The organism is Amycolatopsis sp. lyj-108 (assembly GCF_046549005.1).
GTDB lineage: Bacteria > Actinomycetota > Actinomycetes > Mycobacteriales > Pseudonocardiaceae > Amycolatopsis.
In genome coordinates this window covers 335,950-451,292 of the sequence record NZ_JAJPWQ010000005.1, presented here as the reverse complement: position 1 = coordinate 451,292, position 115,343 = coordinate 335,950, and the positions used below count along the sequence as shown (strand labels likewise).

Sequence of the window (115,343 nt, the reverse complement as noted above, 5' to 3'; positions counted from 1 at the left end):
CCACGTGGTGATCGCGCTCGTCGGCGCCGGTGACCCAGGCGGTGCCGTCGACGACGCGCGGGTCGAGCAGGTAGCGGACGCCGTTGTCCTTCAGCGCCTTCGGGCCGATGTAGCCCTTGACGAGGAAGGGGTTCTTGGCGAAGTCGGCCTCCGTGAGCAGCTCGAACTCGGCGGGCTCAAGCGACGCTTCGAGGCGCTTCGTGTCGACCTCGCGGTCGCCGGGGAGGCCGATGGCCAGCAGCTCCCACTCCTTCGCGCCCGGCTGGCGGGTCTTCACCAGGACGTTCTTGAGCGTGTCCGCGGCGGTGAAGGTGCGGCCGAGGCCGGCGTTGTTCAGGAACGCGACGAGCGACTCGATGGTCGGGGTGTCCGGCGTGTGGTGGACCTTCGCCTCGGGCAGGCCCTCGACCGGCTTCGCCTCGGGAGCGGGCGTGGTGACCGCTTCGACGTTGGCCGCGTAACCCGATTCGGTGCTGCGGACGTAGGTGTCCTCACCCGTCGCGGCGACGGCGAGGAACTCCTCGGAGGCCGAGCCGCCCATCGCGCCGGAGGTCGCCTTCACGACGACGTACTCGATGCCGAGACGGTCGAACAGCTTCGTGTACGCCTGGCGGTGCAGCTCGTACGACTTCGTCAGGCCCTCGTCGTCGAGGTCGAAGGAGTAGGAGTCCTTCATGACGAACTCGCGGCCGCGGAGGATGCCGGCCCGGGGACGCGCCTCGTCGCGGTACTTGGTCTGGATTTGGTACAGGACGACGGGATAGTCCTTGTACGAGTTGTATTCACCCTTCACGGTGAGCGCGAAGAGCTCTTCGTGCGTCGGGCCGAGGAGATAGTCGGCGCCCTTGCGGTCCTTGAGACGGAAGAGGGCGTCGCCGTACTCGGTCCAACGGCCGGTGGCCTCGTAAGGCTCCTTCGGCAGCAGCGCGGGGAACTGGATCTCCTGCGCGCCGATGGCGTTCATCTCTTCACGGACGACGTTCTCGATGCGGCGCAGCACCCGCAGGCCCAGCGGCAGCCAGGAGTAGCCGCCCGGGGCGACCCGGCGGACGTAGCCGGCGCGTACCAGGAGCCGGTGGCTCGGTACCTCGGCGTCCGCCGGATCCTCACGCAGGGTGCGAAGGAACAACGACGACATCCTGGTGATCACTTCTGGGCTCCTCGCTGGAATTACGTGCTGAGACGTTCTGGGCAGCGTAGTCACCCCGCCCAGGGGCGGTTCAACCGGTTATCGCGGGCGCCCGGTTTTGTCGGTGGTCTCCGCTAGCTTGCCGCCATGGGTATCGAGCTGGGCATGATCACGATCGACTGCGCGGATCCGCGCGGGCTCGCGGCGTTCTGGACGAAGGCGCTCGGCGTGGAAGTGGATCAGGACTACGACGGCGAGTTCCTGATCCTGCACCCCAAGGTGGAGAACGGGCCCGTGCTCGCGTTCCAGCGCGTGCCGGAGCCGCGGACTGGCAAGAACCGGGTCCATCTGGACTTCGGTACGGACGACATGGAGAAGGAGGTGGGCCGCCTGACCGGACTGGGCGCGAAGAAGCTGGACAAGAAGGAGATGCCGGGCCTCGCCTGGACGGTGCTGGCCGATCCCGTCGGCAACGAATTCTGCGTGGCCACCCACGAGGGCTGAGGCGGGCCGCGATGGTCAGAATGGCGGCATGACGGAGCGAGCCATCCTGCCCTGGACCGACATCGAGCTGCCCGAAGGTCTGAGCGCGCGGTTCTACGACGGTACGGGCCCGCTGCCGGGCGAAGGCCTCGATGGCGTCGAGGTGTACGTGCTGCCGTACGACACCGGCATGGAGCCGGCGAAGCTGATCGCCGGGCTTCCGTCGCTGAAGCTCGTGCAGTCGTTGTCGGCCGGGGTGGAGAAGCTGATCCCGCTGGTGCCGGCGGGGGTGCGGCTCGCCAACGGCCGCGGTCTGCACGACCTCAGTGTGGCCGAGCACGCGCTGGCACTGATCCACGCGTCGCAGCGGGATCTGCCGCGCTGGTTCACGCAGCAGGCGACGGCGTCGTGGGAGCGCGAACACACGCGCTCGCTGGCCGACAGCCGGGTGCTACTGGTCGGGTACGGCTCGATCGGCCAGGCCATCGAGCGGCAACTGCTCGCGGCCGAAGCGGTCGTGACCAGGGTGGCGAGCACGGCCCGCCCGGCGGACCAGGTGCACGGCGTCGGCGAACTGGCGGAACTACTGCAGTCCGCCGACATCGTGGTCCTGATCCTGCCCGAAACACCCGCGACGGTGGGCTTGTTCGGCGCCGCGGAACTCGCCGCGCTGCCGGACGGCGCCCTGGTGGTGAACGTCGGAAGGGGCTCGGCGATCGACACCGAGGCGCTCACCGCCGAGACCGTCTCCGGACGCTTGCGTGCCGCGCTGGACGTCGTCGACCCCGAGCCGCTGCCCGCCGGACATCCACTGTGGACCGCGCCGGGAGTGATCATCACGCCGCATATCGCGGGCGGGTCCGCGTCGTTCTACCCGCGCGCGAAGCGGCTGGTCGCCGAGCAGTTACGCCGGTACGCCGCCGGCGAAGAGCCACTGAACCTCGTGAGCGGTAAGGACGGTTGTTGAGGGGTGACGCAAGGTGGCGTGGTCGGTGAGGTGGGCACTACTGCCAGTGCGTCCGGTAGGCGAGCCAGTCGCGCATCGCCGCGGCGAGACGGCGCTGCGCCGCGCGGACCCCTGTCGTCGCGGGCGGTTCCGGTAGCCGGCTCGCGCGTTCGGCGTGCCCCGCCAGGGCGACACCGAACGCGGTGACCGCCCAGACCGGGACGCCGGTGAGCACGGGGCGCCGCCGGAGCAGGCGGTCGACGTCGGCGGGCTCGTGTCCGGCGTCGAGCAGATACGGGACGAGCGCGACCAGATCGAGCCAGCCCGCGCCCCTCGCCGGGTAACGCCAATTGGTGACGAGCACCCTGCCCGATCCGGTCCGCACCAGGTACTCGGGCTGGATGTCGTTGTGCAGCAACGTGTCCCCTGCCGACCAGGGATGCCAGGACGTCTCCAGCTGGACGAGCCTGTCGAGGTTGCGGACGGCCCAGCCGTCGAGGTCGTCCGGCGGTTCCTTCGCCAGTTCGTGCCAGCCGCGCAGGAGTGGGCCGAGATCGTCGAGCGCGTCCGGGACGTCGGGCAGCGGGCACGGCGTGAGCGTGCGGCCGAGGGTGCCGAAGGTGGCCAGGACAGCGGAGAGATCCGGCGATCCCGGGCGCAGATTCGGCCTGGTGCCGTCGAAGTCGGCGAACGCGAGCACCAGCCAGTTACCGTCCACAAAGGACAGCAGCTTCGGCGTGGGTGCATCCGGGGGAAGCCGTCGCGCGATGGCGGCCTCCGTGCGGTACCCGCCCGCTCGTGGACTGTCCGCAGGGATCGCCTTCAGGAAGACCCAGCGATGACCGCGGTCGAGTTCGAGCCTCGCGGCGACACCGCCGTCGAATTCCGGGGTCTGCCACAACGAACGGCGGACCGCCGAACCGAGCTCACGCTCCACGGCGTCACGCGTCGCCGACGGCAGGTCATGCCAGCCGAGCCGTGCGGAAACCGGCAACGCCTTACCACCCCCACCGATCTCTTCGAGAAGATCGACTGTACCGAAATCCACCCTTTCGGGTGACAACCGGTCAGGTCGGGATGGGCTTCACGTACCCGCCCCAACGTTGGAACTCGGTGAACCCGACTCGCTCGTAGACCCCGAGGGCACGGTGGGTGTTGTCCTGGTCGACGTTGAGCGAGGCCCGCTGGAAACCCTGGGCTTTTGCCTGGACGAGCGCATGCCCGAGCAGCGCGCCGGCGATACCGCGTCCGCGAAGGCTCGCGTCGGTCGCGACGTGACTGACATACAGGTCCTTCACGCCCGTGGCGGCCTCGTCGGAGGCGAAGAAGACACTCAGCACCATCGCGACCACGCGATCGCGCTCCGGGCTCAGCAGCAGGAACGACAGGTCCGGCTGGAAGTCCTTCGCGCCGACGACCAGATGACGCCACGCTTGCGGGGACTGCTCCGTGCTCCCCCAGTGGTCCGCGAACGTCTCGTTGCGGGACCGCAGGGTGAGGGCCTCGTACTTGTCCTCGTACGTGACGAGCGGGAACTCTTCGGGCAGCGGTTTGACCGGCGGGATCGAGCCCAGGTCGGCTCGCATGTCGACGAACCACCGGGCGTGCTCGTACCCGGCGCCCGAGAGGACGTCGATGAGCCATCGCTGCTTGGTGCTGGCCGCGGCGTGGAGTTCCAGCGGCACGTCCGGGTGGGACGTCGCGTGGAGCTTCTTGCCCGCCTCCTCGAACCAGCCGGTGAGGTGCGCGGCGATCGCCGCGTCGCGGTACGCGGGGTGGACGAGGGTCTCGACCCGCATCATGTGCACCGGATCCGCCGCGTCACGCTTCCGGAGCAGACCGTAGGCGACCAGGGTGTCGCCGTCCCAGGCGCTGGTGGACGCCGTCGGCAGGTCGACGGTCGGCGTACCGATCTCTTCGGCGAGGTCCTCCGCGCTGTAGTGCTCCTCGATCGGCTCGACACGCTCCGCCTCGGCGAAGGTCTCGGCCAGTCGCGGCATGTCGTCCAAGGTCAGCGGGCGCCAGGTCAGGCTCATGCGGTCGAGGCTAAGCCCGCGCCTCGGGGTGACGCACTCCATTTAGTTACGCTTCCGTGGTGCTCGTGCTCCTGCCCCCTTCCGAAACCAAGGCCGCCGGCGGCACCGGCGCGCCACTGGACCTCGGCGCCCTGTCGTTCCCGGAACTGAATCCGACCCGGGCGAAGCTGGCCGACGCGCTGGCCGAACTGGCGGGCGACGTCCCGGCCAGTGTCGCCGCGCTCGGGATCACGCCGCGGCAGGCCGACGAGGTCACCCGCAACGCCGAGCTGTGGACCTCGCCCACGATGCCCGCGCTGCGCCGCTACACCGGCGTCCTCTACGACGCGCTCGACGTGAAGTCCTTCACCAAGGCGACGCTGGCGAAGGCCGAGAAGCGTCTCGCCGTCGCTTCGGCGCTGTTCGGGGTGGTCGCGGCGACCGACCCGATCCCCGCGTACCGGCTTTCCGGCGGGAACGCGCTGCCGTCGCTCGGCACCGTCCGCAGCGTGTGGAAGCCGGTCCTCGAACCGGTGCTCCAGGGGATCGAGGGGCTCGTCGTCGACCTGCGTTCCGGGACCTACTCGGCGCTGGCGAAGCTCCGCCCGGACGCGGTGACCGTGCGCGTCGTGACCGAGGACGCGAAGGGCAACCGGACCACGGTGAGCCATTTCAACAAGGCCTACAAGGGACGGCTGGCCGCGGAGCTGGTGAAATCACGCAGCGAACCGTCCACTGTGGAACAGCTGATGCGGGTGCTGTCGAAGGCGGGCCTCGACGTCGAGCGCACCGGGGAGCACAGTGTGGAGCTGCTCACCGGGGACGCGGTGCATTAGTTCCGTACCCCTACGGGCTCCTTCCTCGGTTGTTCCGCCAGGTGCACATGCGGAAAGTGATTTCCAGCCACCTGGAAAGGAACCACCGTGAACAGAAGACAACGGCTACTGGGGATCGCCACCGCCACCCTCGGTTGCCTTTCGGTCCTCCTGCCCGCGCCCGCGGCCGCCGCGAACCTGCCCGCCGTCACCCCGACGGATCAGGCGGTCGTCCCCGGTGGACTGCACACGAACTCCATCGGCGGCACCCCGGCCTCGGTCAAGGACCACCCCTTCATCATCGCGGGCCTGCGCGAAGGCGGGACGCGTCCGCAGGGCCAGACGTGCACCGGTTCGGTCGTCGCGCCGCGCAAGATCCTGATCGCCGCGCACTGCAAGGACGCGGCGGGGGCGAAGTCCTTCCTCTACGGGCTGGACGATCTCAACGCCGGTGGCGGAACGCGGATCGGCGTCGTCAGCTACGAAAAGCACCCGAAGTACGTCAACTTCGACCAGGGCTACGACGTCGCGGTGGTCACCACCGACGCCGACATCCCGGTGCCCGGTGGGCAATACGCGAAGGTCGCGACCTCGGCCGACACGGAGCTGCACAAGCCGGGCAAGTCCGGACTCGGGCTCGGCTACGGCAAAAAGGACCACAACGACGACACCCGCAACGTCGAACTGCACAAGTTCACCCTGCCGATCGTCCAGGGCAGCAACTGCAGCGGCGTCGGCGCGGGCTTCAAAGACGCCACGATGATCTGCAGCGGCTACAACGACGGCCGCGTCACGATCCTGCCGGGCGACAGCGGCGGGCCGCTGATCGTGGACGGCACGGTCGTCGGCGTCGCGTCGTGGAGCCGCAGCGACTTCAAGTGGTACAGCGTGTACGGCAGGCTCAACAACGAAATGGGTGACTGGGTCAAGCAGCAGATCGGTGAGCCGCAGAACCCGGAGAAGTTCTCGCTCGGGGTGACGCCGTCGGCGCTCAAGGTCGAGCCGGGCAAGTACATTTCGGCCACGGTGACCAGCAAGCCCGGCAAGAACGGCGCGGAGAAGGTCGACCTCAGCGCTTCGGGACTTCCCGACGGCGCGACGGCCACGTTCCAGCCCACGTCCATCACCTCGGGTGATTCGGCGAAGGTGACCTTCGAGGTTCCCGCCGGGACGGCCGAAAAGGACTACGCCGTCACGATCTCGGGCAAGGGCACCACCGACACCGCGACCACGAACCTGACGCTGACCGTCGGCAACGGCGGGCCCCAGCCCGGTGAGCTCAAGGTCGGCCTGAGCCCGACCAGCGGGACTTCGCAGCCCGGCTTCTTCAGCAACGTCACGGTTTCCGCCACCGGCGGTACGGGCGCGATCACGTTGTCGGCGTCCGGACAGGGACTGCCGTTCGCACCGTTCTTCAACCCGAAGACGATCTCGAGCGGCGGCAGTTCGACCATGCAGGTGGTCGCGCCGTTCCAGCGTGGCACGTACCCGGTGACCGTCACCGCGACGGACTCGGCGGGCAAGACCTCCACGGCGACCTACACCCTCACGGTCCAGTAGCGAAACAAGTCCGGGAAGGCCTCCTTGAGGGACTCTGGGTCCCTCAAGGAGGCCTTCACGGACTTCAGGACCGAGAAAGCACCGCCATGGCGGCATTGTGCCCGGGGATGCCGGAGACACCGCCGCCCCGCACGGCCCCGGCACCGCAGAGCAGCACCCGGTCGTGCGCGGTTTCGACGCCCCAAAGTCCCACGTGAGCGGCATCGGCGGCGTACGGCCACGACAGATCGCGGTGGAAGATGTGTCCCGCGGGCAGCCCCAGTTCGGCTTCGAGGTCCAGCGGCGTCTTCGCCTCGATGCACAACCTGCCGTCCGGCGAACGCAGCACGCAGTCCTCGATCGGCTCGGCCAGCACACTGTCCAAAGAGGACAGCGTCGCCCGCAACGCCTTGTCGCGCGCGGCATCGTTGCGCCCCTCGAAGAGCCGCGCGGGCATGTGCAGCCCGAACAGCGTCAGCGTCTGCACTCCGGCGGCCTGTTCTGCCTGGCCCAGAATCGACGGGTCGGTCAGCGAATGGCAGTAGATCTCGCACGGCGGCAGCGACGGGATCCGGCCCGCGGCGGCCTCGGCGTGAGCCGTCGCCAGCTGCTCGTAACCCTCGTTGACATGGAACGTGCCGCCGAACGCCTCACGCGGGTCGACGCCCGGATCCCGCAGCCGCGGCAGCCGTGACAGCACCATGTTCACCTTGAGCTGCGCACCTTCCGGCGTCTCCGGCGGCTCCTCCCCCAGCAGCCGCGCGAGCACTCGCGGCGCGACGTTCGACAGCACGTGCCCGCCGCGCACGGTGAGTTCGTCGTCGCCGAGCCGGTAACGCACCGATCCGCCGGGATCGATGGACAGCACCTCCGCGCCGGTCACCAGCCGCGCGCCCGCCGTCCGCGCGGCCGACGCGAGCGCCCCGGTCACCGCGCCCATCCCGCCCACCGGCACGTCCCAGTCGCCGGTTTCATTGCCGATCACGTGGTAGAGCAGGCACAGATTCTGCCGGAAGTCACCGGAGCCGGCGAAGGTGCCGATCAGCGCGTCGGTCAGGACGACGCCGCGAACGGTGTCGTCGCCGAACATCCCGGTGAGCGTTTCCGAGATCGGCCGTTCGAACAGCGCGTCCCATGCCTCCCGCTCGATGCCCGAGCGCAGTTCCTCCCTGGACACCAACGGTTCGGTCAGGGTGGGGAACGTCCGTTCCGCGACCTGGGCCGTCATCGCGTAGAACCGCCGCCACGCTTCGAAGTCCTTTGTGGACCCGGTGAGCGCGGAGAACGACGCCGCCGTACGGCCGTCGTCGCCCGTGTCGACAAGGAGACCGCCGTCGCCGACGGGTGTGTACGACGACATCCGCCGCCGCCGGAGCTCGAGCCCCAGCCCGAGGTCCGCGATGATCTTGCGCGGCAGCAGGCTCACCAGATACGAGTACCGCGACAGCCGGACGTCGACGCCGGGGAAGGCACGGAAGGAGACCGCCGCCCCGCCGACCTCGTCCCGGCGTTCCAGCACCAGCACCGAACGGCCTGCCCTGGCCAGATAGGCCGCCGCCACCAGGCCGTTGTGGCCGCCACCGACGATCACGGCGTCAAAGGACTCCATACAAGCCTCCCAGCGAAAACGACAGTGCGCCGCGGTCATCGTGACCGCGGCGCACCGCCGTTCGCAAGGACTCAGAAGGTGATGGAGAAGCCTTCGATCGTCCCGCTGTCGAACCGGTGGACGTCACGGACCCGCAGTTTCCAGGTCCCGTTCGCCGGTTCGGAGGAGGCGTTCACCGTGTACGACGTGTGCACGCCGGTCGCCTCGCTCGTCCCTCCCGCCTGCTTGAGGCCGAACACCGCACCGCTCGGCCCGATCAGGTCTATCGCCAGGTCACCGGTGTAGGTGTGCGCGATGTCGACCTTGACCGGCAGCGTCGCCGACGCCTTGCCGTCGCAGCCGTCCTGCGTCACCGAACTGGTCACCGCGTCACCCGCGTCCGGAATGGACACCGGTGTCGTGTTGGACTTGACCCCACACGTCGGCGTGGGGCCACCTCCGCCGATGAACGACACGTTCAGCAGCTTGTTCACCGTCCCGCTCGGCAGGCCCTTGAGCACGCCGTCCGAGGAGTTGTTCACCAGCGCGTCCCGCGTCTGCTGCGCGGTGGCACCGGAATTCGCGGCGAGGTACAGCGCCGCCGCCCCGGCCACGTGCGGCGTGGCCATCGACGTCCCGCTCATGTTCGCCGAACCACCGTTGGACGTGGACAGCGACGTGATGTTGCTGCCAGGGGCGAAGATGTCCACGCATGAACTGTGGTTGGAGAACGAGGACTTGTTGTCACTCTGGTCCGAGGCGCCGACCGTGATCGCCTCGGGGATCCGCGCGGGGCTGACGTTGCAGGCGTTCTGGTTCTCGTTGCCCGCCGCCACCACGTAGACGAAGCCCGCCGCGATGGACTTCTTGATGACGTCGTCGCCGAGCCCGACCTGGTCCATCCGCAGGCTCAGGTTCGCCACCGCCGGTTTGGTGCCGTTCGCGGTCAGCCATTCCGCCGCGTCCACGATGGCGGAGTCGGGACCGTTGCCCGAACAGTCGTTGCCCAGCACCTTCAGCCCGACGAGCTTGACCTTCTTCGCGACGCCGTAGGTCTTGCTGCCGATGGTGCCAGCGGTGTGACTGCCGTGCCCGTTGCAGTCCTTCCCGTTGCCGCCCACGAAGTCCTTGCCGATGGACGCGCGCCCCTCGTACTCCGGGTTCTCCGGGTTGATCCCGGTGTCGAGGTCGTACGCCGTGACGCCCTCGCCCGTGTTCGGGTAGGTGAAGCTCTTGTCCAGTGGCAGGTTCTTCTGGTCGACGCGGTCGAGGCCCCAGGTCGGGTTGGCCTGCGTGCCGACGGCACGCGCGGTGCCGTCCTGGTAGACCGCCTTGACCGCCGGGTCGGCCGCGAGCCTGCGGGCCTGCTGCTCGGACATCCCCTTCACCGAGAACCCGCGCAACACGTTCTTGTACGCCGACCGGACCTCGCCGCCGTAGCGGCCGGTCAGCGCGGCCGAAGACTGCTCGACCGCCATCGTGCCGACATCGTGGAGTTCCACGATGTACTGCTCGCCGTAGTGCTGCTTCGCCTGCACGACAACGCCTTCCGCCTCCGCGGCGAGGGCGTTGCCCGCGGCGAGCGCGGCCAGCGCGGTGACCGCGACGGCCACCACACCGGCCCGCACGCCGCGCCGCATCAGAGACCCGCCACGTTCAGCAGCTTGTTGGTCGAACCGGTGCCCGGGCTCTTGACGACGCCGCTGGTGGCGGCGTTGGCGAGACCGGAGGCGACGGCGGCCGGGGTGGCCGACGGGTTCGAGGTCAGGTAGATCGCGGCCGCGCCGGCGACATGCGGCGTCGCCATCGAGGTACCGCTCATCTGCTGGGTGCCGCCACCGTTGCGCAAGGAGGTGATGCTGGTGCCCGGCGCGAAGATGTCGGTGCAGCCGCCGTAGTTCGAGAACGTCGACCGGCGGTCGTCGCTCTGGGTGGCGTTGACGGTGATGGCCTCACGGACGCGGGCCGGGCTGGTGGAGCAGGCGTCCGTGTTGGAGTTGCCGGAGGCCACCGTGTTCGTGATGCCCGCGGACACGGCGCGGCGTACGGCGGCGTCGACACCGGAGTCGGCAGGGCCACCGAGGCTCATGGTGAGCACCGACGGGCCCTTGGCGTTCTTCACGACCCAGTCGATCCCGCTGATGATCTGCGAGTACTGGCCGCTGCCCTGGCAGTTCAGCACGCGGACCGCGACGATCTTGGCGCCCTTGGCGACGCCGTAGGTGGCGCTGCCGACCGTGCCGGCGACGTGCGTGCCGTGGCCCTGGCAGTCGCGGGCGTCGCTGTCGTTGTCGATGAAGTCGTACCCGCTCGTCGCGCGGCCGCCGAATTCGGTCTGGCGGTAGTCGACACCGGTGTCGAGGACGTAGACCGTCGCCCCGGCACCGTCGTTCGGGTAGGTGTACTTCCTGTCCAGCGGCAGGTTCTTCTGGTCGATCCGGTCGAGGCCCCAGGTCGGGTTGGTCTGGGTGCCGGTCATATGCGCGACCGCGTCCTGCTGGACGAAGTCGACGTTCGGGTCTGCGGCGAGCCGTTTGGCCTGCGCCTCGGTCATCTTCGCCGAGAAGCCGTTCAGCGCGGCAGTGTAGGTCGCCTTCACCTGGCCGCCGTACTTGGCCGCGAGGCCGGCGTCGCCGCTCTTCAGCGACACGATGTACCCATCAGTGACGGCTCCCGGCACACCGGCGCCGCGGATCTGTCCCTCGGCGGCCGTGGCCGATCCGGCGAAGGCCAGCGAGGCCGTCACACAGGCCCCGGCGAGTACCGCACCCGCGATCCGGTGACGTCGAAGTTCTCCACGCATTTCCTGAGCTCCGTTCACTCGAACAGGTGGTTCGCGCCGGCAGGATTCCAGGCCGGCGCCGTGACGTGTAGTCACGCTGCACTCACTTTCGGGTGGCGGGACCTGCGCGAACAAGCGAGGCAACGGTCCGTAGGACTACGTATCTAATAGGGAAACCCGCCGTCCCTACGAAAGTTCCGTGACGGTCCGAGTGGGTTCCGTGATCACTAAGCAGGCGCTTAAGCTGCGTTCACTCGAACGGTGTGGTTCGTGAAGCGGGGGTGACCCGGCATGGTGATCGGTGACTGCCGACGCAGGACGAGTTCGCCGGTGCTCGTCGGCCGTGAGACGGAACTGAGCGAGCTCCTCGACGGCGCGATGCGCTCGCCGTCGGTGCTCATGCTCGAAGGTGAAGCGGGCGTGGGCAAGACCCGGCTCGCCGGCGAACTGCTGGCGCGTCCGGAACTGGCCGGACGGCCGGTGCTCACCGGAATCTGCCAGCCGCTGCGCGAGCCCTTCCCGTATGGCGTGCTCTTCGACGCGCTGAAGGATGTCCGCCCCGCGCGCGACCTCAACCCGGTGACCGGTGTCCTCGCGCCCTACCTGCCGGAACTCGCGGGCTTCCTGCCCCAGCCGCCGCCGAGGCTCGGCGATCCGCGAGCCGAGCGACACCGGCTTTTCCGCGCCGTCCGGGAACTGCTCGGTTCGCTGGGCCCGCACGTCCTGCTCATCGAAGACCTGCACTGGGCGGACGACGGTTCCCGGCGACTGCTGCGATTCCTGATGACCGACCCGCCAACGGGACTGACCCTCGTGCTCACATACCGGCGCGAAGAGACGCCCGGCGGCATCCCGCTCGGCAGCGCCTACCGGCCGGCTCCCGGCACGGCGCACGCGCTCGTCGCCCTTCGCCCGCTGGACCGCGACGGCGTCCAGTCACTGGTGTCGGCCCTGCTCGGCGAGGCGAACGTCTCGGCAGAGTTCGCCACGCGGCTGCACGAGCGGACCGCCGGGATCCCGTTCGTGGTCGAGGAGATCGTGCACGCGATCGGTGACGCCGAGGCCGCGGTCCACGCCGACGGCGCGACCGTGCGGCGTCTGCTCGACACGGTCGAGGTCCCGGCGTTGCTGAGAGAGGCGACGGTCGAACGCCTTGTGGCGCTGCCGTCGGCCGCCCGGCGGATCACCGAGGCCGCCGCCGTCCTCGGCACACCGTCCACTTCGGACCTGCTGACCGCCGCGGCCGCGCTCACCCCCGAACGAGCCCGCCGCGCGCTCGTCCTCGCGCTCGAACGCAATGTCCTGGTCGAGACCGGTGAAGGCACGTACGACTTCCGGCACGCGTTCGCCAGGCAAGCCGTCTACCGCACCATCCCCGGCCCTGACCGCCAAGAGCTGCACCGGCGGGCCGCGCGGCTGTTGCGCGACCGCCTTCCGCAGTCGCTGGTGCGGCTCGCCGAACACTGCCGCAAGGCGGGCGACCGGGCCGGCGCGCTGAAGTACGGCGAAGCGGCCGCCGATCAGGCATCGACGGTGGGTGATCTCGCCACCGCGACGGATCTGCTCCGCACCCTGCTCGACGAACCGGGTCTGCAACCGTCCGATGTGGACAGACTGGCGGTCAAGTTCAGTTCGGTGGCGTGCAACGGCCTCGCCCAGACCGAAGTCGTCCCGGCGCTCGAGCGGCTGCTCACCGATGGCAGGCTGTCCGGACGGCTGAGCGGCGAGGTCCGGCTGGGGCTCGGACTCCTGCTGGTGCGCCAGGCGGGCGGGCTGGAGGCGGCGAGGACCGAGATCGAGATCGCCGTCAACGACCTCGCCGAACGGCCCGACCTGGCCGGACGCGGGATGGGCGTCCTCGCCCAGCCGTGGGTCGGCGCGACCCCGCTGCGGGAGCACCGGCGCTGGATGGACCGGGTGGACGAGCTCATCGAGCGGGCCACGGACCGGCGGCTGCGGATCATCCTGCTGGCCAACAACACGGCGTCGCGGCTGCACATCGGGGACGCGCGCGGCTGGGACATGCTGGACCGGGCGCCCACCAGCGTCGGGTCCGCCGACGAACAGCGGCATCTGGCGCGGCTGCACTGCAACAGCGCCGACGCCTGCGCCTGGACCGGCCACCACCGGCGGGCGAAGAGCCTGCTGCGCAGCGGAATGCAGCTGGCCGCCGACTGCGGGGCGCCGTATGTGGTCAGCACCGCCCGCGCGACGGCCGTCCACACCGACTGGCTCACCGGGAACTGGGACGGGCTCGCCGAACGGGCGGGCGCGCTGATCGACGAGTACCGCGACCTCCTGCCGGTGACCAGCGAACTGTGCCTGGTGCTCGGCCTGCTCGCCGCCGCCCGCGGCGAATGGGACGAGGCAGCCGTCCGGTTCGCCGGCACCGCGGCGGACCAGCCGGAGAACGCGTTCACCCCGGTCGCGATCGCCGCGCACGCCGGGATGGCGGGCATGCTGCTCGCGCAGGACCTCGGCGAGGCCGCCGTCACGCAGGCTGAAAAGGGACTGGAACTCTTGCGCGCCAAGGGTGTCTGGGCCTGGGGTGCCGATCTGCTGATGGCCGCCGTCGACGCGTACTGCGCCACCGGGCGCGACGCCGAGGCGCAGGCGCTGACCGACGAGTTCGAACGCGAGATCGGCGACCTCGACGCGCCGTCGACCTGGGCCGCGCTGGCCGCGAACCGCGGGCTCATCGCGGCGTCCCGTGGTGACCACGCGGAGGCGATCGAGGCCTTCGAGCAGGCACGGAGCCGATTCGAAGCCCTCCCCGCGCCGTATCACGCGGCGCTGATCGCCGAACGGGCCACGCGATGCCGCCTGGCCCGCACCGAGGACGTCGCCGAAACGTTCGCGGCACTCGCCGAGACCTTCGACCACCTCGGCGCCACCCGGGACGCCGCCCGCTGCCGCCACGCCTTCCGGTCCACCGGTGCGGTCGCCCCGTCGCGACGCGGCCGCCGGGGCTACGGCGACGAACTGTCCCCGCGCGAGCGTGACGTCGCCCGCCTGCTCGCCGCCGGGCATACCAACCGGGAGATCGCCGAAGTGCTGTTCCTGTCCCGGCGCACGGTGGAACAGCACGTCGCGAGCGTCTTGCGGAAGCTGAAGGTCCGGTCGCGGAGCGAGCTGGCGGGGCTGCGGTCGGCGTAGGCGCGGTCGCCCGCCTGAAGTACATGAAGGACCCCTTCCTGTACCTAGGCGCAAGGAAGGGGTCCTTCATGTACTGGGGAAGGCGCTCACCGCCGGAGCGCCCGGTAGCGCTTGAGCAGGGCGGTGATCCTCGAGGGATCAGCGGAGCCGTTCAGCTCGGCGAGCAAGTCGTCGGGGCACAGCTCGTAGTGGTCACCCCACCAGCGCCGCGCCTTGGTGTCCCAGATCCGGTACCCGCCGGGCACACCCCTCGCCACGTACCGCCGCTTCGCCAACCAACCCTCCCCCGATCGCCACCAGGATCGCACCGGACGGCAACCGGGTTTCGGGACTCTCCGAATAATTCGGTTGCGGGCGCGACACAGCGTCCGCGATGATCGTGCGCGATCCGGCAGGGAGCCGGTGGATGCGACTGGGAGGTGCCTCGTGCTGATGACTGTCCGGGGCCTTTGCCGCCCCCATCCACTCGCCCCTCGCGGCTGAGCCACGACGCTCGCCCGGTGGGGCATCCCTGACTAGGAGAACCCACCAGTGCGCAAGCACGATCTCGAAGAAGAAACCTACGACCGTCCGAGCCGCACCCGTCGTCGCCGCTTCGACGACGAACCGGCACCCGCTCGCGGCGGACGGCTCACCGAAGCCGAACGCGTCCGGCTCGCCCGGCTGCGCGAGGACGCCTACACCGAGACCGACATCCCCGACGGCGCCGATCGTTGGAGCACCTGGGGAGAAGCGGAGCACGGGCCGCTTCCGCGACCCGACTGGGTGATCACCGAACTGGCGGCGGTGGACACCGAGCTCGGCATCCTCAAAACCGGCAAGGAGGCGGACGTCCACCTCGTCCGGCGCAACCTGCCGGGCACCGAGGGCACCGTGCTCGCGGCCAAGCGGTATCGCAGTGGCGAGCACCGGTTGTTCCACCGCGACGCCGGATACCTCGAAGGCAGGCGGATGCGGCGGTCGCGGGAGATGCGGGCCATGGAGTCGCGCAGCAGCTTCGGCCGCAACCTCATCGCCGAACAGTGGGCGGTGGCCGAATTCGGCGCGCTGAGCAAGCTGTGGGCGGTCGGTGCGCCGGTGCCGTACCCGGTGCAGCGTGACGGCACCGAACTGCTGCTGGAATTCCTCGGCGACGGCGAGACGGCGGCGCCCCGCCTGGCACAGGTCCGGCCGGAGCCCGAACAGTTGCGGGAACTGTGGTTCCAGACGGCGGCGATGCTGGAACTGCTGGCGTCGCAGGGGCTCGCGCACGGCGACCTCTCGGCGTACAACCTGCTGGTCGACCGGGACCGGATCATGGTGATCGACCTGCCGCAGGTGGTCGACATCGTGGCCAATCCCGGCGGGCTCGAGTTCCTCGCGCGGGACGTGCGCAACATCGCCACGTGGTTCCACTCGCGGGGGCTGCCGGAGCGGCTCACGGCCGTCCCGGAGCTGATCGAGGAACTGCGGGAGATCGCCGGTCTCCGCTGACCGTCCACAATGTCTTGAAAGGGTCGTTCCTGACACAGCACGTCAGGAACGACCCTTTCAAGACACGCCGGGAGAAGCCGTCGTGGAGACCCTGCCCACAATCGGTCCCTCCAATTGGGAGGCCGGATAACGGTCCGGTACAGTAGTGCTAGACCGCAACCGGCGGCGTGGATGAGTGGTGTCCGTCGCCTCCAAAGCCAACCGAATGGCTCGCGGTATCCGTATCAACCAATTGGCGCGCGGTGTCATGCAGACGCGGTGTGCCGGGTTCGTCCCTGTGAACGCCCATCTGTGCACACCATCTTGCCTGCCTGCGTGCGGGCAGCCCCGGGCCTCCTTGCGACGTGCCACGTCCGAGAGGCATTTGTGACAGTCACGTTCAACTCCGGCCACTCTTCACCGTCGGCCCGGCAGCACCGCAAGCCGCGCACCCGCCCCGCGGGTGACTCGATGCTGCACAACGACGCCGTCGAGAGTGTCAAGGCCACCACCTGGGCGGAGCTCGGGCTTCCCGAGCCGCTGCTGCGGGCACTGGCCGACGCCGGTATCACCACCCCGTTCCCGATCCAGTCGGCGACCATCCCCGACGCGCTCGCCGGCCGCGACGTGCTGGGCCGCGCCCAGACCGGTTCCGGCAAGACCCTGGCCTTCGGCCTCGCGATGCTGACCCGGCTCAACGGCGGCCGCGCCCGTCCGAAGCACCCGCGTGCGCTGATCCTGGTCCCGACCCGCGAGCTGGCCATGCAGGTCGCCGACTCGCTGACCCCGCTGGCCAAGTCCCTCGGCCTGTGGTGCCGCACCGCCGTCGGCGGCATGGCCTTCACCCGTCAGGCCGACGCGCTTTCCCGCGGCGTCGACCTGCTGATCGCCACCCCCGGCCGGCTGTCGGACCACGTCCGCCAGGGCACCGCGTCGCTGTCGGACTGCAACTTCATCGCGCTCGACGAAGCCGACCAGATGGCCGACATGGGCTTCATGCCGCAGGTTCGCGAGATCCTCGACCTGACCCCGCGTGACGGCCAGCGCCTGCTGTTCTCCGCCACCCTCGACGGTGACGTCGACCGCCTGGTCCGCGCGTACCTGACCAACCCGGTCACGCACTCGGTCGCCCCGTCGACCGCCAGCGTCACCACCATGGATCACCACGTGCTCCAGGTGTCGCACCAGGACAAGCAGGACGTCATCACCGAGATCGGCGCCCGCGAGGGCCGCACGATCATGTTCGTCCGCACCAAGCACCACGTGGACCGCCTCACCGAGCGCCTGCGCGAAAAGGGCGTCCACGCGGCCGCACTGCACGGCGGCAAGACCCAGGGCCAGCGCAACCGGGTCCTCGCGGACTTCAAGGAAGGCTTCGCCCCGGTCCTCGTCGCCACGGACGTCGCCGCGCGCGGTATCCACGTCGACGACATCTCGCTGGTGCTGCACGTCGACCCGGCCGCCGACCACAAGGACTACCTGCACCGCGCGGGCCGCACCGCGCGCGCCGGGGCGTCCGGTGTCGTGGTCACGCTGGTCACCCACGACCAGCGCCGCATGGTGCGCCGGATGACCGACCGCGCCGGTGTCCGCGCCGAGCAGGCCACGGTCCGCCCCGGCGACGCCGAGCTCATCCGCATCACCGGTGCGCAGCAGCCCAGCGGCGAGCCGGTCATCGAGCGTCGTCGTGAATCCCCGCGTCGTGGCGGTGGCCGCGGCTACGGTGGCGGCGACCGCGGTGGCTACCAGGGCTCCCGCGAGGGTCACCGCGAAGGCGGCCGTCCCGGCGGCTTCCGCGGCCGCCCGCGTCGTACCGAGTCCGGTGGCGGCAGCGGCCGTCCGCAGCGTCCGGGCGGGCGCCCGCGTCGCAGCTTCGACAGCTGACGTAACTGAAGCCGGTTCCTCCGGCGGCTAGTGCCATGAAAGGTCCTTTCCTTGCGAAATTTGCAAGGAAAGGACCTTTCATTGCGTTCGCTGTGGGGACCACCACGCCCGCCGCCGAACGGTGGATGGGAGACTGCGGGACGTGACTTCTCCCGGCCCCGCTCACCAGAACCTCCCGCCCGACCAGGTCTTCGACTGGCTCGACGTGGAGGCGGAGAAGCGGGCCGAGGCCGGGCTGGTGCGCAAGCTGCGCATCCGGCAGGCGCAGGAACCGGAGCTGGACCTCGCGGGCAACGACTATCTCGGGCTCGCCAGGGACAAGCGCGTCGCCGGTGCGGCGGCGGCGGCCGCGCTGCGCTGGGGCGCCGGCGCGACGGGCTCCCGGCTCGTCTCCGGCACCACCGAGGTCCACGCCGAACTCGAGCAGGACCTCGCCCGCTTCTGCGGCGCGCAGGCGGCGCTGGTCTTCTCGTCGGGTTTCACCGCGAACCTCGGCGCCGTCACGGCCCTGTCGGGCGCGGATTCCGCGATCGTGACGGACAAGTACATCCACGCCTCGCTGATCGAGGGCTGCCGCCTGTCCCGCTCGGACATCGCCGCCGTCGCGCACAGTGACCCGAACGCCTTCAAGCACGCGCTGGCGACCCGCCGCAAACCGCGCGCGCTCGTCGTCACCGATTCCGTCTTCTCCGTCGACGGTGACATCGCCCCGCTGGAGCAGCTTGCCGGTGTTTGCCGGGAGCACGGCGCTTCGCTGCTCATCGACGACGCGCACGGTTTCGGTGTCCTCGGCGAGGGCGGCCGCGGGGCCGTCCACGCGGCGGGCCTCTCCGGCGCGCCGGACGTCGTCACCACCATCACGCTGTCGAAATCCCTTGGGGCACAAGGCGGAGCGGTGCTCGGGCCGCGTCGCGTGATCAAGCATCTGGTGGACACGGCGCGCAGCTTCATCTTCGACACCGGCCTCGCGCCCGCCAGTGCCGCCGCCGCACTGGCCGCGCTCAACGCGTTGAAGGCCGAGCCGGAGCTGGCCACGAAGGTGACCGAGGCCGCCGGAAACCTTGCGATGCAACTGAAATCGGCGGGTTTCCGGGTCAGCCCCCCGGACGCCGCGGTGATCTCGGTGCAGGCACCGTCACCGGAATCGGCAGTCGCTTGGGCGGCCGCTTGCGCCGATCAGGGGGTGCGGGTCGGTTGCTTCCGCCCGCCGTCCGTGCCCGACGGCATCTCCCGCCTGCGCCTGACCGCGCGGGCCGACCTCACCGAGGCCGATGTGGACCGCGCGGTCGGGGTGATCACAGCCGCTGCGCCTCCCGGCGCCACATCGTGAGGTGCGGGATCCCGTCTTCGAGGAACTCGTCGCCTTCGACGACGAAGCCGTACTTGGCGTAGAAGTCCTTCGCGTACGTCTGCGCGTCGAGGACGCACGGCGCGTCCCCGATCCCCGCGAGCGCGGTCTCCATCAGCCGTCCCGCGAGTCCCTTGCCGCGTGAGCGGACCGCCGTGCACACCCGGCCGATGCGGAAGGTTCCGCCGGCGTCCTGCAACACGCGCAGATACGAGTCGACGGCGACCGAACCGCCGATCCAGAGGTGCCGGGTGCCGGGCAGGAGGTCGCGTCCGTCGATCTCGTGATAGGCGCAGTCCTGCTCGACGACGAACACGTCCACGCGCAGGCGGAGGATGCCGTGCAGCTGTGCGGCCGTGATCTCGTCACCGGCGACGGACAGCGGGAACGACGTGGTCTCGGTGATCGGGGTGTCGGTACTCACGCCCACTTGTTAGCACATCAGGCGTGAAGAAGGCACCGATCAGCCGATCAGGCCGCGGTTGTTCTGCTGCGAGATCTCGTTCGCGAAGTGCGAGACACGGGTGTAGACGCCCGGTTTACCGGCCTTCGCGCAGCCTTCGCCGAACGACACGATCCCGATCAGGGTGTCGCCCACCATCAGCGGTCCGCCCGAATCGCCCTGGCAGGCGTCGATCCCGCCTTCGGGGTAACCGGCGCACACCATGTCGCTCGGGTCGTAGCCCGAGTACGCGGTGCGGCAGGTCTTGTCGCTGACCACCGGGACGACCGCGCTGCGCAGGTAGTCCGACCGCGCGCCACCGTCGGCGACCCGGCCCCAACCGAGCACTGTGGCCTTCGTGCCTTCGCTGTACAGGTCGGCGTTGCCGTTGTCCGCGACCTTCGCGGGCCGGTACGGCAGCTGACCGCTGACCGTCATCACCGCGATGTCGTCGCCCTTGCCCGGATCGCCGCTGTAGTCGGGGCTGACCCAGACCCGCGAAACACGCAGCTCCACGCCGTCCCGCGAGCGCTTGTCCTCGCGTCCGGCGACCACCCGGACATCGGAACGCTTGACCGCGACCGCGCAGTGCGCCGCCGTCGCGACCGTCGTGGAGCTGACGATCACCGCGCCGCAGTACTGGTTGCCGCTGCGATCGGCCAGGTACACCGCGTACGGGTACTGGGAGACCGAAGCCTTGCCGCCGCCGACGATCCTCGGCTGCGCGGCCTTGTCCGGGCCGCTCACCGCGCTGTCGTCCGCCGACGCGCTGTTGACCGCGACCGGGACCATCACGGCCGTCGCGAGGACCGCTCCGACAGCGAGCAGCAGGGTGCGACGTGACTTCTTGGGCATGTTCTGTCCCTTCACCGGGGCGTACGTACGGTCAGACCCTGGGAAGTCATTCGACTCCAGCGCGTACACGAGCGATCGCGAATACCCTAATCGGAGAAAGCCCGATGTGGTGTCACTGAAACGGGTGGACCTGTGCTCACCGAGCGCATCTGTCACGCTGGCCCTCGTGCGGGCTACGGCGATCATTCTGGCGGCTACGGCCTTCTGATCTTCTCGTGTTCGAGCCCGGCCGTCACCAGTGGTCCGGCACAAAACCCTTCGGCGGCAACGACTCCGAGCACACCCGCGCCGTCACCAGTACCCGCCTGGCGGGTCGGGGCGACGCCGCTTCCCTTGCGCGGTGACGGTTTCGGGCAGCTCCTCCCGTGCTGACCGACCGTTCCCTGCCGACCACCGACCCCGTTCCGCAGGCGAACTGCGGTATCTCACGCTCTCGTTCTGGGGTTCGACGCCGCGCGCACACCGGGGAAATGCTCGTGAACGCTTCGGTGGCGGATGCGCTTCAGCGCTGACGGGCGTTGAGCCGGGAACAACCGGCCTTCGTGACAAGTTGGCTAGAGTCGGAACCACCCGCTCCCGCCGCAAAGGAAGACAGCGTGCCCCACTACGACCTGGTGATCGTCGGTACCGGATCGGGCAACTCGATCCTCGACCCGCGTTTCGCGGACTGGAACACGGCGATCGTGGAGAAGGGCACGTTCGGTGGCACCTGCCTGAACGTGGGCTGCATCCCGACGAAGATGTTCGTGCACGCCGCCAATGTCGCGGCCACCCCCGCTTCGTCGTCGAAGTTCGGCGTCGACGAAGAGCTGACCGGGGTCCGCTGGCGCGACGTGCGCGACCGGATCTTCGGCCGGATCGACCCGATCGCCGCCGGTGGACGCGAGTACCGCGTCGAGCACGAGGACAACAAGAACGTCACCGTGTACGAGGGCGAAGGCCGCTTCACCGGGCACAAGGAGCTGCGGGTCAGCTACCCCGACGGCCGCCCCTCGGAAACGATCACCGCCGACAAGTTCGTGCTCGCCGCCGGCGGGCGCCCGGTGATCCCGGACGTCCCCGGTCTCGCCGAAACCGGCTACCACACCTCCGACACGGTGATGCGGCTCGACGAACTCCCGTCGAGCATCGTGATCCTCGGCGGCGGCTACATCGCGGCCGAGTTCGCGCACGTCTTCGCCTCGTTCGGGGTGAACGTGACCGTGGTCAACCGGTCCGGCGCGCTGCTGCGGTCCGAGGACGACGACATCAGCGCCCGGTTCACCGAACTGGCCGCGCAGCGGTTCGACGTCCGGCTCGACCGGAAGACCGTCCGCGCGCGCAAAACCGCGTCGGGCGTCGCTCTGGACCTCGAAGGCCCGGAAGGCGCCGAGACCGTCGAGGCCGACGTGCTGCTGGTCGCCACCGGCCGCAAGCCGAACTCCGACCTCCTCGACGTCGCCGCCACCGGGGTGACCACCGGCGAGCGCGGGCACGTCGTGGTCGACGAGTACCAGCAGACCGCGGTCGACGGGATCTACGCGCTCGGCGACCTCTCGTCGGTGTTCGAGCTGAAGCACGTCGCGAACCACGAGCAGCGCGTCGTGCAGCACAACCTGCTGCACCCGGACGAGCGGATCGAGGCCGACCACCGGTTCGTCCCGCACGCGGTGTTCACCTCGCCGCAGGTCGCGTCCGTCGGGCTGACCGAACGCGAGGCCCGCGAGCGCGGCGTCTCGTACGTGACGTCGCACCAGGACTACGCGGGCATCGCCTACGGCTGGGCGATGGAGGACACCACCGGTTTCGCGAAGCTGCTCGCCGACCCGGCCACCGGGCAGCTGCTCGGCGCGCACATCATCGGCCCGCAGTCGTCGTCGGTGATCCAGCCGCTGATCCAGGCGATGAGCTTCGGCCTGGACGCGAAGAGCATGGCGCGCGGGCAGTACTGGATCCACCCGGCGATGCCGGAACTGGTCGAGAACGCGCTGCTGAACCTTCCGCTGGACTGACCCTCCGGCGCAATTAGTCACCTACTTGCGAGGTTCCCTGGCGCAAGTAGGTGACTAATTGCGGGGGTTCAGACGACGCGGTCGCAGTTGCGGGCCCCGTTGCGTGCCGCGAGCGCGCTCACCGCGTTCATCTCGGCGTCCGAGGCGCCCATCAAGGCGGGCGAGCGGGCTCCGTCCTGCTGGAACCGCTCCCCCGCCTCGACGTACCGGCGGATCGCCACCAGGAAGTCCTCCCGCGCGGATGCCGCCCCTCCAGGCACCGCGCGGACCCCTGTCGCCCCCTTGAGGACGTCCTTGGCGTCGTCCACCTTCGTCGCGACGTAGTGCTGCCACTTGCGCAGCTCCGTCGCGACGTCCCTCTCCGGGTCCGGCCAGTAGCGCTGGATCGCCGCCCTGCTGTCCTTCCCCACCTGCACGCACACCCGGTCCACGGCGCGGTAGAACTCGTGCGGCGAAACCACCGCTTCGGGCCGTTGCGGCGCCAAAGCGACACACACCGCGGCGAAACACGCCAGGGCCGCCCCGTACGCCGTTCCCTCCACCACGCCGACCCCCAGAACCGAGTTTTTGAACAGGTTCAACTCGCTCAGGTTATGGCTCCGCCCCTGATGGGGTCAAGAAGTTTTTTGAACGCGTTCAGACGAAGCGACGGCGACCGGCGAGGGCGCCGAAGGTCATCTGCGCGGCGAAGACCACGAGCATCATGATCCAGGGCACGGTCCAGGCATGGGTGAGATCGTGGAGCAGCCCGAAGAGGAACGGCCCGACGGCCGCCATCAGGTAGCCGATGCCCTGCGCCATCCCCGACAGCCGCGCGGTGTCCTCGCCGGAGCGCGCCCGCAAAGCGATCACCGTGAGCGCGAGCGAGAAGACGCTCATCCCGAGCCCGATGAGGAGGCACCACAGCAAGGGCGAGGCGGCGGGCGCGACCATCATGCCGACCATGCCGATGAAGCCGGGGACACCCAGCCCGACGATCCACGGGCTCTGGCTCTTGTGCCGCGCGGCCATCGGCGCCACCACGAGACTGATCGGGACGGCGATGAGCGAGATCAACCCGAGCAGCAGCCCGGAATCACCCTTGCCCACCCCCGCGTCGATCATCACCTCCGGCAGCCAGCCCATCACGACGTAGGCCAAAAAGGCCTGAGTGCCGAAGAAAAGGGTGACCATCCACGCAAGGGGGCTCCGCAGCAGCGATCGCCCGCTACCCTGCTTGCCTGCCTCCGGAACGGGCACCCGCCCCGCGCCGCGGGCTGCGAGAATCCAGACGAGCAGTGCGAGCACCGCCAGCACCGACCAGGCGCCCAGACCTTGACGCCACCCGCCGAACGCGCTCTCCAAGGGAGGGGTGAGCGCGGACCCCAGGGCGCCCCCGCCCTGCAGAGCGGCGGTGTACACGCCGGTCATCATGCCAACACGCGCCGGGAAGGAGTCCTTGATGACGACTGGGATCAGCACGTTCGCCAAGGCGATTCCCGCCGTGGCGACCAGTGTTCCGCCGAGCACGACGTACGGTCCGTCGAGCACTCGCAGCACCAGGCCGACGCCCAGCACCGACAGCGCGGCCGCGATGGCGGCGCCGATGCCGAACCGGCGGGCCAGCGCGGGCGCGGCGAATCCGGCGGCGGCGAAGCACAGGCCGGGGAGCGTGGTGAGCACGCCTGCCCAGGTCGCCGTGGCACCGAGGTCGTCGCGCATCTCGCCGAGGATCGGGCCGACGCTGGTGATCGCCGGGCGCAGGTTGAGGGCCACCAGGATCACCGCGACACCCAGCAGGACGCCGCCGGTGATCACCCCCGGCCGCCACTCCGTTTCGATCGAGCCTTCGAGTTCAAGACTTTCGTCGTACGGGGAAACGGATTCTCGAGAGTCGACACGCACGTCGGCTAGTATCACATACATAGGATGATTGGATGAAGGGACAACGCTGTGCCATTGGCCACCACGCGCCGTGCCGGCCTGGTCGATCAGGTCATCGAGCAGCTGCGTGACGCCGTCACGCAGGGAGAATGGCCTATCGGTCAGCGGATTCCGACCGAACCGGAGCTGGCAGGACAGCTCGGCGTCGGGCGCAACACCGTCCGCGAGGCTGTTCGCGCGCTCGCGCACACGGGACTGCTCGAGGTCCGGCAGGGCGACGGAACCTACGTGAGGGCGACGAGCGAGGTTTCGGGCGCCATCCGGCGGTTGTGCGGTTCGGAACTGCGCGAGGTGCTGCAGGTGCGGCGCATCCTCGAAGTCGAGGGAGCCCGGCTCGCGGCCGTGTCACGGACCGACGAGGAAGTCGCCGAGCTTCGCTCCCTGCTCGACCGCCGCAACGCCGAGCTCCGTCAGGGCCATTGGGAGGATTTCGCCCGCCTCGACGCGGAATTCCACTTCGCCGTCGTCCAAAGTGGACATAACACCCTGCTCACCGAGATGTACCGCGGGCTCACCGAAGTGATAACCGCCAGCGTGGCCGCGACGTCGAACGTGACGCCGGGAGGCGAGTACCTGCCGGAGATAGGGCACGAAGGGCTCGCCGAGGCCATCGCCGACGGCGACGCGGACCGGGCCGCCAGCGAGGCGTGCGGTTTCCTGGACGAACTCCTGGCCAGGGTGGAGCAGGACGAGAGCTGAAGGGGACTTTCCCCGCAGGAATCCAGGCCTGGGCGCGCAGCGCCTCCGTTGAGGGCGGCGGCGGGGGCATGGATGGAGAGCTGAAAGGGCCCTTCACCGCATCGCATGCGGTGAAGGGCCCTTTCAGCCCACGTCAGGGCAGGGTCAGGATTTCGGAGCCGTCTTCGGTCACCACGAGGGTGTGCTCGAACTGGGCCGTCCACTTCTTGTCCTTGGTGGTGACGGTCCAGTCGTCGGCCCAGATGTCGTAGTCGATGGTGCCGAGGGTGATCATCGGCTCGATCGTGAAGGTCATGCCCTGCTCGATGACCGTGTCGACCGACGGTTCCTCGTAGTGCAGGACGGTCGGCGCGGTGTGGAACGCCGGGCCGACACCGTGGCCGGTGAAGTCGCGGACGACGCCGTAGCCGAACCGCTTCGCGTACGCCTCGATGACGCGGCCGATGACGTTGAGCTGCCTGCCGGGGCGGACGGCCTTGATGGCGCGCATCGTCGCCTCGCGCGTGCGCTCGACCAGCAGCCGCGCCTCCTCCGAGACGTCACCCGCCATGAAGGTCGCGTTCGTGTCGCCGTGGACGCCGCCGATGAACGCGGTGACGTCGATGTTGCAGATGTCGCCGTCCTCGATCACCGTCGAGTCCGGGATGCCGTGGCAGATCACCTCGTTGAGCGAGGTGCAGCACGACTTCGGGAAGGCGCGATAGCCGAGGGTCGACGGGTACGCGTGGTTGTCCAGCAGGAACTCGTGGATCACCTTGTCGATGTCGTCGGTGGTCGCGCCGGGTTTGACGGCCTTGCCGCCCTCCTCGAGCGCCTGCGCCGCGATCCGGCCCGCGACGCGCATCGCCTCGATCACCTCGGGCGTGCGGACCCCGTTGCCCGTGTCGCGTTTCGGCGCCGGCCGGTCGACGTACTCGGGACGGGCGATGCCGGCGGGGACGAGTCGCCTCGGCGTCTGGACGCCGGGCTTCAAGGGGGATCGAACGGACATGAGCCCAGCCTACGACCTGACGGCTAGCCGAGTCCCGCCAGGAAGCGCTGGGCGGCCTCGACCGCGGGTTTGGACGTTCCCGCGTCGGTGGTGAGCACCGCGAAGGCCAGATCCCCGGTGTAGCCGACGAACCAGCCGTGCGAACGCGTCCCGTCGCCGAACTGGGCCGTCCCGGTCTTGCCCCGCACGTCCGGCAAGGGTTTGAGCAGTGTCGCGGTGCCATCGGTGACGACCTCGCGCATCATCCCGCGCAGCGCGTCGAGCACCTCCGGCCGGATCGGTTCGCCGAGCCCGGACGACGTCGCGGCCATCCCCCGCACCAGCGTCGGCACCGGCACCTTCCCGGACTGGACCGTCGCGGTGGCGACGGCCAGCCCGAACGGGCTCGTCACGACGGTCCCCTGACCGAAACCGTTCTCCGCCCGCTGTGCGACGGTGTTCGCCGGCGGTACCGAGCCGGTGATCGTGGTCAGGCCTGGGATCACGAAGTCGGCGCCGACGCCGAGGTCTCGTGCGGCGTCGGTCAGTGCTGCGGGCGGCAGATCGGTCGAGAGTTTCGCGAAGGTCGTGTTGCAGGACTTGGCGAACGCCGTGGACAGCGGGACGACACCGAGGGCGAACTTGCCCTCGTTCGGCACCGTCCGGTTCTCGAAGGTGGCCGTTCCGGGACAGTCGACGGGGCTGTCTGCCCGCACCGAACCCGCGGACAGCGCGGCGACGGCGGTGGCCATCTTGAACGTGGACCCCGGCGGGAACCGGCCGGTGAGTGCGATCGCGCCCTGGGGGTCGGCCGGGGCGTTCTGCGCCACCGCCAGCAGTTCGCCCGTCGACGGCTGGATCGCGACCAGCGCGGAGGCCGTCGGGACCGGGGCGAGCGCCCGTTCCGCCGAACCCTGCGCCTTCACGCTGAGCGTGCTGACGACCGCGGGCGCCGGTTTGGGGTTCTCGGAGTGCAGGTCGATGATCTCGCCGCCGCCTGTGTCGAGCGTGACCACGCGCCAGCCGGCCGAGCCCTCCACCTGGTCCTCGACGAGCGACCGGACCGCGGGCAGCACCTGCTTGCCGAAGTTCTTGTCGTCGGGCAGAAGCCTTTCCTGCTGACTGAACCGGACGCCGGGCAGTTCGTAGATCTCGGGCTTCACCTCTTGATAGCTGGCAGCCCGCAGGCTCACCACCGGGTAGCCGGAGCCGGGTTTGAGCGTCTTCACCCCGTCGCGGATCGACTGACCGGTCACCGACGCTTCGAACCGGTTGAGCACCGCGCCGAGTTTGTCGGAGACCGCCACCAGGTCTCCCGCCTTCGCCGGGTCGAGCACCACGCTGACGACGGTCTGCGGGCGCAGCAACGGCATCCCGTCGCGGTCCAGCACCGGCGCGAGGTCCGGCGGGTCGGCTTTCAGCGCGATGCTCTGCTGCGCGGCCAGTTGCGGATGGAGCGCGGTGGGCAGCCAGCGCACCTTCCAGCCGTCTTGGGTGGAATGGACCTGCGCGTCGGCCTTGTACGTCCAGGCCCGGCCGCGCGGGAGATTCCAGGTGAGCTGGTAGGTCGCCGTCCCGTTGTCCGCCCCGGACGAATGCCGGACCTGCTTGTCCACGATCTTGACCGACTCGGGCGAAAGCCCTTTCCGCGCCATCTCCAGTACCGCGCGGGCGGCATCCGGCGAATCGGTGAAGGAGGCCGCGGCGGCGACGTCACCGGAAGAGAGCCCGCCGAGGAAACCCGTGACGGCGTCTTCGGGTCCGGAATCGGCGAAGAGTCCGCACCCGGCGGCCGAGAGGCCAACCACCCCCGCGAGCACGACGACGGCGAAACGACGACCTGCTGGCATGCCCCGGATCCTGCCAGTCCCGGCCCGATCCGGCCGGACGCGACACGGTCTAGCCGTGCCCTCTAAAACAGAACCGTCGCGTACTGCCCGACCTGCTGGAAGCCGATCTTCCGGTAGGCGGCGAGCGCCGGGCTGTTGTAGGCGTTGACATAGAGACTCGCGGTGCGGCCCATCCCGCGGACGAGCCGGTTCACCACGGACGCCGTCCCGGCCGTGCCGAGGCCGCCGCTCCGGCGCTCCGGATGCACCCAGACCCCCTGGATCTGGCCGACCGTGGAGGACATCGCGCCGATCTCGGCCTTGAAGACGACCTCGCCGTCCTCGAACCGCGCGAACGCCCGGCCGCCGGCGATCAGTTCCGCGACGCGGGCGCGATAACCGGCGCCACCATCACCGTTGCGGGGGTCGACGCCGACCTCTTCGACGAACATGGCGATCGCGGCCGGAAGGTACCTGTCGAGCTCCTCCGGGCGCACCGCGCGGACCAGCGGATCGGCGGTGACGGACGGAACCCCGTCGAGCGCCATCAGCGGCTGGTCGTGCCGGACTTCGCGGGCGGGGCCCCATTCCGGCGCGAGTTCGTCCCACAGCCCCAGCACCTGCTCGGCCGGGCCGACCAGTGACGAACAGCTCCGCTGGCGGCGCAGAGCACGATCGGCGAAGGAACGCAAAGCGGAGGCGTTGCCGCGCAACGGGATCAGATTCGGCCCGGAGAAGCACAACCCCTGGAGCCTGCCCGCCCGGACCGGACGGGAATCGGCGGCCCAAAGCTCACCACCGAGCCGCCAGGGGTCGAGACCCGCGGTCTCCACCCTGGCACTGACCATGCAGCTGCCGACCGGGTCTGTGGCGAGCGCGGCACGGACCGCGGGATAGTCCCGATCATCGAGCAGCCGTGCACCTGCAAGCCGCAACACCACTCCAGGGTGCCAGATCGGCGGCATAAACGGAACGCAAGCTTCACGACACGCTGAGAGAACTTGGGCTGGTGGGGGCCATCAAGCGCTATGAAAGGTCCTTTCCTTGCAAAATTTGCGAGGAAAGGACCGTTCCTAGCATGGTCTCGACCAATCAGCCGACGGTGACGGTCGGCTCGCCCTCACCGATCATCTGGCCCGACTCCTCGGCGATCCGCATGGCCTCTTCGATCAGCGTCTCGACGATCGCGTGCTCGGGCACGGTCTTGATGACCTCGCCCTTGACGAAGATCTGGCCCTTGCCGTTGCCCGAAGCGACGCCGAGGTCGGCCTCGCGCGCTTCGCCGGGCCCGTTGACGACGCAGCCCATGACCGCGACGCGCAGCGGGATCTCCATGCCCTCCAGCCCGGCGGTGACCTGCTCGGCGAGGGTGTAGACGTCCACCTGCGCCCGGCCGCACGACGGGCAGGACACGATCTCGAGCTTGCGCTCCTTGAGGTTCAGCGACTGCAGGATCTGGATCCCGACCTTGACCTCTTCCACCGGCGGCGCCGACAGCGAAACACGGATGGTGTCACCGATGCCCTGCCGCAGCAGCGCGCCGAAGGCCACGGCCGACTTGATGGTGCCCTGGAACGCCGGGCCCGCCTCGGTCACGCCGAGGTGCAGCGGGTAGTCGCACTGCTCGGCGAGGATCTCGTACGCACGCACCATGACCACCGGGTCGTTGTGCTTCACGGAGATCTTCACGTCGTGGAAGTCGTGCTCGGCGAACAGCGACGCCTCCCACAACGCCGACTCGGCCAGCGCCTCCGGCGTCGCCTTGCCGTACTTGTCCATGATCCGCTTGTCCAGCGAACCCGCGTTGACGCCGATCCGGATCGGGGTGCCGTGGTCCTTCGCGGCCCGCGCGATCTCCTTGACCTGGTCATCGAACTTGCGGATGTTGCCCGGGTTCACCCGGACCGCCGCGCAACCCGCCTCGATCGCGGCGAAAACGTACTTCGGCTGGAAGTGGATGTCGGCGATCACCGGGATCTGCGACTTCCGCGCGATCGCGGGCAGCGCCTCGGCGTCGTCCGCGGACGGGCACGCGACGCGCACGATGTCACAGCCCGCAGCGGTCAGCTCGGCGATCTGCTGCAGGGTCGCGTTGACGTCGGAAGTGAGGGTGGTGGTCATCGACTGCACCGAAATCGGGTGCTCGCTGCCCACGCCGACCGACCCGACCTGCAACTGTCGGGTCTTGCGACGCTCGGAGAGGACGGGAGGAGGAAGCGCTGGCATACCAAGAGCGACAGTCACGCCTTCAAGCGTACCTACCCCGATCGGCGGACATACACGACGTCAGTCGTCACGGTGAGCAGCATTACCCGAGAAGCCCAACCGTGCTGACAGCGCGCTCCGTAACCGTCCTCCCGCGTCACTGGAACAGCTTGACCGGGTTCACGATGTCGGCGGTGACGGTGAGCAGAGTCACCGCGCCGCCGATGAAGACGAGCACCATCGTGACCGCCGACAGCTTCGTGTAGTCGACCGGACCACCCGCCGCCTTGCCGCGCAGTTTCCGGAACCAGTCCCGGACCCGCTCGTACCAGACGACCGCGATGTGCCCGCCGTCGAGCGGGAGCAGCGGCAGCAGGTTGAACACGCCGATGAAGAAGTTCAGGCTCGCCAGCAGGAGGACGAAGATCTCCCACAGGCCACGCTCGGCCGCCTCGCCGCCGATCCGGCTGGCGCCGACCACACTGACCGGGGTGTTCGGGTCGCGCTCGCCGCCGAAGATGGAGTCCACCACCGCGGGGATCCGCGAGGGGAACTCGATCAGCCGTTTGGCGGTCTCGGAGAACATCGTGCCGGTGAAACTGACCGTCGCCCCGACCGCGTCGACCGGGCCGTAGGTCGCCACCAGCGTCTTCGGGACCGGCGCGGCGCCGATCATGCCGACGTCCTTGACCGTGGTCTTCTTCTCGCCGTCGGCGACCATTCGCTGCACCCGCGGCACGTCGACGGTCAGGTTCAGCCGCTGCCCGCCGCGCTCGACCACGAACGGCGTCGGACCACCGGCGACCTGGACGGCAGCGAGCACGTCGGTCCAGGTCGGCGTCGGCTTGCCGGCGACCGACACGATCTTGTCACCGGCCTGGATCCCGGCGGTCTTCGCCGGGGTCGGCGCGTCCGCCGGGCAGGTCGTGTCGTTGAGCTGCTCCAGGGTGGTGGCCGAACGGGCGCAGGAAGTGCTGTTGATCACCGGCTGGGTGGGAGCGGCCTGTGCCTCCGGGTTCGGCAGGCCCATGGTGACGGCCATCAAGTACAGGATGATGAAACCGAGGATGAAGTGCATCGCCGAACCCGCCGACATGACGACGGTGCGCTTCCAGGTCTTGAAGCGCCACATCGCGCGCTTCGACTCCTCCGGGGTGACCTCGTCGAGCGCGGTCATGCCCGCGATGTCGCAGAACCCGCCGAGCGGGATCCACTTCACGCCGTACTCGGTCTCACCTCGGCGGAAGGAGAAGATCGTCGGCCCGAAGCCGATGAAGTAGCGCCGGACCTTCATGCCGAAGGCCTTGGCCGCCCACATGTGACCGGCTTCGTGCAGCGCGACCGACAGGCAGATGCCCAGCGCGAACAGCACGATCCCGAGAATGAAGACCACGCGCTACTTCCCCTTACCGATCAGCGCACCGGCACGCGCGCGAGCCCAGCGCTCGGCAGCTAGTACGTCATCAACGTCGCGAGGTTCGCGACGCCATTCGTCGGCGGCTTCCACCACCTGGGCAATAGTGTCCACAATCGAGGTGAAGCCGGTGTTCTGTGCCAGGAAAGCGGCCACCAGTTCCTCGTTCGCCGCGTTGTACACCGCCGGGATGCAGCCTCCGACGTCTCCGGCGTGCCTCGCGAGCTCGACGGCGGGGAACGCGTCGTTGTCCAGCGGCTCGAAAGTCCAGCTCGCGGGCTTGTCCCAGACGCACGCGGCCGCGGCGCCGGGCACGCGGTCCGGCCAGTGCAGGGCCAGCGCGATCGGCAGCCGCATGTCGGGCGGGCTGGCCTGGGCGATCGTCGAGCCGTCCACGAACGTCACCATCGAGTGGATGATCGACTGCGGGTGGACGACCACGTCGATGCGGTCGGTCTCGATGTCGAACAGGAGCTTCGCCTCGATCAGCTCCAGGCCCTTGTTGACCAAAGTGGACGAGTTGATCGTGATGAGCGGACCCATCGACCAGGTCGGATGCGCCATCGCCTGCTCGACTGTGACGTCCGCCAACTCCTCGCGTTTGCGGCCGCGGAACGGGCCGCCCGAGGCGGTGAGGACCAGCCGGGCGACCTCGGACTCGCGGCCGGCGCGAAGTGCCTGCGCGATCGCGGAGTGCTCGGAATCGACCGGAACCAGCTGGCCGGGTTTGGCCGCCGCCAGCACGAGCGGTCCGCCCGCGATCAGCGATTCCTTGTTGGCCAGCGCGAGCGTGGCGCCGGTGGCGAGCGCGCGCAGGGTCGGCGGGAGCCCCTGTGAACCGGGGAGCGCGTTGAGCACGACGTCGACCGGGGTGGCGTCGATCATCTCGACGACCGCGTCGGCTCCGGCGAAGATGCGCGGGAGTTTGAAGTCGCCGCGGTTGTAGCCGCGCTTCTGCGCCTCGGCGTACAGCGCGAGCTGCAGGTCTTCCACTGCCGTCGGCCTGCTGACGGCGACGGCGTCGACCTGGTGCGCCAGGGCCTGCGCGGCCAGCGCGGCGGGATCGGAGCCGCCCGCGGCGATCCCGGCGACCCGGAACAGCTCCGGGTTGCGGGCCGCGACGTCGAGGGCCTGGGCGCCGACCGATCCGGTCGAACCGAGCACGAGCACACTTCGCGAGGTAGTCATCGGGTGCCATTGTCGCGCGGGCCCCGTCGGGCGCGTGCAGCCAGGTGTGGGATCATTCGCGGGCAAGCGAACCATCGGGTTTTGAGGAGTTGATCGTGGCGAGCAAGGCGGTCGAAAAGCGCGGCCGGGTGGGCGTCGACACCGTTGACCCCCGCGACGAGCCGTCGGCCGAGTGGGGCTGGCACGGTTCCTTCCCGAAGGCGACGCGGATCGCGGGCTGGCTGACCGCGATCATCCTGCTGGTGATGCTGTACGGCAACCACCACGGCTGGACCGAGAACCTGTGGCTGATCGGCCTGGCGCTGTTCATGATGTTCGGGCTGGTGCTCGACATGCGGAAGCAGCGCACGGCCTGGCGCAAGTAGGGTCCTTCACGGCTCACCGGCCCCCGCTCTCCTTCGAGGACGGGGGCCAGTTGCCGTCCTGGGACCACAGCTCGTTGACGATCTTGACCGCGTCACCCGCCTCGACCCCGTAGCGATGCCGGTACTTCGCGGCCGGCCGCTGGACCGCCGCCGCGACGTCCCCGATGGCGACGTTGTTCCACGTGTCGTTCGGGTAGAACTGCCGCATCACGGCGAGGAACCTGCCGGTCGCCCAGACCGGATCGGTCCGCTGTTCGAAGGAACCCCAGCTCGCGCGCTGCTGGAAGAGCCCGACCGAATCACCGAGGCCGCCGTCGAGGTTGGCGACACTCGACTCGACGATCACCGTCGCGATCGCGATGGCCGCCGCGTGATCGTTGAACCCCGATCTCTGGACGGTTTCGACGATCACTCTGGCGCACGACGTGTTGTACGGGTTCATGTAGCCGCGCATCTTGGTGCCGAGTTGCTGGTTGAGGCTCTTGGCGGCGTCCGCGTCGTCGGTGGACGCGCCCGTCTGAACGCACGGCAAGGCGACGTGCTCGACCTGGTCAGGCCGGATCTCGGTCGGCGGGATCAGCGTGAGGGAGACGGCGAGGTACGCGGCGGTGAGTGAGCTCAGCATGTGCGGTGACCGTTCGGTGCGGGTGGTCGTGAGTGGCGATTCGTGTTCTAACCCGAATCACCACTCACGACCACCCGGACCGAACGGTCACCGCCACTGTCACCCGCCCGATGTACACGAAACCTTCAGGCGCCGCCTCTGTGCTTGCTGATACACCTGGGGCGGTTGTGGCGATCACCGAGGTAGTGAGGGCCTCCTTCACTACCCTCAGGGTAGGCAAGGAGGCCTTCACAGACTCGCGATCACCACAGCCAGATCGCCACTCACGACCACCCGGACAGTGCACCCGCGTGAAGCGCTACCCGACGACCATCCTTTTGGGTTAGGTTCCCCCTCATGAAGCTGCGCTGGGGTGTCACCGCTGTCGTTTCCGCTCTCGCCGCCGTGCTCCTGCCCGGTGTCGCCGCCGCCGCGCCCGCGTCTTCGGCGCCGATCGTGCGCTGCGAGTTCACGCCGACGCCGGAAAACCCCGCGGCCCGGCCGGTCCTGCGCCCGCTCCCCTTCGCGCTGACCCGCGGCACCGTCGACGTCACGTTCCGCTTCAACTACGGCCCGGTGACCGTCCGCCTGAACCGCGCCGGCGCCGCTCCGTGCGCCGTCCACAACCTGGCGAGCCTGGCCCTGCAGCGCTTCTACGACCGCAGCCAGTGCTGGCGCCTGACGAACTCGTCGCGCCTCGGCGTCCTTCAGTGCGGCGACATCTACGAAGCCGAGAAGGGCGGCCCGGGCTACAAGTTCCCGGACGAGGTCGACGGCACCGAGACCTACGAACGCGGCACCATCGCCATGGGCAACCAGGGCCCCGGCACGAACGGCAGCGAGTTCTTCATCGTGCACTCGTTCGCGAACATCCCGAAGAACTACTCGGTGATGGGCAAGGTCGTGCGGGGTATGGAGGTGCTGGACCGGATCGTGGCGAACGGCATCATCCCGACCGATCCGAACGGTCCTGCCGACGGGCTGCCCGCGAAGCCGGTGAAGATCCAGAAGGCGTCTGTGGGTTTCTGATTCATTCGCTGTCTCCCCATTGACGGAAAGGCCGAGCGGGGAGGATTTGGGACGTTCAACGCCCCAAATCCTCCCCGCTCGTTTTGCCATGAAGGTTGATCGCCGACCAGATTCGGCAGCAAAAGAGCCATAAAACTCGGCAGCACGAAAATCTCCAACAATATCCGCAGAAAAACCACAGCCCCCTCACAGGAACGAGCGATTCACCCTTTAGAGTGACGCGTCCTTACCGGTCAGTCCGCCGGTGACCTTCCTGGGGGCCCACGATGATGACTCACGAGCAGTACCTGTCCACGAAGAGATTCCCGGCCCTCGACGGGCTGCGCGCGATCGCCGCGCTCCTCGTGGTGGTGTTCCACTACGGAGGACCGTCGTGGGCCATGGCCAACGGGTGGATCGGTGTCCACCTGTTCTTCGTTCTCTCGGGCTTCCTGATCACCACGCTGGCACTGCGCGAAGAAGACCGAAACGGCAGGATTTCGCTCGCCGACTTCTACATCCGTCGCGCGTTTCGCATTCTTCCGGTCTACTTCGCGGTTTTGGGCATCATCGTGGTGTTCACCTATCTGCGTGGCCAGTACACCTCGAGCGGGCTCTCCGGCGCGATGCCCTACTTCCTGACGTTCACCAACGAATTCGCCCATAACGCGCCTTTCGGCCAATCCTGGACGCTGGGCGTCGAGCAGAAGTTCTACCTCGTCTGGCCGTTCCTCGCCTTCGGCATCGCGGCGCTGAGCTTCCCGAAGCGGCTCGGCCTGGCGATCGGCCTGATCGCGCTCATGATCGCGCTGATCCCGGTGATGCCGTACGCCGGCGCCTACTCCCCCATCATCATCGGTTGCGCGCTCGCCAGCGGTCTCCACTACCGCAAGGGCTTCGCGGTCCTCCGCTTCTTCACCCACCCGGTGGCCTGCTTCGTCCTGCTCGCGGCGCTCGTGGTCCTCCAGATCCACGTGACCGACATCGAGGCCTTCTTCAAGGACGGCGGCACGATCGGCGGCACGACGTATGCGGTCCTGGTCGCACTGTTCATCACCTCGCTGATTCCGCGCGGTCCGATCGCCTGGCTCTTCTCCACCCCGCCGATGCGGTTCATCGGCGAGCGGTCGTACTCGGTGTACCTCTTGCAAGGGGTGGCGGCGACCGTGGTCGCCTTGTCGATCCCCCAGCTGGGCACCCGCCGGACCCTGACCGCGATCGCCGTGACCGTCGTCGCGCTCGTCATCTCCGACGTCCTCTACCGGTGGGTCGAGGTGCCGATGATCGACGTGGGCCGCAAGGTGGTCGCCCGGCGCAGGCCCGTCCTGCCCGATCCCACAGTGCGGGAAGCCGAACCCGCTCTGGCCAGCGGCTGAGCGATTCGGGCGGATCACCCTTGTGCGGGTCCGGTACTCTGGTCGCCAAGGTCGAGAGGCGCTGCAACGGACCGCGGGGTCCGCCACGCTCGGCCCCGGTCATCACCGCAAGGGCGCCTCCCACGACATGGGAGGAGCGCTGGATGGAAACGACCGCCCTGCGAAAGCTGCTGGATGAGCGCATCGTCGTGCTCGACGGCGCGTGGGGGTCGATGCTCCAGAACGCCGGCCTCAAACCTGAGGATTACCGCACCGAGCGGTTCCAGGACCATCCTCGTGACATCACCGGCGACCCCGACCTGCTGAACATCACCCGGCCCGACGTCGTCCTCGACATCCACCGCCAGTATCTGGACGCCGGCGCGGACATCACGACGACGAACACGTTCACCGCCACCACCATCGGCCAGGCGGATTACGGGCTCGAAGACCTCGCGTACGAGATGAACCTCCGCGGCGCCCAGATCGCGCGCGAGGCGGCGGACGCGGCGGGCGGGAAGTTCGTCGCCGGGTCGGTCGGGCCGCTGAACGTCACGTTGTCGCTGTCACCGAAGGTCGAGGACCCGGCGTTCCGCGCGGTGTCCTTCGACGAGGTGTACGCCGCGTACGCGGATCAGATCAAGGCGCTCGCCGAAGGAGGCGTCGATCTGCTGCTGATCGAGACGATCTTCGACACCCTCAACTGCAAGGCCGCCATCGCCGCCGCCCGCGACGTCGCGCCGCATCTGCCGCTGTGGATCTCGGTGACGATCGTCGACCTGAGCGGCCGGACGCTGTCGGGGCAGACGGTCGAGGCGTTCTGGAGTTCCATCGAGCACGCCGATCCGCTGCTGGTCGGCGTCAACTGTTCGCTGGGCGCCGAGGAAATGCGCCCGCACATCGCCGAACTGTCCCACCTCGCTGGCACGTACACGGCCTGCCACCCGAACGCCGGACTGCCGAACGCGTTCGGCGGGTATGACCAGACGCCCGAGGAGACCGGCGGGCTGCTCGGCGACTTCGCCACGGCCGGGATGGTCAACGTCGTCGGCGGCTGCTGCGGTACGACTCCCGCGCATATCAAGGAGATCGCCGACGCCGTCCGCGGGATGGCGCCGCGGACCGTGCCGGAGCCGAAGGCGAACACCCGGTTCAGCGGGCTCGAGCCGTTCGAGATCGGCAAGGACACCGGGTTCGTCATGATCGGCGAGCGGACCAACGTCACCGGGTCCGCCAAGTTCCGCAAGCTGATCGAGGCCGACGACCACCAGGCGGCCGTCGACGTCGCGCTGGAGCAGGTGCGTGGCGGGGCGAACCTGCTGGACGTCAACATGGACGCCGACCTGCTCGACAGCGAAAAGGCGATGACCACGTTCCTGAACCTCATCGCCACCGAACCCGAGGTCGCCCGGCTGCCGATCATGATCGACAGCTCGCGCTGGACGGTGCTCGAGGCCGGGCTGAAATGCGTGCAGGGCAAGGGAGTCGTCAACTCCATCAGCCTCAAGGAGGGCGAGGAGCAGTTCCTCCAGCAGGCCCGGCGCATCCGCGACTACGGCGCGGGCGTGGTCGTGATGGCCTTCGACGAGCAGGGCCAGGCCGACACCGCCGACCGCAAGGTCGCGATCTGTGGCCGCGCCTACGACCTGCTGACCCAGAAGGCCGGTTTCGTCGCCGAGGACATCATCTTCGACCCGAACGTGCTCGCGGTCGCGACCGGTATCTCCGAGCACAACGGGTACGCCAAGGCGTTCATCGACGCGCTGCCGCGGATCAAGGAACGCTGCCCCGGCGTGCACATCAGCGGCGGTATCTCGAACCTGTCGTTCTCCTTCCGCGGCAACAACGTCGTGCGCGAGGCGATGCACTCGGCCTTCCTGCTGCACGCGGTGCGCGCCGGGCTGGACATGGGCATCGTCAACGCCGGGCAGCTCGCGGTCTACGAGGACATCCCCAAGGATCTGCTGGAGCTGGTCGAGGACGTGCTCTTCGACCGCCGTGAGGACGCCACCGACAGGCTGGTCACCTTCGCGGAAACGGTCAACGGCAAGGGAACACAGCGCGTCATCGACCTGTCCTGGCGCGAAGGTACGGTCGAGGAGCGCCTCAGCCACGCGCTGGTGCACGGCATCGTCGACTACATCGAAGAGGACACCGAGGAAGCCCGCCAGAAGCTGCCGAAGCCGCTCGAGGTCATCGAAGGCCCGCTGATGGACGGTATGAAGATCGTCGGCGACCTGTTCGGGTCCGGGAAGATGTTCCTGCCGCAGGTGGTCAAGAGCGCGCGCGTGATGAAGCGGTCCGTGGCCTACCTCGAACCGTTCATGGAGGCCGAGAAGGAGAAGGCGCGCCTCGAAGGCCGGGTCGAAACCCGCCAGGGCAACGGAAAGGTCGTCCTGGCGACGGTCAAGGGCGACGTGCACGACATCGGCAAGAACATCGTCGGCGTCGTCCTCGGCTGCAACAACTACGAGGTGATCGACCTCGGCGTGATGGTCCCGGCTTCGGTCATCCTGGACACCGCCGTCTCCGAGGGCGCAGACGCCGTCGGGCTCTCCGGCCTGATCACGCCGTCGCTGGACGAGATGGTCAACGTCGCCGCCGAAATGGAGCGGCGCGGGCTGAAGCTGCCCCTGCTGATCGGCGGTGCGACCACGTCACGCCAGCACACCGCGGTCCGCATCGCGCCCGCGTACGAGCAGACGACCGTGCACGTCCTGGACGCCTCACGCGTCGTGGGCGTCGTCGGTGACCTGCTCGACGCGGACCGCGCCGATATCCTCGACAAGAAGAACCGCGAGGACCAGGAAGCGCTGCGTGTGCAGCACGCGAACAAGCAGCGGACGCCGTTGCTGACGGTCGAGGAGGCCAGGGCCAACCCGGAGAAGGTCTCCTTCGACGACATCCCGACGCCAAAGTTCACCGGTGTCCGGTACGTCTCGCCGACGCTCACCGAGCTGCGCGAGATGATCGACTGGACCTTCCTGTTCCTGGCCTGGGAGCTGAAGGGCAAGTATCCGGCGATCCTGAACAACCCGGTGGCGCGGGAACTGTTCGAAGACGCGAACACCCTGATGGACCAGATCATCGCCGAAGAACGGTTCCAGGCCAAGGGCGCGTACGCGTTCTGGCCCGCCCACTCCGAGGGCGACGACATCATCCTGGAGCCGGGGATCAAGTTCCCGATGCTGCGCCAGCAGACCAAGAAACCGTTGTCGCGGCCCAACCGTTGCCTGGCGGACTACATCGCTCCAGCCGGCGCTGGCGACCACCTCGGCGGCTTCGCGGTCACCATCCTCGGCGCCGAGGACTTCGCCGCCGAGTTCGAGGCGCAGCAGGACGACTATCGCGCCATCATGGTGAAGGCCCTCGCGGACAGGCTCGCGGAGGCGTTCGCCGAGTACATCCACCTCCAGGCGCGGCGGGACTGGTTCGAACCGGACGCCGAGCCGAAGCTGGAGGACCTGCACGCCGAAAGGTTCCGGGGCATCCGCCCCGCGCTCGGCTACCCGGCGAGCCCGGATCACAGCGAGAAGCAGGAGCTGTTCGACCTGCTCGACTCGGATCGGCTCGGGATGGGGCTGACGGAGTCCTTCGCGATGACGCCGGCGGCGAGTGTCAGCGGGCTGATCTTCGCCCACCCCGATTCGCGGTACTTCACCGTCGGACGGCTGGGCAAGGACCAGGTCGAGGACTACGCCGCCCGCCGAGGGCTCGAACTGTCCACTATGGAGCAGTGGCTGCGGCCGAACCTCGCCTACGAACCCGAATGACACAATGATCGGGTGACTGCCGAGGGCTCGGACTTCCTGCAGCTGGACATCGGGGACGCACCACCGGGGCGCCGGTCGGACTGGCTGGCGTCGCGGTTGCGGCACGCCATCTCCGACGGCCGCCTGCCGGTCGGCAGCAGGCTGCCCGCGACCAGGGCGCTGGCCGCGGACCTGCGGGTCTCCCGCGGTGTGGTCACCGAGGCGTACCAGCGCCTCGTCGAGGACGGCCACGTCGCCGGACGCGGCAGGGCGGGCACGGTGGTCGTCGCGGCGCCGGCACGGACGAAGGAGCAGAGAACGTCCGGGCCGCCGTCCGCGGGCACGATCTTCCAGCCCGCTCCCGGGATCGGCGTCTTCGACTCGCTGCGGTCGACCCCGGCGAGGATCGACCTGTCCCCCGGCGTGCCGGATCTGACGGCCTTCCCGCGAACGGCGTGGTTACGCGCCGAACGCACCGTGCTCAACGACCTTTCGGCGGCGGCCTTCGGCTACGGCGACCCTCGGGGCGCGCCCGCGTTGCGGCAGGCCATCGCGCACTGGATCGCCCGTACCCGGGGCATCACCGCCGACGCGGACGACGTGCTGATCGTCGCCGGTGTCGCGCAGGGTCTCGGCTTGCTGGCGCAAGTGCTCTGCGACAACGGGATCTCCGAGATCGCCGTCGAGGATCCGAGTTCGCTGGGCGCGCGTCAGCATCTGCACGACCGGCGGCTGGCGACCCCGCCGATCCGGGTCGACGACGACGGCATCGACGTCGACGAGCTCGTGCGCAGCGGCGCGCCCGCCGTGCTTCTCACTCCCGCGCATCAGTTCCCGACCGGTGTCGTGCTCGGCGGGGAACGCCGTCGCGAGCTCATGCGCTGGGCCGCGAACGGCGGGCTGATCATCGAGGACGACTACGACGCCGAGCACCGCTACGACCGCCCGCCGGTGCCCGCGCTGCGCTCGATGCTCGCCGAGCAGGTCTGTTACGCGGGCAGCGTGTCGAAGTGGCTCGCACCCGCGCTCCGGGTGGGCTGGATGCTGGTGCCGCCGCGGTACCGGGACGAGGTCGTCGCGGCCAAACGGTTCGCCGACCTCGGCAACGCCGTCCTCCCGCAGCTGGTGCTCGCACATCTCATGGAGTCCGGGGAGATGGAGCGGCAGCTGCGGTTCGTCCGCAAACGGCACCGCCGTCGGCGGGACGCGATGATCGACGCGCTCCGGGCGCATCTCCCGGACGCCGTGGTGCACGGCGCCGCCGCCGGGCTGCACCTGACGATCACCTTCGACGCCGAGTTCTCCGATCTCGACTTCGCCGCCGCCGCGCTGGAGCAGGGCGTGAAGGTGCAGCCGCTGTCGTGGCACTGTCAGCGCCCGATGAATCCCGGCCTCGTCCTCGGCTACGGGGCGAGCCCGGCGAGCGACATCGCCGAGGGCATCGCCGTCCTGGGGCGGCTTCGGCGCTAGTCCCCCTCGCGTTTCGTCATCTACTTGCGGTGGTTCGGCTGTCGAACTACCGCAACTAGAGGGCGAATTGCGCGGGGAAGGGCAGGAGCGCGGCCGGGTCTTCGACGTGGGCGTTGTGGCCGAGCCCGGGGAACTCGACGGTGAACGGGCTGAGCGCGCGAAGCTGCTCCGGACGGCTCATCGGGTCGTGCTCACCGGCGGCGAGGACGACCGGGCAGCGCGCCGCGCCGAGCAGTCCGCGCATGTCGGGCGCGCCGACGGCGAACGCGCGCGGATCCAGCGCCAGCCGCCAGCCGCCTTCGGTTTCGGTCACACCGTCGGGATCCGCGCCGGTGAGGCCTGCCAGGCCGGCGATCTTGAGGAAGGCGCGTTCGGCGTCCTCACGGGTCGGGAACACCCTCGGTGGCTTGGCCGCCATGGCGGCCGCCCTCGCGAGGTCGTCCTCGCTCCATTCGACCTTGACGCCGACCGTGAACAGCCCGGCGACCTTCACCCCGAACCAGCCGCTGGCCAGCGCCAGCCCGACCACGCCGCCAAGGGAATGGCCGATCACCAGCACCGGACCGCGTTCCGGGAGCGCGTCGGCGACCGCCGCGGCCAGCCCGCCGAACGAGTAGTGCGGTAACCGGGGCGATCCCCCGTGGCCGGGCAGATCCGGCGCGAGCCAGCGATATCCCGGGTGCGCCATGAGGCCGTCCCAGACCGCTCCTGTCGCGCCGAGGCCGTGCAGCAGGAGCACGGGCGGACCTTCGGTTCCGGCGGTGCGCATCTTCAGTGTTTCCACCGGACGGATCTTTCCTCAGTCCCCCGCCCGCGGGCTAGGGTCGACGGCGTGATCACCGATCCGGACGTGTACACGCGGGGCGTGCCGTACGAGCACCTCGCGTCGCTGCGCCGGGAGTCTCCAGTCACGCGGGTGGACAATTTCTGGGCGGTGCTGCGGCATTCCGACGTCAAGCACGTGCTGAAGAACCCGAAGCTGTTCTCGTCGCGCCTCGGCGGGACGCAGATCCGGGACCCGGCGACCGAGCAGGACCTCGGTTACGTCCGGCGGATGATGCTCAACATGGATCCGCCCGAGCACGCCCGGCTGCGCGGCCTGCTCACCAAGGCGTTCACGCCGCGCGCGGTCGGCAGGCTGACCGAGCGGATCCACGGCTGGGCGAGGAAGCTGATCACCGAGGTCGCCGCGGACGGCCGGTGCGACTTCGCCGCCGTCACCGCGGATCTCCCGCTGCTGACGCTCGCCGAGGTCTTCGGGATCCCCGAACAGGACCGGCGGCTGATGTACGACTGGAGCAACCGCGTGATCGGCTACCAGGACGCCGACTACGCGGTGAGCGCGACCGTCGAGGCCGACGAGGTAACCGATCTCGCGCGGGCGGCGTTGGCCGTCCGGCCGGTTCCGGGACCGGATGGGTCGATGCCCGACCCGCGCACCCGCGCGGGGATGCCGGATCTCTACGCATACGCCACCGCGCTCGGCGAATACAAACGCCGTCATCCCGGCGACGACGTGATGAGCAATCTGATGGGGCACGTCGACGATGTGGACGGCCGGGTCTCGATCGCGGAGTTCGAGAACCTGTTCTGGCTGTTTTCCGTGGCAGGCAACGAAACCCTGCGCAACGGCATCCCGGGCGGGATGCTCGCGCTGCTTTCGCATCCCGATCAGTACCGGCGGCTGCTGGCCGACCGGTCACTGCTTCCCGGCGCGGTGGAAGAGATGCTGCGCTGGTGGTCGCCGGTGATGCACTTCCGCCGGACCGCGACCGAAGACGTCGTTCTGTCCGATGTGGACATCCGGGCGGGTGAAAAGGTCGTCGTCTGGTTCTCGGCGGCGAACCGCGACGAGTCCGTTTTCGAGGATCCAGACCGCTTCGACATCGGCCGCACGCCCAACGATCACGTCACTTTCGGGCACGGCCCGCATTTCTGCCTCGGCGCCCAGCTCGCCAGGGTGCAGCTGCGGGCGATGTTCGAAGCAGTCCTCGACCTGCTCGGCGAGGTCGAACTCGCCGGGGAGCCGGTGCGGTTGCGGTCGAACTTCCAGAACGGCCTGAAGTCGCTGCCGATCCGCTGGCGGCGATGAGCCCCTTCCCGCCCCCGAGCGCGGGAAGGGGCCCTCACCCCCTGGTCATTCGGCCGCGGCGAACTCCGGTTCGGCGACGGTGGAGCGCGCCTCGGCCTTGCGCAGGCCGATGACTCCGGACAGCGCCACCAGGACACTGATCACGGCGATACCGGTGACGACGGTCAGCGCGGGCGCCAACCCGTTCAGCAGCGCGGCCGGGCCGGTGGCACCACCCGAGTTGCCGGTCAGGACCGCGGTCACGACGGCGAGGCCGATCGCGCCGCCGACCTGGATCGACGTGTTCAGCAGCCCGCCGGCGAGCCCCTGCTCGTCGTCGGAGATGCCGTTGGTCGCCTGGATGTTCAGCGAGGAGAACGCCAGCATGAAGCCGATACCCAGCAGGATCATGCTCGGCAGCACCGAACCTGCGTAGCTGGAACTCTCGTCGATCCGCAGGAACAACGCGTACCCGATCACGTGGGCGACGACACCGGCGAGGATCGTGCGCGGCGTGCCGAGCCGGTCGATCAACGGCTCGATCCTGGGTGAACCGAAGGCGACGATCAGGGCGGCGGGCAGGAATCCGAGCGCGGTCTGCAACGCGGACCAGCCCAGCACGTTCTGCAGGTACAGCATGACCACGAACTGGAAACCGATGTAGGCGCCGAAGAACGTCGCGCCGCCGAGGTTGGCTCGGGCCAGCGGGCCGGACCGCAGGATGCCGAGGCGGAGCAGCGGGTGCTTGCTGCGCTTCTCGATGAACACGAACGTGACGAGCAGAGCGAGCGCGAGGGCGAACGAGATCAGGGTCCGCGGGGCGGCCCAGCCGATCTCCGGGGCCTCGACCACGGCGAAGACCAGCAGGAGCGACCCGGCGGCACCGGTGATCGCGCCCGGGAAGTCATAGCCGCGACCGGTCTGCGGCAGGTAGGACGGGATCAGCTTGACGGCGGCGACGAACGCGGCGAGCGCGATCGGCACCGGCAGCAGGAACGTCCAGCGCCAGCCCACCTCGGTGAGCAGACCGGAGAAGACGAGGCCCGCGGAGTAACCGCTGGCACCGAACACGGCGAAGATGCTGATCGCCCGGTTGCGGGCAGGGCCTTCGTGGAAGGTCGTGGTGATGATGGAAAGGGCCGCCGGCGCGGTGAACGCGGCCGCGAGTCCCTTGATGAACCGGGTGGCGATCAGCAGCGCGCCGTCGTCGACGAGGCCGCCGAGCAGGGAAGCGAGCGCGAAGACCGCGACGGCGACGAGGAAGACCCTGCGCCTGCCGAGCAGGTCGGCGGTGCGGCCGCCGAGGAGCAGCAGGCCGCCGTAGCCGAGCACGTAGGCGCTGATGATCCATTGCAGGGCACCGGTGGAGAGGCCGAGTTCGGCCTGGATGGACGGGAGGGCGACGGCGACCATCGACACGTCGAGCGCGTCGAGGCCAACGACGACGGACACAGTGAGCAGGACACCCCAGAGGCGCGCGTCCCACCTTGTCGAGCTGGTGGACAGCTGCACGGAAGAACTCATGATGCGTACAGTACATGCACACGCATCTAATGCAAGAGCATTTAATGACTTTGCATAAAATTCACGTGCATGCTATGTTGGGCCGCGTGAGCGACGTCGCCGAAGAAGACCTGTTGCGGGAGTGGCACGACCTCTCCGCCCGGTACGCGGCGGTCTTCGGACGCCTCGAGTGCCGGCTCCAGGAGCGTCACGGCCTCGGCGTCACCGAGTTCGAAGCCCTCGAACGGCTGGTGAACTGCGTCGTCGGCAAATGCCGCGCAGCCGATCTGACCGAGGTCGTCCACCTGAGCCAGAGCGCCACCTCACGTCTCGTCGCGCGCCTGGAACGCGAGGGACTCGTCCAGCGCTCGCTCTGCGAGTCTGACCGGCGCGGGATCTTCGTCATCGTGACCGACGAAGGCCGCCGTCGCTACGAAGAGGCGAAGCCCACGCACCGGGCGACCCTCGAAGAGACTCTCACCGTCGGAGCCTGAAGCCCGGCGGTCCCACTTCTCGCCGATTTTGACGGCGGTCGGGGTGATCACCGCGTCCGCGGTCACCGTTGATCGAGGGGCAAAGGTGGCGCGTCTCGGGCGAGACGGTGGGCTGGGTGACGCGACACCGCACTCGCGCACTCAGACCCGGAACTCGCGTGTTCACGCCCTACCGAAGTACATGAAGGCCCCCTTCCTTGCGCTAGACGCAAGGAAGGGGGCCTTCATGTACTTCACGACCGGCCACCGAGGCCAAAGCCCCGCGCCACGACACATTTTCCCTTCCCCTCGATAACACCCGGCCGGGTCGACTTCGGACGAGCTCGTCCGCCTCAGCCGACGCGGGCGCCGAGGTAAAGAATGTTTGACATGATGTCTAGAACTCTTTACCTTGGCTCTCGTGGCCTTGGAAGAGAAACGCGCATGGATCATGGCGGCGGTGACGGTCTTCGCCTACGCGGCGTACCTGATCGTCGTCTTCGGCCGGGCGAGCTCCGGCGCGGTCGTCGATGTCCCTTACGTGGCACCGTTGCTGTGGACCGTCGGGGCGGCCATCGTGGCCTCGATCGTGCTGCACATCGCCGCGGCGATCGCCTCACCGCGTGACGCGGGCCGCAAGGACCAGCGCGACCGCGAGATCGGCCGGTTCGGCGAGCACATCGGGCAGTCGTTCGTCGTGATCGGCGGGGTCGCGGCGCTCGTCATGGCGATGGCGGAGCTGGACCACTTCTGGATCGCCAACTCCGTGTACCTCGCCTTCGTCCTGTCCTCCCTGCTCGGCTCGATCGCGAAGATCGCCGCCTACCGCTGGGGATTCCAGGCATGGTGAAACCGACCAAGGTCACGAACTCCATCCGCGCCCTGCGGTTCGCGAAGGGCGAGATGACCCAAGCGGAACTCGCGGACCGGATCGACGTCACCCGCCAGACGGTGATCGCCATCGAACAGGGCCGCTACTCGCCGTCCCTGGAGATGGCCTTCCGGATCGCCCGGGTGTTCGGCGTCGGGCTCGACGACGTTTTCCAGTACCCAGACCAGGAATGAGGCCGCCGTGAAGGCGATCGCCCAGAACGAGTACGGCACGATCGACGTCCTGACCCTGACCGACCTGCCCGAACCCGAAGCCGGACCGGACGGTGTGGTCGTGCGGATCCGGGCGGCGGCGGTCGATCCCGGCGTCTGGCACCTCATGGAGGGCACGCCGTACTTGGTGCGGCTCATGGGGTTCGGGGTACGGAGACCGAAGGCCCGGGTCCGCGGACTGGATTTCGCCGGCGTGGTGCACGCCGTCGGCGGCAACGTGACGCGATTCCGGCCTGGCGACGAGGTTTTCGGAACCTGCGAAGGTTCGTTCGCCGAGTACGCGCTGACCACAGTGGACAGAGTCGCCAAGAAGCCCGAGCGGCTCAGCTTCGAAGAAGCGGCGGCGGTTCCCATCTCCGGTTTCACCGCACTTCAGGCACTCCGGAACCGAGGGCAAGTCGCGCCTCGGCAGAAGGTCCTGGTCATCGGCGCGGGCGGTGGCGTGGGCACCTTCGCGGTGCAGATCGCCAAGGCGTTCGGCGCCGAGGTGGACGGCGTATGCGGCACGGGCAAGGTGGAGCTCGTCCGTTCACTCGGCGCGACCCGGGTTTTCGACTACACTCGTGAGGATTTCGGCGGCGGCTACGACCTCATTCTCGACACCGCCGGGAACCGTTCGCTGAAATCGTTACGCGAATCCCTTACCCCGCAAGGCACTCTCGTCATCATCGGCGGTGAGGGCAAGGGGAAGTGGATCGGCCCGGTGGGTCGCAATCTTCGGGCACTGCTTCTCGGGCCGTTCGTGAAGCAGAAGCTTCGCGGCCTGTTCTCCACGGAGAACCAGGACGATCTCCAGACACTGCGGGCGCTCATCGAGGCGGAGAAACTGACGCCGGTCATCGACCGTGCCTTCTCGCTCGTCGAGGTGCCCGAAGCCATCAGCCACGTGCGCGAAGGACACGCACGCGGCAAGGTCGTCATCACCCTCTGACAAAGCAGTTGGCTCGTTCGCTCCGGCCTGTTTCGATGGCGTCATGGAAGTCGCCGCGCAATGGGTCCGGACGTACTGGACCAAGGACTCGCGTGGCGCGCCCGGCGCCACCCGTCGCAACGCCGTCCAACCGGGCTTCCTCCTTCCCGAAACGACGCGACCGTTGGTCCACGAAGTGACAATCCGCGAATGGGCAGGGTTCGCGCCGGTCGAAAAGATGCGGCGGGAACCACCGGACCCGGCCGAGGTGAAAGTGGTCCGTGAGAGCGATCTCCTCCGGATCCGCATCTGCCCCAGCGGGTTCGGCAAGCCGTACCGGCGGCGCCGCCCGCCGGCGGTGGAGCTGGCACCCGGCGAGTGGCTCCGCTGGCGCATCAACTACCGGTTCGTCGGATCGTCCGGCGGGCAGTGGTACTACTGCCAGGCGACTCTCAATCTCGCGAACGGCCCCGTGACCCCGGAGATCTTCCTGGGCACGCCGGACCGGATCATCGACGAACTGGCCCACCTTCGTTGAGGTGAACGACGTTGTTCTCCCCCACGTCGGCCTCCGGCCATCTTGGGAGTGTTCGCTCTCGGGGAGCGATCCGCCGAAGGCCGAGGGAGAACACCGATGTCCGTCAACCGCCGGGACCTGTTGCGAGGCGCCGCCACCGCCGGGGCGCTGGGGCTGGCCTGGCCGTTGAGTTCGCGGATGACGGTCGCGCAGGCCGAAGAGGCCGCGGTGGCGCTGGGCGCGACCTGGGACGAAGCGCCGTTCACGCTCGGTGTCGCGTCCGGCGACCCGGTCCCGTACGGCGTCGCCCTCTGGACCAGGCTCGCGCCGAAGCCGATGGAGTTCGAGCAGCCGCTCGAAGACACCGTCGAGGTCGCCTGGGAGGTCGCCGCCGACCGCGGGTTCCGCCGCCGCGTGGCGCACGGGACGGCGGCCGCGACCGCCGGGCTCGGGCACAGCGTGCACGTCCCGGTTTCCGGGCTGGAGCCGGGCTCGCAGTATTACTACCGGTTCCACGCGCTCGGCAAGGTCAGCCGGATCGGCCGCACCCGTACCGCGCCGGTCGGGCCGGTCCGGCGGGTGCGGTTCGCCTCGGCGAACTGCCAGGCGTTCCACGACGGGTTCTACGCCGCGCACGCCGGGATCGCCAGGGAGGAGCTCGATTTCGTCGTCCACCTCGGCGACTACGTCTACGAGCACGGTCAGGTCGGCGGGAATCCGCTGCGCGACCACGAAGGTCCCGAGGTGCTGACGCTGCAGGCGTACCGGCGGCGGCACGCGCTCTACAAGTCCGACCCGTCGCTGCGGGATGCCCACGCGGCCCATCCCTGGTTCATCACCTGGGACGATCACGAGGTCGTCAACGACTACAGCGGTACCACCCCATCGCTGCGGGCGCGGCGTTCGGCGGCGTACCAGGCCTGGTTCGAACACATGCCGGTTCGCCCGGATCACCCGTCGACGCCGAGGATCCACCGGCAGCGCCGCTGGGGCGACCTGCTCGATCTGTCCATTTTGGACCTTCGCCAGTACCGGTCGGCGCAGAACCTGCCCGACGGCACGATCCTCGGCTCGGACCAGAAGGCGTGGCTCAAGGATCAGGTGACCGGTGCCGGCGAGGCGTGGCACTGCTGGGTGAACTCGATCATGCTGAGCCAGCTGGCGAAACCCGGTGGCGGCTACATGTTCACGGATCAGTGGGACGGCTTCCTCGCCGAGCGCAAGGAGGTGCTGACCCACGTGGCGAACAGCGGCCTCGAAGACCTCGTGGTGATCACCGGCGATTGGCATTCGGCGTTCGTCGACGACATCCGCCCGGACTTCGCGGATCCGGCCGGCCCGGTGATCGGCACGGAGTTCACCGCGCATTCGGTGACCTCCGGCGCCTACTCCCCCGAGTGGAACGCCACGAACGGGCCGAAGATGGGCGCGGCGAACCCGCACCTCAAGTACTTCGAGGGTGACCGGTACGGCTACGACGTCTACGAGGTCACCCCGCGCCGCTGGAGCACGCACATGCGGGTGATCGGCGACCGGCGCGACCCGCGTTCGCCGGTGAGCACCCTGACGACGTTCCACGTCGACCGCGGCAGGCCGGGATCCTATGAGGACCGGGCCACGATCAACTCCCCGGCGCAGTACCGGCGACGCTAGGCCAAAAGGGGAACCGGGGACTCAGAAGGGGGGCCGCGACGCTCTTTCGGAGCAGCGTGGTTCACCGCACGCGATCTCGTTTCACCTGCCCGATGAATTCACGACAATTCTTCCGTGCGGCTAATCTGGGATTTCCATTGGGATCGAGCCGCGGGAGAAAACATGAAGAAGAAAATCGCCGCTTTAGTCCTGGCCGCCTTTTCGGCGGCCGGATTCCTGGCAGCCGCACCGGCCTCCGCGGCGACCGAAGGCAAGTTCCCGCCCTACGCCTGCGGCACCGATCGCTATGGAATCCTCTTCGGCGAAGGCATTTCCCTGACCTGCTTCTCCCTGCCGACACACTCGAGAACCTATCGAGTGGTCGCCCACTGCGCGTCGGGGTCGTCCTATTGGTACACCGTCGGACATTGGGTTCCGGTCGGCTTCGGACCGTCGGCGGCGGAATGTCACGGCGCATTGCTTTCAAGCGCCTACGTGGCCGGGTATCACGTAGACGACTTCTAATATCCGAATGGAACGATGTTGATCTTGGCGGCGCCTTTCAGCGTCCGCTCCCGGCGGGTCCCCACCGGCCCACTTCCGCCGTGAGCCACCGATGCAGGGAAAAGGCCAGTTCGACCGGCGCGTCGTACTGGATCAGATGTCCCGCATCGGGGATGACGTCCAGGAGGGCACCGGGAATCGCGTCGGCGAGCTGTTCCGCGCGGTCCGCCGGGATCCACGTGTCGTCCGCACCCCAGATCACCTTCACCGGCAACGCGAGTTCCGGATAGCGGTCCTGGATCTCGTCGGTGTACCGGACGTCCGCCTCGGCGATCTGCCGGTAGAACGCACGTTGCCCCTGCGCGCCCAGCCAAGGCGCGGTCAGGGTGGCCAGTTGCGCGCCGGTGAGACCACGGTGGGAGGCCGTCGCGATGTAGGACTCCAGCGCGCCCCGGTGCACGGCCGGGGGCTGCGCTTGGAAGACCTCGGCGTTCTCCGCGACGAGCCGGAAGAATTCCGAGCCCCATGGCCGCAGCGCGACGACGTCCACCAAGGCGAGCGAGGCGTACTCGGCGCCGTGCAGCAGCTTCGCGCGCAGGGAGACCGCCCCGCCGTAGTCGTGGGCGATCACGTGCGGGGCCGCCAGCCCCCAATGCCCGAGCAGGTCGGCGAAGAGCTCGCTCTGCGTGCCGAGATCGACGGCGTGGCCGGGTTCCTTGGACGAACGGCCGTATCCCGGCATGTCCCAGACGTACACGGCGAACTCTTCGCTGAGCGCTCGTGCGAAAGGCGCCCACAGTTGCGCCGACCACGGTGTCCCGTGGCACAGCACCACCGGGGCGCCTTCGCCGAGGCGTTCCCACGCCACCGAACGGCCACGCCAGTCGAACGTCCGCGACAACTCCAGCTCGCCGAAACCCATGATCGCGATCGTAGCCGCGGCCGGACGGTCAGTCGGGCAGCTGCAGTTCCGTATGCCGTTTGGACAGCATCTCCGCCAGCTCCCGGAGTTTGACGTTCATGTTCTGCGACGTGTGCCGCAGCACCTCGAACGCCTCCGCGGCGTCGATTCCGCGCCGCGCCATCAGGATGCCCTTGGCCTGCCCGATCGCGTCCCGGCTGTCCAGTGCCTGCTGGAGCTGTTCCTCCTGGAGCTGACCGCGGGTGACCGCGTGCGTGGTCGCCAAGGCCAGTGACGCGTGCGTCGCCAGGAGCAGCAGCACGTCGCGGTCGGCCCTGGCGATGCCGTGGGGACGCCGCGAGTAGACGTTCAGCGCACCGGAAAGCTGCGAACTCGACGCTTCCGGCAGCAAGGCCGTCGAGACCAGCGAATGGAAGCCGAGCGCGGCGGCGGCCGGGCCGAAGCGCGGCCAGCGGGCGTCCTCCGCGAGGTTGTCGCTGAAGGCCGCGGCCGGTCCCGAAACCCGCGCCGCCTCGACGCAGGCACCCTCGCCGTTCTGGTACTGCAACTGGTCCAGCTCGCCGGCGATCTCGTCGGTCCGCACCGGCGTGTGGAACCCGCCGTCGGGATCGAGGAGGGTGACGCTGACCAGATCCGCGCCCGGAACCAGGTCGCGCGTCGCGAAGACCACTCGTTCGAGGACTGCCCCGATCGAACCGGAATCCAGCAACGCCCTGGTCAGGGCTACGAACTGGGTGACCAGTGGCCCGGCTATGAGCCGGACGCCTTTCTCAGAGGTCACCGGCAGTTCGCCGTCGCCGACATCCTCGACGAATCGGTTCTTGTCCTGCTGCCAGTCGAATTCATCGGCCAAAGCCCGCCTCTCCCACTTCTGCACATCGGCGTGATGCACCACGGGAGTCACCGGCGGGAACCGGCGCCGAGCGCGCACCATCAACCGCCGCAACCAACCCGGTTACCGGCGGATCGGCGCTAACTTCTCAACGCTCAGAACCGCTTTCGGAAACCGACCTTAGCCGAATGCGATCACCCCGCCTCCCGCGCCCCACGTTCCGCCCGTCCCGGCTCGTCTCGCTCTGTCGCGGTGACCCGAATCGTTCGTCCACCTGGCCTAACCATCACCGCGCCACAACGGACCGCCGATCATGTGCCCGACTCATGTTTCATCCCGGCTCACCGTTGGTATCCAGGCCGGTGTCCGCCAAGAAGCGGGGGTGATCACTGTGTCCGCACTCAAGGCCGAGGAGCAACGACGGATCGTCGCCGCGTGCTTCGCACGAACCGGTCTCACCGTGGAGCAACTGTGGCTGAGGTATTTCGCCCTGGGTGGCGACGTCAGCGAGGTCGAACTGGACGCGTTCCTGCAGGGCGTGCTCCCCCTGCCCAGAATCCAGCGGGACATGGTGACCCACGCGGTCAACGAGCGGCTCGACGAACTCTCCGGCGTACGACGAGCGCCCTACAGCGGTGAGACCGGCGAGAGCACCCGCCCGCGCGGTACTTTGGCCGCTCTGCTGGGACTCCTCGACGGCGCCCACCATGCCGCCCCGGAGCGGTTGCCCGACGTCATCGCCACCGCGGGGCGTGCGCTGAACCTCGAGATCGCCGTCTATCTCGCCGACTACGACCAGCGTCATCTCCTTCCGTTGCCAGGGTCGGTCTCGAGCCGGGCACCGTTGCCCATCGAGACGAGCAACGCCGGCCAGGCTTACCAGCACGTCGACACCCTGCTGGCCGAGGAGCCGGGAGGACCGCGGTTGTGGGCCGTGCTGCTCGACGGCGACGAGCGGATGGGCGTGCTCGAGGTCGAAGCCGGTGCGGACACCGACCTCCACGACCCCGCCCTGCGAACCCAGTGCCGGTGGCTCGCGTCGCTGGCAGGCCATCTCATCGCCGCCGCGATGCGTTATGGCGACGCCCTCGACATGGCACGGCGTGGACGACGACGGGACCCCACAGCGGAGCTGCTCTGGCACAACCTGCCTCCGTTGACGGCGACGACGCGCGACGTGACGGTGGCGGGCGGTGTCGAGCCCGCCTACGACCTTCGCGGTGTCACCTTCGACTACGCCCTGTCCGAAACGACGGCGTGGCTGGCCATCTTCGACGCGGGCCGGGACAGCTCGTCCGCGGGTCTCGTGGTCTCGACGGCACTCGCGGCCTACCGGTCCGCCCGCCGCGAGGGCCAGGACCTGCGCGGCCAGGAGACCGCTGTCGACAAAGCGCTCTCGACACAGTTCGGTGACGGCGCCGCGGTTCGCGGCACGCTGGCCGAACTGGACCTCGCCCACGGCGACCTGCGCCATCTCGAAGCGGGCGGGCAGCCACCGCTCGTGCTCGGCACCGAGCACGAAGCAGACCGTGCGTCCACAGTGGACAGCGTGCCGCGGCCGCCGTTCGGCGCCGGGTCACCCGGCCGGATCATGACCACCCACCTCCGGCCCGGAGATCTCTTCGTCCTGCACACCGAGGGCCTCTCGGACGCGCGTGACGCCGACGGCGAACGGTTCGGGCTCGCCGAATGCCTGAACGCCCATGCCGGGCGGCTACCGCCCGAGACCACCCGGCGCGTGCTCCAGGCGGCGAAGTCTCACTGTCGCGGCACTTTCACCGGAGACGCAGGTCTGCTGGTCGCACGCCGGCAAGCCGGCCATGAAGCGGTTCAGCCGCCGAATTCCACGTCTTCGCTCTTGACCGTCCCTCCTTTCCGGCCCGGCGCGGCCTGATACCGCCAGTACTGATTCGTGTGCGCGATGACCTGCTCGGGCGAGGGCGCTCCCCCGGCCGTTTTGTCCACGGTGGTGTGCGCGTCGCCGACCAGCGTCGCGTCGTACCCGCGGACCATGGCGCCGTGCAGCGTCGAGCGGATGCAGGCGTCGGTCTCCGCACCGACGACCACGAGCCGCCCGACCCCGCGCTCGGCAAGGACACTCTCCAGATCGGTGTCCTCGAACGAGTCCCCATAGGACTTCTCGACGAGCGGCTCGGCGTCCTCCCGGTTCAGCTCGCCGACGATGCGCCATTCTTCGCTGCCGCGCACGAGTCCCTCGTCGGAATGCTGCACCCACACGACCGGGACGCCTTCCCGCCGTGCCTTGCCGACGAGCCCGCCGATGTTCGCGACCACCGCGTCGCGCTCGTGGCCCTCGTCGACGACGCCGTTTTGGACGTCAATGACGAGGAGCGCGGTGTTCGGCCGGTTGTCGAGAGTGGTCATGACGTGGTGTCCCTCCTGATCAGGCTGCTGTGGCAGACCCTAACCCGGAGCACCGACAAGAACCGGCGATCAAGCGCCTGGGACGGCCAGCGCCTTCGCGTTGCGCCGGACGTCGGACCACGCCCCGTCGCCGCACAATCCGCAGGAGGGACCGAAGAACTCGGCGCGGGCGCGTTCGTCACCGGAAAGCCAGAACCGGAACCACGCCGTGATCGCGCCGCGGAACCCGCCACCGTCGCCGACGGGTGTGAAGTGGGTCGCCCCGCCGAGTTCGCCGTAGAGCGCGGGCACCTGGTCCGCGAGGCGGTACCGCGGGATGACCAGCAGGCCGGGCACGACGATGGTGTCGAACTGGCCGCCCAGGAAGAACGAAGGCCCCTTCAGTGCCGTGGCGGAGCCCTGCGGTCCCGGCTCGATCGGGATCGTGGTGGTGACGCGGGAGTCGGCGCCGGCGGCGATCGCCCCGCCACCGCCCTGGGAGTGGCCGGTGGCGCCGATGTGCGCGGTGTCGATCTTTCCCTGGAAGCGGCTGCCGGGGCGGGAGTTCTCGGCGATCAAGGTCGTGGCTCCGGCGAGCATCTCCTGACCGGAACCCGCGTTCGGTGTGTCGGCCGCCGCGACCACGAAACCGTGAGAGGCCAGATGCCGCAGAAGGCCGTCGTAGGTCTTCGGGTTCGCTCCGGTCCCGTTGCCCCACAGGATCACCGGATGCTTCTCCAGCCTCGAAGGCCGGTACACGGTGTGGGTGCTGTCAAGTGCTTCGACGGTCACCGCGAAGGGACCGGGTTTGCTCCACTGATCCGCGATTCCGGTCGTCGCGACAGGCGCTGCCGTCGCGGCGGGCGCGAAGCCCACCGTCGCGAGCGCGACCATCCCGGCGATCAGTGTCCGTGCGCGAAGACTCCCCATGGCGGGTCACCGTTCCTGTTCCGTCTGGGCCCCGTTGGCCGTTTCCTTCCCAGGGTGACGGTCCGGTTACCGCTGGTCCATGGGGCTGGTCACAAGATCGGGCGAACGGGTCTTGTGACCGGCCCCAAACCGCTCGTATGTCGTGAAGGGCCCCTTTGAGACCTTCAACGTCTCAAAGGGGCCCTTCACGACATCCCCACGGACCGTGACCACTCACGCAAGCGTCACCCGAACGTCGAAAGCCCGTCCAGCAACCTGTCGACGTCCTCGGCGCTGGTGTACGGCGCCAGCCCGACCCGGAGCGCCGGATCTTCCAGCTTCAAGGCCGCGAAGACTTCGTAGGCGTAGAAGGAGCCTGCCGGGGCGACGACGTTCCTTTCGGCGAGATGCCGTTGCGCCGCACGCTCACGGCCGCCGAGGCTCATCAGGACGGTCGGGGTCCGGTCGGCGGCCTTGCCATGGACGGTGACGGCGTCGCCCAGTCCCTTCTCCAGTCTGGCGCGCAGCGTGCTTTCGTGCTCGTGCAACGAATTCATCGAGTTCGCGAGGCGCTCCCGCCGTGCTCCGCCCACTCCGGGGTCGAGCGCGGCGAGGAAGTCCACCGCCGCCGTCGCGCCCGCGAGCAGTTCGTAGGGCAGGGTGCCGAATTCGAACCGTTCCGGCACGGTGTCGGGTGACGGCATGAGCTTGTCCGGCTCGACGGTTTCGAGGAGGGCGGGTGACGCGCCGAGCACCCCGCAGTGCGGGCCGAGGAACTTGTACGGCGAGCAGACGAAGAAATCCGCCCCCAGCGCGGGAACGTCCACGAGTTCGTGGGCGGCGTAGTGCACGCCGTCCACGAACACCAGCGCCCCGGCGTCGTGGGCGAGATCGGCGATCCGGCGGATCGGCGGCTTGGTGCCGAGGACGTTCGAGGCCGCCGTGACCGCGACCAGCCTCGTCCTCTCGGTGAGAACGAGGGAATCGAGATCGAGATCGGTGGTTTCCGGATCGATGTCGAGCCAGCGGACGGTCATCCCGGCCCGTTCGGCGGCCTGCACCCAGGGCCGGACATTGGCGTCGTGATCGAGGCGGCTGACGACGATCTCGTCCCCCTCACGCCAGTCCTTGGCCAGATGCCGGGAAAAGTCGTACGTCAGCTGGGTGGCGCTGCGGCCGTGGACGACGCCTTCGGCAGACACGTTCAGGAAGTCGGCGTAGGCGGCGCGGAAGTCCGAGACGGCTCGCTCCGCGTTGAGTTCGGACGGGCTGACCGTGCCCCGGTTCGACAGCGGACCGGTCAGTGTCCCGGCGACGGCGTCGGCGACGGGCCGGGGTGTCTGGGTACCCGCGGGTCCGTCGAAGAAGGCGGTTCCGTCGGCGAGGGAGGGGAAGTGAAGCCGGAGGGCGGCGACGTCGATGGCCATGCCCCCGACTCTGACATCCGGCGCGGGACCGGGTAAACGCTTCGTGGCCGGAACTTTCGCCGGCCACGAAGCGTCCCGTGCTCAGTACAGGTTCAGCCGGTACGCACCGGACTGCGCGGTGCCCGCGAACAGGTACCGGCCGTCCGCGCTGATCGCCATGGACAGCACCCTGGTGTCGGGCAGCGCGCCGGGCACGGGCGACCAGGTGCGGCCGAAGTCCGTGCTGCGCAGCACGCCTTCCCCGGTCGAGTCGCTCGCGAACCACACCCGGAAGTCGAACGGATGCGGCAGGATCCGGCTGATCCCGAGGGGATTCTCCCCGTCACGGACGCGGCGGAACGTCCGGCCGTCGTCCTCGCTGAGCAGGATGCCCGCGCCACCGGCGAGGACGCGTCCGCCGCCCCATCGGCTGACCGAGATCGAACTGACCGGTTCGCTGGAGACGTGCGTCCAGGTCTTGCCGCCGTCGTCCGACCGGGACAGACCCTGGGAGTCGCCGCCCCAGACCCGGTCCGGGTTCCACGGGTCACCGGCGAACGCGATGAAGCCGCTGTCGGTCGCCAGCTTCTCCCAGGTCTTCCCGGCGTCGTCACTGCGGTAGAGCACGTAGCCGCTGGGTGCGAAGGCCGAGACGAAGATCCTGTCCGGGGCGGCGGGATGGGCGAAGATCGCCCGCGGAAGACCTTGTTTCGCCTTCGCCGCGAACTGCCAGGTCCGCCCGCCGTCACCGCTGCGGAGCACGTCGAGCGCGAAACCGTTCCGGGTGACCTGCCAGACGACGTCCGGGCGGCCGGGCGAAACGGACAGACGTGCGTCCTCGTGCAGCCGATCGGTGGGATGCGACTGCCAGACCCGGTCCGCCGCGGAGACCTTGCCGCGCGGGAGCGGGGTGTTGTAGATCTCCTGCACACCGGCCGCGACGACGTGCTCCCGCAGGAGGTTCCCGGTGGTCACGAGGTCGCGAATGGATTCGCCGGGTACGCCGATCTGGCGGTAGCCGCTCTTGCCCGCGTCCGCGTACACACCGCGGTAGAGCGAGGAGATCAGCGTGGTGGCGGATTTGCCCGCGGCGGCGGGGAGATCGATCATGTCGCTGACGCCCTCGCCCGGGGCGGGCACGGGTTTGCGGGTCCAGGTGCGGCCGCCGTCCGCGCTGACGTCTATGTCGTTATACGTCGAGACGTACAAACGCCCGCCGACGAAACGCGGTTCCCGCAGGGGCTGTCCGGTGGGATCGCGGCGCAGCACGGTCCAGGTCTTGCCGCCGTCTGCGGAGCCGTGCAGTTCGGGGCCGACCGTGACCACGAGCAGTTTGCCGTCCGAAGCCACCTGTCCGACCTCGCCGTTGGCCCGATATACGAGTTCGGCCCGCGGCTCCTTGCCAGTGACCCCGCGGACCGCCCACAGCGCGTACTCCGGGTAGACGGTCGTGAAGTAGGCGTCGTCACCTACCAGCGTGAGCTTGAGCGCGCCGACCGGCGCGGCGATCCCCTCGCGCGGCCAGGTCCTCGGCACGTCGTTCCAGTGCACGCCGCCGTCGATGCTGACGCTCAGCGAATCGAGGTTCTGCACCACGACGACCCGGCCAGCCGGATCCGTGGCCATGCCGAACGCGCCGTCGGGGTACCACTCGCGCAGGGTCTCCCAGGTCTGGCCGCGGTCGGTGGTGCTCAGCAGCAGACCGCGCCACTCGCCGAGCATGCCCACGATCTTGTTGCCCACCGCGAGCATCCGGTCCGGGTTCACCGGATCGGCGAAGAACCCCTGGATGACGGTTTCCGCGGGCAGGCCCCGGCGCGCGGACCACGAAGCGCCGCGATCGCCGGAGAGCCACAGCGCGGGCGGACTCGGCTGCATCATCGCGAGTCCGGCGGGCGAAGCGGCCAGCAGCCCGCCGACGCTGTTCGGGCCGACCGGCTCCCAGCCGCCGCGCGGCAGCCCGGTCGCGTTGACGTCCGCGGGCGGTCGCTGGGGTTCGGCGGTGGCCACCGACGTCGCCCCGGTGGTCCCGAGAACCGTCAGCAGCCCGAGAACGAACATGCGTTTGGTGATCGATCTCAGTTTCATGCGGGAGATCTTGGCGCAAGATCCGCAAAAGAGATAGAGGATTCATCGGATCTTTGCCTGCCGATAACCCCTTGCCATGGCGCCTACTCCCTGTCAAGGGCTTGACAGAGACGGCACTCATCGGATCACTAGCGGACGACGATCGCGATCAGCGCGGCGGCGAGCAGGGCGAGGTACGCGATCGCGTGCGCACGGTCCGGGATCCGGCCGACGACCCGGCGCGTCACGGCGATGGTCGGCAACGAGCCGCACAGCAACGCACCCGCGGCCACCAGGTCGATGTAGCCGAGGTGAGCGGCGCCCGAAGCCGTGCCCGTCGCCGCGAAGGCGTAGACCGCCGTGCCGATCACCGCCACCGGCAGGCTCAGTGGGTTCGCCAGCGCGGCCGCGTCGGCCATCGGCAGACCCTTGCGCCGCATGAGCGGGACGGTCAGCACGCTGCCGCCGACCCCGAGGAAGCTCGCCACGGCACCGATCCCGGTCCCGCCGGCGGTGGTGGTGAGCCCGCCGAGCGCACGCGGCCGGATGTCGTCCCGTCTGCTCACGAAACCCTTCCTGGCCAAGCTGTCGGCGATGGTCAGCGCGAGGTAGGCGACGAAGAGCCAGCGCAGGACACTCTCGTCGGCCACGGTGGCGGCGAAAGACCCGAGCACGGCGCCGAGGCCGATGAACGCGATGAGCGGCCACAGATAGTCGCGGCGGAGCCGCCCTGTCCGCAGTTGGGCGAGGGTCGCGCTCCCGGCGTTGACCACCATCACCGCGGTCGAGGTGGCCACCGCCACGTGCATCGCGCCGAGGGCGTGATCCGGTTCGGCGAGCGCGAAGGCGTAGACGACGGGCACGGTGATGAATCCGCCGCCGAATCCGAAAAGGACGGTGGTGACGCCACTCAGGCAGCCGAACCCGAGGAGCACCAGGATCTCGATCAGCACTCCTTCGACGGTAGGCGCCTCCGGAGCGGCGAGCATTCGAAAGTGCGCCAGTTTCTTTCGCTGATCGGACACCCGGCGTAACCTCGGTGAGGTGCGTGACATCCCCATCGACGAGGTCGACCACCTCGACCGCGCGGTGGTGGCGATCCGCACCGATTACCCGCCGGGGCACCGGATTCCCCCGCATCGGCATCGGCGCGCGCAGTTCCTCTACAGCGCGACGGGATCGATGCGGGTCGAAACGGCCGACGGCACGTGGACCATCCCGACCCTGCGCGCGGTGCTCGTCCCGCCGGAGACCACCCATCAGGTCTTCACGACCACCGTGAGCACCCGCAGCCTGTACATCGAGCCGAAGGCGGTGCCGTGGTTCCCGCGACGCTGCCAGGTCGTCGAAGTCTCCTCATTGCTCCGGGAACTACTGAACGAGGCCGTCATCGTGCCGGAGCTGTACACCCCGCGTGGGCGGGACGCCGCGGTCATCGGCCTGACCCTGCACGAGATCCACCGCTCCGCCCCGGTCCAGCTCGATCTCCCGCTGCCGAAGCACGAACGGCTCCGCACGCTGTGCGAGTCCTTTTTGGACCACCCGGACATCCATGAGCCGGTGAGCGCCTGGGCTTCCCGGCTGTACGTCAGCGAGCGGACACTGAACCGGATGTTCACCGCCGAGACCGGGATGGGATTCGCCCGCTGGCGGCAACGGGCCTGTGTCCTGCATTCGCTGTCGCTGCTTTCGGACGGCCGCCCGATCGCCGGCATCGCCGCCTCGCTCGGCTACGAGAGCCCCGCCGCGTTCTCCACCATGTTCACCCGGCTGCTCGGCACGCCGCCGAGGGATTACCGCGCCGCTGTCTCAAAGTGAGACACGACACCCCTCCCCTGGCTTCTCCCGCGCCCCTACCTTCCGTTCAAGCCCAGGCGAACAAGGGAGTTCAGCGCATGAGCAAGAACGTACTCGTCACCGGTGCGGCACGAGGGATCGGAAAGGGGATCGCGCTCCGGCTCGCCGCCGACGGGCACGACGTCGCGGTCAACGACGTCGCCGCCAACGAGGCGGAACTCGAGGCAGTCGCCAAGGAGATCCGCGAAGCGGGACGACGCTCCGCGGCGGTCACGGCGGACGTTTCCGACCCGGCGTCGGTCACCGCCATGGTCGGCGAGACCGTCGGCGCGCTGGGTTCACTGGACGTCATGGTCGCGAACGCGGGGATCGCGCAGGTCCTCCCGCTGCTCGAAGTGACCCCGGAGGACTGGGACCGGATGATGGCCGTCAACGCGCGCGGCATGTTCCTCTGTTACCAGGCCGCGGCCAAGCAGATGATCGAACAGGGCGACGGCGGCAAGATCATCGGCGCGGCGTCCATCGTCGCCCATCGCCCGTTCGCGTTGCTCGGCCACTATTCCGCGTCGAAGTGGGCGGTACGCGGGCTGACCCAGGCCGCCGCGATGGAATGGGCGAAGCACGGCATCACCGTCAACGCGTACTGCCCGGGTATCGTCGGGACCGCCATGTGGGACCTCATCGACGAGAAGCTGGCGGAGTCGGAAGGAATCCGGAAGGGGCAGGCGATCGAGAAGTATTCGAACCTGATCCATCTCGGCCGGGTCTCCGTTCCCGAGGACGTGGCGGCGTACGTGTCGTACCTCGCTTCCCCGGATTCCGACTACATGACCGGCCAGTCGGTGATGATCGACGGAGGAATTCAATTCTCCTGAGCAGGAAGTAGGACGATCATGATCTTCATCACGGCGAAGTTCCGGGTCCGTCCCGAACACGCGGACCGGTGGCCGGAGATCGCGCGCGATTTCACCGAAGCGACTCGCGCCGAACCCGGTTGTCTTTGGTACGACTGGTCTCGCGGCCTCGACGACCCGAACGAATACGTGCTCGTCGAGGCGTTCCGGGACGACGACGCGGGCGCGGCCCATGTCGGTTCGGAGCATTTCCGCACGGCTCAACGCGAACTGCCGCAATACCTGGCCGAAACACCGCGGATCGTCAACGCGAAGGTCGATCAGGACGGCTGGTCGGAATTGGGCGAATTGGCCGTCGAGTAGATTCTTTCTCCCGCCTCGGTTCCTTGTCCGGGCCGAGGCGGGAAAGGCCGGTTCTCAGCCCCGTTGTGCTCGTGCCGCCCCGAGGCAGTACGCGCCGAAAGCCGCGACCCCGATGGCCACCACGATGAGCAGCACCGCGCCGAACGGCTGGGCCGCCAAGGTCCGCAGAGCCGCGTCGAGCCCGCCGGAACGAGACGCGTCGTGCGTCAGCGCCGCGTATCCCACCAGTACCGCGACCATGCCGAACACGACACCCCTTGCCACATAACCGATCCTCCCGAGCCGCTCCACCCACCGCCGGGTACCCGACGGGAGCCGCGAGAGGTCGAGATCCTGCTCGAAGGTCCGGCGTACGCCCTTCACCACCGAACCCACCGCGACGCCGAACACGATGACGGCCACCACGGTCACCAGGAACGGCCCGGCGGGCAACACCAGCAACCGCGCGGTGAACTCCTGCTGCTTCTGGTCACCGCTGCCCTGCTGCCCCGCGCCCGCGGCGACCCGGGCCGCGTAGACGCCCAGCGAGATCCCCACCAGGCAACGGACTCCGGACGTCACCCGTTTGACGATGAGGGTCCGCTGCTTGTCGATCCAGGTGTAGCCGACCGCGGCCAGCAGCGCCTGCCACAGGCCGTATGCCACCAGCCCCGCCGCCAGGATCCACAACAGCACGCCGCCCACCGGGGACGAACCGACCTCGGTGATCGCGCCGCGTCCGTCGGCCTCCTGGCCGCCGCCGTCGACGGCGACCCGCACCGCCAGGTACCCGATGAGCAGGTACACCAGGCCGTAGCAACCCATCCCGATCCGTCCGAGCATCTGGACGGCCTTGTTGCGGCGCACCTGTCTCGCTTTGGTCGCGGACATCCGGTCCACCTCCTTCGGTGTCTTCAACCGAGTGTCACGGCCGAAGGCGAAGAACGCCGGGTGACTGGTCCGTCCGGCCCAGTGCGCCTAAGTCACCTCGCCGCCGACCGGCAGGTTTTTTTCGCGGCGATGTCGAATACCGCCGGGCCCGTTCGTCGCCAGAGTGAGAGACAACCTCGAAGGAGCATCATGACCGCGACTTACACGTTCGACGTCTTTTCCACCCTCGACGGCTACGGCTCCACCACCGGCGACTGGGGCGGCTACTGGGGCAAGCAAGGGCCTGAACTGCTCGAACACCGCCTCGGCCTGTACTCCGAGCGGCAGCGGATGGTCTTCGGCGCCACCACGTTCCGCGCGAACATGGAGATGCTGAACGCGGACTTCGTGGCGACCGAGGCACTGGACCCGTGGGTCGCCCGGATGAAGCACCTTCCGGCGACGGTGGTGTCGACCACGCTGCGGGAACCGCTGGACTGGCCGGACGCGACGCTCGTGAGCGGCGACGCAGTCGATGTCGTCGCCCGGCTCAAGAAGGAGTCCGACGTGCCGTTGCGCTCGCACGGCAGCCTGGCGATGAACCGGGCACTGATGGCCGCCGGTCTGGTGGACCGCCTCCAGGTGACGGTTTTCCCGGTGATCACCGGGAAAACCGGTGCCGGCTCGCTCTTCCGCGGCGCGGCCGACTTCGACCTCGAACTGCTCGAGAGCCGGACGTTCGACGGGCGCGTCCAGGAGCTCGTCTACCGGCCCACCGTGCGCGAAACGAGCTGATCGTCCACAGCGGACGGATCGGTCAGCGGCCGAGCCAGGGCGCCAGCAAGGCTTCGAGGTCAGCATCCGAAAGCGCGTACGGCCCGCCGTGGAACTCGTGCCACCGCGACGCGTCCCGCGCTGCCATGTACTCCACCTCGAACGCCCGCATCAGGACGTAGGTGAAGGTCACCGAGCTGAACCGATCGCCGAGCAGCGTCCTGGCCTCGCGCGCGACACCGGTCGCGCCATGGCCGATCACGTCCGCGAGCTTCAGCTCCTCCGCAGCCGGGTCCAACAGGCTGGGGGCATACATCACGACAGTTTCTCCATCACTGAAAGGAAAACTCAGTTCTCGGCGGCGAGCTGACCGCAGGCCGCCGCGATCTCCTGGCCACGCGTGTCGCGCACCGTGCACGCCACTCCGCCCGCGTTCACCAGCCGGACGAACTCCCGCTCCACCGGCTTCGGCGAGGCGTCCCACTTCGAACCCGGGGTCGGGTTCAACGGGATCACGTTCACATGCACCAATTGCCCCAGGTGCTGGCGAAGCCGCTTCGCCAGCAGCTCGGCCCGCCAAGGCTGATCGTTGATGTCCCGGATCAACGCGTACTCGATCGACACCCGCCGTCCGGAGGTGTCCGCGTAGTACCGGGCCGCGGACAGCACCTCGTCCACCGACCAGCGCTCGTTGACCGGCACCAGCGTGTCCCGCAACTCGTCGTCCGGCGTGTGCAGCGAAACCGCCAGCCGCACCTGCATCTTCTCGTCGGCGAGCTTGCGGATCGCCGGGGCGAGGCCCACCGTCGACACCGTCACCGAACGCTGGCCGATCCCGAGCCCCTCCGGCGAGGGATCCGTGATCCGCCGGACCGCCGCGACCACCCGCTTGTAGTTCGCCAGCGGCTCGCCCATGCCCATGAAGACGATGTTCGACAGACGGCCGGGGCCGCCGGTCATCAGTCCGTCGCGCATCACGGCGGCGGCGGCGCGGACCTGGTCGACGATTTCCGCGGTCGAGAGGTTCCGGTCGAGGCCACCTTGCCCGGTCGCGCAGAACGGGCACGCCATGCCGCAGCCCGCCTGGCTCGAAATGCACAGGGTCGCGCGATCCGGGTAGCGCATCAGCACGCTCTCCAAGAGCGTCCCGTCGTGCGCGCGCCACAGGGTCTTTCGGGTGGTGCCGTCGTCGCAGGCGAGCGCCTTGATCTCGGTGAGCAGCGGCGGCATCAGATCGGCGACGAGCTTCTCCCGCGACGCCGCCGGGATGTCGGTCATCTCCTCGGGGTTCACCGTGAGCCGCGAGAAGTAGTGGTTCGACAACTGCTTCGCACGGAACGGCTTCTCACCCAGCTCGGCGACGGCGGCGGCCCGCTCGGCGGCGGTGAGGTCGGCGAGGTGGCGCGGCGGAAGGCCGCGCTTGGGCGCGTCGAAGACGAGAGGGAGGGCAGTCATAGCCCAACCATTGTCCCATGTCCACCTTCGACGCACCCGAGCCGCCCCGGTTCACCGCATCCACACAAGCCTCTGAGACCCAACTCACATCAGAAGGGTTGGCGAGACGACTGGTTCCGATATATCGTGAACATGTCGGAACAGTACGTAGAGAGGATTCACATCATGCGACGACGACCTTTCCCTCCAGAACACGGCCGTCCCGCCTTCGGGCCTTGGGCACGCGGCGGCTTCGGCGACTTCCCCCCGGGACCGGGCGGGCCGGGACATCGGCACCGGCACGGCCGTCGCGGTGGCCCCGGCGGCAGGCGCGGCAAACGCGGTGACGTCCGCGCCGCGATCCTCGCGCTGCTTTCCGAGCAGCCGAGGCACGGGTACGAGATCATCCGCGAGATCGGCGAGCGCAGCGGCGGCTTCTGGAAGCCGAGCCCCGGCTCGGTCTACCCGACCCTGCAGATGCTGGCCGACGAAGGCCTGGTGATCAGCAAGGACGAGAGCGGCAAGAAGCTGTTCGAACTCACCGATTCCGGCCGCGCCGCGGCCGAACAGCAGGACGCCGTCCCGCCGTGGGAGCAGATCGCCCACGACGTCGACCCGGCCGAGGTGAACCTGCGCAAGGCGGCCGCGACCCTGGCCGCGGCTGTCGCGCAGGTCATGCACGCCGGCAGCGAAAGCCAGCAGGCCCGCACCGTCGACGTGCTCAACGAGGCACGCCGGACGATCTACGGCATCCTCGGCGAGGCCGAGGACGGTACTCCGGAGGCATCCGCCGAGGACGCGGAGTGACCTGGCACGACGAGGCCGGTGGGCTTGGTGCGCGTGTGCACGCGATAGCCCACCGGCAGCGTCATCCGCTTTTCCCCGGCACCTGACGAAACCTCGTTGAGACGCCGGACCTCCGCGATCGCCTTCTCCGCGACCGGGGCGCTGAACTCGATCTTCAACACGGCTTCCATCGCGGCGGCGTCCTCGAACAGCCAGCGCGTCGACACCTTGCGGCAGTCGAAACCCTGACGGGTGAAGAACTTCTCGACCCCGGGCGGGTCGTACCGCGGCAGATCCAGCCGCATCCAGCGTCCGTAGGGCTCGCTCGCCACATCGAGATCCACGATCATCAAGGTCCCGCCAGGCCGCAGCACGCGCTCCGCTTCGCGAAGACCGGGCTCACAACCAGGGCCGAAGAAGTACGCGGTGCGCGCGTGGACGACGTCGAAAGCCGCGTCCGGCAAGGGAAGCCGCTGCGCACGACCTTGCCGCACCTCGACGTTCGGCAGTTCCCCCACCCGGTTCCGCGCGTCGCGCACGAGTGGCTCATGGGGTTCGATCCCGACCACCGACCGTGCCGTCGCGGCGAACCTCGGCAGATGGAACCCGTCACCACAGCCGATGTCGAGGACGTCCTCACCGGACCAGTCGCGACACCCGGCGAGCACGCGCCAGATCTCGTCGTCGACGTCCTGCGCGCGGTTCTCGACCTCGTAGGCCTTTTGGTAGTACCAGATGTTCGGACTCGGCAGCACCTCGTCGCCGCGGCGGCGGAAGGCGGGGACAGCTCGGGGAAACCAGCGCACGGAAGCTCCAACGACGGGACACCGGGCTGGGTTCCATGCTCATCCGGGTCGAAATCTTTAACGGAAACAATGCGGTCAGCGACTAGACTTTACTCCCACCGGAAAGGGAGAACCGCATGTCGCTCGGCTCGGCCGCCCAAACTTCCGTCATCCCTTCAGGAATCCCGTGCTGGATCGAGCTCGCGTGCAGAGACGAAGCGGCCGCACAAGCCTTCTACAGCGGGCTTTTCGACTGGGAGTTCACCGTCCAGCGTGATCCGGCGACGCCGACCGGCCGGTACTCGATCGCGACACTGAACGGCGTTCCCACCGGTGGTCTGTACCGCGCGGGCACGGACGGGCCGACCGGCTGGAGCGTGCACATCTCGGTTTCCCAGGCGGCCGCGGCCGCCGAATGGGTCGACAGTCTCGGCGGCCGGGTCACGCTCGGCCCGATGGCGATTCCCCATCGCGGCAACATCATCCACGCCATCGACGCGTGCGGCGCACACGTCGTCTTCTGGGAGCCGCCCGCCACCTGGCAGTTCGCGACCGGGTTGCCCAACACCTTCAGCGGCGCGGATCTCAACACCCACGACGGCGCGGCAGCGGATCATTTCTACTGCCGCCTCTTCAACTACACCAGCCACCAGATCGGCGATGGCGCGTCGCTCGACTACGCCGAATGGCTCATCGAGCACGAACCGGTGCTGTACCGGTACGTGATGGGTTCGGAATACCGGCCGGACACTCCCCCGCACTGGATGGTCTACCTCGGACTGGATCCGGCGCGCGGCGCGGACGCCGCGGCGGGGCAGGCCCTGATGCTCGGCGGCGCCGTCGTGGTCCAGCCCTACGACACCCCGTACGGCCGGATGGCGATCCTCGCCGACCCGGACGGTTCGGTGTTCGCGGTGATCGACCACTCCCGGGCCACCGAGGGCTGGGGCACCGCCGAAGTCGACGATCCTTACGACGACTGAAACGAAGAGCCGGGGCGACGACGTCACCCCGGCTCTTTCGTCAGAGTCCCGCCCAGAACCCGCAGTCGTGCACGGCGGCGAGGTCGACCGGGCCGATCCGGCCCGGCGCCAGCGACTGCGTCCGCGGCGAGGGACGCCACTTCGGCAGTTCTCCACCGTTCGGATTCCCGGTTCGCGCGAACGCGGTCCAGTACTGAATCATTTGCGCCGCGAGTTCCTGCTGCGCGGGCGTCAATTTCGCCGGAAAGCCAGCCAAATCAGACAAATAAGCTAATTCGGATCCATGGGCGGCGCCGGAACGCATTCCCGGCGGAGCGGGGAAAAGCGGCGGAGCGTCCCGGTCGGCGAACTCGTAGCCGAAGGTCCGCGTGCGCTCGCGCAACAACCGCTCGGTCCCCACCTGCGGGCAACCCCAGATCCGGTCGGTCATCGCATCAGCGAACGCCATCGCCGGGCCGCCGTGCTTCGCCGACGGGTACCGGGCGGCGACGAGCGGCGCCTTCTCCTTGAACGCGGTCCGCAGCAGCTCTTGGTAATGCTCCTCGGTGAACGGCTGCCCAGGGAACATGGAGACGAACAGTCTCGCCTCGTCCCTGGTGACCCCCGTCAGCACGGGGACGCGGGCGAAGTGCCCCGCTTTCAGCGCGTCGGCCGGATGTTCGGGCAGCAGACCGGTGCCGAACGCGGGCGTCCCGATCGGCTGGTTCACCAGATCCTTGGCCGGAAGCCGCCGCATGCAGGCGACGTCGGCGCAGCCGAGTTTCCCGGCCCCTTCAGCACCTATCGCTTCTACTTCGGCGCGGGGCAGGTACGGCGAGCCCGCGGGCACGCCGGGGAAGAACCCGCCGTCGGGCCAGGTCAGCGTGCACGGACCGCTCTGGACGATCGCGCGGTGGAACAGTCCCGCGGCCGAAGGGGAGGCCAACTGGACACAAGTGCTCATCGCACCGGCGGATTCGCCGAACAACGTGACGTTCCGGGGATCTCCGCCGAAGGCACGCGCGTTGCGCTGCACCCAGCGAAGGGCGGCCTGCTGGTCCTGGAAGCCGAAAGCACCGGAATCGCGGCCGAGTTCCGGATGCCCGAAGAAGCCGAACACACCCAGCCGGTAGTTCACGGTCACCACCACGACGTCCCCGCCGAGGGCCATGCGCTTGAAGTCGTAGTCGCTGCCCGCGCCGGAGGTGAAGCTGCCGCCGTGCACCCAGACCATCACCGGACGCGGTTTGCGCGACGGCCCCGCCGGGCTGATCACGTTGAGGTACAGGCAATCCTCGGCGTCGCTCGCAGGCGAACCGAGGCCGGCTCCCTGCGCGCATCGGGGCCCCGGTTCGGTCGCGTCCCGCACGGCGGTCCACGGCTCGGGGCTCCGCGGCGGCGCCCAGCGCAGGTCGCCCACCGGCGGTGCGGCGAACGGAATGCCTTGGAAACTCTGGTATTCGCCGGTACTCACGCCGCGAACGGGGCCGGAATCCGTGCGGACGACCGGGCTCGTGCCCGCTTCCGCCACGGTCGTCGTCAGGGCGCCGAGCGTCACCACGCTCAGTGCCATGGCCAGAAGTCGCTTACTCATCCGTTGAGTGCGCATACTCCGACCTTGGCCCAGCACTCCGGGCTTGTCACCTGCGTTTCGGCTAAACGGGGACGAACGCCGAGAGCAGCAACCAGGATACGACGGCCGAGGGGAGCAACGAGTCGAGGCGGTCCATCAGCCCGCCGTGCCCCGGCAGCATGTTCCCCATGTCCTTGACCCCGAGATCACGTTTGATCAGGGACTCGACGAGATCGCCCAGCGTCGCCGTGCACACGATCGCCGCGCCGAACAGCACACCCTGCCAGGCATGTCCGTCGAGCAGCAGGCTCAGGGTCAGCGCACCGGCCACCACACCGGCCACGAGCGAACCGGCGAAACCTTCCCAGGTCTTCTTCGGGCTGATGCTGGGCGCCATCGGATGCTTGCCGCCCAGTACACCGGCGATGTAGCCGCCGGTGTCCGAAGCGACGACGCCGATCATGAACGCCAGCACCCGGCCGACGCCGTCCTCCGGCGGGACGAGCATCGCGGCGAAGGCACCGAAAAGCGGGATGTACGCGACGGCGAAAACAGACGCGCTGATGTCGCGCAGATAGCCGTCCGCGCCGCCGGGCAACCGCCACAGCAGGCAGACGAGCACCGTCAGCACGAACGCCGTCAGCGCGCCTTCCCGGCCATACGGCCACGCCAGCCAGATCATCGCCTGACCGCCGACGAGCACCGGGACCAGCGCGATCCGGATGCCCGCCGCGCGCTTCAGTGCCCCGGCCAGCTCGATCGTGCCGACCGCGATCGCGATCGCGATGATGCCGATGAACAAAAAGCGGACGGTGAGCAGGGACGTGATGATCGCCGCCCCCAGCAGCAACCCGACCCCGATCGCGGCGGGCAGGTTGCGGCCGGCGCGGGAAACCTTCGGCGCCGGTTCCGGCACGGTTTTGGAATCCGGCGCTGTGGCCGGAACCGGTTCCGGGTTTTCCACCCGGTCCTCGCGTTCCTCGCTCACCTGGCTCATCAGACCTCGAGTAGCTCGGCTTCCTTGTGTTTCACCAGCTCGTCGACTTTGTGGCTGTACGTGTCGGTGAGGTTCTGGAGTTCCTTCTCGGCGTGGACGACCTCGTCCTCGCCCGCCTCGCCGTCCTTCTTGATCCGGTCGAGCTCTTCCTTGGCCTTGCGGCGGACGCTGCGGATCGAGACGCGGGCGTCCTCACCCTTGGCCTTGGCGACCTTCACCATCTCCCGGCGGCGCTCCTCGGTGAGCTGCGGGATCACGATGCGGATCACGTTGCCGTCGTTGCTCGGGTTGACGCCGAGGTCCGACTCGCGGATCGCCTTCTCGATGGCGTTGAGCGAGGTCTGGTCGTAGGGCTTGATCAACGCCATCCGGGCTTCGGGGATGTTGACGCCCGCCAACTGGTTCAGCGGGGTCGGCGCGCCGTAGTAGTCGACGACAACGCGCGAGAACATCCCAGGGTGCGCCCGGCCGGTGCGTACCGACGACAGGTCCTCCTTGGCGACGGACACCGCTTTTTCCATCTTCTCCTCGGCGTCGAGGAGGGTCTCGTCGATCACGGCAACTCCCGTAGTTGTGTATTCGTACCGATTGCGAAGGTCAAGGCAGGACTACGCGGGCACCCCGTCGGCGGGGGTGTCGACCAGGGTGCCGATCCTCTCACCACTGACCGCGCGGGCGATGTTCCCCTCGGTGAGCAGATTGAACACGATGATCGGCATGTTGTTGTCCATGCACAGGCTGAACGCGGTGGCGTCGGCGACCTTGAGGTCCCGTTCCAGCACCTCGCGGTGGCTGATCTCGTGGAACATCTCGGCCGTCGGGTCGCTCTTCGGGTCCGCGGTGTAGACGCCGTCGACGGCCTTCGCCATCAAGACGGCTTCGCAGCCGAGTTCGAGCGCGCGCTGCGCGGCGGCGGTGTCCGTCGAGAAGTACGGCATGCCGACCCCGGCGCCGAAGATGACGACACGGCCCTTCTCCAGGTGGCGCTCGGCGCGGCGCGGGATGTACGGCTCGGCGACCTGCCCCATGGTGATGGCGGTCTGCACGCGGGTTGGCAGGCCCTCCTTCTCCAGGAAGTCCTGCAGCGCCAGGCAGTTCATGACGGTGCCGAGCATCGCCATGTAGTCCGCGCGGTCGCGGTCCATGCCGCGCTGCGACAGTTCCGCGCCGCGGAAGTAGTTGCCACCGCCGATCACGACGGCGATCTGCACGCCCGTCCGCGCGACGTCGGCGATCTGCTGAGCGACCGAGTGCACCACATCCGGATCAACCCCGATGGAACCGCCGCCGAACATCTCGCCGCCCAGCTTCAGCAGCACCCGCCGGTATCCGCCTTCGACCCGGACACCCATGTCGCCCTCCCTAATGCTCTGAACCCGACTGTGCCCCGTCCCCGATGGACGGAGACGGGGCACAGTGGTGATTCTTGTGTTCCGCGCCTGGATCAGGCCTGGCCGACCTCGAACCGGGCGAACCGGCTCACGGCCACGCCGGCCTCGTCGAGCAGGGCCTTGACGGTCTTCTTGTTGTCCTTGACCGACGGCTGCTCGAGCAGGACGTTGTCCTTGTAGTACGCGTTGACCTTGCCCTCGATGATCTTGGACATGGCCTGCTCCGGCTTGCCCTCTTCGCGGGCGGTCGCCTCGGCGACGCGACGCTCGTTCTCGACGATCTCGGCCGGCACCTCTTCGCGGGTGAGGTACTTGGCCTTGAGCGCGGCGACCTGCATGGCGGCGCCACGAGCGGCCTCGGCGGCGGCCTCGCCCTCACCGGTGTACTCGATGAGCACGCCGACGGCGGGCGGGAGGTCGGCACCGCGACGGTGCAGGTACGTGGTGGTGGTGCCCTCGTAGGCGGCGACACGGCGCAGCTCGAGCTTCTCACCGATACGGGCGGCCAGCTCCTGGACCTGCTCGTCGACGGTCTTGCCGTCGAGCGAGGCGGCCTTCAGCTTCTCGACGTCGCTGGTCTTCTCGGCCTTCGCGACCTCGACGATCTTCGCGGCGAGGGCCTGGAAGTCCTCGTTCTTCGCGACGAAGTCGGTCTCGGAGTCGAGCTCGATCAGCACGCCGCCTTCACCGGCGACGAGGCCCTCGGCGGTGGCGCGCTCGGCGCGCTTGCCGACGTCCTTCGCGCCCTTGATGCGCAGGAACTCGACGGCCTTGTCGAAGTCGCCGTCGTTCTCTTCCAGCGCCTTCTTGCAGTTCATCATGCCGGAGCCGGTCAGCTCGCGGAGACGCTTCACGTCTGCGGCGGTGTAGTTCGCCATCGTGGGTGTGTCCGTCCTTTTTCAGGTACGAGAAAAGTCTTTGGGGAAGTCACCCGTGGGGCCGCCCGGAGGCGGCCCCACGGGCTGGGTGCATCAGGAGGAGGCGGTGGCCTGCTCGGCCGGAGCCTCGGTGGAGGCCTCGACGGGAGCCTCGGTCGCGGCGGCCGCTTCCTTGGCGTCCGCGGCGGCGGTCTCGGAGCCGGCGAGCAGCTCCTTCTCCCACTCGGCCAGCGGCTCGTCCGTGGCGACGCCGGCCTCGGGCTTGGCGTCGGCGGAGGAACCGTTGCGGCTGGAGCGGGCCATCAGACCGGCGGCGGCGGCCTCGGCCACGACCTTGGTCAGCAGCGCGGCCGAACGGATCGCGTCGTCGTTACCCGGAATCGGGTAGTCGACCTCGTCCGGGTCGCAGTTGGTGTCCAGGATCGCGACGACCGGGATGTTCAGCTTGCGAGCCTCGCCGACGGCGATGTGCTCCTTCTTCGTGTCGACGATCCACACGATGCTCGGCACCTTGGCCATGTCGCGGATACCGCCGAGGGTCTTCTCGAGCTTGTCCTTCTCACGGGTGAGCGTGAGGATCTCGCGCTTGGTCAGGCCGGCGAAACCACCGGTCTGCTCCTGCGACTCGAGCTCCTTCAGGCGGAGAAGACGCTTGTGCACCGTCTGGAAGTTGGTGAGCATGCCGCCGAGCCAGCGCTGGTTCACGTAGGGCATGCCCACGCGCGAGGCCTCGGAGGCGATGGCTTCCTGAGCCTGCTTCTTCGTGCCGACGAACATGATGGTGCCGCCGTGCGCGACGGTTTCCTTGATGAACTCGTACGCACGGTCGATGTACGTCAGCGTCTGCTGCAGGTCGATGATGTAGATGCCATTGCGCTCGGTGAAGATGTAGCGCTTCATCTTCGGGTTCCACCGACGAGTCTGGTGCCCGAAGTGCACGCCGCTGTCGAGCAGCTGCTTCATGGTGACGACGGCCATTGCCGGAATCAACCTCTTCTGTGTCGTGCGCGCCCGGCTCCGCCGGGACGCGCTTGCTCGGTTCGTCGCTCTCGGCCGGGTGGCCGATCGCCCTGGTGCCGATGCTCGGGCCCGGACCCGGGAGTGAAGTGATTCCAGGGACCGCCGGGCCGTGTGCCCCCGGCTGTCCTGACCCTCCGTGAGGAGATCGGCCATCGGGGGCGCGCACGTGCACGCGAAGTCAGTCCGCTGACGCGGACCGCGCAAAAGAGTCTACTCCCTGTCGCCACCGGGTATCGCACCGGCAGCCCCTGATGAGAGGGGTTGTCCACAACCGCGCCGGTTATCCACAGATTTCCCCGGCCCGCCCCATCCGCCTCACGTCTCCCCCAGCCTGGAACACATGACGATGACGAGCTGTTCCCGCCCTGTCACCAGGCATTCCTTCGCGATCGACCGCACCGGCGGCAGGCACCGCCGCCCGGGGCACCCTCGACGCCTTCCCCGCCTCACGATCCTCGCGACCGTGCTCGCGATCGGCGCGTCGGCGGCGATGCCGGGGACGGCCAGAGGCGCCCCCACACCGCAAGGACGCCTCTCCTGGCCGCTTTCCCCGGCACCGAGCGTCACCAGGTACTTCGAGCCGCCCTCGACGCCGTACGGCCCCGGCCACCGAGGCGTCGACCTCGCCGCGGCACCGGGCACGAACGTGCTCGCGGCCGCCGAAGGAGTGGTGATGTTCGCCGGTCAGGTGGCGGGCCGCGGGGTGGTTTCGATCGATCACGACGGAGGTCTGCGCACCACCTACCAACCACTCGCCCCGACCGTCACCGCGGGTGACCAGGTCTACCGGGGTCAGGTGCTCGGAACACTCGCGGCCGGCCACCCGGGCTGCGCGGAGCCGGCGTGCCTGCATTTCGGCGTCCGGAAGGGTGAGGAGTACGTCGATCCACTCGCCTTGATCGGCGAACCGTCCGAAATCCGCCTCAAACCGTGGGAAGGAGACTGAGCCGACCGTTTCGGAAAGTCCCGTGCCCGCGGCCTGGCTTCTTCTCGGCGTGGCCCTGCTTGCTCTTGCCGCTTTCTTCGGCAGATGGCGCGATTCGCGTGTCCAAGCACGGGACACGCGTGCTTCCGGCTAGAGACACGAATCGTCTGCCCAAACACACGCGGCGTCCGGCAGGACACACGTGTCGTCCGTCCAAGCACGCGTGTCGTCCGACTGAGCACATGTGTCGTCCGCTGCCAGCAGGAGCATCGACGCGATAACGCAAGGAAAGGGGCATGTAGTGCGGCGCGGGCGTTGAGTCTTCGCAGCCCACCCGAAGCGAACCGGCGAACCTGGACAGGCGGCGACTCGGCTGAGCGTCGCGGACCGGGACGGTGGCTAGGCTTGCTCGACCAGTTTGGCGCGCAGCCGCATGACGGCGCGGGTGTGCAGCTGGCTGACCCGCGATTCGGTGACGCCGAGGACTTTGCCGATCTCGGCGAGCGTCAGGCTCTCGAAGTAGTAGAGGCCGACCACGATCCGGTCGCGTTCGGTGAGCTGGGCGATGGCCTGCGCCAGCTGGCGGCGGTTGTCCTGGTCGACCAGGACGGCCACCGGGTCGACGGCGCCGTCGTCGGGCAGAGTGTCGACGAGTGAGCCGCTGTCCTTGCCGGCGGCGACCAGGTCTTCCAGCGCGATGACGCTGGTCAGTTGCATCTGGCCGTAGAACTCGCGCAGGTCGTCGACGCTGATTTCGAGCTCGGCCGCCAATTCGGCGTCGGTCGGGGTGCGGTTCAGCCGGGCGCCGAGGCGTTCGAGGGCACGCTCGGCCTCACGGGCCTTGCTGCGCACCGCCCGGGGAACCCAGTCCTGGGAGCGCAGGTCGTCGAGGATCGCGCCGCGGATGCGCTGCATGGCATAGGTCTCGAACCGCAGGCCCCTGGCGGGTTCGAACTTCTCGATCGCGTCGACCAGGCCGAAGATCCCGGACTGGATCAGGTCACCGACGTCGACATGGGTCGGCAGCCCGGTGCCGACCCGGCCCGCGACGTACTTGACGAGCGGGGCGTAGTGCAGCACGAGCCTGTCGCGCACCATCTGGTCCGGCGACTCGGTGAACTCCCGCCATAAGGCCTGGATCCCGGCGTCCACTTCGTAGCTGGTCCGCGCTTCGGGCGCGACGGCAGGACCGTCGCCGCCGGGACGGTGTTTCCCGGCGGCTTCGGTGACATGTGGGTCGGCGGTCATCGGACCGCCGTTCTCAGCATGCGACTCAGAGTGGTCTCCGTGCTCGTGCGGATGCGCGTGCGCCGTCGGTTCGGGCCGCCGGGTCTCCTGCCGAGTCCTCCCCGGCATCATCGAGCCCGGGGGTGCGCGCGGTCGTGGATCGCCTTCAGCCGATCGACGGTCACATGAGTGTAGAGCTGCGTTGTAGCCAGCGTAGCGTGACCAAGCAGTTCCTGAACGCTTCGAAGATCGGCGCCGCCTTCGAGCAGATGAGTGGCTGCCGAATGCCTCAGGCCGTGCGGTCCCATGTCGTTCGCGCCCGGCACCGAGCCGACGGCGTCGTGGACGACCCGGCGGGCCGCCCGCGGATCGAGCCTGCCGCCTCGTGCCCCCAGGAAGAGCGCCGCTTGCGTCGGCCCCTTCGTCTCGACTGCGAGCTTTCCCCTGCCCTCGTCCAGCCACAGCCGCAAGGCCGCTTCGGCGGGGACACCGAACGGCACGACACGTTCCTTGCCGCCCTTGCCCAGCACGAGCACGACCCTGCGGGAGAAGTCGACGTCGCCCACATCCAGCCCGCACAGTTCCGAAACCCGCACACCGGTCGCGTAGAGCAGTTCCACGATGGCACTGTCCCTCAAGGCCACCGGGTCGCGCTGTTCGGCACCGGCGGCTGAGAAGCGCATGACGTCGCTGGCCTGCTCCGCTCGGAGGACCCCGGGAAGCTTGCGGTGCGCGCGCGGCGCCACCAACCGCCCGCCCGGATCCGACGCGAGCGCCCCACCTCGGTGAGCCCAAGCGGTGAAGGTGCGGGCCGCCGCCGCTCGCCTCGCGAGTGTCGTCCGGCTGGCGCCTTCTTCGCGTTGCCGGGCGAGCCAGCCACGCAGTGTCCCGATGTCGAGATCGGAGAACCGGCCGCCGTTCCCGTCCACGAAACCCATCAGCGACACCAAGTCGCCGAGGTAGGCCCGCACCGTATGCGCGGACAGCCCGCGTTCGAGCGAAAGATGCCGCTCGTAGTCGTCGATCAGCTTCCGGACAGGCTCCGGCAGCGCGACACGGGCGGCGCGCAGATCGGGTCTGCGGCCGCGTTTCCCCGTGCCGTGAGGACCTTCGGTCGACGGCATGCCGATCACGCTGCGCGATGTACGGCGGATGGTCAAGTATCGCCGCACCCTGTTGCGGTGTCCGTGGTCGGATCGTGCCGGGATGGCGTCTCAGGTGTAGGCCAGTCAGGTCTTGGCGGCCCGTCTTCGCCACCCTGCGTCACTCCTTTCCGCGAAGCCGTCGAGTTCCAGTTCCGGAAGCAGCGAGCGGACACGCTCGACCGGGATGCCGGACTCGGCCGCTACCCGTTCCTCGGGTCTCGCCGACCGGTCGGACAGCGCGTCGTGCACCCGCAGCGCCTCCGACCCGAGCCGATCGGTGCGGCGGCGGGGTTTCGACGGAGCCGCGCCCGCCGACCCCAGCCGTCCGGCGGTCTCGAGGATCTCGTCGACCGAGGTCACCAACGTGGCCTCACCTTCGCGGATCAGCGCGTGACACCCCGCGGACATCCCCGACGACACCGGCCCCGGCATGGCCATCACGACCTTGCCGAGGACCCCTGCCGTGGTCGCGGTGTTCCGCGCGCCGCTGCGCCTGCCCGCCTCGACCACGACGGTCCCTTCCGTGAGTGCCGCGATGAGCCTGTTCCGCACGAGGAAGCGATGCCTGGCAGGTGAGGTGCCCGGCGGGTACTCGCTGACCACCGCGCCGGTCTTCGCGATGCTGCGCAACAAGGTCGCGTGCTGTGCCGGATAGCCGACGTCGACCCCGCAGCCGAGCAGAGCGACCGTCGTCCCGTCCGCGCTCAACGCGCCCCGGTGGGCCGCGCCGTCGATGCCGTACGCCGCCCCCGAGAACACCGGGATCCCCCGGCTCGCGAGGTGATAGCCCACCTCGGCCGCGTTGTGCTCGCCGTATCCGGTCGCCGCGCGGGCACCGACTACCGCGATCGCCTGGTCCACGGCCTCGTCGAGCCTGGCCGGACCGCGTACCCACAGCGCCGGCGGAGGTGCCACACCGGAAACGCCCCTGCGCTGGGCCACGGCCAGGGAAAGCAACGGCCAGGCCGGCCATTCGTCGTCTTCCGGGATGACGAGCCTGGCTTCACCGGCTGCCGCGCGCTCCAGATCCCGCTCGGCGTAATCGTGCGCCCGCCTCGCGGACGTCTCGTCGCGCACCTTCGGCGGGCACTGGGCACGCCTCACTCGTTCCGCGGCGACGACAGGGCCGTGTTCACCGATGAAGCCTGCCAAGGCTGGCGCCGGAGGCTCGGCGACGCGCAAAAGGTACGACCGCGCGATCCGCTCGGCTTCGAATTCACTCATCCGGATGACCTCTCCCTGAAGTTCAGGGCCGCCGCGACCTCGTCCGCCTCCGGCTTGTCGGCGCCCTTCAAATCGGCGAGGGTCCAAGCGATGCGAAGGCAGCGGTCCGCGCCGCGCGCGGTGATCGCCCCGCGTTCCAACGCGCGGTCCAGCAGCGCCGTGACCTGCGGCGGCAGAGCGAATTCGCGACGCAGTGCCGGACCCGGCACCTCCGCGTTCGTCAGCCAGCCCTGATCCGCCCAGCGTTTACCGGACCGCTCGCGTGCTTCCAGGACCCGTTCCCGGACGGCCGCCGACGCTTCGGGCGGCTCGCTCAGGTGCGCGCTGAGCGCGGAAAGCGGACGCAGCCCGACCCTCAGATCCACCCGATCGAGTAACGGTCCGGAAAGCCGGCCCAAGTACCGCCTTCGCACGGTCGCCGAACACATGCAGTCGGCGTCTTTCGCCGGGGCGCACGGACAAGGATTGGTCGCCAGCTTGTGGACGGGGTTTGCCACTGACCGTTGACCGACAGAGATCCACACCTTACGACCGTCGGGTGTCCCCCAGCAATGCAGTCAGACAGGTGGTCAGACGCTCCAGTCCCGTTGTTCTATGAAGTCGTAGAGGTTCAGCCAGGGAACACCAAGCACCTCGGACACAACCATCACCTTCGACTTCTCTAGGTTCCCGGTCTCATGCGTAAGGCCAGGGTCCCGGTATTCCCCGGACGCACCCGGCCTTGCGACTCGCGAACGTCCCGCGGGCGCACAGCACCGAACAGCAGGCCGAGGTCAGCTGGCGGCCGCTTTGGTGAGTACGTGGCCCAGCCACTCGTTGTCCACGAAGGCATGGATGCCTGCGAAGTTGTGCGGCGTCAGCGCGGCGGCGACGCCTGCCGCGTCGGCCACGTTCGTCAGCTCGTCGCGCAGAACCGCCGTCATGCCCTCGCCGGTGGTCTTGGCGAGCCCGTGCAACAGCAACGAGACGCGCGAAAGCTGGCCGATAAGGGCGATCAGCGAGGTCGCGATAGGCCCCGGCTCGTCCAGCCGGCCCGACACCAGCGGCCGGGGATACGCGGCAACGGCGTCTTCGAGAACCCGCTGCTGTACGCGGAGTCCCGCCGCCAGGGACGCCAGATCGTAGACACGATCGAATGGCGCCTCCAGCAGCCGGAAGTAAGGCAGCAGAGACAGGATCTTCTCGCTGGCCTCCGTCGCGGTGATCGCCAACTCAGCGTCTGCGGCATCCATCCGGACACCCTAGTTCCCCCTCCGCGGCCGGTCGCGGCTTCGACACTGCACTCACCTCGTGAGACATTGACTCAACGAACAGCGCTCATCAGAGTTCACCCGTTTGGCTGATCATTAGCGCGCAGCGTCCTGGCCAGGGAGTAGCGCGAACAGACGGCACAGGCTGGATCTTGCCGCGGCAGTTGAAGATCCCGATCACGGGTGCGTGGACGGTGGAGGACTGTGGCGTGGTCGAGGGTGTCTGAGTGAAGCGCGGTGACGGCGAGCATGAAGTGGTTGATCGCCTCGGACGCGGCGAGGCTATTGAGGCCGATGACGCTGGGGGCGATGATGCCCGGGACGTATCGGGCGCGTTCGCGTTCGTTTTCGGGGTGCATGTCGATTGCGAGCTCGGTGGGGTCGATGAGGCCGTTGCACCACATGCAGCCGTGGCCGGGGACGAGGAATCGGGATACGGCGTGGATCTGTCCGATGTCGCCGTGTTCGTCGGCGGGGATCTTCACGCCGATCTGGGTGGCGGGGATCAGGTGTTCGTGGACGATCTCGTTGACCCAGTGACGAGCGGCATGGGTGTCCGCCGCGAGGAAGATCCAGTCGCAGTCCGCGAGCGCTGTTCGGGCGACTGGGCTTTCGGCTCGCTCGCGTAGGAGGGTCAGCGTGATCCCGGGATTCGCTCGACGTGCGTTGCGGGCGGCCAGTTCGGTTTTCGGCCGACCGACGTCGCCATGATCGGCTGCGATGAGGCGTGGCAGGTTGGTTGCGTCGACGATGTCGTCGTCGATGAGGAGGAGGTTCCCAGTGCCGAGGCGGGCCAGGAGTTCGACGAGGATGCTGCCGACGCCGCCCAGGCCGACGACGGCGACGTGCAGGCGGTCGAAGGTCTTCTGACCTTGGTCGCCGAACAGCCGGACTTGACGGTCGCGGAACGGGTCTGCGGGCACGGGTGACGCGGGCCGGGGACGCAACCGGATGATGTTGTTGTCCGGGATGACCAGTTCGGCGAGGTGTTCGCGGGTTCCGTCAGGTAGCCAGAGGTCGCCTGCGGCGGCGTGCGGGGTCAGCACCAGGGCCCCGACCGTCCGCCCGGTGATTTGTCGGAGCGCGGGGTAGCCGCGCTCGTGGCTGGCGAGGTCGACGGCCGAGAAGGCGACGCTGGTGGTCCCGAAGTGGTTGTGAACGGCGAGGTATACGAGCTCCTCGTCTCGCGCGCGGACCGCGGCATCGCGCACGAATTCGGGTGCGAGGGCTCGGTAGCCGGTGGTCCCGTCGATGTAGTCGATGCCGTCTTCGGCGAGCAGGAGCTGGCGGCCGAGGAGGCGTGGTCCGCGTGGACCGGTGGCGAGGTCGGCGAGGATGACGGCGCCGTGTTCATCGTCATCGCGCCCGAACAGATGCTGATGCAGGTCGCCCCACAGGGCCGACGGGAGGGTGAGGCTCCAGCCGTCGGCCGGCGGGTTCACAGCGTGACGAACCACGTGATCACCTTCTCTGCTTTAAGGGCGGCATTGTCGACGGCCGGGTTCCACCGGTTCGATCGGCGTGACAGCTGCAGCGCCGTGCGGCCTCGCCATTCGAAGTTCTGAACGGCGTCCGGGAAAGGCTGACCGTCTCGGCGGTGAACGAGACCGATGTAGTGCGGGTAGACGTCGGAGTGCGGGTAGGCGGCGCTGATCTGGAAGCCCAGCCAGGTGGTTGTCGGGGTGTAGCGGCTGCCGATCTCGACGTCGCCGACGATGAGGAAGACCCCGCCGGCGCCGTCCGGGATCTCTTCGACCGGATGGCCGGCGAAATGGTCCCGGACGGCGACGACAGCTTCGGCGACAGCCGTGGCGATCGTGATCACGAGTTGTCGTCGGCCGCGACGGCGAGGAAATCCTGCCCCTCGTGGATGGCGATGGTGTCGGTGTCGCCGACGACCTGGTAGTGCTTGCCCTTCTTGACCGAGAGCTGGAAGCCCACTTCGATCGCGGCCCCTTGGGCGATGGCCGCCTGCTTGATCCCCAGACCGGTCATCCTGCGTTCGGTCAGGACGACCGGATGGTTGTTGACGGTTACCCGCAGGCGCAGGGGGCGCGGGTTCTTGCCGTCGTTGAGCTGTTCGGTGGCGATAGTCATGGTCAGCCTCCAGCTGTCCGTCCGCCGGGAACACCCGGCAGAATGCACCTAATTCTTCTCAGTGCTCGAAACTTCGAGCACCACGAATGGACGATAGCACATGTGGCAGACTTGTCGAACACTGAGAGAAACTCGGACTACGCCGAAGGAGGAGACTTGGCCCGCACCACTGTCGACGTGAATGCCCTGCATACCGCCCTGGACGCGACCCGAGACGCCAAGGGTCTGTCGTGGCGCCAGCTCGCAAAGGAGATCGGGGTCAGCCCCTCCACGATGTCGAGGCTGGCGAACGACCTCAAACCGGACGTCAACGCGTTCGCCGCGATGGTCACCTGGCTGGGGGTCTCCGCGGACACCTTCATCGTGAACGAAGATCAGCTCAAGAAGCAACGGAAGGAGGAACTACCGCTGCTTGCTGAGGTGTCCCCGCTCCTGCGAGCACGCAGTGACCTCAACAAAGAAGACGTCGAACATCTCGAAGAGCTCATCGGTTCGGCCGTCAAGCGCTTCGCGACGGATCGGGCCAGGCAGGAAGACTGACTCGTGGCGAAGCAGTGGACGCAGGCGAAGATGCGCGAAGTCGCCGAAGAAGAGCGGGCTGAGTTGAGACTGAAGTGGTTTCAGCCCCTCGACCCCTACGCCCTGGCGACGAGCCACGGCATTCCGGTCTACCCGATCGCCGAGCTGGCCGACGAGGACCGTTCCAGCGAAGCCGTCCGTCACTTCACCGAGGTTCGCCAGAACGCGTGGTCTGCCGCCCTGATCCCTCTCGGCCGCCGACGCATCATGATCGAGAACACCGCGCACTCAGCGGAGCGCCGCAGGTCGAACATCGCGCACGAACTCGGTCACCACCTCCTCGAACACAGCTTCGACAGCATCCTCCTCACCGACGATGGCTGTCGGCGCTTCGACAAGGAGAAGGAGAAGCAGGCGAAGTTCATGTCCGCCGAGCTACTGCTTCCCTGGAAGGCGGCGATGCGAGCCGCCTTCGACGAGAAGACCAACGAACAGATCGCATCAGCGTTCGGCGTGAGCACCCAGTTCGTCCAGATGCGGATGTCCGGCGCCCGAGTCAGGGCGAGCAACGCCCTTGCTCGGCAGGGACGTCAGTAGACCCGCAGTACGACGAGGATCAGAGAAGGAACTGCGAGCGCCGTCAACCACGAGGGCGCCATCGCCACCCGCGCGGACGCAAAGTTCCTACAGCAAGGGAAAGCGGTTGCGTCGAGGTCTGATCACTCCGAAGTGATCAGAGTCCACGACACGCCCAAACGCCGGTAGCGTACCGAACCGGTACGCTACCGGCGTACTTTGCAGGGGTCCCCGATGCACCTTTCGGAGTCGGCGATGATGGATGGCGCGAACCCGTTCGAGTTCGACGGGCCAGTTCCTGTCGACCACGTGATCGACAGGCAGCGGGAGGCCGACGCGATTGAGGCATGGACCCGTGAAGGGCAGTTGATGGTGCTGGCGGCACCACGACGCTATGGGAAGACCAGCCTGATTCACAAAGTTTCGTCCGAGGGGAAGCGGAACGGGTTGGTCGTGGTCACTGCCGATCTGTTCGGGGTCGCCAGTCTCGCCGACCTGGTTCTCAGGCTTGAGCGGGCTTGGGCGCAGTACACGCCCGAAAGGCTCCGCCCAACGGTGGTCAAAATTCTTGCCGCCGCGAGAGCAGGCGTATCGATCAGCGGGTCCGGGTTCGCCGTGACGATGGCCGATAGCCCTGCTGCCGACCCACTATCGGCGCTACGCGTCATTCTGGAGTTGCCCACCCAGCTGGCTCAGCGAGAGGGTGAACGGATCTTGATCGTCCTGGACGAGTTCCAGTCCGTCGCTGGGGTTCCCGAAGCTGAGTCCTTGATCTGGCAGCACGCGCACCAACACCTGGATGCGGTCTCCTACCTGTTTTCCGTCGGACGCCCGGACATAGTTCCTGAGAGCCCTTCCGGCAGGCCGGTCGAAACGCTTCGACTGGGTCGGCTGCCGGTTACGGAGCTCCACGAAGCAATCAAGAAACGGTTCGTCGCGGGGAATCGTGATGTGGCTGGCGTGCTGGATGGCCTGCTGACTGCTGGCGAGGGACATCCGCAGCGGACGATGCTGCTGGCACATCTGCTGTGGCAAGAGGTTCATATGGGTGCACAAGCCACCGACGATCACTGGGAGGCCGCACTCACGATGGCATTACGGCTGGTCGCCCCCGAAGCCCAAGCCACGATGAGCGGACTCAGCGCGGGACAGCGCAAGGTGCTGCGAGCTGTGGCCGAGTACGGCACGCCCATGGCCGCCCGTGCTCTGCGAACCCTGGGACTGCCTAAGACCACGGCGCAGAAAGCGACCCCGCACTTGGTCGCCGCAGGGCTGATCGAAGAGATGAGCCGGGGTTGGCGTGTGATCGATCCGCTGTTGGCCCGATGGATCCGGACAAACTATGGGACACGAGCATGAGCACACAGCCGGGACACGAGATGGTGTTCGAACGCGGCCAACGGGTGAGGGTCCAGGCCGCAGGAGTGCCTGAGTTCGCCACCATCCGCTTCGCGCTCCCCGGTGATGATCCGGGGGCGTGGGATCTCATCCTGGTTGATGACCAGGACCGTCGACACGAAGTGAACCTTGCGGCCGGAGATACCCAGACCGTGCGCCCCCTGGTCAGCGATGGGCGAGCCAACTCAGCCCGGGTACTTGCGGCCATGTGGACACAATGGATGCACGCGGCGGCCGTCAACGCCGAGTCCAGCGCCATGGCGGCCACACCGCTGAAGCCGTACGCACACCAAACTACGGCCGTCTACGGGGCGATGCTGCCGCAACCGCTGCTGCGCTTCCTGCTCGCAGACGAGCCCGGCACCGGCAAGACAATCATGGCCGGTCTGTACCTCCGGGAGATGCAGCGGCTGGGCCTGGTCAAGCGTGCCATCATCGTGTGCCCAGCGAACCTGGCCTCGAAATGGGTGGACGACTTCGACAGGCTGCTGGGGGGCGGATTGCGGCAGCTCACCTCGGCCACGGTGCGTGAAAACGCGCTGAACTCCAACGACCTCTGGGTCATCTCCCTTGAACTGGCCGCTGTCAACCCCGCGGTGCAAGACGCCATCCGTCCGGACAAGGCCGGCTGGGATCTGGTGGTCTTCGACGAAGCGCACCGGCTGACGCCCACTGCGGCCGGGTTTCACCAAGTCGGCCGCCTGCTGGCCAAGAACACCCCACGGGCACTGCTGATGACCGCCACTCCCCATCGAGGCAAAGAGTGGCTGTTCCGGCACCTCCTGCATCTGGTCGACCCGGCGATCTATCCGGACCCAGGCAACGACCCCAACATCGAACTCCGTGCGCTGCGACCGGGCCCGATCCACTTCCTGCGGCGGATGAAGGAAGACCTGGTCGACTACGACGGCAAGACCCGGTTGTTCAAGGGCCGCGCCGCCCACAACCTCAGCGTTCCGCTATCGCAAACGGAGTACGGCTACTACCAGGCCGCCCTGGACATGGTCGACCGGTTCTTCGCGCCGGCGGCGCAGCCCCTTGCCCGCATGGTATACGGCAAGCGGGCCGCCTCCAGCCTGTACGCGCTCGCCGAGACGCTGCGTCGGCGTCACGACCACATGGGCGCAATGAGTGAGGCGGAGGCAGCTCTGATCGCCGACAGCGAGGATCAAGGCGACGAGGCGGAGATCGACGAGGCCAAGGTCATTCACACAAGCTCGACCTCCGGCAGGACCGAGCGGGCGGCGATCAAGAACCTCGTGGACCAGATCAATGCCACGCTGAGTAACGCCACGTCGAGACCGTCGAAGTGGATGCGGCTCACTGATGATTGCCTGGCCAAGCACGACGTCCTCCCAGGCAACGGCGAGCAGGCCGTGGTGTTCACCGAGTATGCCGACTCGGCAGAGTGGATCGCCCAGCGCCTCGAAGCCGAGGGATTCACCGCCAAGCTGTATTCCGGACGGCAGAGCAAGGCGGAGCGTGACGAAGTACGCCGGGCGTTCATGCGAGGCGAGTTTCAGGTCATCGTCACGACCGACGCGGGCAATGAAGGTATCGACCTGCAAGCCGCCCACGTGCTGGTCAACTACGACATCCCTTGGTCGTTGGTCCGGCTCGAGCAGCGGATGGGACGCATTCACCGTGTCGGCCAGCTGCGCGACGTGCACCTGTACAACCTGGTCGCCACCGACACACGCGAGGGCGAAACCCTGCTTCGGCTGCTGGACAACTTCGTCACCGCGGCCAACGAGCTGCGTGGGCAGATGTTCGACAGTCTGTCGGCGGTCGCCGAGATCACAGGTGTCGACTACGACAAGTGGCTCTCCGACCTGTACGGCAACGACGAGCTCAAGAAACAGCAAGCGATCGACGCCGCTCGGGCCGTCCAGACCCAAGAACTCACTCGCGCAGCACGACAGGTCCGGGACAACGAGCGGCGCCTGGCCAGCCAGGTAGACGCAGTGGCCGCGCTGACACTGCTCCAGCGCGACCTGTTCGCACGGATCAACCCGGCGATCGTCGAAGCGTATCTCGACCGGCTCGCCGCTGCGGACGTGCTGTTGTCATCACCCACAGCTGCCGGAGCCGGATTCCGGCGGCTTTCTCTGCCAGGCGAAGAGAAGTTCCCTGCCACGCTAGGCGGTGCCGGAGAAGTTCACATCGCTACCAGCGGAGCAGCCGTGCGTGAGGCAGCAGAGAGCATCGACATCGGCGACACCATCACACTAGGCCCCGGAGAACCCGGGTTCACCGACCTGATCGACATGGCAGAACACGCACTAGCCGAGGACCTGCACCAGTCCGGCGCCGCTGCCGATCCCACCAGCCTCACCCCTTACGACTTGTACGCCTTCACAGCAACCATGACCGAAAGCGACGGCAAGCGCGCCAGCATCTGGGCGAGCCTGATCAAAGTCGACGACAGCGGCAACGCCCGCGCGGTCCGATGGGAGGCCCTGGCCAACCTCGTGCCCGCCGAACAGCACGGCACAGCACCCCACCTCGCGCGCGAGGACCGGGCGCTGGCGGCGGCCCGCGAGGTTGCCGCCGCCACAGTCTCAGAACACAGGCAGGTACGCGCGGACTGGTTTGCTCAGGCCCGCCGGGACCTGACGAATCTGCCACTGAGCCTGACCGAGAGCATCGACGATCGCGACACCCGGCTGGCACTGCGGCGCCGACTTCAATCTCAGACCGCCCAGCGGCTCGACGAACTCGAACGGCTCGCGGACGTGCAACTGACCGACCCGAAGCTCATCGGCCGGATCCGTGTGCTGGCCGCGGCCGATGTCACCGTTCAGGCGGAGATCGATGCCGAACTGGTCTCCATGCGGCACGTGCAGCGGCTTCTTGTAGACGACGGCTGGGCCGTGGCCGACGTGCACACCGAGGGCCGCGGCTATGACCTGGAAGCCCGCCGCAACAGCCAGATCCGGCACGTCGAAGTCAAAGGCGTGCTGGGCAACGCGGCCAGCGACGGCATCCGGATGACCGGCAATGAGGTCCTCATCGCAACCCAGCACCGCAGGGACTATTGGCTCTACGTCATAGACCAGTGCTCCGACGGCCGGGGCCGGTTCTTCGGGGCCTATCAGGACCCAGCCACCCTCTTCGCCAACGACATGACCGGGAGCGCGGTATTCCGCGTCCCGGGCAGCAGCCTCAAGAACGCACCGGGGAGCAACGCATGACCAGGATGATCGAACGATGGTTCCCCAGTGCCGAGGTGTCGGCCAACAGCGACAAGGGCTGGGGCTCTGGGAACAGCGAGATCTCCCTGTTCATGTGGTTCGCCAAGCGGCCCACCGCCCAGGCCAAGGCCGCGACAATCTGCTCCCTACTGCCCTGGCCTGAGGAAATCGACGAGCAGACCCGGCTGCAGAACCTGGTCCGAGACGCCATGACCGGACGCTACGCGGCATGGAGTGCCCTGCAGGCCGAGATCGCCAAGGCGAACCCCGAGGGCGCGGCAACCCTTGACCCGTTCTCGGGTCGCGGCATGATCCCGCTCGAATCAGCACGCCTGGGCGTCCATGCCTCCGCCGTCGACTACAGCCCGGTTGCGGTCCTGGCCAGCTATCTGCTCACCTCGGCCCCTTTCGAGGACTGGAGCAACGAACCCGAGCTACCGTTCGGAGAGCCAGGTCGTCTGCTGACCTCACGTACAGACCGGCTACTTGCTGACCTCGAAACCTTGTTCGAGGAGATCCAGACTCGGCATGCCGCCGCGATGAGTGACGTCTACCCACACCACAAGAAGGCGCTGCCTTGGGGGTACTTGTGGGCGGTCACGATTCCCTGCCAGGACTGCGGCCAGCAGTTCCCGCTGATCGGCTCGTACGAGCTGATGCCCGCGCGTGGGGACAGGCCGGCTCTGTCCTTCTACATCGACGCGGACCGGGCATCCGGTACGTGGGAAGCCGTCGTGACGCCGGGGAAGCCCACGCGGGCACCCACGCTCACCAATGCCGTGGTGAACGGCAAGAAGGTCGCGGGGAAAAGCGCGATCTGCGCGTTCTGCCGCCACCCACACCCGCTGGCGGTACATCGGCGGCTAGTCCAGGAGCGACAAGGGCAAGACACCCTCGTCCTGGCGGTAGACATCGACTCCAAGAGCCGGAAAACCTTCCGGCAGCCCACGGACGAGGAGCGGGACGCCGTGGTGGCGGCCGAACGGGCACTGTCCGCCGAGCCTGCGTTCAGCCCGTTCCTTTCTGCCGTTCCGGACGAGGGCATCGCACCAGGCAACAACAACATCATCGGGCCGAGCATTTACGGCGCGAAGACCTATGGCGACTTCATGGTCGCCCGCCAGACTCTCTCCTACATCCGGCTCGCACGCATCATCAACGAGCTCGGCACCGAGCTGACGGCCGCCGGACTCTCGCAGGATTACGTGCGGGCCCTGACCGGGTACGCAACGGCGGTCGTGGTGAAGAAGTTGCGACGATCGACCCGCGGTGCGAGATTCCAGAGCAAGGGAGGCGCACAGGTCGGAGATCTGTTCGTCAATGAAGGATCGATCACGTTCTCTCACGACTTCTTCGAGTCCGGTGTCGGCGAGGGTCCTGGAACGTGGAGTTCGATCTCAGACAACGTGCTGGCCGCTTGCCGCAACCTGTTCTCCAACCTGCGCGGTGCGGCGGCTTCCGTGCAACGCGGGACCGCCACCGCCTTGCCATATCCGCCCAAAACCTTCACTGCGGTGGTCACCGACCCGCCCTACGACCAGATGATCGCCTACGCGGACGCCTCTGACCTCTTCTACGCCTGGGTCAAGCGATGCCTGCACAACACCTGGCCAGAACTGGCCGTCACCGCCGACTCGCACGGCTGCCAGGACAAAAGTCAGGAGATCATCGTCAAGCGGGTGCGCGGCGAGGCCCCGGACGAGCACCGCACCCGCGAGCACTACGACACCCTCATCGCCGAAGCCTTCGCCCAGATGCGCCAGGTAGTCCGCGACGACGGCGTGGTCACCATCGTCTTCGGTCACGGAGAGCCGGAAGTGTGGCAGCGTCTGCTGCACTCGATCGAACGAGCCGGCCTGGTCATGACCGGCTCGTGGCCGGCCAACACCGAATCCGGAGGGCAGCAGGGCAAAGCCAACATCGAGACGACACTGACCATGGCCTGCCGCCCGGCTAAGGCCGGGCGCCCCGCAGGGCGCAAGGGCGCCGTCGAAGCCGAGATCAAGGCGGAGATCAGGCGGCGCTACCCCGATTGGGAGCGGTGGGGTCTGGCACCTGCGGACATGCTCATGGCTGCGGCCGGACCTGCCATGGAGGTTGTAGGCCGCTACAGCGAGGTCCTCGACGCCAAGGGCGGGCCAGTGGACATCTACACGTTCTTGCCGCTGGCACGCGCTGCGGTCCAGGAAGCCATGGTTGTCGAGATCAACCACCAGCCGCTGGCCGCATTCGACGCCCGCACACGATTCGCCCTATGGTGGGTCCGGCTCTACGGCCGTCAGGTTCAGGCGAAGTCCGAACTGCGATGGCAGGCACTTGCCTCCTCCCTTGAGCTGGCATCCGTACGTAATCTGGTGGGCGACGCTGACAAGGGCGTCCGCTTCATCACGTCCCGCGAGTACACCGGCAAGATCGACCGGGACTCCGCAGCCATCGATGTCGCCTTGGCGCTGGCCGCAGCATCGGACGAAGGGCTGCAGGCCATGGGCCAGGTTCTGGCGGCATCGGAACGCAGCGTCGACGATGCCTATCTCTGGTCGGCTGTGCAGTTCCTCGCCGACCCAGAACGGCTTCCCGGCAACGACCCGGACTCCATCGCCTTCACCCGCGTCCTGCGTACCCGGGCCGGGATCGGCAGTGCCGTCGAGTCCATCACCGTCAGCGGCCTCGATACAGCGCGCCTCCAGCAACAGCAAGACGCCCAGTTGAGGTTGATCTGATGGGCGAGCACCGTCACGAACAGCCATACCCCCACAGCCGAGGAGACAATCAGTGACGACGAGCGTGACACCGTGGTGGAAGGCGCTGAGGATCCGTCAGGAGATCCTCAACGCCTCCGGCCAGATCGATGACGTGCAGATGTCATTGTTCCGCGCCGTCCACGGCACCGGCGCGGACCGTCCGCCCTATGCCGACGCCACCTACTACGGAGACATCACCCACCCCACCGAGAGGTTGATCGACCTCCTCACCGAGATCGCCGTTCGCGTCGGCGGCGCTGACGATTACCTCAAGGCCCGGGCAGTCACTCGGCTCGATCAGGGCATGGGCGGCGGTAAGTCGCACGCGTGTATCGGCGCTTTTCATTTGGCCGCCAACCCCGAGGCCCTGCTCGCCACTGAACTCGGCGAGAAGGTCGCCAAACGAGCGAAAGCCAAGATGGGACGAGGCCTGGCGCGTGACCTCGGCCGACCGCATGTCGTCGTCCTGCCGTGCGACAACATGACCGCCGGTGCTGGTGTACAGGAGCTCGACGGCCCAGCGGTCAGTCTCTACGAGCGATTCCTGTGGCGGCTGTTCTCCAAGGACTACGCTCTTTTCGAGCGATACCGGTCGTTCTGGAGCGACAAGCACAAGATCGCCGAGGCCATCCGAGCAGTGAACCGGCCCGTACTGATCATCATTGATGAGGTTTTGGACTACATCGGCAACGGCCTCGACGGCACCAACAAACCTGACCTCGCCGCTCAAGACATGGCGTTCCTGCGTGCGCTGCTGGACGTCGTCAACGACGTCCAGCAGGTCGCCATGCTGGTGGTGATGATCGCCTCCGACGCAGACAAGACAGCCCTGTCGGCTGCGGCCAAGGAACGCCGTGACGATCTCAACGGCCTGCTCGAACGCAATGGGCTGCCGGCAACGGTCACCGAGGTCGGCGACTTCGCCGACATCCTGCGGCGGCGACTGTTCGACACCGAGCCTGCCACCGAAGTCCTTTCAGCAACAGCCGCGCTTTACGCACCTGCCTTCGACGACAAAGGCTGGACCAAGCACGTCTGGGAGCAGATCGGAGCGGACTGGCGACGCAGTTGGTCGGACGAAGTCGCCGCCTGTTACCCCTTCCACCCCATGTTGATGGGCGTGGCGAAGGAGGAGTGGAGCAGGGTCACCGGATTCCAGCGCGTCCGATCGACGATCCGCATCTTTGCCGCCACGGTGTACGCCCTCCAGCAGCGAGGCAGGGCGGGAGAATGGGTTCCAGTCCTCATCGGGCCGGGCGACCTGCCGCTGTCGGACAGCACTGTGCGCGAGGCGCTCCTGGGCAGCGGCCTGGTAGAAGACGAACGCACGATCGCGAACTACCGGAGCTTGGCCGAAATCGAGATCGTCAACCACGGCGGAACGTCAGGGACCGCACGTCGCCAGGACTTCGAACGCTCTGAGACTCCCTGGCAGGGAAGCAATCCGTTCGCGGCTGAGCGGGCTGCGACGTTCATCTTCTTGGCGAGCATCGTCGGCACACTCCGCCCCGGACGCGGACGGGGCGCGAGCGCCCCTGAAGTCAAAGCGGCGACCAGCGTGCCGGATGCCAGCTACACGATCACCGACGCTGACAGCGTTGTTGAGGAACTGGTCAACCCGGACCGAGGCATCAGCGCACTCGACATCGTCCGCGGCCAGGGCAACAACAAACCGGCCCGCTACTTCCTGTCCACTCGGCTCACCCACCGCATGTTGGTCAACAACATCCGGCGCACCATCACTGACCCCGAGCGAGACCAGGTTATCGCCGAGTTCACCCAGAGGCTGGCCAGCAGCGGCCCGTTCCGGGAACTGAAATTCGTCCCGGCCGATCCTCACCGCTCGGCGGTGGAAGTCATGGCGACCAGTGGTCTGGACACCGCGCACACGAGTCGGCTCATCGTGCTTGACCCCGCGCAGTTCAGCCTCCGCAACGGAATGGAGAAGTCCACGATCGAGGCGCTGACCGTCGCGATGGGCCTCGGCCAGGACGCCCAGCAGCTCCCCGTGCAATGGGCCAGCAGCGCTGTCTACGCGGTAGTGAACACGCAGCGTCGCAGTCTCGTGCGCGGCCTCGCAGTGGAGTACCTGGCACGTCAGAAAGCCTTGGCTGCCCCCGAAGTTCAGAACGACACCGAACTCAAATCGACGGGGACCAAGGAACTAGCCGCCGCGAAAGAACAACTAGAGAAGACTCTCAAACGGGCCTACCAGCATGTTGTGTTCCTCGCGCAGCCTGACCCGGACGGAGAACGCTTCCTCGACGAGCTCACGTTCGACGATGACAACTTCACCGCGTTGAACGGCACTACAGTCTGGAAGGCGCTCGCCGCCCGGGACAAGGTCTTCGACGTGGGCGAGTTCACTCCCAGGGCTCTGCTGCACAATCTTCGCGAGCAGGATTACGGGAGGACTCTTTCCGACATCCGGGCCGCCTTCTACAGCGCCCCGCGGCTACCTCTGCTCTACGGCGGCGATCGTGATCTGCAGCAAGCGATCTACGACGCTGTGAGTGAAGGCTTCATGGGCATCGTCGACGGTATGGGCGCGGAAGTCGCCGTGACCGCACCCGGACAGGTCAACCTGGCGAGCACCAGCCTGCGGCTCGCGAAACCGCAACCCCAGGCGTGCCCGGAGTGCAACGAACCGGCGCACGACGGTGCCTGCGCGTCAAGCGGCGACTCGTCCACCCCGCCCGGTGACGCCCCACACGGTGGGACATCGTCCTCCAGTTCGCCGGGCGGACCTGAAGACAAGGAGACCGACGGCGGGCAATCCGAAGGTGGTACGCCGCCCCAGCCTCCTGCGAAGGACCGACAAGCGGCGTTCTCGTTCACCAGCAACCTGCTCGCCAGCGCTGATAACGCCGACGGGTTCGCCGCACTGTTTCGAGCGTTCTACATGGCCCTGGACGAGCGACAGATCAGCTACCTGCAAGGCACGGTCCAGGTCGTGTTGCAAGCAGAGGCCGCTGAGCAAATCCAGCAGCGACTCAGTGAGTTGGGAATCCCGGTGAAATTCAAGGACATCTAGTGGCAACGAGGTCGGCCGGGGATCATGACCCCGGCTGACCCGTCACGACCTCCAGCTCCTGGTCGGTTGCTTTCCTCAAGCTGCCATCGCCACATGCGGTGGGCTAGCGGTGGATGCAAGCCTTTCTCGGCCGGCTGTCTACTGTCAGCGCTCAATTAATTCCCCAGCGGAGGGCCATTTCCGCTCACGGGTTTCCCGGTCGCCGCGCTCACGGGTTTCCGCACCGGGACGACGGGCCGTGCGCTCGGGATCCGCGTGGTCACGATGACCAGCGCTCGCCGAGGAGCGCACGTCGCCTCGCCACTGTGAACTGGGCGCCACCACGGGAAGGCCTCAGACCGGACTCGTGTTCGGCACGTGGCAGCCGACCCGCCGCGCCCGCGACTCCTTGGCGGGCAAAGGATGCCGCGTTGGCTCGCATCCAGCCCCCGGCGCCACCGAGAGCTTGGCTCCGGTGGCTCGGGACACGCGAACCTCGTGCCATGCCCAGTTGCGAATGCCACGCCAGCCGGGGCCGCTCGCTCGTGATCCCGGTGGGGAACCCGTCGAACGAGGATCCGCCGTTTGGGGTGTCCGACACAGGCCCGCAAGACGGCAAGGTGGGGATTCTGGTGAGCGCAGCGACCGGGAAACCCGTGAGCGACGACATCTACGGCGTCCGCGAGCTGTTCCCGCTGCCCGCCGAATGATCAGAGTGCAGGCAAGTGCTGACCTATCTGACTGGTCGGCACGCCCGCACTCACGAAGGTTGCGCCAGATCAGCGACCCGCGGTCGCCCGGGACGGTCCGCACGCCGTGGCGCAGTGGTCGGCACACGATGTGCTGGGTTCACCGGAGATTTCGTGCCGTGAGCGAGGCAACCCGCTGGCTGAGCTAACCGACTTCACCGTGATCGATGATGGCCGCGACGATCGCGTCCACGTGCTGCACCGACACCGGGTGCTTGCTCCCGCCGATCCGCTGCCGCGACGGCTGTGGTGGGGGAATTTCCAAGCGCCGCAACGCTTCCCCGAGCGTCTTGGGGTCCCACTCGATTCGGGCGGCGAGGTTGGCGGTGGCCACGACTCCGGTTTCGTCCTCGCCGATCACGTCCGCCAGCAACGCCAGCACCTCCGGCAGCGGCCCCGCCGCGTCATCGACGACCTCGGCGTCCCCCGGCTCGGCGTTGGCGTCGCTGGCCGCGACCAGCTCGGTCAGCGCCGCCGGCTCGACCGGCGCCGGCGGGCGCTGCCCGGCGGCGTCGCCGGTCAGCAGCCCGAGCGCGTCTCGCCGTTCGCGTCCGGTCTCGGCGGCGGCTCGGGTCGGGCCGAGGTCCAGCTTCGCCGCCCGGATGATCACACCCTCGGAGGCGCCGACGCCGGAGAGGTCGTCGGCCAGCAGCCAGGCCGCGCCGCGGTGGCGTTCGGTGAACTTCGTCGCGTCAACCCCGGCGGCGGTCTTCCCGGTGCCCAGGGCCATGTCGTTGGACTGCTGGGTCGGCAACCTGAGTGCCGCGCGGCTGGAGATGTTGTCCCGCAACCGGGTCGGGATCGAACCCCGGTCCGGTTTCTGCGTCGCCAGCAACACCGTCGCTCCGGCCGCCGGTCCTTTTCGGACCAGCCAGGAGACCTTGTCCACGATCACCCGCCGCAGGTCCTTCACGGTCTTGGTGTCGCTGCCCAGTTCTTCGAACCCGAGCTGGCATTCGTCGATGGCCAGCACCAGCCACGGCATGCTCGTCTCGCACAGGGCGCGGGTGATCTTGCCTTCCGGGACGTCGGACTCGGGCATGGTCTTGAACCGCTTGTAGCGGTCCAGGACCTCGGTCTCCAGTTCGATCAGCAGCGCGAGCAGCCGTAGCAGCGTCTGCTCGGTCTCGGCGCCCTCGGCGGAGGCGATCAGTATCCGGTGCGCGACCGGGCGCAGGGGGTTGAAGTCCGCGCCGTCCTTGAGGTCCACGGCGTAGATGCGGGTGTGCGGGTCCAGGCATGCCGCGACGAGGAACAGCCGGAGCAGGTTGGACTTGCCGTAGCGGGGCAGCCCGGCGATCAGCCACGCTGTCCAGCAGAACGCCACCGTCACCGCCCGCCCGCGCGCGGTCGCACCGATCGTCACCCCGTCCCAAATGGACACCTCGGGCAGCTTCTCCAGCCCCGACCGCAGCGGAGGCTCGGCCAGCGGGTCACGGTCGGCGACCCAGAACGCCAGCCGCCCGGCGTGCCCGCCAGTGCCCCGGACCCGTTCCAGGATCAGCTGGGTCTCGTCAACCCCGAGCGCGCTGGCCAGCGACTCCCGCGCAGCGATCGCCGAGGACGCCTTGCGCCCGGCTGGGAGGTCGACCACCACGGCCCAGCCTTCGCCCTCGCGGGTCGGGCGGGCGAAGAACGCCAGCCCGTCCTTCGGCCCGATCACCTTCGCCGCCCGAAACGCCTCCACCAGCACGTCCCCGTTGATCGTCCACGCGAGGGTGCGGGTGCCGGGGAAGACGTTCTTCCGGCCCGGCGAGCCGTCCTTGCGCCGCCCCGCCGCGGCGAGTGCGATCGAGGCGCCGACGGCGGCGATCCACCACATGACCGGCCCATAGATCAGCTCCACTGTCACCAGACCGCCGGTGCTCACGGTGAGGATGACGAGGGTCCACCAGCGGCGCCGGACCCGGTGCAAGTGAATCTCGTCGAACCGGTCGGCGAGCTTGTCCGCGCTCTTCGCGGCGGCGTAGAAGTCCTCCACCCGTACCCAGGCCCACCACGCCCGCGCGGATACCGCCGTACCACGGGCGACCGCAGCCGGGTAACGGATCGGTGCCCTGGCGACCGTGCCCGCCAGGCGGAGACCGGCGTGGCGGGCGGTGGCGGCGCTTTGCCACTGCGGCGGCAACCTGGCGACCGCCACCGCCACGACCCGTTGGGCTCGGCTGCGCTGGTATTCCTCTTCGGTGATCAGTTCGGCGTCGATAGCGCCGCTGGCGAGTTCGGTGGTGGTCCTCGTCGCCAGCTGGTCGTCAGTCGTGGTGACATCAGGTTCAGTTTCCGGTGCCAGGCGGGGTTTCCCGTCACCGTCGCCGGTGTCGTCTCGGTCGTCCTTGGTCATGGCGAGGCTCCTGGTCGGCGTGCGTGGACCAGGAACGAGCAGCGGGCCAGTCGGCTGCGGGCCAGGTTCGGCGCTTGCGCCGACCGCGAAGCGGTCTGCCTGGACCCCGGCCGGCGTGCCCGCTACCGTCCCCGGTCCACGTCGCGCGGACCGCCGGACCGGTCGCCTTCGGGTGCTCTCGGAGGCCGAGCACCGTGTGCCGTCCGAGGCCGGGTCATCCGTCACGGTCGGCCTCGTCCGCAGTGCGGGTCCTGCTGCGGCTCGTGGTGAGCAGCGCAAACCCGGAGATCACCATCAGCCCGTCCAGAACCAGCGGACCGACGTGCGCCGCGAGCGGGTCGTAGCCCCAGGCCGCGAGCACATCGTGGACGTGCCCGTAGCTGATCACCGCCGAGCCGATCGCGACGATGCCGGTCCCGCCGAACCGGGCGAACCGCCACGCCCACCCCGCCGGCCACTGGACCCGGCTGAGCACCTCGACCGACAGCAGCAGCCCGATCGGCCAGACCGCCGCGCCGATCTGCGCCGCGATTCCCGGTGCCCAGCCCGGCGGCATCCGCGGTGCGGGCAGCCAGGTGTGGATCACGTTCGCCGCGACCGACATCACCGAACCGAACACAAATCCAGCCCAGGAAACGACCTTGGCGCCAGCCACCTCCGGGGCTGTCGACCGCACGCCAGCATGGACACCAACGCTCACCAGCTCACTGAGCCCCGCGTCGGTTGCACCCGCGATTCCGGCTGCCTCCACAGGGGCACTGGTGCCGTCGCTTGGGTTCGGGGTGGCGACTGGTGCCGGACTGTCGCCGGTGTCGCCATCGCTGGCGAACTGGTCATCTGACCGGTCTTCAGCGGAGGCCAGCTCGGCGAGGGCGAGCCGTACCTTGTACTCGCTGGTGCCGGTCAGCTTCGCCAGCGTCGGGCGCCCCGGCGGCGGCTGGCCAGCCTCGCGCGCGTCGTCGATCACCTGGCGGATCTGGTCGACCAGCTCGGCGTTCGCAGGCGCGCTCACCGGGTGCCGCCCTGAACACCGTCGGCGAGCAGGGAAAGGTCGTCGGCGTCAGCCGGCGTCAGGCCGATCCCGATCTGGCGGTGGAGATCGACCTGCGCGGTCAGCCATGCGGCGAACCCGGCCGCGGCGTCCGGACCGGTGAGCCCGAGCACGATCCCGACGTCATGCCAGTCCGACACCGCGCCAGCCCGCAGCAACTGGGCCACGACAACCCACCGCCCCGCGGTGATCTCCTGCGCGATGCGGGTGCCCAGCGCGAGCTCGCTCCACCGGTCCTCGACCACCGACATGATGTCGGCGGTGGAGAACGAGGCCGTGAAGACACGGGCGCGGGCTTGTGCCCACCAGTCCACCAGCGTTTCGACCGGGACGTGTCCGGTCGGGTCGTGGGGACTGAGTACCCGGACAACAGCACCGTTGTGGCTGTTCATGGGCGTGTCGATAGGGTTGGACATGGGTCGCAGCTCCTCTGCGATCAAGGCCTCGGCCGGTGTTACCAGCACCGCGTCCGGGGCCGACTTGTAGGTCCGTGCGGGTCCGATCGGTCCCGCAAGCTCACCTCACTTATGAGCACGATACAACTGAGCACGCTCACTTTGGGACTGCTGAGGTGATCCCCCCGTTCTCGCTCGGGTATGGGATGCGCCCGCACGTGCTTCTGCCTGCGGAGATGTCCAGCCGCGCGGTTTGGCTGGACATCTCCGCAGGCAGAAGCGATGGTGCGTCGTCCCGGAACCGGAAGAGTCCGTGTCGTGCACGCCATGCCCCGGATGACGTGCGCACGCCGCGTTGCGGCAGCCTGTTCGGCACGAGGCTGGCGACTCGCCGGTTCTGACTCGACTCCAAGGGAGTTCTCGTATGGCCGACAACGTGCGTGATCTGCGACCGCCGCGCGTGCCGTGGGATGTCGCCGAGCACGCCCGACCAGGCGTCAGGTTCGTCACTCCGCAGGAGTACTTGGCGGGCCTCCCAGACGCGGTGCGCCGACGGATGGTCAAGAACACGATCGTGGAGGCGCTGGCCGCAGCGGCCGACAGGGACGGCGTGATCCTGGATTTCAGCCCGCCCGAGTTCTTCCGGACCCATGTTGCGGGCGTCCTGAACCGGGACCTGGAGGACGACGAGGAAGCCGCGCCGCTGGTCTACGACCAGTTCACCGCGTTGACCGTCATCGACTGCATGACCGAGCTAACGGTCGAAGACGGCCTGCTCGCCAACCGCGGTAACGGGGATTCGGCTGACTACCGCCTCACGCTGCCCGATCGACTGGTGTGAAAGGAAAGGTCACCGTGACCAACGCCGGGAACCCGGTGCTGGTCACGGTGACCTCGTTGCGCATCGCCGCCCTGACGGCGCCGTGGGAGCCGAGCCCTACACGGCGGGGAACGACACCACCAGGCGGCTATGGCGCTTGTCGATGACGTGCGCGGCCCCGAGCTGCTCATCTGGGGTGCTGGCCGGGTAGGCGGTGATGACCGGGTCGGTCGTCCGCGCGGCGCCCCAGGCCCGGATCTGGCCGGACAACCGCTCGGCCAGCTCGGCGCCGGCGGGGCCGTGACCGATCGCGCCCAGCTCCGAGCGGCGCTCTCCGCCGTCCTCGAGACGACGGAAGGTGAAGTAGGCCAGCGAGTCGCCCTCGACCAGAGCCGGACTGCGGGACGGGATGGCGGGGGTGACCAGCCCGGAGTCGACAGCGGCCCGGTCCGCGGCGATACGGCAGGTCCCCGGTTCGGCGCCGGTCATGCGCAGCCAGACCCCGTCGAACGGCTCGGTGCTGCCGACGGCCACCCCGGACCACACCGACGTCTTCGGCCGGGTGAGCACACCGGTCAACGCGTCGAGCGTGAGGTCCTGGTCGCCGTCCCAGTACAGGGTGACCAAGGCGTCCGCGTCGAGATGTCCGGACAGCTCGCTGTCCTGGCCGATCATCGGCACAAACCCGCACAGCTGCACCGAATCCGACCGCAGCCGGTCGCCCTCGCGAACGAACGCGACGCTGCGCGTCTGACCCCGCCACCTCAGCGGCACCACCAGCCGGCCGCCGGGCGCGAGCTGGTTCCACCACGCGGGCGGGAGGTCGAACGCGCCGACAGTGAGAATGATCCTGTCGAAGGGGGCGTGTTCGGCCGCGCCGAGCGACCCGTCCCGAGTGATCACCTGTACCTGGGGGAATCCGTTCTCGTCCAACGCTTCCCGGGCTCCAGCGGTCACCTCCGCGTCGATGTCGACGGTGGTGACCTGTCCGGTCGGGCCGGTCAGCCGGGCCAGCAGAGCGGCGTTGTAGCCAGTTCCGGCGCCGATCTCCAAGACCCGGTTGCCGGGCTGGACGTCGAGCTGGTCGAGCTGCATAGCGACGACGGTGGGTACCGACGCGCAGCTCAGCGCGGAGCCGTCTCCGGCACGTTTGGTGATCACTGCGATGTTGGCGTAGGCGTCCTCGACGGTGGCGGCTGGAACGAAGCGGTGGCGCGGAACCTCAAGCAGCACCTGTTCCACGGCGCCACGGCGAGCGTGACCGGCGTGCTTGATGTGCTCGACCATGGACGCGCGCAGCGCCTCGGGTGGGGTGTCGGTGGCGGTGTTGTTCATCGTGTCCTTCCATGCGGCGGGCGGATGGTATCCGGTGGGGTCAGTGGCGTTCAGTGGGTTCGGCGGGTGTCAGCCCTCCAGCAGCAGGCAGGCATCCCATCGGGTGACGGGTGCGGTGTTCGTGGCTTGGGCCAGCTGCACCAGCTGTATTCCAGCGTGGCCTTCCAGCAGCCCCGGATCGGCCGGCTGCCCGCATCGGTGCAGGTGGTCGCGGAGGCGGGCGTCCAGGCCGGGCAGGGCCTGGGGCAGGTCGCTGTCCTCGGTGGCGTCGGCGGCAGCCCGGCGCACGGTGTGCACGAGCCCGGCCCAGCCGTGGCACACCGACGCGTCCCGCAGAAGGGCCAGCTGGCCTTCGTCGCGGACGCATCGGGCGAGGGCGGTCTCGGCGGCGCGCTGCCGCCGGGTGTCGGCCAGGGCCAGCGCGGCGAGCTGCTGGGCACGGGCGAGGCCAGGGGTGCCGTAGCACCAGGACGGCCGCTGCGGGCCGGGCTGGCGGACGGTCCTGGTGCGCCATTCCGAGTAGGAGATCGTGCCGGGCCACCACACCTCGCTGCCTGCGCCGCAGCGCCAGCTGTCCAGCCAGGTGGCGATCCGTTCGATCGCGTCGGCGTGGCCGGGCACGGTGGTGCCGCGCCTCATCGCCGTTGCCAGCAGCGCCAACGGACCGGCGATGCCGTGGGCAAGGCCCAGATTCCCGTGTCCGCCGCGCCAGGGGTTCGTGCTCTGGCCGCGTGGCCCGGTCGGACACCACCAGCCCGGCAGCAGGTCGCCGTCGTGGCGGATCGGTTCGGTCAGCCGCACGAGGTAGGCCAGCACCTGCTCCGCCAGGTCGCTGCGGCCGTGGCGGTGCAGCAGCGCCGCGCCGATCCCGGTCAGGCCGCTGATCAGGTCGAATTCGCGCAGGAGCGGCAGCTCGGCACGGTCGATGCGCTCGTGAGCGCGCGCCAGCCGATGCCGGGTGAGCGTGGCGATGTGTCGATCGAGGGTGCCCAGCGACGCGGCGACGCCGTCGTGTCCTGCCGCGTGCAGTGTGAAGGCGACGGCGGGAACCCCGCGGTAGAGCCCGGCCGCGTCGGGCTTGGCCGTCACCGGGCCACGGGTCATCGCGGCGACCCACTGGCGGGCGCTGTCCCACGAGGCGGCGCCGCTACGGGCGTTCTCCAGGTGCAGCAACGCGATTCCGGGAGCGCCGGTGGCCAGGGATTGACTCCACCCCGGCTCGGGTTCCTCGGTCGGCGGGAGCATCGACTGGATCGGTGTCATCGGCGTGCTTCCTGGTGCTTGGTCTGCCAGGCGAGTGCCGCGTGCCGGGCCAGGCGGCGGCAGGTGTTCTCTCCGTCGCGGTCGATGCCCGCGGCCCGGTTGTGATGCATGTGCAGCAACGACTCCAGCGCCGCGTCGAGGTCGGCATCCGCGCCGAGGCGGGTGCGGTAGTCGGCCAGCGCGGCGGCGCGGGCCCGCCACGGCCCGGCGACCCGCTCGGCCCAGCCCGCCACCTCCTCCAGCCCGTCGGTCCGGGCGAGGCGGACCACCTGATCGAGGACGGCGCGATCGGCCGGGGCAGCGTCGGGCGCGGGACGGATACGCAGCCAGTCCATCGCCGCGTTACGGGAGCCGAGGAATCCGGCCACGGTGTCCACCATGCCCAGCGCGACCATCGCGGAGGGGGCGATGACCGCGGCGGGCAGGTGCCGCAGTTGAGCGGACACCACGGCCGAGTCGGCGACGAACACCGCCTCTGCCGCGTTCATGGCCGCGCCGTGCCCGTACCGGCCGGTTTCGGGCAGGTAGGTGCCGATGGTCATCGGTCCGGCGACGCCGTCTCGGCGCAGACGGGCCGCCCAGTCCCCGAGCGCGGCCAGGGCGCGGGCGTAGGAGGCGCGGTCCGGGGTGCGCAGGCGAAGCCGCAGGTGGTCGGTCTGGTGCGGGCTGCGGTAGCGCACGAACCAGAACTCCGGCGTGGGGACGAGTTGGTCGAACAGTACGGGAAGCTGCTCGGTGATGATCTCGTCGATCCGCTCAGGATGGGTGTACAGGGACGCGTGCAGCCACGTGGCGTCGGCCGAGCCAGGCAGCTGCCCGTGGCCGCTGTTGGTCACCACCGGCCGTCCGGCGATCCGCGGGGACGGCGACGCCGGCCGGGTGGTGAACAGCGGGAGGGCGATCTCGTGGACGTGCCCGCCGGCCCAGCCGAACGCGGCAGGATCGGGTGTCTCGGTGAGAACGGCGTGGCCGTGGCGGAACAGGTGGGCGTGCAGGATCGCCTGGTGTGCGGGCTCGGCGAGGTGCAGCGGGAGGGAGCGGTCGGCGTCGCGCAGCTCCACGGTGGACGGGCATCGCCAGCGGTTCGCCCAGCGGGCCAGGGCCGTTATCCAGTCGTGGTGATCGGGGCCGTGTGCGGGCAGGTCGGTGGCATCCAGGCGCCAGCGAGACGGGGACAGGATGGCGCGGCGGTATCGCACCCGGGGAAGGAACGGCAGCCGTTGCGCGGCCGGGCCCCAGTCGAATTGGTGCCAGGTGGCGCCCAGCGCGCGGGAGAGGTGGGCAAGGAAGCGGGCCAGCGGTGGCGGCTGCTTCTCCAGGGCGAGCGCGTGCACGACCTGCGGTTCGAGCACGCGTCGACGCGAGAGGCTGACCAGGTGCAGCCCGGTGCGGGTCGCGGTGACCGCGAGGTCATCCAGGCTGATGACGGTCCGGTCGTCGTGGTGCTCGCCGAGTGCCAGCACGTGCGGCAGGTACGCCGGGACCCGGCAGACGTTCTCTCCGTTGGGGTAGACCGGCGGGAAGGACATCTGCACCGGCAGTGCACCGTCGATGGCGGCGGGCAGCGCCGCGAAGATCTGCGCCAGCCCGGACTCCGGCGCGAGCGTCGTGAAGCGGGACGTGAACGTTCCCGCTGACCGTCCGGCGGCGACGGTCACCGTGTAGTCCCCGCGTTCCAGCGCGTCGACGCTGGTGGCGTGGACGCGGCCGGCGAGTTCCACGTGCGGCGGGATCTGCCGCGTCACGTCTGGGTCGCCGACGGTGAGCGCCTGGATCGTGTCCTCGGTGAGGATGATCTCGCCGCTTCCGTCGGCCAAAGCCGTGAACGCCAGCGCCAGCAGCGTCTCGTCGCGCTCGGAGACGCTGGCATGCGGTTCGGGCAGGACGGTGCCGGGGTAGCCGGCGGGCAGGCCCAGCCCGGCGTCGGGGTCGACGACATCGGCCAGCGGGACCAGCGTGCCGGTGCCGTAACGCTCGCAGAACGCCACATAGAAGTCGCGCCAGTGGGCGTGTCCGGTCGGCTGGCGGGTCAGGCGCACCAGCGCGGTCGCGGCCCACTCCATCTCCCGCGCCACCGCCTCGGGCAGCACCACGTCAGCGTCCAGGCGCAGGTCCAGGCCGAGCGGGGTCCGTCCCGCCGACGACAGCGTCCGCATCCGCCCGGTCAGCTCGGCGCGCAGGCGGCGTTGTTCGGCGCGGTCGGTGCCGGGCTGGTTGTGGCGGCGCACGTCGGCCGCGATGTCCTCCAGCTCCTTGAACGTCGTCGCGACCGACGACACGGTGTCCGCGTCGGCGGCGTGCAGGCGGGTGATCAGGTGGGCCAGCGGATCAGTCACCGTGCAGGGGGCACGGAGTTCGGTGCGCAGAAACCCTTGCCGGACAAGGGAACTGAGCATGGTGCGGATCGTAGTGGGCGCCACGTTCGCGAAGGTGGTGCCGAGTGCCGTGGCCAGTTCGCTGAAGCGCACGGGTGACGCCGCGGCGTCGCGAACGGCGCGCACCGCGCCGGTGTACCGGGCGGTGACCCGGTTCGGGCCGCGCGGCGCTTCCAGTCTCCCGCCGCGGACGGTGGCCAGGTTGGTGAACACCACGTCCAACCGCTCCAGCAGGTCGGGGCATGCTTCGAGGTGGTCGATGAGGTCGGCGATCCATTGGGTGTCGGCACGGGCCGCGGCGCGGTGCTCGTGGCCCCACCGTGGCGCGATGTCCGGGCCGACCGTGACCGGGGCGACTCCGGCGAACAACCCGAACGGGGTGTGGCGGCCGGTGGCGCGCAGCACGTAGCGGAGTGTGGCAATGGTGGCGCGGCGCACCTGCTTGCGCGGCACGAGGTGTTCGCTGAGTACGGCCTCGAGGCGGTTCGCGAGGCCGGGGCTGGCGTGGCGGATCGCGTCGGCGATCTCGGGCCTGGTCCACATCGATGCCAGCCAGGCGCGGGAGTCCTCGGGGTCACCGAGATCAGGCCAGTGCTGCGGATTCGTGCTCAGCGGTGCCGCCGCTGCCCGGAGCAACGCGGCGCCGCGATGACGGTAGAGCGGGGTTGGCATCGAGTCCTCCAGCACTATCCGGCAGTGGTCGGGGACGGGGCCGGGCAGCGGTCGCTGCCCGGCCCCGGGGTCAACGGTCAGCTCACGCGTTGCTGGTGCACGACGACGCACAGGTGGGGTCGCATCCGTCGTCGGTGCCGCAGGGCGCGGCCACACCGGGGTCGACGTCGGTCAGGATGGTGAAATCCAGGTCGAACTCCGCGTCGACGGCGGCGGTCGGGGTGGCTGTCGCTGGCATGGTGTTTCCTCCTACGTGGTCGTGTACTGCGGGAATGCACGGCGGTATTCGTTGGCCTGACTTGCCTGCGGCGCGGCGCCGATCGGCCGGTCGCTGTGACCAGCCGTACCACTGCGTGCGCGCAACGTCTCCTCCTTCCTGGACTTGGGGTGGTCATCGGCACGGGCTCGGTGAGCCCGTGGAACCGGGAGGCGGGGAACGCGCGGAGCGGGGGAATCCCGCGGGTTCCCCCGCGCTCTAGGAAGCCGCTGGCGCGCGGGTGCTCGCATGACCAGCGGCGGAGGCGTGTCTGCCGGTCCGGGGCGACGCGGCGTTCTCAGCGGTCAGCAGGTGACGGTGCGCGGTATTCCACACCGAACAGGGATGACTCTGGGGGCGCAGCCAGCGTGAGCAGTGCGGGCAGCGGCCGTGTTCATCAGGTGCGTGCTGGGTCAGCAGCGCCCGAAAAGCCCCCGTCAGCCGGGCGATCTCGGTGTCCGCGAGCGCGGCTTTGCTCTGCTGGTCGCCTTCGTTCGCGAGGTGTTCGAGGTAGTCGAGCCGCCCGAAGACCGCGTCCCGGAGGGTGGAGGTCAGTACTTCATCCATGATCGCGTTCCTCAACTCGGGGACGAGCCGGCTGGCCACTGGGGCGAGTCCGGTGGTGCGGGTGGGGGCCACAGGCGCGGGTGCAGGTCCAACGGCACCAGATCGCCCAGGCGCAGTCGGGCGGTCAGCAACCGCGCCGCCGCGTCATCGAAGTAGGCGCAGGGCCAGAACCGGCCCGCGCAGGTCGGGCAGCTGCCGGGATCGGCGGGTGTGGGCAGGTGCCGGTTCAGGTCGTTGGCTGCCTCGGCGGCCCGCCCCAGCGGGCTCTCCGCCGCGACGATCACGCCGACAGGCGTGCGGATGTCCCCCTCCATCGGTTCACGCGATCCCGGCCGGTCCGGCGGGTGTCTGGAAGACCGGCAGCTGGCGGCGTCCGAGTAGCAGGTCGGTGACCAGGTCGTCGTAGGCGCGGCCCAGCTCACCGAGCTGCCGGGCGGCCAGTCGCACCTGCGGGTGGACGGCGCCGTGTCCGGCGTCGGCGAGCAGCTGGCCGCGCATCCACACGATGACCAGCCGGCCGATGAGCTGGCCGAGGGATTCGGTGTGCAGGACCCCGGTGCGGTGTTCGGGCAGCTCGGCCGTGGCCCACCGGTCGATCCGGTCGATCAGCACCGCGCACGCGGTGTCGCGGTCCAGCTCGGCCCGGATCGCCGTGGCCACTGCGTGCTCGCCGGCGTCCGGGTCGCCGACGACCCGGTGGACTTCCGCGCGCTTCCGGTGCTCGGCAGCCAGGGCGGACGCGGCAGCCAGCACCGGGTGCTGGTAGCCGCCGTGCGGAGTGGTGGTGAACGCACGGACCATGGCGGCGGCGCGCGGCGGAGCGGGCGCGCTGCCTGCCGACGTGGTCATGGGGGCGGAAGTCACGAGAGTCACGAGGCCGATCCAGTCGGCCCGTCGGTAGCGGGAACGGGACGGCCCGCCATCTCCCACAGGGTGAAGTGCACGACGATGCGGTCCCACAGGCCCGGTTCGCCGACCTCGGCGACGTGCATCCGGACGCGGTGCGCCCGGTCGTCCCAACAGGCCAGGACCCGCACGCCCGTCCGGACGGAGATGTCCAGGAACAGGTGCTCGTCGATGCGGCGCTGCAACGGGCGGCGCTGGTGCTCCACAGTCGGCAGGCCGGTGCGCACGATCGCGGCGGCGGCCTGGTGCTCGATACCAGGTACGAAGCACGCGGGGGCAAGCCGGGCGGTCGCCAGTTCGGCGATGAGGTCCGCGCAATGGTCGGTGCGGCGGGTCCCCCGCACGAGGGCGGTGACGAGGCCGGACAGGGACGTCTTCGGCGCGGTCAGGGTCGCGGTCATCGGACGGTCACTCCTTCGCGGTTGATGTCGTCCTGGGCAGGCCGGCCACACCGGCGAGGGCGGGTCGTCCCTGGTGAGACCGCGGCTACCGGGTAGCGTCACACTCCACGGTGAGCCAGGTCATACTGAGCACGCTACATCTGAGCGTGCTCAAAATGTAAGTGCTCCGATTGGATGATCCTGTGGGGATGACCGGACACCGTCTGACGCCGAAAGCCGAGATGGGAGAGGAGGCCGCGGTGGTGGCAGCGCAGAGCCCGACCGCGCTCAAGTGGTGGTTCGCCGTCGAGATGCGGCGGATGCGCGACGGCAAGGGCCTCAGCCGTGAGGACGCCGCGCGGGCGATCAAGGGCAGCGTTCAAGGTGTCGGCCACATCGAGGCGGGCCGGTCGCTGCCGAAACCGCTGGAGCTGGACAAGCTGCTGGAGCTCTACGACCAGAGCGAACGGGCGGAGTTCTTCCAGGACCTGCGCGACCGGGCCAAGCGCGGCAAGGACTGGTGGATCGGCTTCGGCCCGTCGGTGCGCAGCTACTTCAACCTGTTCCTCGGCCTGGAGTCCTCGTCGCCGCAGATCGAGGGCTGGGACGCGCTGGTGCCGCCGGGGCTGTTCCAGACCCCGGACTACGCCGAGGGCGTGATCCGCGCCGGGTACGCCGACGTCCCGGCCGCCGCCGACACGGGCAACGGGATCCGACAGCTGGTCGACCTGCGGATGGCCCGGCAGCGTGAGGTGCTGGAGCGCGAGCACCCGGCGAAGGTGTGGCGGGTGATCGACGAAGCCGCACTGCGCCGCGTCGTCGGCGGCCCGGAGGTGACCAAGGCACAGCTGCACCATCTGGCCGACCTCGCCGAACGGCCGAACGTGGACGTGCAGGTCGTCCCGCTGGACGCGGGCGCGCACACTGGTACCGAGGGCACTTTCACGCTGGTGTCCGCGCCCCCGGAACTGGAGAACTACCCCGGCTGCGTGTACGTGGAGACCCTCGTCAAGGGCTACTACTACGAGGAGCCGGAGGAGATCACCAGGTACCGCAACGCCCTGACCCGGTTGCGGGTCCAGGCCACCAAGCCGGAAGACTCCCCGGCGTTCATCCGTCAGCTAGCAAAGGATCTGTGATCACCATGAGGTACGAGGACGCCGTCTCCGCCCTCGCCGCCGCGACCAACTGGCACAAGGCCAGCTTCAGCCAGGGTGGAGAGAACGGCTGCGTCGAGGTCGGCTCCGTGCCCGGCCTGATCGGTGTACGCGACACCAAACTCGGCGCCACGAGCCCGATCCTCGCGTTCACCCCCCACGAATGGGAGAAGTTCCTCGCCGGCGTCCGCAACGGCGAGTTCGACCTCTGACCCAGACACCTTGATACGTAATGATCCCCGGCCACTCACGATGGCCGGGGATCATTACGTTTCCACGGTAGGCCTGCCAGGTCCCGTCCGACCTGGACGAACCCTCCGCGGACCGCCAGCATGGCACCGATGTCAGGAAGAGGGCCAGTCCGCGCCCTCGACGCGGGTGTCGCCGGTTCGGGCGTCGCCGCGACCGATCCTGGTGATATTGCTGGCCGCTTCCAGATCGTCGCGGAGCTGACGGTTCTCGATGGTCAGTCGCATGATGTTCGCGACGGCCAGCTCCAGATGTTCCTTAAGTCTGGCGTTGTCCTGACGCAGCGCGGCGTTCTTCTCCTGGAGCGTGACGTAGCGCTTGGCGTCGGGTGGCCCCTCGACGCCGGGAGTCGGTGTGCGGCGCAGCTCGCTCAGCTCACGAGCGATCTCCGGGAAGTTGCGCCGGAACGTGGTGTTGGACAAGTCAAACCGGCGAGCAACGGCCAGCACACTGGGCCTGTGCCCAGTTTCCTTGGTCTGGGCGATCACCTCCTGCGCGGCCTGGCGAACCTCCTCCTCACCCGGCATATCGGTACGGTGGCTCACTTTTCCTCCTCGCTGATGTGCCGCGCAAGGAACGCGGCGATGTCGGCGCGACGGCCCTGCAACTGGTGCTGCACGAGCGGGGGCAGCAGCGGACGCGAGGCGATCTCATGGCCTATACCGGCCATCTCCTCGCGCAGGCTGCCGATGTTGTCGGCGGTGAGCGCCACGTTGCGGCAGGCCAGCGGTTTACAGTCGCCGAGGTTGGGCCGCAGATGATCGTGGCTGTCACGGCGCTGCTGACACAACGCGGTGGCGTGCTTGTGCACGCAGGTGACGTACTTGCCAGGGTAGATCGCCGGGTCGTCACGCTTCAGGAGCCGGTCGAGGCGCCGCTTGTCGGTAATGACTTGGCCCCGGAATCTGACGCGTTCGCCGAACTCTTCCAGACGGCGTGCGGCCTCGTCCGCGGCCGGGCCAGCCAGGTCTTCATGTTCATGTTGGTCAATCATCGCGAGCAGGTGCTCTCCCCGGGCAAGGGCCTCTTCCGACTCGACCTCCGCCCTGAATCCGGAATCGGAGGTGCCCGCGTACCCCTCGAACATCTGCACGGACAGATGACGGTAGGCGATAGCCCCCGCGATGGCCCCGCCTGGGCGCCTCGCGATGAACCAAGCCAGGGTGCGGCGGAACTGACGAGTGCTCAGCCGCCAAGGCTTCTTGTCGACCATGGGGATGCCGTCGGCGCGGCCGTGGGTGACGCAGTAGTCGTTGACCCACGCGACGAACTCATTGAGTCCCCTGTTGGTGGAACTGTTGGTGAGCGTGGCATCGCCTTTGGCACGTCGTGTGCTGCCACCTGGGCCGTGACCCAACGACGTGAACAGCAGGTCCGTTCCTTCCGGTTGCAGCCGTTCCAGAACCTGGATGGCGCGGACAGCCGGCGCGCCGACAACCCACGTCGCCTCGACCCCGTACGGGTCGTCCTCGCCCTTGAACGCCAGGCTGACGACGTTCCAGCGGTAGGTTCGGCCCTGCTCATCGCGCTCGGCCCGCACACACCCGCGGCGCAGATGCTTGACCTCGCTGTCACGCATGCCGGACAGAAACAAAACCACGATGGCGGCCGCTGTCTGCAACATCCGGGCCAGGCAGGCCAACCCGGCTTCGGTGTGGTCGGTGGTAATCCCGTCGATCCAGCGCTGGCCGTCGAGGCTGCCGCCGACCTGGACATCGAGATAGGTGTGAGCGCTCACCCCAACCACGGCGATCGCCGCGTCGATCTCGGGCCGGAGCCGTTCACACACCGTGCGATCGCAGCCTGCCTCCTTGGCCAACTGCAGGATATTGACCTTGCCCGCATAGCCGGGCAAAGGGCGTCCACGCGCGAGGTAATCGCCCAGGCGACTACGCAGCTTCTCCGCAGCGCCGCGATTGACGCCAAGTCCTGGACGACGGGCGGGATCACGCAGTGCCCACCACTGGTTGCTGGCGGCCAGGATGTCCTCGCTGAAGTCATCGATGAACCGCAGCGCCCACACCAGAAGAGGTCCGTGCACAAGTTCGGGGATCCGGTCGGTGGCGTTCTCGGGGGCCGCGCGCCGCTTGGCAGGCTCGCCCCAGCCATCGACGTTCACCGGGTCGAATGGCAACCGATCGACTGTGAGAACAGTCCGGTACCGCCAGAAGTAGCGAACCGTTCCGCGGATACTGGTGCGATGCTCGGCGCTGCGCGTCACCTTGCTGAAGTGACGTTGAAAGGCCAGCAGGTCTTGCCCAACGCATTCCGCCAGTGTGGGGTTCACCGGCCGTCCACTCGGTGGGCGGCGAGTATCCAGCCAGTCCAGAAAGGTCTTGACCTGGCTGAACCTCGTACGGATGGAGGCCATCTTCGGCCTCGGCTCGCCGGGAGGCAGCGGGCCTGACAGCATCGCGTAGCAGAGTTCTTTGGCGACCAGCCGGTACTGGACGGGGATGGACTCGAAGTTCAGCATCCAAGATCGTGTCTGGCTCTGCATGACCGCCGCGTCCAGCAGCCACTTGTCATCGCCGAACCGCGATGTCTGATCCAGCACCGCACCCGACCTCAGCGGGCGCGCGTGAAGCACGAACTGGTCGGACAACGGATGCGGTGCGGCTAGGCCGGTGGGGACAGTCACGGACGCTCCCAAGGATTCTCGATGACGTCGAGCAGGGCATCGTCGGGTTTGACAGCTTCGGCCTGCTGAACCTCCGCGGGGCTGAACTTGGTCACCACGTCTTTCCGGATCGCCGCCCACGCCATGCCGTAGCGTCCCCACCACTCAGCCTCAGACAACTGCTGCCGACGTTCGGCCAGCGCGTCGAGGAGGCTGAGCAGCCGGGGCAGGTCGTTGCGAGTGACCAGGCAGTTGCCGCATTGGAAGCAATCCAGGAAGCTCGCACGGCACACCATGCCGGTGGCGGGATGGTGGTCATGGTCGACACATTCGGTCCACGCGGTGTCCAACTCCCCCTCAGCGGCTTTGCGGGCGGTGTCCGCGTCCAGACCTGCCTGCTCAAGATGCTGCGCATCCGCCGGTCCCGAAACCACCCGCAGGCTGCCGCCCGCGTCCTGTAAGGCACGCCGATGGGCGGACACCGCGGACTGCTCGGCATCGGCCACGGCGTCGCCGACCACTTCGTGAGCCCAGTCGACGACCGTCGGGTCACCGCGCAGATAGTTGCGGAACAGCACCGGAAAGGTGTTCGAGCGGGCTGCCGAAGGCAAATGTCCGCCCATCTGCCGGGTACGGCGGACATCGGCACTGGTCTTGAGCCGGTTGAACTCCACCAGCAACGGGACAGCCTCCACCGGACCGGCATCCTCACCAGCCGAGTCGGGGCTGGCTGGCGGATCAGCGGTCAGGCCATGACTCGCCGCCCAGTCACTGGCGTAGAGGTTGCGCTCCAGCTTCTCGTCGAACATGCCGTAGTGCTCGCCAGCACTGCCGACGCCGCCGCTTTCAGGGGTGTTGTGGCCGTTGTGCCACACCGACCAGAGCAGCTTGGTTCCGCTGAACCCGCGACTGCGGGCGCTCAGCTCATGGGCAAGCAGGTAGAGCCCGCCAGGGGTATGCAGCTCCCGGCCAGGTTTGCCGATCTCCCATGTCACGGTCTCGTACCAGCGGCGCGCACCCCGGCGGCGTTTGACGATCCGGAGCTCGACCGCGTGATCCTCCAAGATCCGATGCTGCGTCGGCAGCTCCTTGATGGTCTCGACGTTGCGCTCGGTCACCGCGACGAACAGCACCAGAAACGGTGTCACGTCGCCCCGGGTAATGAACAACTGCCCGGCCAGCGCAAGCCGCTTACGCAGCCAGTCATGACGCCTCACGACCGGCACCTGGCCTGTCCTCGCCATATCTTCCAACCCGGCGGCGCGTTCCAGCTCTGCCTCGTCCAGTCCGTCCGGATCTTCCTGGTAGCGGGCGAGCAACCGCTCTCCAGCGCGAATCCGGTTCCGGATGTTCGCGACATCAGCCCTGGCCGCACTGACCATCTGGCCGAACTCCCGATCGGAATAACCCGGCTTCGAGCGTGGCGACCAGTGGTCGGAGCGCTGGGCGAGATGATCGAGAACTTCCGGGCGTACCTGCCCGGACAGCGGCTGCATGTCGAGCACCGCCCTGAACTGGCCAAGATCCTTCGCGCCCGCCCTCTCGCTGGACGACGTTGAGCGGAAGCGTTGGAACGCCTTCAGGTGCGCGACCGTCAGCTCGGGCGGGCTCTCCGGTGGATCAGGCAAGGTGTGCAGGAATCTCACCACTCGGCCGACAGCGCCCCAGACTCCACCGACGGACGAATACGTTCGCCGGTAGCCGCTCGGACCGACGTACACGGCCAGGGCCACCGCCAACGGCCGGTGCCAGCCCGGCAACGGCAACCGGTCCACCCGCAAGATCCTTTTGCGGCCGTCCTCACCCTCGAAGCGCACCACGAAACCCTCGTACTCGGCGGTGTCCTCGACCACCGGCGAAGCCTCGTAGCGGCCGTCGGGCAGCGCAGCGGGCCGTCCAGTACGCGTACTCCCCCTCCCGGACCTCATCACGCCTCCTCCGAGTCAGCGAGATCGTCATCGGTGTACAGCGGCGTGTCCCGAGGGTCTTCCCACGCCTCCGACACCAGCGCCATACGCGTTTCCATCGCCAACTCGGCCAGGTTGTGCTGGTAGATCTGCGTGGTGACGACCGACCGGTGACCTAACCGGCGGCGTACCCAGTCCAGCGGGTCTCCGAAGACCCGGATCCAGTGCTCACGCTGCTTGGGATTCATCTTGGCGAGGTTGGCGATGTGGCCACGCTGCAGCTGTTCCAGGGTGATCACCGCGTACGAGTGCCGCAGCATGTGGGCGTGCGCCGCAAGCGCCACCCCGTGTTTCCGGCAGCGGGCATTGGCCTGACTGAACAAGTCCTGCCAGCTCGACCTCGCCATCGGCATGCCGTACTCGGACAGCCAGAACACCGCCGGTTCCAGTCCATCCGGGCCATCGATGAGCAGGCTGCGCCGCTCGTCAGGGTCAAGCTGACTGACTTTGACCATGCTGCCCCCCGGCTGTCGCGCTTTCGGGCTAGCCGGGTCTTCGACCACAAACGGACAGCGCATCCGCCGGTACCGGCCAGCGGCTCGGGCGTCCTCGATGACTTCAGCCCGGTCGATTTCGCTGTAAGCAGCCAAGTCCCTGCGCACCGAGGCGGGCACGTAGACCCAGCGGGCAGAGCCACCCTTGGCGATCTTCGGTGGCAGCCAAAACCGCTGATACCCACCGATATTGAGGTCCAAGGGAACCTCGAAGACCGTCAACGCCGACTGCTCCGACAGCCGAAGACCCGTGCGCACCATCAGGTCGCAGAAGCTGGCGTTACGCGCGCCCCAACGCCCCCGGAACACCGGATCAGGCATGCCTTCCGGGGTGTACCCCCGCATTCCGACATCCCGCCACCGCCGGTAGGACTTGGCCGGAAGCCACTCGATCTTCTCCGTGCTGGCTCCGTGACTAGTCGTGGCCGGTGTCTCGCCAACCTCACTGCCGCGCCCACGAGCACCGGCCTCGACCGGCCGGAGACGGTAGTGCCTTTGCGGGATCGGGTTGACCCCAACGTTCTTCGCCGCAAGCTGCCACTTGTAGAACCTGTTAACGGCGGCGACTTCGCGGTCCCACGTGGCATCCTCGACCTTGGGACCTTGCGAATCTCGCCGCCGCCACACCAGATAGGCAAGGTGATCGGCCTCCGTCGCGTCCCTCCAGGACTTCTCACCGCGGGCCCGCCACAAAAAGTTCAAAAAGGCCGCTAGATCGCGCGCATAGCCGTTGCTGGTGTTCTTCGGCGCATCCTGCATGACATAAGAGCGGAAGAAGGCGTTGAGGTCGACGTCATACTCGAACGTCGGCGAAATCAGGTACGGCGTACCAACGACGAGATCACTGTCCCGTAGCCAGCCCTCCCAGTCCTCCGGCAGCGCCGAGACGAACGGAAGCACAGCTCCCACCACGGGCAGATCATCCTGTACATAGTGGACAAACCAGATGCTCACACCGAGCCCTTTCCAAATTGCTCGGTCAATGACCACCCGTACACAAGCGGCCACCAGTTGGAAGCGTGCCGGGTACCGCACAGAACCCTTGACCCTCGCGATGCGCACTTCGCCCTCTTCGAGCACCGTGCGCAGCGACTCCAGCCGTTCCGGGCCGAATTCGCACACCTCGTCGAGGAACAGGATTCCCCGGTGTGCCCGGCTGATGGCGCCGGGCACGGCCAGTCCGCTGCCACCGCCGATCAGCGCGGGCACGCTGATCGAATGATGCGGCGCGACGAACGGCGGCACGGTGACCAGCGGTTCGGACCGCGATAGCGATCCGTCGATCGAGTGAACCGCTGTCACCTGCAACGACTCCTCGGCGGACAGGCGCGGGAGGAGGCCGGGAAGACGTTTCGCGAGCATCGTCTTGCCCACCCCGGGAGGACCGGTCATGAGCAGGTGATGACCACCCGCCGCGGCCACCTCCAAGGCCCACCGCGCTTCCGGCTGTCCCACGACGTCGGCGAGGTCGGGTACCCGCGGCGGCTCCTGGACAACGGCCGGCTCGGGCAGGGTGAGCTCCCCTTCCCCCTTGAGCCACTCCACGAACTCACTCAGCCGGGTTACCCCGCCGACCTCCAGCCCGTCCACGAGAGCCGCTTCGAACAGCGACTCGGCGGGGACAACAGCCCGCCGGTACCCGGCATTGCGCGCCGCCAGCAATCCCGGCAGCACGCCGCGGACGGCCCGCACCCGGCCGTCGAGGGCGAGTTCGCCGAGCAGCACGGTGTTGAGCAGCTTGGTGGCCGGGACCGACCCCGTCGCGGCCAGGACCGCGGCCGCGATGCCCAGGTCGTAACCGGATCCCACTTTCGGCAGGTTCGCCGGGGAAAGACCGAGGATCACCCTCTCGTCCGGCCACGTCCGTCCCGAATTCCGGACGGCCGAGCGGACCCTGTCCTTGGCCTCTTTCAGTCCGGTGTCGGGCAACCCGACCATCGTCACCTTCGGCGAGCCTCCACCGATGTCGGCCTCGATCTCGATCATCCTGCCCTCGACCCCGAGCAGTGCGACTGACCAGGCTTTCGCCAGGGCCATTCAGAACGCCGCCTTGATATGGCGCACCTGCGGCCGGGCGTCGGGCCGGGCGACAATCGCGATGATGTCGTAGCGGACCGGGCACCAACGGAGCATGAAAGCGCGCTGCCACTGGTGCGCGAGACGGCGGATGCGGTCGGCCTTGTCCGGGGTCACCGCCTCGGCGGGAGTGCCGAAGCCGACCCCCGTCCTCGTCTTCACCTCGCAGAAGATCAGGCGTTTCTTGTCCGTCGCGACGAGATCCAGTTCGCCGTCACGGCAACGCCAGTTGCGGCTCAGTACGACATAGCCCGCCTTCTCCAGATGCCGGACCGCGAGTTCTTCGCCCCACCGGCCCAGCTCGATGTGCGGTGCCCCAGTGGACGGCTGTTCGGCCGTGTTCATCATCTCGATCCCCCTCAGCGATCGTCACAGTGCGTGTGCGATCAACGCTGCCAGGGTGAGCGGGTGCCGAACAGGCTCAATTCCGGCGCCTGTGGACAACTGGGGTGTTGTGGATGGTTGGGCCGTCGGGGAGGCTCACCGGACGGAATCGTCGGTGGTCTGTGCTAGACGCCCCGCGAATACATGAAGGCCCCCTTCACGTGCCTGAACACGATGAAAGGGGCCTTCAGCAGTTCCGAAGATCAGCCGGAGAACGGCCCGTCTTCCGGCAACCGGAGATCCGGCTTGTCGAGTTCCTCGACGTTGACGTCCTTGAACGTGATGACCCGGACGTGCTTGACGAACCGTGCGGGCCGGTACATGTCCCAGACCCATGCGTCGGACATGCGGACCTCGAAGTACACCTCACCGCCGCCGTCGCGCACCTGCACGTCGACGGCGTTCGCCAGATAGAACCGCCGCTCGGTCTCCACCACGTACGAGAATTGGCCGACTATGTCGCGATACTCGCGGTAAAGCGAGAGCTCCATCTCGGTCTCGTACTTCTCGAGATCCTCTGCGCTCATGAAATCCGCGCCCCTCCTCGCGATTTTGCTGCTGTTCCAGCGGCGGAGCGTTCATTGTTACCCACGTACGGGCCGAGGGCACGTATCGGCACGCTCGGGTTTTCCAGTGCCGCGACGGTGAGCACGACCGGGTGAGGCGGTCGCACCCGGTGCGCGGCGGCCGCGGTGGCCACGTTCGCGTACGACCAGCGATGGACCGGACTCGGACCGTGAGTGTTCAGCGCGGCGCTGTGGTCGGTGGTGCTGTACCCCTTGTGCACGTCGAAGCCGTAATGCGGGTGGACGTCGTGCAGGTCGCCCATGATCCGGTCGCGGGTGACCTTGGCCAGTACGGACGCCGCCGCCACGCAGGCGACGGCCTTGTCACCCTTGATCACGGGGGTGCTCGGGGCAGGAAGCCCGGAGACGCGGAATCCGTCGGTCAGGACGTAGCCCGGCGTGGTCCGCAGTGCCGAAACCGCACGTCGCATGCCTTCGAGGTTCATGACGTGGATGCCGAACAGGTCGACCTCGGGCGCCGGGATGACGATGACCGAGTAGTCGACGGCACGCTGGACGACCCGGTC

Annotated in this window: 103 protein-coding genes and 2 pseudogenes (2 of these 105 only partly in view); 41 read left to right on the top strand and 64 right to left on the bottom strand. The window is 68.5% G+C overall.

What is annotated here, in order from left to right; all coding sequences use genetic code 11:
- Positions 1-1,150, bottom strand: the 5' portion of a protein-coding gene (locus ACLJO0_RS21480; protein WP_410580225.1) for a proline--tRNA ligase. Its footprint begins 599 nt before the window's first position; the window shows 1,150 of its 1,749 coding nt (coding positions 1-1,150); the start codon lies at positions 1,148-1,150; its stop codon lies off the left edge, out of view.
- Between the two features lie 126 nt (positions 1,151-1,276).
- On the opposite strand from ACLJO0_RS21480, the gene ACLJO0_RS21475 reads away from it, so the two are divergent.
- Positions 1,277-1,633 carry a VOC family protein gene (locus tag ACLJO0_RS21475; protein WP_410580224.1) on the top strand — a complete coding sequence of 119 codons (357 nt, stop codon included), beginning with the start codon at positions 1,277-1,279 and terminating at the stop codon, positions 1,631-1,633.
- A 28-nt stretch (positions 1,634-1,661) separates the two neighbouring features.
- Entirely contained in the window at positions 1,662-2,579 is a 918-nt protein-coding gene (locus ACLJO0_RS21470) for a 2-hydroxyacid dehydrogenase (protein ID WP_410580223.1), read from the top strand.
- Positions 2,580-2,616: 37 nt separating this feature from the next.
- Here ACLJO0_RS21470 and ACLJO0_RS21465 read toward each other — a convergent pair whose 3' ends face one another.
- Together ACLJO0_RS21465 and ACLJO0_RS21460 are read right to left on the bottom strand one after the other, a co-directional pair.
- The gene (locus ACLJO0_RS21465) at positions 2,617-3,606 is read right to left on the bottom strand and encodes an aminoglycoside phosphotransferase (protein WP_410580222.1); all 990 of its coding nucleotides are present in this window, start codon (positions 3,604-3,606) and stop codon (positions 2,617-2,619) included.
- Between the two features lie 19 nt (positions 3,607-3,625).
- The gene (locus ACLJO0_RS21460; RefSeq protein WP_410580221.1) at positions 3,626-4,594 is read right to left on the bottom strand and encodes a GNAT family N-acetyltransferase; all 969 of its coding nucleotides are present in this window, start codon (positions 4,592-4,594) and stop codon (positions 3,626-3,628) included.
- 59 nt (positions 4,595-4,653) lie between these two features.
- Between ACLJO0_RS21460 and yaaA the strand changes: the two genes are divergently transcribed.
- Positions 4,654-5,409, top strand: a complete 756-nt coding sequence (gene yaaA, locus ACLJO0_RS21455; protein WP_410580220.1) for a peroxide stress protein YaaA — start codon at positions 4,654-4,656, stop codon at positions 5,407-5,409.
- An 87-nt stretch (positions 5,410-5,496) separates the two neighbouring features.
- On the top strand, positions 5,497-6,948 hold the full coding sequence (locus ACLJO0_RS21450; protein WP_410580219.1) for a trypsin-like serine protease: 1,452 nt from the start codon (positions 5,497-5,499) through the stop codon (positions 6,946-6,948).
- Between the two features lie 64 nt (positions 6,949-7,012).
- Here ACLJO0_RS21450 and ACLJO0_RS21445 read toward each other — a convergent pair whose 3' ends face one another.
- The 3 genes from ACLJO0_RS21445 to ACLJO0_RS21435 form a co-directional block, all read right to left on the bottom strand.
- Complete coding sequence (locus tag ACLJO0_RS21445) at positions 7,013-8,536, bottom strand: phytoene desaturase family protein (protein WP_410580218.1); 1,524 nt, start codon at positions 8,534-8,536, stop codon at positions 7,013-7,015.
- Between the two features lie 71 nt (positions 8,537-8,607).
- Complete coding sequence (locus ACLJO0_RS21440; protein WP_410580217.1) at positions 8,608-10,155, bottom strand: S8 family serine peptidase; 1,548 nt, start codon at positions 10,153-10,155, stop codon at positions 8,608-8,610.
- Complete coding sequence (locus tag ACLJO0_RS21435; RefSeq protein ID WP_410580216.1) at positions 10,155-11,318, bottom strand: S8 family peptidase; 1,164 nt, start codon at positions 11,316-11,318, stop codon at positions 10,155-10,157. The genes ACLJO0_RS21440 and ACLJO0_RS21435 overlap by 1 nt, the downstream gene beginning before the upstream one ends.
- A gap of 309 nt (positions 11,319-11,627) precedes the next feature.
- On the opposite strand from ACLJO0_RS21435, the gene ACLJO0_RS21430 reads away from it, so the two are divergent.
- Positions 11,628-14,453, top strand: coding sequence for an ATP-binding protein (locus tag ACLJO0_RS21430; RefSeq protein ID WP_410580329.1), 2,826 nt, complete (start codon positions 11,628-11,630; stop codon positions 14,451-14,453).
- An 86-nt stretch (positions 14,454-14,539) separates the two neighbouring features.
- Here the strand turns inward: ACLJO0_RS21430 and ACLJO0_RS21425 are convergent, their stop codons facing one another.
- On the bottom strand, positions 14,540-14,728 hold the full coding sequence (locus ACLJO0_RS21425; RefSeq protein ID WP_199746422.1) for a hypothetical protein: 189 nt from the start codon (positions 14,726-14,728) through the stop codon (positions 14,540-14,542).
- A 256-nt stretch (positions 14,729-14,984) separates the two neighbouring features.
- Between ACLJO0_RS21425 and ACLJO0_RS21420 the strand changes: the two genes are divergently transcribed.
- From ACLJO0_RS21420 to ACLJO0_RS21410, 3 genes are all read left to right on the top strand, one after another.
- Positions 14,985-15,926 carry a serine protein kinase RIO gene (locus tag ACLJO0_RS21420; protein ID WP_125792784.1) on the top strand — a complete coding sequence of 314 codons (942 nt, stop codon included), beginning with the start codon at positions 14,985-14,987 and terminating at the stop codon, positions 15,924-15,926.
- A 366-nt stretch (positions 15,927-16,292) separates the two neighbouring features.
- Positions 16,293-17,789, top strand: coding sequence for a DEAD/DEAH box helicase (locus ACLJO0_RS21415; protein ID WP_410580215.1), 1,497 nt, complete (start codon positions 16,293-16,295; stop codon positions 17,787-17,789).
- A gap of 142 nt (positions 17,790-17,931) precedes the next feature.
- Positions 17,932-19,119, top strand: coding sequence for an 8-amino-7-oxononanoate synthase (locus tag ACLJO0_RS21410; protein WP_410580214.1), 1,188 nt, complete (start codon positions 17,932-17,934; stop codon positions 19,117-19,119).
- Here the strand turns inward: ACLJO0_RS21410 and ACLJO0_RS21405 are convergent.
- Both ACLJO0_RS21405 and ACLJO0_RS21400 read right to left on the bottom strand, forming a co-directional pair.
- Positions 19,085-19,567 carry a GNAT family N-acetyltransferase gene (locus ACLJO0_RS21405; protein ID WP_125792781.1) on the bottom strand — a complete coding sequence of 161 codons (483 nt, stop codon included), beginning with the start codon at positions 19,565-19,567 and terminating at the stop codon, positions 19,085-19,087. The genes ACLJO0_RS21410 and ACLJO0_RS21405 overlap by 35 nt on opposite strands.
- Before the next feature lie 33 nt (positions 19,568-19,600).
- The gene (locus tag ACLJO0_RS21400; protein ID WP_410580213.1) at positions 19,601-20,434 is read right to left on the bottom strand and encodes a S1 family peptidase; all 834 of its coding nucleotides are present in this window, start codon (positions 20,432-20,434) and stop codon (positions 19,601-19,603) included.
- 596 nt (positions 20,435-21,030) lie between these two features.
- Here ACLJO0_RS21400 and ACLJO0_RS21395 point away from each other — a divergent pair.
- Positions 21,031-22,425, top strand: a complete 1,395-nt coding sequence (locus tag ACLJO0_RS21395; protein ID WP_410580212.1) for a mycothione reductase — start codon at positions 21,031-21,033, stop codon at positions 22,423-22,425.
- Positions 22,426-22,493: 68 nt separating this feature from the next.
- Here ACLJO0_RS21395 and ACLJO0_RS21390 read toward each other — a convergent pair whose 3' ends face one another.
- Positions 22,494-23,006, bottom strand: a complete 513-nt coding sequence (locus tag ACLJO0_RS21390) for a hypothetical protein (RefSeq protein WP_410580211.1) — start codon at positions 23,004-23,006, stop codon at positions 22,494-22,496.
- A gap of 55 nt (positions 23,007-23,061) precedes the next feature.
- Positions 23,062-24,309 (bottom strand): CynX/NimT family MFS transporter, encoded by a 1,248-nt coding sequence (locus ACLJO0_RS21385; protein ID WP_410580210.1) that lies wholly within the window; start codon positions 24,307-24,309, stop codon positions 23,062-23,064.
- A gap of 48 nt (positions 24,310-24,357) precedes the next feature.
- Between ACLJO0_RS21385 and ACLJO0_RS21380 the strand changes: the two genes are divergently transcribed.
- Positions 24,358-25,047 carry a FadR/GntR family transcriptional regulator gene (locus tag ACLJO0_RS21380; protein WP_125792776.1) on the top strand — a complete coding sequence of 230 codons (690 nt, stop codon included), beginning with the start codon at positions 24,358-24,360 and terminating at the stop codon, positions 25,045-25,047.
- A 133-nt stretch (positions 25,048-25,180) separates the two neighbouring features.
- On the opposite strand, the gene map is transcribed toward ACLJO0_RS21380, so the two are convergent.
- The 6 genes from map to dxr all read right to left on the bottom strand — a co-directional run bounded on the left by map (position 25,181) and on the right by dxr (position 32,653).
- Positions 25,181-26,038 (bottom strand): type I methionyl aminopeptidase, encoded by an 858-nt coding sequence (gene map, locus ACLJO0_RS21375; protein ID WP_410580209.1) that lies wholly within the window; start codon positions 26,036-26,038, stop codon positions 25,181-25,183.
- 23 nt (positions 26,039-26,061) lie between these two features.
- Complete coding sequence (locus ACLJO0_RS21370; RefSeq protein WP_410580208.1) at positions 26,062-27,867, bottom strand: penicillin-binding transpeptidase domain-containing protein; 1,806 nt, start codon at positions 27,865-27,867, stop codon at positions 26,062-26,064.
- Positions 27,868-27,929: 62 nt separating this feature from the next.
- The gene (locus ACLJO0_RS21365; RefSeq protein ID WP_410580207.1) at positions 27,930-28,784 is read right to left on the bottom strand and encodes a GNAT family N-acetyltransferase; all 855 of its coding nucleotides are present in this window, start codon (positions 28,782-28,784) and stop codon (positions 27,930-27,932) included.
- A 154-nt stretch (positions 28,785-28,938) separates the two neighbouring features.
- Positions 28,939-30,090 carry a flavodoxin-dependent (E)-4-hydroxy-3-methylbut-2-enyl-diphosphate synthase gene (ispG, locus tag ACLJO0_RS21360; protein ID WP_396564163.1) on the bottom strand — a complete coding sequence of 384 codons (1,152 nt, stop codon included), beginning with the start codon at positions 30,088-30,090 and terminating at the stop codon, positions 28,939-28,941.
- A gap of 118 nt (positions 30,091-30,208) precedes the next feature.
- Positions 30,209-31,444 (bottom strand): M50 family metallopeptidase, encoded by a 1,236-nt coding sequence (locus tag ACLJO0_RS21355; protein WP_125792772.1) that lies wholly within the window; start codon positions 31,442-31,444, stop codon positions 30,209-30,211.
- A gap of 3 nt (positions 31,445-31,447) precedes the next feature.
- Positions 31,448-32,653, bottom strand: a complete 1,206-nt coding sequence (gene dxr / locus ACLJO0_RS21350; protein WP_410580206.1) for a 1-deoxy-D-xylulose-5-phosphate reductoisomerase — start codon at positions 32,651-32,653, stop codon at positions 31,448-31,450.
- A 95-nt stretch (positions 32,654-32,748) separates the two neighbouring features.
- Here dxr and ACLJO0_RS21345 point away from each other — a divergent pair, with 95 nt between their 5' ends.
- Positions 32,749-33,018, top strand: a complete 270-nt coding sequence (locus ACLJO0_RS21345; RefSeq protein ID WP_410580205.1) for a DUF2631 domain-containing protein — start codon at positions 32,749-32,751, stop codon at positions 33,016-33,018.
- A 13-nt stretch (positions 33,019-33,031) separates the two neighbouring features.
- On the opposite strand, the gene ACLJO0_RS21340 is transcribed toward ACLJO0_RS21345, so the two are convergent.
- Entirely contained in the window at positions 33,032-33,643 is a 612-nt protein-coding gene (locus ACLJO0_RS21340; protein ID WP_410580204.1) for a hypothetical protein, read from the bottom strand.
- Between the two features lie 336 nt (positions 33,644-33,979).
- Here ACLJO0_RS21340 and ACLJO0_RS21335 point away from each other — a divergent pair, with 336 nt between their 5' ends.
- The 4 genes from ACLJO0_RS21335 (at position 33,980) to ACLJO0_RS21320 (ending at position 41,207) form a co-directional block, all read left to right on the top strand.
- Positions 33,980-34,651 carry a peptidylprolyl isomerase gene (locus tag ACLJO0_RS21335; RefSeq protein ID WP_410580203.1) on the top strand — a complete coding sequence of 224 codons (672 nt, stop codon included), beginning with the start codon at positions 33,980-33,982 and terminating at the stop codon, positions 34,649-34,651.
- A 266-nt stretch (positions 34,652-34,917) separates the two neighbouring features.
- Positions 34,918-36,006 (top strand): acyltransferase family protein, encoded by a 1,089-nt coding sequence (locus ACLJO0_RS21330; RefSeq protein WP_410580202.1) that lies wholly within the window; start codon positions 34,918-34,920, stop codon positions 36,004-36,006.
- A gap of 143 nt (positions 36,007-36,149) precedes the next feature.
- On the top strand, positions 36,150-39,758 hold the full coding sequence (metH, locus tag ACLJO0_RS21325; protein WP_410580201.1) for a methionine synthase: 3,609 nt from the start codon (positions 36,150-36,152) through the stop codon (positions 39,756-39,758).
- A gap of 12 nt (positions 39,759-39,770) precedes the next feature.
- Positions 39,771-41,207, top strand: coding sequence for a PLP-dependent aminotransferase family protein (locus ACLJO0_RS21320; RefSeq protein WP_410580200.1), 1,437 nt, complete (start codon positions 39,771-39,773; stop codon positions 41,205-41,207).
- 55 nt (positions 41,208-41,262) lie between these two features.
- Here ACLJO0_RS21320 and ACLJO0_RS21315 read toward each other — a convergent pair whose 3' ends face one another.
- Positions 41,263-41,991: an alpha/beta fold hydrolase gene (locus ACLJO0_RS21315; protein WP_410580199.1), complete on the bottom strand. Its 729-nt coding sequence runs from the start codon at positions 41,989-41,991 to the stop codon at positions 41,263-41,265.
- A 48-nt stretch (positions 41,992-42,039) separates the two neighbouring features.
- Between ACLJO0_RS21315 and ACLJO0_RS21310 the strand changes: the two genes are divergently transcribed.
- Positions 42,040-43,299, top strand: a complete 1,260-nt coding sequence (locus ACLJO0_RS21310; protein ID WP_410580198.1) for a cytochrome P450 — start codon at positions 42,040-42,042, stop codon at positions 43,297-43,299.
- 45 nt (positions 43,300-43,344) lie between these two features.
- On the opposite strand, the gene ACLJO0_RS21305 is transcribed toward ACLJO0_RS21310, so the two are convergent.
- On the bottom strand, positions 43,345-44,802 hold the full coding sequence (locus ACLJO0_RS21305) for an MFS transporter (RefSeq protein ID WP_410580197.1): 1,458 nt from the start codon (positions 44,800-44,802) through the stop codon (positions 43,345-43,347).
- 86 nt (positions 44,803-44,888) lie between these two features.
- On the opposite strand from ACLJO0_RS21305, the gene ACLJO0_RS21300 reads away from it, so the two are divergent.
- The 7 genes from ACLJO0_RS21300 (at position 44,889) to ACLJO0_RS21270 (ending at position 49,942) form a co-directional block, all read left to right on the top strand.
- Positions 44,889-45,275 carry a MarR family winged helix-turn-helix transcriptional regulator gene (locus ACLJO0_RS21300; RefSeq protein ID WP_410580196.1) on the top strand — a complete coding sequence of 129 codons (387 nt, stop codon included), beginning with the start codon at positions 44,889-44,891 and terminating at the stop codon, positions 45,273-45,275.
- Between the two features lie 400 nt (positions 45,276-45,675).
- Positions 45,676-46,104 carry a hypothetical protein gene (locus ACLJO0_RS21295; protein ID WP_410580195.1) on the top strand — a complete coding sequence of 143 codons (429 nt, stop codon included), beginning with the start codon at positions 45,676-45,678 and terminating at the stop codon, positions 46,102-46,104.
- On the top strand, positions 46,098-46,319 hold the full coding sequence (locus tag ACLJO0_RS21290) for a helix-turn-helix transcriptional regulator (protein ID WP_125673158.1): 222 nt from the start codon (positions 46,098-46,100) through the stop codon (positions 46,317-46,319). Before ACLJO0_RS21295 ends, ACLJO0_RS21290 begins: the two co-directional genes overlap by 7 nt.
- Before the next feature lie 7 nt (positions 46,320-46,326).
- Positions 46,327-47,289, top strand: coding sequence for an NAD(P)-dependent alcohol dehydrogenase (locus tag ACLJO0_RS21285; protein ID WP_410580194.1), 963 nt, complete (start codon positions 46,327-46,329; stop codon positions 47,287-47,289).
- 43 nt (positions 47,290-47,332) lie between these two features.
- Positions 47,333-47,806, top strand: a complete 474-nt coding sequence (locus ACLJO0_RS21280; protein WP_410580193.1) for a hypothetical protein — start codon at positions 47,333-47,335, stop codon at positions 47,804-47,806.
- 96 nt (positions 47,807-47,902) lie between these two features.
- Positions 47,903-49,438 (top strand): alkaline phosphatase D family protein, encoded by a 1,536-nt coding sequence (locus ACLJO0_RS21275; RefSeq protein ID WP_410580192.1) that lies wholly within the window; start codon positions 47,903-47,905, stop codon positions 49,436-49,438.
- 162 nt (positions 49,439-49,600) lie between these two features.
- On the top strand, positions 49,601-49,942 hold the full coding sequence (locus ACLJO0_RS21270; protein ID WP_410580191.1) for a hypothetical protein: 342 nt from the start codon (positions 49,601-49,603) through the stop codon (positions 49,940-49,942).
- A 37-nt stretch (positions 49,943-49,979) separates the two neighbouring features.
- Here the strand turns inward: ACLJO0_RS21270 and ACLJO0_RS21265 are convergent, their stop codons facing one another.
- Positions 49,980-50,843, bottom strand: coding sequence for an alpha/beta fold hydrolase (locus ACLJO0_RS21265; RefSeq protein WP_410580190.1), 864 nt, complete (start codon positions 50,841-50,843; stop codon positions 49,980-49,982).
- A gap of 28 nt (positions 50,844-50,871) precedes the next feature.
- Positions 50,872-51,777, bottom strand: coding sequence for a GAF and ANTAR domain-containing protein (locus ACLJO0_RS21260; RefSeq protein WP_410580189.1), 906 nt, complete (start codon positions 51,775-51,777; stop codon positions 50,872-50,874).
- Between the two features lie 280 nt (positions 51,778-52,057).
- Here ACLJO0_RS21260 and ACLJO0_RS21255 point away from each other — a divergent pair, with 280 nt between their 5' ends.
- The gene (locus tag ACLJO0_RS21255) at positions 52,058-53,569 is read left to right on the top strand and encodes a PP2C family protein-serine/threonine phosphatase (protein ID WP_410580188.1); all 1,512 of its coding nucleotides are present in this window, start codon (positions 52,058-52,060) and stop codon (positions 53,567-53,569) included.
- Here ACLJO0_RS21255 and ACLJO0_RS21250 read toward each other — a convergent pair.
- The 5 genes from ACLJO0_RS21250 to ACLJO0_RS21230 form a co-directional block, all read right to left on the bottom strand.
- Positions 53,506-54,060, bottom strand: coding sequence for a cysteine hydrolase family protein (locus tag ACLJO0_RS21250; protein WP_410580187.1), 555 nt, complete (start codon positions 54,058-54,060; stop codon positions 53,506-53,508). The genes ACLJO0_RS21255 and ACLJO0_RS21250 overlap by 64 nt on opposite strands.
- Before the next feature lie 69 nt (positions 54,061-54,129).
- On the bottom strand, positions 54,130-54,969 hold the full coding sequence (locus tag ACLJO0_RS21245) for a chlorophyllase/cutinase-like alpha/beta fold protein (RefSeq protein ID WP_410580186.1): 840 nt from the start codon (positions 54,967-54,969) through the stop codon (positions 54,130-54,132).
- Between the two features lie 224 nt (positions 54,970-55,193).
- Positions 55,194-56,375 carry a cysteine desulfurase-like protein gene (locus tag ACLJO0_RS21240; protein ID WP_410580185.1) on the bottom strand — a complete coding sequence of 394 codons (1,182 nt, stop codon included), beginning with the start codon at positions 56,373-56,375 and terminating at the stop codon, positions 55,194-55,196.
- Positions 56,376-56,456: 81 nt separating this feature from the next.
- A complete protein-coding gene (locus ACLJO0_RS21235; RefSeq protein ID WP_410580184.1) occupies positions 56,457-58,442 on the bottom strand; it encodes a peptidase S8/S53 subtilisin kexin sedolisin in 1,986 nt (661 codons plus the stop codon).
- A gap of 128 nt (positions 58,443-58,570) precedes the next feature.
- A complete protein-coding gene (locus ACLJO0_RS21230) occupies positions 58,571-59,374 on the bottom strand; it encodes a sulfite exporter TauE/SafE family protein (protein WP_410580328.1) in 804 nt (267 codons plus the stop codon).
- 91 nt (positions 59,375-59,465) lie between these two features.
- On the opposite strand from ACLJO0_RS21230, the gene ACLJO0_RS21225 reads away from it, so the two are divergent.
- The 3 genes from ACLJO0_RS21225 to ACLJO0_RS21215 all read left to right on the top strand — a co-directional run bounded on the left by ACLJO0_RS21225 (position 59,466) and on the right by ACLJO0_RS21215 (position 61,435).
- Entirely contained in the window at positions 59,466-60,239 is a 774-nt protein-coding gene (locus ACLJO0_RS21225; protein WP_410580183.1) for an AraC family transcriptional regulator, read from the top strand.
- A gap of 77 nt (positions 60,240-60,316) precedes the next feature.
- Positions 60,317-61,093 (top strand): acetoin reductase, encoded by a 777-nt coding sequence (locus ACLJO0_RS21220; protein ID WP_125792748.1) that lies wholly within the window; start codon positions 60,317-60,319, stop codon positions 61,091-61,093.
- 18 nt (positions 61,094-61,111) lie between these two features.
- Positions 61,112-61,435 (top strand): putative quinol monooxygenase, encoded by a 324-nt coding sequence (locus tag ACLJO0_RS21215; RefSeq protein WP_410580182.1) that lies wholly within the window; start codon positions 61,112-61,114, stop codon positions 61,433-61,435.
- A gap of 54 nt (positions 61,436-61,489) precedes the next feature.
- Here the strand turns inward: ACLJO0_RS21215 and ACLJO0_RS21210 are convergent, their stop codons facing one another.
- On the bottom strand, positions 61,490-62,305 hold the full coding sequence (locus tag ACLJO0_RS21210) for a DUF1206 domain-containing protein (RefSeq protein ID WP_410580181.1): 816 nt from the start codon (positions 62,303-62,305) through the stop codon (positions 61,490-61,492).
- 189 nt (positions 62,306-62,494) lie between these two features.
- Here ACLJO0_RS21210 and ACLJO0_RS21205 point away from each other — a divergent pair, with 189 nt between their 5' ends.
- Positions 62,495-63,079, top strand: a complete 585-nt coding sequence (locus ACLJO0_RS21205; protein ID WP_410580180.1) for a dihydrofolate reductase family protein — start codon at positions 62,495-62,497, stop codon at positions 63,077-63,079.
- Between the two features lie 22 nt (positions 63,080-63,101).
- On the opposite strand, the gene ACLJO0_RS21200 is transcribed toward ACLJO0_RS21205, so the two are convergent.
- Both ACLJO0_RS21200 and rlmN read right to left on the bottom strand, forming a co-directional pair.
- Positions 63,102-63,374, bottom strand: coding sequence for a hypothetical protein (locus tag ACLJO0_RS21200; protein WP_125786489.1), 273 nt, complete (start codon positions 63,372-63,374; stop codon positions 63,102-63,104).
- A gap of 32 nt (positions 63,375-63,406) precedes the next feature.
- Entirely contained in the window at positions 63,407-64,513 is a 1,107-nt protein-coding gene (rlmN, locus tag ACLJO0_RS21195) for a 23S rRNA (adenine(2503)-C(2))-methyltransferase RlmN (RefSeq protein WP_125786490.1), read from the bottom strand.
- Between the two features lie 165 nt (positions 64,514-64,678).
- Here rlmN and ACLJO0_RS21190 point away from each other — a divergent pair, with 165 nt between their 5' ends.
- A complete protein-coding gene (locus ACLJO0_RS21190; RefSeq protein WP_410580179.1) occupies positions 64,679-65,299 on the top strand; it encodes a PadR family transcriptional regulator in 621 nt (206 codons plus the stop codon).
- On the opposite strand, the gene ACLJO0_RS21185 is transcribed toward ACLJO0_RS21190, so the two are convergent.
- Positions 65,236-66,084 (bottom strand): class I SAM-dependent methyltransferase, encoded by an 849-nt coding sequence (locus ACLJO0_RS21185; protein ID WP_410580178.1) that lies wholly within the window; start codon positions 66,082-66,084, stop codon positions 65,236-65,238. The two genes, ACLJO0_RS21190 and ACLJO0_RS21185, sit on opposite strands and share 64 nt — an antisense overlap.
- A 116-nt stretch (positions 66,085-66,200) precedes the next feature.
- On the opposite strand from ACLJO0_RS21185, the gene ACLJO0_RS21180 reads away from it, so the two are divergent.
- The gene (locus tag ACLJO0_RS21180) at positions 66,201-67,046 is read left to right on the top strand and encodes a VOC family protein (RefSeq protein ID WP_410580177.1); all 846 of its coding nucleotides are present in this window, start codon (positions 66,201-66,203) and stop codon (positions 67,044-67,046) included.
- Between the two features lie 40 nt (positions 67,047-67,086).
- Here the strand turns inward: ACLJO0_RS21180 and ACLJO0_RS21175 are convergent, their stop codons facing one another.
- The 6 genes from ACLJO0_RS21175 to rpsB form a co-directional block, all read right to left on the bottom strand.
- Positions 67,087-68,619, bottom strand: coding sequence for a carboxylesterase/lipase family protein (locus tag ACLJO0_RS21175; RefSeq protein WP_410580176.1), 1,533 nt, complete (start codon positions 68,617-68,619; stop codon positions 67,087-67,089).
- A gap of 61 nt (positions 68,620-68,680) precedes the next feature.
- Positions 68,681-69,595 carry a phosphatidate cytidylyltransferase gene (locus tag ACLJO0_RS21170; protein ID WP_410580175.1) on the bottom strand — a complete coding sequence of 305 codons (915 nt, stop codon included), beginning with the start codon at positions 69,593-69,595 and terminating at the stop codon, positions 68,681-68,683.
- The gene (gene frr, locus ACLJO0_RS21165; protein ID WP_125786495.1) at positions 69,595-70,152 is read right to left on the bottom strand and encodes a ribosome recycling factor; all 558 of its coding nucleotides are present in this window, start codon (positions 70,150-70,152) and stop codon (positions 69,595-69,597) included. The genes ACLJO0_RS21170 and frr overlap by 1 nt, the downstream gene beginning before the upstream one ends.
- 51 nt (positions 70,153-70,203) lie before the next feature.
- A complete protein-coding gene (pyrH, locus tag ACLJO0_RS21160) occupies positions 70,204-70,947 on the bottom strand; it encodes a UMP kinase (RefSeq protein ID WP_005154669.1) in 744 nt (247 codons plus the stop codon).
- 92 nt (positions 70,948-71,039) lie between these two features.
- A complete protein-coding gene (tsf, locus tag ACLJO0_RS21155) occupies positions 71,040-71,864 on the bottom strand; it encodes a translation elongation factor Ts (RefSeq protein WP_125792739.1) in 825 nt (274 codons plus the stop codon).
- A gap of 93 nt (positions 71,865-71,957) precedes the next feature.
- The gene (gene rpsB, locus ACLJO0_RS21150; protein WP_410580174.1) at positions 71,958-72,842 is read right to left on the bottom strand and encodes a 30S ribosomal protein S2; all 885 of its coding nucleotides are present in this window, start codon (positions 72,840-72,842) and stop codon (positions 71,958-71,960) included.
- A gap of 382 nt (positions 72,843-73,224) precedes the next feature.
- On the opposite strand from rpsB, the gene ACLJO0_RS21145 reads away from it, so the two are divergent.
- Positions 73,225-73,830, top strand: coding sequence for a murein hydrolase activator EnvC family protein (locus ACLJO0_RS21145; protein ID WP_410580173.1), 606 nt, complete (start codon positions 73,225-73,227; stop codon positions 73,828-73,830).
- A gap of 378 nt (positions 73,831-74,208) precedes the next feature.
- Here ACLJO0_RS21145 and ACLJO0_RS21140 read toward each other — a convergent pair whose 3' ends face one another.
- From ACLJO0_RS21140 to ACLJO0_RS21105, 8 genes and pseudogenes are all read right to left on the bottom strand, one after another.
- Entirely contained in the window at positions 74,209-75,057 is an 849-nt protein-coding gene (locus ACLJO0_RS21140) for a FliA/WhiG family RNA polymerase sigma factor (protein WP_125786499.1), read from the bottom strand.
- Between the two features lie 107 nt (positions 75,058-75,164).
- Positions 75,165-76,160: a tyrosine recombinase XerC gene (locus ACLJO0_RS21135; protein ID WP_410580172.1), complete on the bottom strand. Its 996-nt coding sequence runs from the start codon at positions 76,158-76,160 to the stop codon at positions 75,165-75,167.
- Between the two features lie 105 nt (positions 76,161-76,265).
- The gene (dprA, locus tag ACLJO0_RS21130; RefSeq protein ID WP_410580171.1) at positions 76,266-77,405 is read right to left on the bottom strand and encodes a DNA-processing protein DprA; all 1,140 of its coding nucleotides are present in this window, start codon (positions 77,403-77,405) and stop codon (positions 76,266-76,268) included.
- Positions 77,402-77,881, bottom strand: a pseudogene (locus ACLJO0_RS21125) (ATP-binding protein); the annotation flags it as partial. The gene dprA and the pseudogene ACLJO0_RS21125, both read right to left, overlap by 4 nt.
- A 297-nt stretch (positions 77,882-78,178) precedes the next feature.
- On the bottom strand, positions 78,179-78,637 hold the full coding sequence (locus tag ACLJO0_RS21120; protein ID WP_410580170.1) for a hypothetical protein: 459 nt from the start codon (positions 78,635-78,637) through the stop codon (positions 78,179-78,181).
- A gap of 95 nt (positions 78,638-78,732) precedes the next feature.
- Entirely contained in the window at positions 78,733-80,112 is a 1,380-nt protein-coding gene (locus tag ACLJO0_RS21115) for a ThiF family adenylyltransferase (protein WP_410580169.1), read from the bottom strand.
- Complete coding sequence (locus tag ACLJO0_RS21110; RefSeq protein WP_410580168.1) at positions 80,094-80,480, bottom strand: E2/UBC family protein; 387 nt, start codon at positions 80,478-80,480, stop codon at positions 80,094-80,096. Before ACLJO0_RS21110 ends, ACLJO0_RS21115 begins: the two co-directional genes overlap by 19 nt.
- Positions 80,477-80,752 (bottom strand): multiubiquitin domain-containing protein, encoded by a 276-nt coding sequence (locus tag ACLJO0_RS21105; RefSeq protein WP_410580167.1) that lies wholly within the window; start codon positions 80,750-80,752, stop codon positions 80,477-80,479. The genes ACLJO0_RS21110 and ACLJO0_RS21105 overlap by 4 nt, the downstream gene beginning before the upstream one ends.
- 156 nt (positions 80,753-80,908) lie before the next feature.
- On the opposite strand from ACLJO0_RS21105, the gene ACLJO0_RS21100 reads away from it, so the two are divergent.
- The 7 genes from ACLJO0_RS21100 (at position 80,909) to ACLJO0_RS21070 (ending at position 92,903) form a co-directional block, all read left to right on the top strand.
- Positions 80,909-81,292 (top strand): helix-turn-helix domain-containing protein, encoded by a 384-nt coding sequence (locus ACLJO0_RS21100; RefSeq protein ID WP_410580166.1) that lies wholly within the window; start codon positions 80,909-80,911, stop codon positions 81,290-81,292.
- Positions 81,293-81,295: 3 nt separating this feature from the next.
- Positions 81,296-81,868, top strand: coding sequence for an ImmA/IrrE family metallo-endopeptidase (locus tag ACLJO0_RS21095; protein ID WP_410580165.1), 573 nt, complete (start codon positions 81,296-81,298; stop codon positions 81,866-81,868).
- Positions 81,869-82,081: 213 nt separating this feature from the next.
- Positions 82,082-83,206, top strand: a complete 1,125-nt coding sequence (locus ACLJO0_RS21090) for a hypothetical protein (protein WP_410580164.1) — start codon at positions 82,082-82,084, stop codon at positions 83,204-83,206.
- Positions 83,203-86,439 (top strand): helicase-related protein, encoded by a 3,237-nt coding sequence (locus ACLJO0_RS21085; protein WP_410580163.1) that lies wholly within the window; start codon positions 83,203-83,205, stop codon positions 86,437-86,439. Before ACLJO0_RS21090 ends, ACLJO0_RS21085 begins: the two co-directional genes overlap by 4 nt.
- Complete coding sequence (locus ACLJO0_RS21080) at positions 86,436-89,159, top strand: hypothetical protein (protein ID WP_410580162.1); 2,724 nt, start codon at positions 86,436-86,438, stop codon at positions 89,157-89,159. The genes ACLJO0_RS21085 and ACLJO0_RS21080 overlap by 4 nt, the downstream gene beginning before the upstream one ends.
- A gap of 52 nt (positions 89,160-89,211) precedes the next feature.
- Complete coding sequence (locus ACLJO0_RS21075) at positions 89,212-92,214, top strand: DUF499 domain-containing protein (protein WP_410580161.1); 3,003 nt, start codon at positions 89,212-89,214, stop codon at positions 92,212-92,214.
- 482 nt (positions 92,215-92,696) lie between these two features.
- Positions 92,697-92,903, top strand: a complete 207-nt coding sequence (locus tag ACLJO0_RS21070) for a hypothetical protein (protein ID WP_410580160.1) — start codon at positions 92,697-92,699, stop codon at positions 92,901-92,903.
- Between the two features lie 184 nt (positions 92,904-93,087).
- Here ACLJO0_RS21070 and ACLJO0_RS21065 read toward each other — a convergent pair whose 3' ends face one another.
- From ACLJO0_RS21065 to ACLJO0_RS21055, 3 genes are all read right to left on the bottom strand, one after another.
- Positions 93,088-95,283, bottom strand: a complete 2,196-nt coding sequence (locus ACLJO0_RS21065; protein WP_410580159.1) for an FtsK/SpoIIIE domain-containing protein — start codon at positions 95,281-95,283, stop codon at positions 93,088-93,090.
- A 214-nt stretch (positions 95,284-95,497) separates the two neighbouring features.
- A complete protein-coding gene (locus tag ACLJO0_RS21060; protein ID WP_410580158.1) occupies positions 95,498-96,295 on the bottom strand; it encodes a DUF2637 domain-containing protein in 798 nt (265 codons plus the stop codon).
- Positions 96,292-96,750: a hypothetical protein gene (locus tag ACLJO0_RS21055; RefSeq protein WP_410580157.1), complete on the bottom strand. Its 459-nt coding sequence runs from the start codon at positions 96,748-96,750 to the stop codon at positions 96,292-96,294. The genes ACLJO0_RS21060 and ACLJO0_RS21055 overlap by 4 nt, the downstream gene beginning before the upstream one ends.
- Before the next feature lie 403 nt (positions 96,751-97,153).
- On the opposite strand from ACLJO0_RS21055, the gene ACLJO0_RS21050 reads away from it, so the two are divergent.
- Positions 97,154-97,570, top strand: coding sequence for a hypothetical protein (locus tag ACLJO0_RS21050; protein ID WP_410580156.1), 417 nt, complete (start codon positions 97,154-97,156; stop codon positions 97,568-97,570).
- A 96-nt stretch (positions 97,571-97,666) separates the two neighbouring features.
- Here ACLJO0_RS21050 and fxlM read toward each other — a convergent pair whose 3' ends face one another.
- The 8 genes from fxlM to ACLJO0_RS21010 all read right to left on the bottom strand — a co-directional run bounded on the left by fxlM (position 97,667) and on the right by ACLJO0_RS21010 (position 105,324).
- Positions 97,667-98,884 (bottom strand): methyltransferase, FxLD system, encoded by a 1,218-nt coding sequence (fxlM, locus tag ACLJO0_RS21045; protein ID WP_410580155.1) that lies wholly within the window; start codon positions 98,882-98,884, stop codon positions 97,667-97,669.
- A gap of 69 nt (positions 98,885-98,953) precedes the next feature.
- Entirely contained in the window at positions 98,954-100,147 is a 1,194-nt protein-coding gene (locus tag ACLJO0_RS21040; protein WP_410580154.1) for a lanthionine synthetase C family protein, read from the bottom strand.
- The gene (locus ACLJO0_RS21035) at positions 100,144-103,194 is read right to left on the bottom strand and encodes a lantibiotic dehydratase (RefSeq protein WP_410580153.1); all 3,051 of its coding nucleotides are present in this window, start codon (positions 103,192-103,194) and stop codon (positions 100,144-100,146) included. The genes ACLJO0_RS21040 and ACLJO0_RS21035 overlap by 4 nt, the downstream gene beginning before the upstream one ends.
- Before the next feature lie 82 nt (positions 103,195-103,276).
- On the bottom strand, positions 103,277-103,432 hold the full coding sequence (locus ACLJO0_RS21030) for an FxLD family lanthipeptide (RefSeq protein ID WP_410580152.1): 156 nt from the start codon (positions 103,430-103,432) through the stop codon (positions 103,277-103,279).
- Positions 103,433-103,669: 237 nt separating this feature from the next.
- Positions 103,670-104,017 carry a hypothetical protein gene (locus ACLJO0_RS21025; RefSeq protein ID WP_410580151.1) on the bottom strand — a complete coding sequence of 116 codons (348 nt, stop codon included), beginning with the start codon at positions 104,015-104,017 and terminating at the stop codon, positions 103,670-103,672.
- 11 nt (positions 104,018-104,028) lie between these two features.
- A complete protein-coding gene (locus tag ACLJO0_RS21020; RefSeq protein WP_410580150.1) occupies positions 104,029-104,331 on the bottom strand; it encodes a hypothetical protein in 303 nt (100 codons plus the stop codon).
- A 4-nt stretch (positions 104,332-104,335) separates the two neighbouring features.
- The gene (locus ACLJO0_RS21015) at positions 104,336-104,866 is read right to left on the bottom strand and encodes a DUF4254 domain-containing protein (RefSeq protein WP_410580149.1); all 531 of its coding nucleotides are present in this window, start codon (positions 104,864-104,866) and stop codon (positions 104,336-104,338) included.
- 20 nt (positions 104,867-104,886) lie between these two features.
- Positions 104,887-105,324: a hypothetical protein gene (locus ACLJO0_RS21010; protein ID WP_410580148.1), complete on the bottom strand. Its 438-nt coding sequence runs from the start codon at positions 105,322-105,324 to the stop codon at positions 104,887-104,889.
- A 188-nt stretch (positions 105,325-105,512) separates the two neighbouring features.
- Here ACLJO0_RS21010 and ACLJO0_RS21005 point away from each other — a divergent pair, with 188 nt between their 5' ends.
- Together ACLJO0_RS21005 and ACLJO0_RS21000 are read left to right on the top strand one after the other, a co-directional pair.
- Positions 105,513-106,442: a helix-turn-helix domain-containing protein gene (locus tag ACLJO0_RS21005; protein ID WP_410580147.1), complete on the top strand. Its 930-nt coding sequence runs from the start codon at positions 105,513-105,515 to the stop codon at positions 106,440-106,442.
- 5 nt (positions 106,443-106,447) lie between these two features.
- Entirely contained in the window at positions 106,448-106,672 is a 225-nt protein-coding gene (locus tag ACLJO0_RS21000) for a DUF397 domain-containing protein (protein ID WP_410580146.1), read from the top strand.
- A gap of 132 nt (positions 106,673-106,804) precedes the next feature.
- Here the strand turns inward: ACLJO0_RS21000 and ACLJO0_RS20995 are convergent, their stop codons facing one another.
- The 8 genes and pseudogenes from ACLJO0_RS20995 to ACLJO0_RS20960 all read right to left on the bottom strand — a co-directional run.
- Positions 106,805-107,254, bottom strand: a complete 450-nt coding sequence (locus tag ACLJO0_RS20995; protein ID WP_410580145.1) for a hypothetical protein — start codon at positions 107,252-107,254, stop codon at positions 106,805-106,807.
- Positions 107,251-109,350, bottom strand: coding sequence for a hypothetical protein (locus ACLJO0_RS20990; RefSeq protein WP_410580144.1), 2,100 nt, complete (start codon positions 109,348-109,350; stop codon positions 107,251-107,253). Before ACLJO0_RS20990 ends, ACLJO0_RS20995 begins: the two co-directional genes overlap by 4 nt.
- A complete protein-coding gene (locus tag ACLJO0_RS20985; protein ID WP_410580143.1) occupies positions 109,347-111,182 on the bottom strand; it encodes a hypothetical protein in 1,836 nt (611 codons plus the stop codon). The genes ACLJO0_RS20990 and ACLJO0_RS20985 overlap by 4 nt, the downstream gene beginning before the upstream one ends.
- A gap of 74 nt (positions 111,183-111,256) precedes the next feature.
- On the bottom strand, positions 111,257-112,549 hold the full coding sequence (locus tag ACLJO0_RS20980) for a tyrosine-type recombinase/integrase (RefSeq protein WP_410580327.1): 1,293 nt from the start codon (positions 112,547-112,549) through the stop codon (positions 111,257-111,259).
- Positions 112,550-112,789: 240 nt separating this feature from the next.
- Positions 112,790-113,827: pseudogene (locus ACLJO0_RS20975) on the bottom strand (YifB family Mg chelatase-like AAA ATPase); the annotation flags it as partial.
- Positions 113,828-114,214 (bottom strand): YraN family protein, encoded by a 387-nt coding sequence (locus ACLJO0_RS20970; protein ID WP_410580142.1) that lies wholly within the window; start codon positions 114,212-114,214, stop codon positions 113,828-113,830. It abuts the pseudogene before it with no gap.
- A gap of 239 nt (positions 114,215-114,453) precedes the next feature.
- Positions 114,454-114,777, bottom strand: a complete 324-nt coding sequence (locus ACLJO0_RS20965; protein ID WP_003096226.1) for a DUF2469 domain-containing protein — start codon at positions 114,775-114,777, stop codon at positions 114,454-114,456.
- Positions 114,774-115,343, bottom strand: partial view of a ribonuclease HII gene (locus ACLJO0_RS20960; RefSeq protein ID WP_410580326.1) — the 3' portion only. Its footprint extends 210 nt past the window's final position; the window shows 570 of its 780 coding nt (coding positions 211-780); the start codon falls outside the window, past its right edge; it ends in the stop codon at positions 114,774-114,776. The genes ACLJO0_RS20965 and ACLJO0_RS20960 overlap by 4 nt, the downstream gene beginning before the upstream one ends.

Bases quoted from the DNA above. Each gene is read 5' to 3' on its own strand.
- ACLJO0_RS21235 (WP_410580184.1), bottom strand. From the start codon at position 58,442: ATGAAACTGAGATCGATCACCAAACGCATGTTCGTTCTCGGGCTGCTG.
- ACLJO0_RS21290 (WP_125673158.1), top strand. From the start codon at position 46,098: ATGGTGAAACCGACCAAGGTCACGAACTCCATCCGCGCCCTGCGGTTC.
- ACLJO0_RS21245 (WP_410580186.1), bottom strand. From the start codon at position 54,969: ATGGGGAGTCTTCGCGCACGGACACTGATCGCCGGGATGGTCGCGCTC.
- ACLJO0_RS21010 (WP_410580148.1), bottom strand. From the start codon at position 105,324: ATGACCGCGACCCTGACCGCGCCGAAGACGTCCCTGTCCGGCCTCGTC.
- ACLJO0_RS21280 (WP_410580193.1), top strand. From the start codon at position 47,333: ATGGAAGTCGCCGCGCAATGGGTCCGGACGTACTGGACCAAGGACTCG.
- dprA (WP_410580171.1), bottom strand. From the start codon at position 77,405: ATGAGTGAATTCGAAGCCGAGCGGATCGCGCGGTCGTACCTTTTGCGC.
- ACLJO0_RS21340 (WP_410580204.1), bottom strand. From the start codon at position 33,643: ATGCTGAGCTCACTCACCGCCGCGTACCTCGCCGTCTCCCTCACGCTG.
- ACLJO0_RS21005 (WP_410580147.1), top strand. From the start codon at position 105,513: ATGACCGGACACCGTCTGACGCCGAAAGCCGAGATGGGAGAGGAGGCC.
- ACLJO0_RS21445 (WP_410580218.1), bottom strand. From the start codon at position 8,536: ATGGAGTCCTTTGACGCCGTGATCGTCGGTGGCGGCCACAACGGCCTG.
- metH (WP_410580201.1), top strand. From the start codon at position 36,150: ATGGAAACGACCGCCCTGCGAAAGCTGCTGGATGAGCGCATCGTCGTG.
- ACLJO0_RS21180 (WP_410580177.1), top strand. From the start codon at position 66,201: ATGTCGCTCGGCTCGGCCGCCCAAACTTCCGTCATCCCTTCAGGAATC.
- ACLJO0_RS21220 (WP_125792748.1), top strand. From the start codon at position 60,317: ATGAGCAAGAACGTACTCGTCACCGGTGCGGCACGAGGGATCGGAAAG.
- ACLJO0_RS21035 (WP_410580153.1), bottom strand. From the start codon at position 103,194: ATGCCAACCCCGCTCTACCGTCATCGCGGCGCCGCGTTGCTCCGGGCA.
- rpsB (WP_410580174.1), bottom strand. From the start codon at position 72,842: ATGGCCGTCGTCACCATGAAGCAGCTGCTCGACAGCGGCGTGCACTTC.
- map (WP_410580209.1), bottom strand. From the start codon at position 26,038: ATGTCCGTTCGATCCCCCTTGAAGCCCGGCGTCCAGACGCCGAGGCGA.
- ACLJO0_RS21145 (WP_410580173.1), top strand. From the start codon at position 73,225: ATGACGATGACGAGCTGTTCCCGCCCTGTCACCAGGCATTCCTTCGCG.
- fxlM (WP_410580155.1), bottom strand. From the start codon at position 98,884: ATGAACAACACCGCCACCGACACCCCACCCGAGGCGCTGCGCGCGTCC.
- ACLJO0_RS21065 (WP_410580159.1), bottom strand. From the start codon at position 95,283: ATGACCAAGGACGACCGAGACGACACCGGCGACGGTGACGGGAAACCC.
- ACLJO0_RS21055 (WP_410580157.1), bottom strand. From the start codon at position 96,750: ATGTCCAACCCTATCGACACGCCCATGAACAGCCACAACGGTGCTGTT.
- ACLJO0_RS21305 (WP_410580197.1), bottom strand. From the start codon at position 44,802: ATGAGTTCTTCCGTGCAGCTGTCCACCAGCTCGACAAGGTGGGACGCG.
- ACLJO0_RS21250 (WP_410580187.1), bottom strand. From the start codon at position 54,060: ATGACCACTCTCGACAACCGGCCGAACACCGCGCTCCTCGTCATTGAC.
- ACLJO0_RS21400 (WP_410580213.1), bottom strand. From the start codon at position 20,434: ATGCCCAAGAAGTCACGTCGCACCCTGCTGCTCGCTGTCGGAGCGGTC.
- ACLJO0_RS21435 (WP_410580216.1), bottom strand. From the start codon at position 11,318: ATGCGTGGAGAACTTCGACGTCACCGGATCGCGGGTGCGGTACTCGCC.
- rlmN (WP_125786490.1), bottom strand. From the start codon at position 64,513: ATGACTGCCCTCCCTCTCGTCTTCGACGCGCCCAAGCGCGGCCTTCCG.
- ACLJO0_RS21370 (WP_410580208.1), bottom strand. From the start codon at position 27,867: ATGCCAGCAGGTCGTCGTTTCGCCGTCGTCGTGCTCGCGGGGGTGGTT.
- ACLJO0_RS21140 (WP_125786499.1), bottom strand. From the start codon at position 75,057: ATGACCGCCGACCCACATGTCACCGAAGCCGCCGGGAAACACCGTCCC.
- dxr (WP_410580206.1), bottom strand. From the start codon at position 32,653: ATGACTACCTCGCGAAGTGTGCTCGTGCTCGGTTCGACCGGATCGGTC.
- pyrH (WP_005154669.1), bottom strand. From the start codon at position 70,947: ATGGGTGTCCGGGTCGAAGGCGGATACCGGCGGGTGCTGCTGAAGCTG.
- ACLJO0_RS21175 (WP_410580176.1), bottom strand. From the start codon at position 68,619: ATGAGTAAGCGACTTCTGGCCATGGCACTGAGCGTGGTGACGCTCGGC.
- ACLJO0_RS21275 (WP_410580192.1), top strand. From the start codon at position 47,903: ATGTCCGTCAACCGCCGGGACCTGTTGCGAGGCGCCGCCACCGCCGGG.
- ACLJO0_RS21135 (WP_410580172.1), bottom strand. From the start codon at position 76,160: ATGCCGTCGACCGAAGGTCCTCACGGCACGGGGAAACGCGGCCGCAGA.
- ACLJO0_RS21015 (WP_410580149.1), bottom strand. From the start codon at position 104,866: ATGACCACGTCGGCAGGCAGCGCGCCCGCTCCGCCGCGCGCCGCCGCC.
- ACLJO0_RS21085 (WP_410580163.1), top strand. From the start codon at position 83,203: ATGAGCACACAGCCGGGACACGAGATGGTGTTCGAACGCGGCCAACGG.
- ACLJO0_RS21040 (WP_410580154.1), bottom strand. From the start codon at position 100,147: ATGACACCGATCCAGTCGATGCTCCCGCCGACCGAGGAACCCGAGCCG.
- ACLJO0_RS21030 (WP_410580152.1), bottom strand. From the start codon at position 103,432: ATGCCAGCGACAGCCACCCCGACCGCCGCCGTCGACGCGGAGTTCGAC.
- ACLJO0_RS21200 (WP_125786489.1), bottom strand. From the start codon at position 63,374: ATGTATGCCCCCAGCCTGTTGGACCCGGCTGCGGAGGAGCTGAAGCTC.
- ACLJO0_RS21210 (WP_410580181.1), bottom strand. From the start codon at position 62,305: ATGTCCGCGACCAAAGCGAGACAGGTGCGCCGCAACAAGGCCGTCCAG.
- ACLJO0_RS21050 (WP_410580156.1), top strand. From the start codon at position 97,154: ATGGCCGACAACGTGCGTGATCTGCGACCGCCGCGCGTGCCGTGGGAT.
- ACLJO0_RS21440 (WP_410580217.1), bottom strand. From the start codon at position 10,155: ATGCGGCGCGGCGTGCGGGCCGGTGTGGTGGCCGTCGCGGTCACCGCG.
- ACLJO0_RS21025 (WP_410580151.1), bottom strand. From the start codon at position 104,017: ATGGATGAAGTACTGACCTCCACCCTCCGGGACGCGGTCTTCGGGCGG.
- ACLJO0_RS21020 (WP_410580150.1), bottom strand. From the start codon at position 104,331: ATGGAGGGGGACATCCGCACGCCTGTCGGCGTGATCGTCGCGGCGGAG.
- ACLJO0_RS21265 (WP_410580190.1), bottom strand. From the start codon at position 50,843: ATGGGTTTCGGCGAGCTGGAGTTGTCGCGGACGTTCGACTGGCGTGGC.
- ACLJO0_RS21270 (WP_410580191.1), top strand. From the start codon at position 49,601: ATGAAGAAGAAAATCGCCGCTTTAGTCCTGGCCGCCTTTTCGGCGGCC.
- ACLJO0_RS21090 (WP_410580164.1), top strand. From the start codon at position 82,082: ATGCACCTTTCGGAGTCGGCGATGATGGATGGCGCGAACCCGTTCGAG.
- ACLJO0_RS21240 (WP_410580185.1), bottom strand. From the start codon at position 56,375: ATGGCCATCGACGTCGCCGCCCTCCGGCTTCACTTCCCCTCCCTCGCC.
- ACLJO0_RS21080 (WP_410580162.1), top strand. From the start codon at position 86,436: ATGACCAGGATGATCGAACGATGGTTCCCCAGTGCCGAGGTGTCGGCC.
- ACLJO0_RS21120 (WP_410580170.1), bottom strand. From the start codon at position 78,637: ATGGATGCCGCAGACGCTGAGTTGGCGATCACCGCGACGGAGGCCAGC.
- ACLJO0_RS21260 (WP_410580189.1), bottom strand. From the start codon at position 51,777: ATGGTGCGCGCTCGGCGCCGGTTCCCGCCGGTGACTCCCGTGGTGCAT.
- ACLJO0_RS20980 (WP_410580327.1), bottom strand. From the start codon at position 112,549: ATGCAGGATGCGCCGAAGAACACCAGCAACGGCTATGCGCGCGATCTA.
- tsf (WP_125792739.1), bottom strand. From the start codon at position 71,864: ATGGCGAACTACACCGCCGCAGACGTGAAGCGTCTCCGCGAGCTGACC.
- ACLJO0_RS20965 (WP_003096226.1), bottom strand. From the start codon at position 114,777: ATGAGCGCAGAGGATCTCGAGAAGTACGAGACCGAGATGGAGCTCTCG.
- ACLJO0_RS21105 (WP_410580167.1), bottom strand. From the start codon at position 80,752: ATGACTATCGCCACCGAACAGCTCAACGACGGCAAGAACCCGCGCCCC.
- ACLJO0_RS21170 (WP_410580175.1), bottom strand. From the start codon at position 69,595: ATGAGCCAGGTGAGCGAGGAACGCGAGGACCGGGTGGAAAACCCGGAA.
- ACLJO0_RS21215 (WP_410580182.1), top strand. From the start codon at position 61,112: ATGATCTTCATCACGGCGAAGTTCCGGGTCCGTCCCGAACACGCGGAC.
- ACLJO0_RS21470 (WP_410580223.1), top strand. From the start codon at position 1,662: ATGACGGAGCGAGCCATCCTGCCCTGGACCGACATCGAGCTGCCCGAA.
- ACLJO0_RS21000 (WP_410580146.1), top strand. From the start codon at position 106,448: ATGAGGTACGAGGACGCCGTCTCCGCCCTCGCCGCCGCGACCAACTGG.
- ACLJO0_RS21335 (WP_410580203.1), top strand. From the start codon at position 33,980: ATGAAGCTGCGCTGGGGTGTCACCGCTGTCGTTTCCGCTCTCGCCGCC.
- ACLJO0_RS20970 (WP_410580142.1), bottom strand. From the start codon at position 114,214: ATGATGAACACGGCCGAACAGCCGTCCACTGGGGCACCGCACATCGAG.
- ACLJO0_RS21205 (WP_410580180.1), top strand. From the start codon at position 62,495: ATGACCGCGACTTACACGTTCGACGTCTTTTCCACCCTCGACGGCTAC.
- ACLJO0_RS21190 (WP_410580179.1), top strand. From the start codon at position 64,679: ATGCGACGACGACCTTTCCCTCCAGAACACGGCCGTCCCGCCTTCGGG.
- ACLJO0_RS21330 (WP_410580202.1), top strand. From the start codon at position 34,918: ATGATGACTCACGAGCAGTACCTGTCCACGAAGAGATTCCCGGCCCTC.
- ACLJO0_RS21070 (WP_410580160.1), top strand. From the start codon at position 92,697: ATGCCCAGTTGCGAATGCCACGCCAGCCGGGGCCGCTCGCTCGTGATC.
- ACLJO0_RS21460 (WP_410580221.1), bottom strand. From the start codon at position 4,594: ATGAGCCTGACCTGGCGCCCGCTGACCTTGGACGACATGCCGCGACTG.
- ACLJO0_RS21475 (WP_410580224.1), top strand. From the start codon at position 1,277: ATGGGTATCGAGCTGGGCATGATCACGATCGACTGCGCGGATCCGCGC.